The organism is Ruegeria sp. C12, from assembly GCF_056537745.1.
This window is the reverse complement of the sequence record NZ_JBQFSA010000008.1, coordinates 170,466-278,618: the sequence shown is the minus strand read 5'-3', so window position 1 is coordinate 278,618 and position 108,153 is coordinate 170,466. Positions and strand designations below refer to the sequence as shown.

At 59.5% G+C, this 108,153-nt stretch carries 121 protein-coding genes and 1 tRNA gene (1 of these 122 cut by a window edge); 58 read left to right on the top strand and 64 right to left on the bottom strand.

Going from position 1 to position 108,153, the window contains the following annotated elements; translation table 11 throughout:
- The first annotated feature begins 450 nt into the window (after positions 1–450).
- The 5 genes from ACR0C9_RS16945 to ACR0C9_RS16925 all read left to right on the top strand — a co-directional run bounded on the left by ACR0C9_RS16945 (position 451) and on the right by ACR0C9_RS16925 (position 5,741).
- On the top strand, positions 451–909 hold the full coding sequence (locus ACR0C9_RS16945; RefSeq protein WP_480781521.1) for a hypothetical protein: 459 nt from the start codon (positions 451–453) through the stop codon (positions 907–909).
- A complete protein-coding gene (locus ACR0C9_RS16940; protein ID WP_480781520.1) occupies positions 909–1,820 on the top strand; it encodes a hypothetical protein in 912 nt (303 codons plus the stop codon). The genes ACR0C9_RS16945 and ACR0C9_RS16940 overlap by 1 nt, the downstream gene beginning before the upstream one ends.
- Before the next feature lie 110 nt (positions 1,821–1,930).
- Complete coding sequence (locus ACR0C9_RS16935; protein ID WP_480781519.1) at positions 1,931–2,227, top strand: hypothetical protein; 297 nt, start codon at positions 1,931–1,933, stop codon at positions 2,225–2,227.
- Positions 2,228–2,427: 200 nt separating this feature from the next.
- Entirely contained in the window at positions 2,428–3,504 is a 1,077-nt protein-coding gene (locus tag ACR0C9_RS16930) for a hypothetical protein (RefSeq protein WP_480781518.1), read from the top strand.
- The gene (locus ACR0C9_RS16925) at positions 3,504–5,741 is read left to right on the top strand and encodes a hypothetical protein (protein WP_480781517.1); all 2,238 of its coding nucleotides are present in this window, start codon (positions 3,504–3,506) and stop codon (positions 5,739–5,741) included. The genes ACR0C9_RS16930 and ACR0C9_RS16925 overlap by 1 nt, the downstream gene beginning before the upstream one ends.
- Here the strand turns inward: ACR0C9_RS16925 and ACR0C9_RS16920 are convergent.
- Positions 5,707–5,904 carry a hypothetical protein gene (locus ACR0C9_RS16920; protein WP_480781516.1) on the bottom strand — a complete coding sequence of 66 codons (198 nt, stop codon included), beginning with the start codon at positions 5,902–5,904 and terminating at the stop codon, positions 5,707–5,709. The genes ACR0C9_RS16925 and ACR0C9_RS16920 overlap by 35 nt on opposite strands.
- Before the next feature lie 51 nt (positions 5,905–5,955).
- On the opposite strand from ACR0C9_RS16920, the gene ACR0C9_RS16915 reads away from it, so the two are divergent.
- Positions 5,956–6,177, top strand: a complete 222-nt coding sequence (locus ACR0C9_RS16915; RefSeq protein WP_480781515.1) for an HGGxSTG domain-containing protein — start codon at positions 5,956–5,958, stop codon at positions 6,175–6,177.
- 410 nt (positions 6,178–6,587) lie between these two features.
- Here ACR0C9_RS16915 and ACR0C9_RS16910 read toward each other — a convergent pair whose 3' ends face one another.
- The gene (locus ACR0C9_RS16910) at positions 6,588–7,250 is read right to left on the bottom strand and encodes a cysteine peptidase family C39 domain-containing protein (RefSeq protein ID WP_480781514.1); all 663 of its coding nucleotides are present in this window, start codon (positions 7,248–7,250) and stop codon (positions 6,588–6,590) included.
- A gap of 723 nt (positions 7,251–7,973) precedes the next feature.
- Positions 7,974–8,168 (bottom strand): helix-turn-helix domain-containing protein, encoded by a 195-nt coding sequence (locus ACR0C9_RS16905; RefSeq protein ID WP_480781551.1) that lies wholly within the window; start codon positions 8,166–8,168, stop codon positions 7,974–7,976.
- 236 nt (positions 8,169–8,404) lie between these two features.
- On the opposite strand from ACR0C9_RS16905, the gene ACR0C9_RS16900 reads away from it, so the two are divergent.
- Both ACR0C9_RS16900 and ACR0C9_RS16895 read left to right on the top strand, forming a co-directional pair.
- A complete protein-coding gene (locus ACR0C9_RS16900) occupies positions 8,405–9,187 on the top strand; it encodes a hypothetical protein (protein WP_480781513.1) in 783 nt (260 codons plus the stop codon).
- A gap of 17 nt (positions 9,188–9,204) precedes the next feature.
- Positions 9,205–9,513, top strand: a complete 309-nt coding sequence (locus tag ACR0C9_RS16895) for a helix-turn-helix domain-containing protein (RefSeq protein ID WP_480781512.1) — start codon at positions 9,205–9,207, stop codon at positions 9,511–9,513.
- A 73-nt stretch (positions 9,514–9,586) separates the two neighbouring features.
- Here the strand turns inward: ACR0C9_RS16895 and ACR0C9_RS16890 are convergent, their stop codons facing one another.
- From ACR0C9_RS16890 to ACR0C9_RS16880, 3 genes are all read right to left on the bottom strand, one after another.
- Complete coding sequence (locus tag ACR0C9_RS16890; RefSeq protein WP_480781511.1) at positions 9,587–10,096, bottom strand: DUF4760 domain-containing protein; 510 nt, start codon at positions 10,094–10,096, stop codon at positions 9,587–9,589.
- Between the two features lie 932 nt (positions 10,097–11,028).
- Entirely contained in the window at positions 11,029–11,343 is a 315-nt protein-coding gene (locus ACR0C9_RS16885; protein ID WP_480781510.1) for a hypothetical protein, read from the bottom strand.
- The gene (locus tag ACR0C9_RS16880; RefSeq protein WP_480781509.1) at positions 11,336–11,620 is read right to left on the bottom strand and encodes a helix-turn-helix domain-containing protein; all 285 of its coding nucleotides are present in this window, start codon (positions 11,618–11,620) and stop codon (positions 11,336–11,338) included. The genes ACR0C9_RS16885 and ACR0C9_RS16880 overlap by 8 nt, the downstream gene beginning before the upstream one ends.
- A 109-nt stretch (positions 11,621–11,729) precedes the next feature.
- Here ACR0C9_RS16880 and ACR0C9_RS16875 point away from each other — a divergent pair, with 109 nt between their 5' ends.
- Genes ACR0C9_RS16875 through ACR0C9_RS16855 form a run of 5 tightly spaced genes read left to right on the top strand, consistent with a single transcriptional unit; the run spans position 11,730 to position 13,746 of the window.
- Complete coding sequence (locus ACR0C9_RS16875) at positions 11,730–12,296, top strand: hypothetical protein (RefSeq protein ID WP_480781508.1); 567 nt, start codon at positions 11,730–11,732, stop codon at positions 12,294–12,296.
- Positions 12,297–12,328: 32 nt separating this feature from the next.
- Positions 12,329–12,520: a hypothetical protein gene (locus ACR0C9_RS16870; RefSeq protein ID WP_480781507.1), complete on the top strand. Its 192-nt coding sequence runs from the start codon at positions 12,329–12,331 to the stop codon at positions 12,518–12,520.
- The gene (locus ACR0C9_RS16865; protein WP_480781506.1) at positions 12,513–12,863 is read left to right on the top strand and encodes a hypothetical protein; all 351 of its coding nucleotides are present in this window, start codon (positions 12,513–12,515) and stop codon (positions 12,861–12,863) included. The genes ACR0C9_RS16870 and ACR0C9_RS16865 overlap by 8 nt, the downstream gene beginning before the upstream one ends.
- A 12-nt stretch (positions 12,864–12,875) precedes the next feature.
- Complete coding sequence (locus ACR0C9_RS16860) at positions 12,876–13,283, top strand: hypothetical protein (protein WP_480781505.1); 408 nt, start codon at positions 12,876–12,878, stop codon at positions 13,281–13,283.
- Between the two features lie 10 nt (positions 13,284–13,293).
- Complete coding sequence (locus tag ACR0C9_RS16855) at positions 13,294–13,746, top strand: hypothetical protein (protein ID WP_480781504.1); 453 nt, start codon at positions 13,294–13,296, stop codon at positions 13,744–13,746.
- Between the two features lie 792 nt (positions 13,747–14,538).
- Here the strand turns inward: ACR0C9_RS16855 and ACR0C9_RS16850 are convergent.
- Positions 14,539–14,614, bottom strand: a tRNA-Thr gene (locus ACR0C9_RS16850).
- 176 nt (positions 14,615–14,790) lie between these two features.
- On the opposite strand from ACR0C9_RS16850, the gene ACR0C9_RS16845 reads away from it, so the two are divergent.
- Entirely contained in the window at positions 14,791–15,666 is an 876-nt protein-coding gene (locus ACR0C9_RS16845) for a hypothetical protein (RefSeq protein WP_170454062.1), read from the top strand.
- Between the two features lie 6 nt (positions 15,667–15,672).
- Here the strand turns inward: ACR0C9_RS16845 and ACR0C9_RS16840 are convergent, their stop codons facing one another.
- Positions 15,673–15,939, bottom strand: a complete 267-nt coding sequence (locus ACR0C9_RS16840; protein WP_170454064.1) for a DUF2312 domain-containing protein — start codon at positions 15,937–15,939, stop codon at positions 15,673–15,675.
- Positions 15,940–16,093: 154 nt separating this feature from the next.
- On the opposite strand from ACR0C9_RS16840, the gene ACR0C9_RS16835 reads away from it, so the two are divergent.
- Positions 16,094–16,312: a hypothetical protein gene (locus ACR0C9_RS16835; RefSeq protein WP_170454066.1), complete on the top strand. Its 219-nt coding sequence runs from the start codon at positions 16,094–16,096 to the stop codon at positions 16,310–16,312.
- A gap of 10 nt (positions 16,313–16,322) precedes the next feature.
- Here ACR0C9_RS16835 and ACR0C9_RS16830 read toward each other — a convergent pair whose 3' ends face one another.
- Positions 16,323–16,538, bottom strand: a complete 216-nt coding sequence (locus ACR0C9_RS16830) for a hypothetical protein (protein ID WP_170454068.1) — start codon at positions 16,536–16,538, stop codon at positions 16,323–16,325.
- Positions 16,539–16,782: 244 nt separating this feature from the next.
- Between ACR0C9_RS16830 and ACR0C9_RS16825 the strand changes: the two genes are divergently transcribed.
- From ACR0C9_RS16825 to ACR0C9_RS16810, 4 genes are read left to right on the top strand one after another with little or no spacing between them, the layout of a single operon-like run.
- Positions 16,783–17,646 carry an MBL fold metallo-hydrolase gene (locus tag ACR0C9_RS16825; protein ID WP_480781503.1) on the top strand — a complete coding sequence of 288 codons (864 nt, stop codon included), beginning with the start codon at positions 16,783–16,785 and terminating at the stop codon, positions 17,644–17,646.
- Between the two features lie 18 nt (positions 17,647–17,664).
- Positions 17,665–18,093 carry a YeeE/YedE thiosulfate transporter family protein gene (locus ACR0C9_RS16820; RefSeq protein WP_170623649.1) on the top strand — a complete coding sequence of 143 codons (429 nt, stop codon included), beginning with the start codon at positions 17,665–17,667 and terminating at the stop codon, positions 18,091–18,093.
- Complete coding sequence (locus ACR0C9_RS16815) at positions 18,093–18,524, top strand: DUF6691 family protein (protein WP_480626867.1); 432 nt, start codon at positions 18,093–18,095, stop codon at positions 18,522–18,524. The genes ACR0C9_RS16820 and ACR0C9_RS16815 overlap by 1 nt, the downstream gene beginning before the upstream one ends.
- 9 nt (positions 18,525–18,533) lie before the next feature.
- Complete coding sequence (locus ACR0C9_RS16810; protein ID WP_170454074.1) at positions 18,534–18,965, top strand: TIGR01244 family sulfur transferase; 432 nt, start codon at positions 18,534–18,536, stop codon at positions 18,963–18,965.
- A 16-nt stretch (positions 18,966–18,981) separates the two neighbouring features.
- On the opposite strand, the gene ACR0C9_RS16805 is transcribed toward ACR0C9_RS16810, so the two are convergent.
- The 5 genes from ACR0C9_RS16805 to ACR0C9_RS16785 form a co-directional block, all read right to left on the bottom strand.
- Complete coding sequence (locus ACR0C9_RS16805; RefSeq protein ID WP_480626775.1) at positions 18,982–20,067, bottom strand: FliM/FliN family flagellar motor C-terminal domain-containing protein; 1,086 nt, start codon at positions 20,065–20,067, stop codon at positions 18,982–18,984.
- Between the two features lie 78 nt (positions 20,068–20,145).
- Positions 20,146–22,824 carry a sensor histidine kinase gene (locus ACR0C9_RS16800; RefSeq protein WP_170623652.1) on the bottom strand — a complete coding sequence of 893 codons (2,679 nt, stop codon included), beginning with the start codon at positions 22,822–22,824 and terminating at the stop codon, positions 20,146–20,148.
- The gene (locus ACR0C9_RS16795) at positions 22,824–23,132 is read right to left on the bottom strand and encodes a hypothetical protein (protein WP_170623655.1); all 309 of its coding nucleotides are present in this window, start codon (positions 23,130–23,132) and stop codon (positions 22,824–22,826) included. Before ACR0C9_RS16795 ends, ACR0C9_RS16800 begins: the two co-directional genes overlap by 1 nt.
- The gene (locus tag ACR0C9_RS16790; RefSeq protein WP_170454082.1) at positions 23,129–23,509 is read right to left on the bottom strand and encodes a response regulator; all 381 of its coding nucleotides are present in this window, start codon (positions 23,507–23,509) and stop codon (positions 23,129–23,131) included. The genes ACR0C9_RS16795 and ACR0C9_RS16790 overlap by 4 nt, the downstream gene beginning before the upstream one ends.
- 78 nt (positions 23,510–23,587) lie before the next feature.
- Positions 23,588–24,877, bottom strand: coding sequence for a helix-turn-helix domain-containing protein (locus ACR0C9_RS16785; protein WP_480781502.1), 1,290 nt, complete (start codon positions 24,875–24,877; stop codon positions 23,588–23,590).
- Positions 24,878–25,070: 193 nt separating this feature from the next.
- Here ACR0C9_RS16785 and ACR0C9_RS16780 point away from each other — a divergent pair, with 193 nt between their 5' ends.
- The 4 genes from ACR0C9_RS16780 (at position 25,071) to aat (ending at position 28,295) form a co-directional block, all read left to right on the top strand.
- The gene (locus tag ACR0C9_RS16780; protein WP_170454086.1) at positions 25,071–25,607 is read left to right on the top strand and encodes a LuxR C-terminal-related transcriptional regulator; all 537 of its coding nucleotides are present in this window, start codon (positions 25,071–25,073) and stop codon (positions 25,605–25,607) included.
- Positions 25,608–25,757: 150 nt separating this feature from the next.
- Positions 25,758–26,255, top strand: coding sequence for an acetyl-CoA carboxylase biotin carboxyl carrier protein (gene accB, locus ACR0C9_RS16775; protein ID WP_170520700.1), 498 nt, complete (start codon positions 25,758–25,760; stop codon positions 26,253–26,255).
- A 9-nt stretch (positions 26,256–26,264) separates the two neighbouring features.
- Positions 26,265–27,614 carry an acetyl-CoA carboxylase biotin carboxylase subunit gene (gene accC, locus ACR0C9_RS16770; RefSeq protein WP_170520698.1) on the top strand — a complete coding sequence of 450 codons (1,350 nt, stop codon included), beginning with the start codon at positions 26,265–26,267 and terminating at the stop codon, positions 27,612–27,614.
- Positions 27,615–27,662: 48 nt separating this feature from the next.
- On the top strand, positions 27,663–28,295 hold the full coding sequence (aat, locus tag ACR0C9_RS16765; RefSeq protein ID WP_170454091.1) for a leucyl/phenylalanyl-tRNA--protein transferase: 633 nt from the start codon (positions 27,663–27,665) through the stop codon (positions 28,293–28,295).
- On the opposite strand, the gene ACR0C9_RS16760 is transcribed toward aat, so the two are convergent.
- The 6 genes from ACR0C9_RS16760 to ACR0C9_RS16735 form a co-directional block, all read right to left on the bottom strand.
- The gene (locus tag ACR0C9_RS16760) at positions 28,250–28,618 is read right to left on the bottom strand and encodes a DUF2155 domain-containing protein (RefSeq protein WP_170520694.1); all 369 of its coding nucleotides are present in this window, start codon (positions 28,616–28,618) and stop codon (positions 28,250–28,252) included. The two genes, aat and ACR0C9_RS16760, sit on opposite strands and share 46 nt — an antisense overlap.
- Positions 28,615–29,067, bottom strand: coding sequence for an outer membrane lipid asymmetry maintenance protein MlaD (mlaD, locus tag ACR0C9_RS16755; RefSeq protein ID WP_170454095.1), 453 nt, complete (start codon positions 29,065–29,067; stop codon positions 28,615–28,617). The genes ACR0C9_RS16760 and mlaD overlap by 4 nt, the downstream gene beginning before the upstream one ends.
- Positions 29,068–29,079: 12 nt before the next feature.
- Positions 29,080–29,463 (bottom strand): NADH:ubiquinone oxidoreductase subunit NDUFA12, encoded by a 384-nt coding sequence (locus ACR0C9_RS16750; RefSeq protein ID WP_170454097.1) that lies wholly within the window; start codon positions 29,461–29,463, stop codon positions 29,080–29,082.
- 78 nt (positions 29,464–29,541) lie between these two features.
- Positions 29,542–29,904 (bottom strand): RidA family protein, encoded by a 363-nt coding sequence (locus tag ACR0C9_RS16745; RefSeq protein WP_480781550.1) that lies wholly within the window; start codon positions 29,902–29,904, stop codon positions 29,542–29,544.
- A 186-nt stretch (positions 29,905–30,090) separates the two neighbouring features.
- Positions 30,091–31,359, bottom strand: a complete 1,269-nt coding sequence (clpX, locus tag ACR0C9_RS16740; protein WP_170454099.1) for an ATP-dependent Clp protease ATP-binding subunit ClpX — start codon at positions 31,357–31,359, stop codon at positions 30,091–30,093.
- A 135-nt stretch (positions 31,360–31,494) separates the two neighbouring features.
- Entirely contained in the window at positions 31,495–32,127 is a 633-nt protein-coding gene (locus tag ACR0C9_RS16735; protein ID WP_170454101.1) for an ATP-dependent Clp protease proteolytic subunit, read from the bottom strand.
- Positions 32,128–32,475: 348 nt separating this feature from the next.
- Here ACR0C9_RS16735 and ACR0C9_RS16730 point away from each other — a divergent pair, with 348 nt between their 5' ends.
- Entirely contained in the window at positions 32,476–32,817 is a 342-nt protein-coding gene (locus ACR0C9_RS16730) for a metalloregulator ArsR/SmtB family transcription factor (protein ID WP_170623662.1), read from the top strand.
- 61 nt (positions 32,818–32,878) lie between these two features.
- Complete coding sequence (locus ACR0C9_RS16725) at positions 32,879–33,016, top strand: entericidin A/B family lipoprotein (protein WP_170623664.1); 138 nt, start codon at positions 32,879–32,881, stop codon at positions 33,014–33,016.
- Between the two features lie 908 nt (positions 33,017–33,924).
- On the opposite strand, the gene ACR0C9_RS16720 is transcribed toward ACR0C9_RS16725, so the two are convergent.
- Both ACR0C9_RS16720 and ACR0C9_RS16715 read right to left on the bottom strand, forming a co-directional pair.
- Positions 33,925–34,374: a hypothetical protein gene (locus ACR0C9_RS16720; protein WP_480781501.1), complete on the bottom strand. Its 450-nt coding sequence runs from the start codon at positions 34,372–34,374 to the stop codon at positions 33,925–33,927.
- Between the two features lie 129 nt (positions 34,375–34,503).
- Positions 34,504–34,824 carry a hypothetical protein gene (locus ACR0C9_RS16715; RefSeq protein WP_480781500.1) on the bottom strand — a complete coding sequence of 107 codons (321 nt, stop codon included), beginning with the start codon at positions 34,822–34,824 and terminating at the stop codon, positions 34,504–34,506.
- Positions 34,825–35,318: 494 nt separating this feature from the next.
- Here ACR0C9_RS16715 and ACR0C9_RS16710 point away from each other — a divergent pair, with 494 nt between their 5' ends.
- Positions 35,319–35,618: a hypothetical protein gene (locus tag ACR0C9_RS16710; protein WP_480781499.1), complete on the top strand. Its 300-nt coding sequence runs from the start codon at positions 35,319–35,321 to the stop codon at positions 35,616–35,618.
- A gap of 7 nt (positions 35,619–35,625) precedes the next feature.
- Here the strand turns inward: ACR0C9_RS16710 and ACR0C9_RS16705 are convergent, their stop codons facing one another.
- Positions 35,626–36,207 (bottom strand): hypothetical protein, encoded by a 582-nt coding sequence (locus tag ACR0C9_RS16705; protein WP_480781498.1) that lies wholly within the window; start codon positions 36,205–36,207, stop codon positions 35,626–35,628.
- Between the two features lie 190 nt (positions 36,208–36,397).
- The gene (gene lepA, locus ACR0C9_RS16700) at positions 36,398–38,197 is read right to left on the bottom strand and encodes a translation elongation factor 4 (RefSeq protein WP_480781497.1); all 1,800 of its coding nucleotides are present in this window, start codon (positions 38,195–38,197) and stop codon (positions 36,398–36,400) included.
- Here lepA and ACR0C9_RS16695 point away from each other — a divergent pair.
- From ACR0C9_RS16695 to ACR0C9_RS16685, 3 genes are all read left to right on the top strand, one after another.
- Positions 38,153–39,373, top strand: coding sequence for a hypothetical protein (locus tag ACR0C9_RS16695; protein WP_480781496.1), 1,221 nt, complete (start codon positions 38,153–38,155; stop codon positions 39,371–39,373). The two genes, lepA and ACR0C9_RS16695, sit on opposite strands and share 45 nt — an antisense overlap.
- A 147-nt stretch (positions 39,374–39,520) precedes the next feature.
- A complete protein-coding gene (locus tag ACR0C9_RS16690) occupies positions 39,521–39,829 on the top strand; it encodes a hypothetical protein (protein ID WP_170454119.1) in 309 nt (102 codons plus the stop codon).
- 64 nt (positions 39,830–39,893) lie between these two features.
- Complete coding sequence (locus ACR0C9_RS16685) at positions 39,894–40,847, top strand: LysR family transcriptional regulator (protein ID WP_170454121.1); 954 nt, start codon at positions 39,894–39,896, stop codon at positions 40,845–40,847.
- Here ACR0C9_RS16685 and ACR0C9_RS16680 read toward each other — a convergent pair.
- A complete protein-coding gene (locus ACR0C9_RS16680; RefSeq protein WP_170520681.1) occupies positions 40,844–41,287 on the bottom strand; it encodes a low molecular weight protein-tyrosine-phosphatase in 444 nt (147 codons plus the stop codon). The genes ACR0C9_RS16685 and ACR0C9_RS16680 overlap by 4 nt on opposite strands.
- Positions 41,288–41,315: 28 nt before the next feature.
- On the opposite strand from ACR0C9_RS16680, the gene ACR0C9_RS16675 reads away from it, so the two are divergent.
- Both ACR0C9_RS16675 and ACR0C9_RS16670 read left to right on the top strand, forming a co-directional pair.
- Positions 41,316–42,008: an NAD-dependent deacylase gene (locus ACR0C9_RS16675; RefSeq protein ID WP_170520679.1), complete on the top strand. Its 693-nt coding sequence runs from the start codon at positions 41,316–41,318 to the stop codon at positions 42,006–42,008.
- 45 nt (positions 42,009–42,053) lie between these two features.
- Positions 42,054–42,662, top strand: coding sequence for an HdeD family acid-resistance protein (locus ACR0C9_RS16670; RefSeq protein WP_480781495.1), 609 nt, complete (start codon positions 42,054–42,056; stop codon positions 42,660–42,662).
- A 102-nt stretch (positions 42,663–42,764) separates the two neighbouring features.
- Here ACR0C9_RS16670 and ACR0C9_RS16665 read toward each other — a convergent pair whose 3' ends face one another.
- From ACR0C9_RS16665 to meaB, 5 genes are all read right to left on the bottom strand, one after another.
- Positions 42,765–43,256: a copper chaperone PCu(A)C gene (locus ACR0C9_RS16665; protein WP_170454129.1), complete on the bottom strand. Its 492-nt coding sequence runs from the start codon at positions 43,254–43,256 to the stop codon at positions 42,765–42,767.
- Between the two features lie 43 nt (positions 43,257–43,299).
- Positions 43,300–43,650, bottom strand: coding sequence for a hypothetical protein (locus ACR0C9_RS16660; RefSeq protein WP_480781494.1), 351 nt, complete (start codon positions 43,648–43,650; stop codon positions 43,300–43,302).
- Between the two features lie 406 nt (positions 43,651–44,056).
- On the bottom strand, positions 44,057–44,344 hold the full coding sequence (gene rpmB / locus ACR0C9_RS16655) for a 50S ribosomal protein L28 (protein WP_170454133.1): 288 nt from the start codon (positions 44,342–44,344) through the stop codon (positions 44,057–44,059).
- Between the two features lie 191 nt (positions 44,345–44,535).
- Positions 44,536–45,669, bottom strand: coding sequence for a Hint domain-containing protein (locus ACR0C9_RS16650; RefSeq protein ID WP_170454135.1), 1,134 nt, complete (start codon positions 45,667–45,669; stop codon positions 44,536–44,538).
- Positions 45,670–45,824: 155 nt separating this feature from the next.
- Complete coding sequence (gene meaB / locus ACR0C9_RS16645) at positions 45,825–46,802, bottom strand: methylmalonyl Co-A mutase-associated GTPase MeaB (protein WP_170454137.1); 978 nt, start codon at positions 46,800–46,802, stop codon at positions 45,825–45,827.
- A gap of 123 nt (positions 46,803–46,925) precedes the next feature.
- Between meaB and hrpB the strand changes: the two genes are divergently transcribed.
- The 3 genes from hrpB to ACR0C9_RS16630 all read left to right on the top strand — a co-directional run bounded on the left by hrpB (position 46,926) and on the right by ACR0C9_RS16630 (position 51,571).
- A complete protein-coding gene (gene hrpB, locus ACR0C9_RS16640; RefSeq protein WP_480781493.1) occupies positions 46,926–49,388 on the top strand; it encodes an ATP-dependent helicase HrpB in 2,463 nt (820 codons plus the stop codon).
- A 155-nt stretch (positions 49,389–49,543) separates the two neighbouring features.
- Entirely contained in the window at positions 49,544–50,020 is a 477-nt protein-coding gene (locus ACR0C9_RS16635; protein ID WP_480781492.1) for an NUDIX hydrolase, read from the top strand.
- 72 nt (positions 50,021–50,092) lie between these two features.
- Complete coding sequence (locus ACR0C9_RS16630; RefSeq protein WP_480781491.1) at positions 50,093–51,571, top strand: inorganic phosphate transporter; 1,479 nt, start codon at positions 50,093–50,095, stop codon at positions 51,569–51,571.
- 11 nt (positions 51,572–51,582) lie between these two features.
- Here ACR0C9_RS16630 and ACR0C9_RS16625 read toward each other — a convergent pair whose 3' ends face one another.
- Both ACR0C9_RS16625 and ACR0C9_RS16620 read right to left on the bottom strand, forming a co-directional pair.
- Entirely contained in the window at positions 51,583–52,557 is a 975-nt protein-coding gene (locus ACR0C9_RS16625) for a 2-dehydropantoate 2-reductase (RefSeq protein ID WP_480781490.1), read from the bottom strand.
- 67 nt (positions 52,558–52,624) lie between these two features.
- The gene (locus ACR0C9_RS16620) at positions 52,625–53,593 is read right to left on the bottom strand and encodes a pirin family protein (protein ID WP_480781489.1); all 969 of its coding nucleotides are present in this window, start codon (positions 53,591–53,593) and stop codon (positions 52,625–52,627) included.
- A gap of 285 nt (positions 53,594–53,878) precedes the next feature.
- On the opposite strand from ACR0C9_RS16620, the gene ACR0C9_RS16615 reads away from it, so the two are divergent.
- Both ACR0C9_RS16615 and ACR0C9_RS16610 read left to right on the top strand, forming a co-directional pair.
- Positions 53,879–54,367 carry a twin-arginine translocation pathway signal gene (locus ACR0C9_RS16615; protein WP_480781488.1) on the top strand — a complete coding sequence of 163 codons (489 nt, stop codon included), beginning with the start codon at positions 53,879–53,881 and terminating at the stop codon, positions 54,365–54,367.
- Between the two features lie 3 nt (positions 54,368–54,370).
- Entirely contained in the window at positions 54,371–54,970 is a 600-nt protein-coding gene (locus ACR0C9_RS16610; RefSeq protein WP_480781487.1) for a ferric reductase-like transmembrane domain-containing protein, read from the top strand.
- On the opposite strand, the gene argF is transcribed toward ACR0C9_RS16610, so the two are convergent.
- Positions 54,967–55,893 carry an ornithine carbamoyltransferase gene (argF, locus tag ACR0C9_RS16605; protein ID WP_480781486.1) on the bottom strand — a complete coding sequence of 309 codons (927 nt, stop codon included), beginning with the start codon at positions 55,891–55,893 and terminating at the stop codon, positions 54,967–54,969. The two genes, ACR0C9_RS16610 and argF, sit on opposite strands and share 4 nt — an antisense overlap.
- 75 nt (positions 55,894–55,968) lie before the next feature.
- Positions 55,969–57,156, bottom strand: coding sequence for an aspartate aminotransferase family protein (locus tag ACR0C9_RS16600; RefSeq protein WP_170623694.1), 1,188 nt, complete (start codon positions 57,154–57,156; stop codon positions 55,969–55,971).
- 293 nt (positions 57,157–57,449) lie between these two features.
- Between ACR0C9_RS16600 and ACR0C9_RS16595 the strand changes: the two genes are divergently transcribed.
- Positions 57,450–58,340, top strand: a complete 891-nt coding sequence (locus ACR0C9_RS16595) for a DMT family transporter (RefSeq protein ID WP_170454157.1) — start codon at positions 57,450–57,452, stop codon at positions 58,338–58,340.
- Here ACR0C9_RS16595 and ACR0C9_RS16590 read toward each other — a convergent pair.
- Positions 58,322–59,125 carry an ABC transporter permease gene (locus ACR0C9_RS16590; RefSeq protein WP_170737033.1) on the bottom strand — a complete coding sequence of 268 codons (804 nt, stop codon included), beginning with the start codon at positions 59,123–59,125 and terminating at the stop codon, positions 58,322–58,324. The genes ACR0C9_RS16595 and ACR0C9_RS16590 overlap by 19 nt on opposite strands.
- 128 nt (positions 59,126–59,253) lie before the next feature.
- Here ACR0C9_RS16590 and ACR0C9_RS16585 point away from each other — a divergent pair, with 128 nt between their 5' ends.
- Complete coding sequence (locus ACR0C9_RS16585) at positions 59,254–59,829, top strand: GcrA family cell cycle regulator (protein ID WP_170454159.1); 576 nt, start codon at positions 59,254–59,256, stop codon at positions 59,827–59,829.
- A gap of 5 nt (positions 59,830–59,834) precedes the next feature.
- Entirely contained in the window at positions 59,835–60,479 is a 645-nt protein-coding gene (locus tag ACR0C9_RS16580; protein WP_480781485.1) for an NUDIX hydrolase, read from the top strand.
- A gap of 8 nt (positions 60,480–60,487) precedes the next feature.
- Here ACR0C9_RS16580 and ACR0C9_RS16575 read toward each other — a convergent pair whose 3' ends face one another.
- Positions 60,488–61,564, bottom strand: coding sequence for a DUF2235 domain-containing protein (locus tag ACR0C9_RS16575; protein WP_480708543.1), 1,077 nt, complete (start codon positions 61,562–61,564; stop codon positions 60,488–60,490).
- Between ACR0C9_RS16575 and ACR0C9_RS16570 the strand changes: the two genes are divergently transcribed.
- The 5 genes from ACR0C9_RS16570 (at position 61,463) to ACR0C9_RS16550 (ending at position 67,690) form a co-directional block, all read left to right on the top strand.
- A complete protein-coding gene (locus ACR0C9_RS16570; RefSeq protein WP_480781553.1) occupies positions 61,463–62,047 on the top strand; it encodes a hypothetical protein in 585 nt (194 codons plus the stop codon). The two genes, ACR0C9_RS16575 and ACR0C9_RS16570, sit on opposite strands and share 102 nt — an antisense overlap.
- Positions 62,048–62,157: 110 nt before the next feature.
- Entirely contained in the window at positions 62,158–62,886 is a 729-nt protein-coding gene (locus ACR0C9_RS16565; protein ID WP_480781484.1) for a dienelactone hydrolase family protein, read from the top strand.
- 79 nt (positions 62,887–62,965) lie between these two features.
- The gene (locus tag ACR0C9_RS16560) at positions 62,966–66,022 is read left to right on the top strand and encodes a valine--tRNA ligase (protein WP_480781483.1); all 3,057 of its coding nucleotides are present in this window, start codon (positions 62,966–62,968) and stop codon (positions 66,020–66,022) included.
- A gap of 138 nt (positions 66,023–66,160) precedes the next feature.
- Positions 66,161–67,324: a benzoate/H(+) symporter BenE family transporter gene (locus ACR0C9_RS16555; RefSeq protein ID WP_480781482.1), complete on the top strand. Its 1,164-nt coding sequence runs from the start codon at positions 66,161–66,163 to the stop codon at positions 67,322–67,324.
- Between the two features lie 33 nt (positions 67,325–67,357).
- Positions 67,358–67,690, top strand: a complete 333-nt coding sequence (locus tag ACR0C9_RS16550; protein ID WP_480781481.1) for a DnaJ family domain-containing protein — start codon at positions 67,358–67,360, stop codon at positions 67,688–67,690.
- On the opposite strand, the gene ACR0C9_RS16545 is transcribed toward ACR0C9_RS16550, so the two are convergent.
- Positions 67,691–68,473: a crotonase/enoyl-CoA hydratase family protein gene (locus ACR0C9_RS16545; RefSeq protein WP_170623700.1), complete on the bottom strand. Its 783-nt coding sequence runs from the start codon at positions 68,471–68,473 to the stop codon at positions 67,691–67,693.
- A 130-nt stretch (positions 68,474–68,603) separates the two neighbouring features.
- Here ACR0C9_RS16545 and ACR0C9_RS16540 point away from each other — a divergent pair, with 130 nt between their 5' ends.
- Positions 68,604–69,713 carry a pyridoxal phosphate-dependent aminotransferase gene (locus tag ACR0C9_RS16540; protein ID WP_480781480.1) on the top strand — a complete coding sequence of 370 codons (1,110 nt, stop codon included), beginning with the start codon at positions 68,604–68,606 and terminating at the stop codon, positions 69,711–69,713.
- A 98-nt stretch (positions 69,714–69,811) separates the two neighbouring features.
- Here the strand turns inward: ACR0C9_RS16540 and ACR0C9_RS16535 are convergent, their stop codons facing one another.
- The 6 genes from ACR0C9_RS16535 to ACR0C9_RS16510 form a co-directional block, all read right to left on the bottom strand.
- Positions 69,812–71,002: an aminotransferase class V-fold PLP-dependent enzyme gene (locus ACR0C9_RS16535; RefSeq protein WP_170454180.1), complete on the bottom strand. Its 1,191-nt coding sequence runs from the start codon at positions 71,000–71,002 to the stop codon at positions 69,812–69,814.
- A gap of 51 nt (positions 71,003–71,053) precedes the next feature.
- The gene (locus ACR0C9_RS16530; protein WP_480781479.1) at positions 71,054–71,686 is read right to left on the bottom strand and encodes a bifunctional 4-hydroxy-2-oxoglutarate aldolase/2-dehydro-3-deoxy-phosphogluconate aldolase; all 633 of its coding nucleotides are present in this window, start codon (positions 71,684–71,686) and stop codon (positions 71,054–71,056) included.
- 3 nt (positions 71,687–71,689) lie between these two features.
- Positions 71,690–73,495 carry a phosphogluconate dehydratase gene (gene edd, locus ACR0C9_RS16525; RefSeq protein WP_480781478.1) on the bottom strand — a complete coding sequence of 602 codons (1,806 nt, stop codon included), beginning with the start codon at positions 73,493–73,495 and terminating at the stop codon, positions 71,690–71,692.
- Positions 73,496–73,497: 2 nt separating this feature from the next.
- Positions 73,498–74,943 carry a glucose-6-phosphate dehydrogenase gene (gene zwf / locus ACR0C9_RS16520; RefSeq protein ID WP_480781477.1) on the bottom strand — a complete coding sequence of 482 codons (1,446 nt, stop codon included), beginning with the start codon at positions 74,941–74,943 and terminating at the stop codon, positions 73,498–73,500.
- A 164-nt stretch (positions 74,944–75,107) separates the two neighbouring features.
- Positions 75,108–77,351, bottom strand: a complete 2,244-nt coding sequence (gene ptsP, locus ACR0C9_RS16515) for a phosphoenolpyruvate--protein phosphotransferase (protein WP_170454187.1) — start codon at positions 77,349–77,351, stop codon at positions 75,108–75,110.
- A gap of 46 nt (positions 77,352–77,397) precedes the next feature.
- The gene (locus ACR0C9_RS16510; protein ID WP_170454189.1) at positions 77,398–78,636 is read right to left on the bottom strand and encodes an aspartate kinase; all 1,239 of its coding nucleotides are present in this window, start codon (positions 78,634–78,636) and stop codon (positions 77,398–77,400) included.
- 165 nt (positions 78,637–78,801) lie between these two features.
- Here ACR0C9_RS16510 and ACR0C9_RS16505 point away from each other — a divergent pair, with 165 nt between their 5' ends.
- A complete protein-coding gene (locus tag ACR0C9_RS16505) occupies positions 78,802–79,158 on the top strand; it encodes a hypothetical protein (RefSeq protein WP_170454191.1) in 357 nt (118 codons plus the stop codon).
- Here ACR0C9_RS16505 and ACR0C9_RS16500 read toward each other — a convergent pair.
- The 5 genes from ACR0C9_RS16500 to ACR0C9_RS16480 all read right to left on the bottom strand — a co-directional run bounded on the left by ACR0C9_RS16500 (position 79,152) and on the right by ACR0C9_RS16480 (position 82,203).
- Positions 79,152–79,790, bottom strand: coding sequence for an SDR family NAD(P)-dependent oxidoreductase (locus tag ACR0C9_RS16500; protein WP_170623707.1), 639 nt, complete (start codon positions 79,788–79,790; stop codon positions 79,152–79,154). The genes ACR0C9_RS16505 and ACR0C9_RS16500 overlap by 7 nt on opposite strands.
- A 3-nt stretch (positions 79,791–79,793) precedes the next feature.
- Entirely contained in the window at positions 79,794–80,249 is a 456-nt protein-coding gene (locus tag ACR0C9_RS16495; protein WP_170454195.1) for a DUF1178 family protein, read from the bottom strand.
- 71 nt (positions 80,250–80,320) lie between these two features.
- The gene (locus tag ACR0C9_RS16490) at positions 80,321–80,782 is read right to left on the bottom strand and encodes an NUDIX hydrolase (RefSeq protein WP_170454575.1); all 462 of its coding nucleotides are present in this window, start codon (positions 80,780–80,782) and stop codon (positions 80,321–80,323) included.
- 129 nt (positions 80,783–80,911) lie between these two features.
- The gene (locus tag ACR0C9_RS16485; protein ID WP_480781476.1) at positions 80,912–81,655 is read right to left on the bottom strand and encodes an EcsC family protein; all 744 of its coding nucleotides are present in this window, start codon (positions 81,653–81,655) and stop codon (positions 80,912–80,914) included.
- Between the two features lie 53 nt (positions 81,656–81,708).
- A complete protein-coding gene (locus ACR0C9_RS16480) occupies positions 81,709–82,203 on the bottom strand; it encodes a GNAT family N-acetyltransferase (RefSeq protein WP_170454200.1) in 495 nt (164 codons plus the stop codon).
- A gap of 72 nt (positions 82,204–82,275) precedes the next feature.
- Between ACR0C9_RS16480 and ACR0C9_RS16475 the strand changes: the two genes are divergently transcribed.
- Complete coding sequence (locus tag ACR0C9_RS16475; protein WP_170454202.1) at positions 82,276–82,881, top strand: flavin reductase family protein; 606 nt, start codon at positions 82,276–82,278, stop codon at positions 82,879–82,881.
- 134 nt (positions 82,882–83,015) lie between these two features.
- On the opposite strand, the gene ACR0C9_RS16470 is transcribed toward ACR0C9_RS16475, so the two are convergent.
- Positions 83,016–84,650, bottom strand: coding sequence for a SulP family inorganic anion transporter (locus ACR0C9_RS16470; protein WP_170454204.1), 1,635 nt, complete (start codon positions 84,648–84,650; stop codon positions 83,016–83,018).
- Positions 84,651–84,865: 215 nt separating this feature from the next.
- Here ACR0C9_RS16470 and ACR0C9_RS16465 point away from each other — a divergent pair, with 215 nt between their 5' ends.
- A complete protein-coding gene (locus tag ACR0C9_RS16465; protein WP_170454205.1) occupies positions 84,866–85,738 on the top strand; it encodes an S-methyl-5'-thioadenosine phosphorylase in 873 nt (290 codons plus the stop codon).
- Positions 85,739–85,743: 5 nt separating this feature from the next.
- Here ACR0C9_RS16465 and ACR0C9_RS16460 read toward each other — a convergent pair whose 3' ends face one another.
- A complete protein-coding gene (locus tag ACR0C9_RS16460) occupies positions 85,744–86,607 on the bottom strand; it encodes an alpha/beta hydrolase (RefSeq protein WP_480781475.1) in 864 nt (287 codons plus the stop codon).
- Between the two features lie 170 nt (positions 86,608–86,777).
- On the opposite strand from ACR0C9_RS16460, the gene ACR0C9_RS16455 reads away from it, so the two are divergent.
- A complete protein-coding gene (locus ACR0C9_RS16455) occupies positions 86,778–87,407 on the top strand; it encodes a LysE family translocator (protein ID WP_480781474.1) in 630 nt (209 codons plus the stop codon).
- Position 87,408: 1 nt separating this feature from the next.
- On the opposite strand, the gene ACR0C9_RS16450 is transcribed toward ACR0C9_RS16455, so the two are convergent.
- On the bottom strand, positions 87,409–87,582 hold the full coding sequence (locus ACR0C9_RS16450) for a hypothetical protein (RefSeq protein ID WP_170520607.1): 174 nt from the start codon (positions 87,580–87,582) through the stop codon (positions 87,409–87,411).
- A gap of 107 nt (positions 87,583–87,689) precedes the next feature.
- On the opposite strand from ACR0C9_RS16450, the gene ACR0C9_RS16445 reads away from it, so the two are divergent.
- The 3 genes from ACR0C9_RS16445 (at position 87,690) to ACR0C9_RS16435 (ending at position 89,098) form a co-directional block, all read left to right on the top strand.
- The gene (locus ACR0C9_RS16445; RefSeq protein WP_480580288.1) at positions 87,690–87,824 is read left to right on the top strand and encodes a hypothetical protein; all 135 of its coding nucleotides are present in this window, start codon (positions 87,690–87,692) and stop codon (positions 87,822–87,824) included.
- A gap of 82 nt (positions 87,825–87,906) precedes the next feature.
- Positions 87,907–88,446 carry an adenine phosphoribosyltransferase gene (locus ACR0C9_RS16440; protein WP_170454211.1) on the top strand — a complete coding sequence of 180 codons (540 nt, stop codon included), beginning with the start codon at positions 87,907–87,909 and terminating at the stop codon, positions 88,444–88,446.
- Between the two features lie 169 nt (positions 88,447–88,615).
- The gene (locus ACR0C9_RS16435; RefSeq protein WP_480781473.1) at positions 88,616–89,098 is read left to right on the top strand and encodes a fasciclin domain-containing protein; all 483 of its coding nucleotides are present in this window, start codon (positions 88,616–88,618) and stop codon (positions 89,096–89,098) included.
- A gap of 38 nt (positions 89,099–89,136) precedes the next feature.
- On the opposite strand, the gene ACR0C9_RS16430 is transcribed toward ACR0C9_RS16435, so the two are convergent.
- The 11 genes from ACR0C9_RS16430 to coxB all read right to left on the bottom strand — a co-directional run bounded on the left by ACR0C9_RS16430 (position 89,137) and on the right by coxB (position 99,157).
- Positions 89,137–90,552: an FAD-binding oxidoreductase gene (locus ACR0C9_RS16430; protein ID WP_480781472.1), complete on the bottom strand. Its 1,416-nt coding sequence runs from the start codon at positions 90,550–90,552 to the stop codon at positions 89,137–89,139.
- Between the two features lie 38 nt (positions 90,553–90,590).
- Complete coding sequence (locus ACR0C9_RS16425; RefSeq protein ID WP_170454217.1) at positions 90,591–91,409, bottom strand: MBL fold metallo-hydrolase; 819 nt, start codon at positions 91,407–91,409, stop codon at positions 90,591–90,593.
- A gap of 161 nt (positions 91,410–91,570) precedes the next feature.
- Positions 91,571–92,155: a GNAT family N-acetyltransferase gene (locus ACR0C9_RS16420; protein WP_170454219.1), complete on the bottom strand. Its 585-nt coding sequence runs from the start codon at positions 92,153–92,155 to the stop codon at positions 91,571–91,573.
- The gene (locus ACR0C9_RS16415) at positions 92,155–93,417 is read right to left on the bottom strand and encodes a M16 family metallopeptidase (RefSeq protein ID WP_480626807.1); all 1,263 of its coding nucleotides are present in this window, start codon (positions 93,415–93,417) and stop codon (positions 92,155–92,157) included. The genes ACR0C9_RS16420 and ACR0C9_RS16415 overlap by 1 nt, the downstream gene beginning before the upstream one ends.
- Positions 93,414–94,802: a threonine synthase gene (gene thrC / locus ACR0C9_RS16410; protein ID WP_170454222.1), complete on the bottom strand. Its 1,389-nt coding sequence runs from the start codon at positions 94,800–94,802 to the stop codon at positions 93,414–93,416. Before thrC ends, ACR0C9_RS16415 begins: the two co-directional genes overlap by 4 nt.
- Positions 94,799–95,476, bottom strand: a complete 678-nt coding sequence (locus ACR0C9_RS16405) for an SURF1 family protein (protein WP_170454224.1) — start codon at positions 95,474–95,476, stop codon at positions 94,799–94,801. The genes thrC and ACR0C9_RS16405 overlap by 4 nt, the downstream gene beginning before the upstream one ends.
- 156 nt (positions 95,477–95,632) lie before the next feature.
- Positions 95,633–96,448: a cytochrome c oxidase subunit 3 gene (locus tag ACR0C9_RS16400; protein WP_170454227.1), complete on the bottom strand. Its 816-nt coding sequence runs from the start codon at positions 96,446–96,448 to the stop codon at positions 95,633–95,635.
- A 22-nt stretch (positions 96,449–96,470) separates the two neighbouring features.
- Complete coding sequence (locus ACR0C9_RS16395; RefSeq protein ID WP_170454229.1) at positions 96,471–97,046, bottom strand: cytochrome c oxidase assembly protein; 576 nt, start codon at positions 97,044–97,046, stop codon at positions 96,471–96,473.
- Positions 97,046–97,207, bottom strand: coding sequence for a hypothetical protein (locus ACR0C9_RS16390; protein ID WP_170454231.1), 162 nt, complete (start codon positions 97,205–97,207; stop codon positions 97,046–97,048). Before ACR0C9_RS16390 ends, ACR0C9_RS16395 begins: the two co-directional genes overlap by 1 nt.
- Positions 97,204–98,160: a heme o synthase gene (gene cyoE, locus ACR0C9_RS16385; RefSeq protein ID WP_170454233.1), complete on the bottom strand. Its 957-nt coding sequence runs from the start codon at positions 98,158–98,160 to the stop codon at positions 97,204–97,206. The genes ACR0C9_RS16390 and cyoE overlap by 4 nt, the downstream gene beginning before the upstream one ends.
- Positions 98,161–98,245: 85 nt before the next feature.
- Positions 98,246–99,157: a cytochrome c oxidase subunit II gene (coxB, locus tag ACR0C9_RS16380; RefSeq protein ID WP_170454235.1), complete on the bottom strand. Its 912-nt coding sequence runs from the start codon at positions 99,155–99,157 to the stop codon at positions 98,246–98,248.
- A 176-nt stretch (positions 99,158–99,333) separates the two neighbouring features.
- Between coxB and tldD the strand changes: the two genes are divergently transcribed.
- The 3 genes from tldD to topA all read left to right on the top strand — a co-directional run bounded on the left by tldD (position 99,334) and on the right by topA (position 104,921).
- The gene (gene tldD / locus ACR0C9_RS16375; protein WP_480580262.1) at positions 99,334–100,755 is read left to right on the top strand and encodes a metalloprotease TldD; all 1,422 of its coding nucleotides are present in this window, start codon (positions 99,334–99,336) and stop codon (positions 100,753–100,755) included.
- Positions 100,756–100,993: 238 nt separating this feature from the next.
- Positions 100,994–102,127, top strand: coding sequence for a DNA-processing protein DprA (dprA, locus tag ACR0C9_RS16370; RefSeq protein WP_170520587.1), 1,134 nt, complete (start codon positions 100,994–100,996; stop codon positions 102,125–102,127).
- Positions 102,128–102,290: 163 nt separating this feature from the next.
- Positions 102,291–104,921: a type I DNA topoisomerase gene (gene topA, locus ACR0C9_RS16365; RefSeq protein ID WP_480781471.1), complete on the top strand. Its 2,631-nt coding sequence runs from the start codon at positions 102,291–102,293 to the stop codon at positions 104,919–104,921.
- Here the strand turns inward: topA and ACR0C9_RS16360 are convergent.
- Entirely contained in the window at positions 104,918–105,502 is a 585-nt protein-coding gene (locus tag ACR0C9_RS16360; RefSeq protein ID WP_170623735.1) for a TetR/AcrR family transcriptional regulator, read from the bottom strand. The genes topA and ACR0C9_RS16360 overlap by 4 nt on opposite strands.
- Before the next feature lie 65 nt (positions 105,503–105,567).
- Between ACR0C9_RS16360 and ACR0C9_RS16355 the strand changes: the two genes are divergently transcribed.
- The 3 genes from ACR0C9_RS16355 to ACR0C9_RS16345 all read left to right on the top strand — a co-directional run bounded on the left by ACR0C9_RS16355 (position 105,568) and on the right by ACR0C9_RS16345 (position 107,414).
- Complete coding sequence (locus tag ACR0C9_RS16355) at positions 105,568–105,996, top strand: VOC family protein (protein ID WP_170623737.1); 429 nt, start codon at positions 105,568–105,570, stop codon at positions 105,994–105,996.
- Between the two features lie 87 nt (positions 105,997–106,083).
- On the top strand, positions 106,084–106,788 hold the full coding sequence (locus tag ACR0C9_RS16350) for a CoA transferase subunit A (RefSeq protein WP_170454246.1): 705 nt from the start codon (positions 106,084–106,086) through the stop codon (positions 106,786–106,788).
- Positions 106,788–107,414: a CoA transferase subunit B gene (locus ACR0C9_RS16345; protein ID WP_170520578.1), complete on the top strand. Its 627-nt coding sequence runs from the start codon at positions 106,788–106,790 to the stop codon at positions 107,412–107,414. Before ACR0C9_RS16350 ends, ACR0C9_RS16345 begins: the two co-directional genes overlap by 1 nt.
- Before the next feature lie 43 nt (positions 107,415–107,457).
- Here the strand turns inward: ACR0C9_RS16345 and ACR0C9_RS16340 are convergent, their stop codons facing one another.
- Positions 107,458–108,153: the 3' portion of a lytic transglycosylase domain-containing protein gene (locus ACR0C9_RS16340; RefSeq protein ID WP_480781470.1), read on the bottom strand. The gene runs 171 nt beyond the window's last position; the window shows 696 of its 867 coding nt (coding positions 172–867); its start codon lies off the right edge, out of view — the gene reads right to left on this strand; it ends in the stop codon at positions 107,458–107,460.

Sequence of the window (108,153 nt, the reverse complement as noted above, 5' to 3'; positions counted from 1 at the left end):
GCCATAGGCTTGAGCTTTCTCGCCCAGCTATCCGCGTATTCTTGCAGCGTATCAGCTCGCTTGTCATGCATCGCCATCAAGGCACACGCCGCCCACATTGCGACGTCACGTTCGGCGTCCTTGCTTGTCAGCAAGCAGGAGAATGCAGTCGCGGTGCCTGGCGTAGCTGGTTTGTGTTGCACGCGGCCCTCCCTGCCATTTCGCGGCAGTTCGGGATCAACCGTGCTTGCTGCCGAGCCCTCATAGCACAAGACATCCCAAAATTGATACCGCAAACAGAGTGCATCGTACCCTTCCTGCGTGCATGAGAGCTGGCACTGAAAAAATGGGGGAAAATTGCACTGTTGCATGGTGGCAAATCTGTCCACCAAACACTCGGGCGTTCCCGTCCCGTTCTTGCTTTTTGTGGGGTATTATGATACCTCTACACTAGGCAAATAGGGGCAGAAAATGGAAGCACAGCAGGCACAGGCGGACACGCCACAGGGAAACCCAGACGGGGGCATTCGCAGCGCCACGCTGCACGACCTGCCGCGCATCCTTGAGTACGGCCAAAAGTTCCACGACCAAGCAAAGCAACCGTTCCCGTTCGACCGTGAGGCTTCGGAGCGGTTCGCACGTGTTCTGATTGAGAACGCCGACGCAGAAATCCTTATCAGTGACTCCGGCATGATTGGTGGGGTGCTTACCCCGGCTTACTGTGCCCCAGAGTGGAAGATGGCAGTCGAGTTGTTCTGGTGGGCGGAAAGCGGCGGTCTGAAACTCCTGAAAGCCTTTGAGCAATGGGCCGCTGACGTGGATGCAAATGAGGTTCGGATGACCTCGATTGCAACTCTTGAGCGCGCGGACACCCTTCTAAAACGGCTGTCCTACGCCCCGATTGAAATCAGTTACAGGAAGATAGTCTAATGGCGGTAGGTACAGGTGGGGCCATCCTCGGCGGTGCAGCCCTTTCAGGCATTGCGGGGGCGAGCGCGTCCAGCAAAGCAGCACGGGCACAACAGCAGGCAGCAGACGCGCAGGTTGCGCTTGAGCGTGAGATTTACGAGGACACCAGCGCTAAGTTCGCTCCGTTCTATGACACGGGCTTGGATTTTCAAAACGCCCTGCGCTACGAGCTTCTAGGCGGGCCTCGGCCTACTTTCGGCGGGTATCGTCCCGGCATTGAAGAAATTTCGGAACGGCGGCAGATTGGCGGGTTAAATAAGCCCAAAAAGACGGGCTGGCGCGACATTGACCAGCAACGGCTTGAAAGGTGGAAGGAGCGCAACAGAAACGGCCTTGGCGCGACCTATCGTGACGTTACCCGCTACAGTGTCGGTGGCAAGACCTTTGACACCCGCGAGGCTGCACAGGCGTACCAGAAGAAAGTCTCTCGCCCCGGCCAGAAATACCAAGGTTTCCAAGCCACGCCCGGTTACAACTTCATGCTGGAGCAGGGGCTTGATGCCATCGACGGCAGCGCGGCGTCACGCGGCAATGTGTTTTCCGGCGCAACCATGAAGGCAGCGCAGAATTACGGCACCGGGCTTGCAAATCAAGAATATGGCACGTTCCTGAACCGCCTAACGGGGCAAGCAGCAAGTGGACAGGCGGCAGCGGGCAATATAGCAAACGCAGGGGCCAACTATGCCTCTGGTGCGGGCAATGCTCTTGCAGCGGCAGGCAACGCGCAGGCAGCGGGCTATATCGGGCAAGCCAATGCCCTGAATGGGTTCATCAACAACGGGATCAGCGCGTTTGGCTTCATGAACCAGCCGCAGGCTAACACAAACTTCGCGCCTACCAATTCTCTCCGGCCCGTAGCGAGGCCGTTCTAATGGGTTGGCTCAATGACTATACGGTAATTGTTTACGGTCCTGCTGACGCGGGATCGGAGGCAGACAGCGCGCCTAGTTACTCTGAACGCCTAAGCCCGGAAGTCCAAGACATGCTGCCCGCCGCCCGAGAGATATCAACGGACAGCCCCGAGTTTGAAGAACTGTGCGAGTCGCTGAGAAATTGCAGCACTTGGCAGTTGATTTCCAAGCTCAACGCTGAGCGGGCGGAACATGTCCGGCAAATGGCTGCGCTCAGAAAGTGGATTGCAGGCGGACGGAAAGGGCTGCTTGCACCCGAACTCAAAGCAAAATGGCTAGAACTGGCTCTTGAGCATGACGGCATTGAAGCCGCAGCCCGTGAAATGGATCGACTAGCCGCTCACAAAATGCCGGAGGTATTGCAATGACCCAGCTAAACCCGAACATCATCTTATCGCTACAGCAACCGAATTTCACAAATGCGCTTGCGCAGGGGCAAGAGCTACGCGCACGGCAGGACCAGTTTAGCCAGCAGAACGCCCTGCGGGACGTCTTTCAGACCCACGGGCCTAACATCCTGGCCGGGGATCAGGACGCACTGAACGTACTGTCTCAGCATAGCCCACAAATGGCGATGGACATTCAGGGCCAGCATCAAGTGCAACGGCATAGGGCGCAGCGCGAGGAATACGACCGGCAAGCAATGGAAATCCGGGTTCGTGAACACTTGGCCAAAGTGGGAGCGGATGAGGCTGCAAAGGATTTGGAACTTGTCCGTCAGGGTATTGCAGAGGCGACGATTTACGCTGAACGGGGTGACCTGCAGGGCGTCAATGACATCCTGCAACGTGTCGGTGATGAACCGATCCAAAGCCTAGATGAGTTCCCGATGCGGGTCGTCCAGTTTTCCGACGCCACCGAAATCATGGCAGACTATCTGAACCCACCGCAACCAGCCGATGAATATGGCCGCTACGTGCAGGAGGAACAGGCCGCAGGGCGCACCCCTCTGAGTCGTATCGACTACGCACAGGCGAAGAAGGGGCAAGGCTTCAACGTCACCACCACAGACGGTACTTCGATATCGTTTGGCGGCGCTCAGCAAGGGCCAGGGTTCGGCACCAAGGCCACTAATGAAATTGAGGGCCGTATCTTGGACTCGGGCGCAATGCTCGGGCGACTGAACGACACGCGCGATTTGTTCAAGCCGGAGTATCTGGAATTTGAAACGCGGATCGGAGCAAAAATCGGTCAATGGATGGATAAGGCCGGTAGGGCCACGCCTGAGCAACAAGAACTGGTTGCAAACTTCGCACAGTTCAAAACAGAGGCGTTCAACAACCTCAACACCAGCCTGAAAGAACTGTCTGGTGCCGCTGTGACGCCGCAGGAAGCCACGCGACTGAACGAACAACTTCCCAATGTGGGAACAGGCGTTTTCGACGGGGATAGCCCGGTAGAGTTCCAAGCCAAACTTGAACAGTCGATTATTCAGCAGCAGCGGGCCGTAGCGCGGTACAACCTGTGGCTGGCGACAGGGCGTCAGGGCAAGCCATGGGATTTGGGTTCGCTGGATGACGTCGATAAGATGATAAACCAACGCGGCGCGCAGATTGAGGAACAACTGAAAGCCAACGGGATTACTGATCCTGCGGTTCTCAAGCGGCAGGTGTCTATGCAACTTCGCAAGGAGGTGGGGTTCTAATGTCTGGATACGATTACGCCTCAGAAATATTCGGCACCAAGAAGGCAGCGACAGACGCGCCGATGACTGACTATGCCAGCGAGATTTTTGGCCTCAAGCCGGAGCCGCCCGCCGAGGCCGAAGGCGTTCAGCGAAATGCGGACGGCACATACGGCACACCACCGGAGGGCATGATTTTCAACCCCGACACGGGCCAAATGACGGATCGTGCGCTTCTCACGGAACACCACCGTCAAACAGGCTCACAGGGCGGCGCTGTGGCTCGTATGGCCCCACATGGTGCAACGCTGGGGTTGTCAGACGAAGCGGTCGGGCTTGGGTCTCTGGTACGCGGTCCCAGCGCGGCAGCATTCGCCATGGAAAACGAGCGGGCCAAGATTGATGCTAATCGCAGCGAATACCCGGTTACGTCTTTTGTTTCCGAAGCTGGGGGCGGCATGGCGGTACCTGCGTCCATTCTCGGAACCTCGGCAAAGGCGGCAACCACTGGGCAGGCGATAAAGCGCGGCGCACAAGCTGGTGCCGTCACAGGTGGAGCCTATGGGCTAGCAGAGGGCGAAACCGCACAAGGCCGAATAGCTCGCCTCCCCGGCGGCCTCATTGGCGGTGCTGCTGGTGGCGCTGCGTCGGTGCCAGTTGCAAAGGTTGTAAGCTGGGCTGCGCAGCGTATCGGCCAGCCTGTTGCCCGCCTGTTCTCGGATCGCCGTTATTACAGCGAAGACGGCGGGATTTCCCCGGCTGGACGTGATGCCCTCAAGCAGCTTGGATACGAAGCTGACGAAATCAGCGATGCGTTTGCCCGCGAGTTCTCCAAGGGCATTGACGAAGGTGTAGACCCGACACTTGCGGCCCGCGCGGCTGAAATGGAAGAATTTGGGATCGATGCCTTCAAGCATAACGTCACAGGCGATGTGAATGACTTCGCGGACTTCGAACGCGCCCGGCGCGGTGTTGGTCCTGATGCGGTTGTTTCAAAGGCCCAGCGGTTGGGGGATCAACAGGACATGGCCGCACGTCGCGCAGTGGATGGTGTAGCCCGTGAACTGAGCGATGGGTTGCCAGGTGACCAGTTAGACGCCGCACAAGCCGTCACAGCCCGCCTACAGACTATGAGCGAAGCCGAGAGAGCCGCCGCACAGGCCGCGTACAGGGCCGCAGACGATGCCGGGGTGTCTGTGCCCGGAAATGTCGCTAAGGGCGTCGTACAGCGCGTACAGGGCCGTCTGGCGGATGAAGAGATAGACCTGACCTCGGATATCTATTCAAACGCCCGAGCCTACATGTCCCGCCTTCAAAAGCGTGGCGAAGGTGACGGCGGTGTATCTCTGCGCCTGATTGAAACATTCAGAAAGGATCTGAACGCTTCGCTGCGAAAAGCCAAACCCGAAGACAGGCGCGCCCTGTCTATCATCAAATCCGAGTATGACGACTGGGTTGATGATGTGGTCACGGCCAAGCTGTTTGACGGCGATGAATCTGGGTTCGGGGATCTGAAAGAGGCCCGCAGACTTTGGGCGCAATACTCGGCCAAATACAAAGGCACGGATGCGGGTTCGCGGTTCTTGCAAGATATGATTGACGCAGACGCCAGCCCGGATCAGGTCATGCGCTGGATGTTTGGCGCTTCCAAGCTGGGGAACGGCAAAATGAATGCGCCGCTGGCTGCAAAACTGAAAAACACTCTGGGTAAGGAATCCGACGAGTGGAACTTGGTTCGGCAGGCCGCATTCCGGCAATTGACACAGAAGCCAGGAACAGAAACGCCCGGCGCAACTGGCCCGATCCCATGGGGTCCGCAGAAGGTATCTGAGAACATCCGGTCCTTCTTCAACAGCCCCCAGACAAAGCCACTGGCGAACGTCCTGTTTACCCCGAAGGAGCGGGGGCAGATGATCCGGCTTTCAACCGCTCTTAGCCGCATGGTTCCGCCTCGTGGGGCCGTGAACTACAGCGGCACGGGCTACGAGAATGCCAGAATTGCCAAGAAGATGTGGCAAGGCGCTTTGACGGTTATCGGCTACAAGGTTGGTGGCCCTGCTGGGGCAGCTGCGGGTCATGCGACGGCGAAAGGTGCAAGCAAGGGCGCAGGCTGGCTGCAATCCAAGAAGATTGGGCAGAAGGTGAGGGGCGAAAAAGGTATCGGGCCTGTCGCCACTGGTGCCATCCCCGGCGCAAGTGCTGGCGGGTTCGCGACGGACACCGCTACCAGCTTATTGTACCCATACCAGCAAGAATGAGGGTGCCGCCTACAAATGCCACGAGAGCGCCCATCATTACCGCTAGATTGCCGTCGCCCCGGTTCCAGTGGGCGATGGTACTCTTGGCAAAAAAGACAACCAGATACGCAATCAGAATGCCTGCGGCCACTTCAAGAGCTAATGGGGGATCGGCTGAACTCATGGCCTCAAACTAAGCGCCGATGCGCCTCACGTCCAGATAGGAGGGTTGAACATGTCGAATGAAACCAAAATCTGCGGAGCCAACACCCGAGACGGTATGTGCATGGAGGCACCTGTACCGGGCAAGGCGCGCTGTCGCCTGCATGGTGGCCTATCAACGGGCGCAAAGACTGCAGAAGGCCGGAAACGACAGTCCGAGGGCGCGAAGGCGCTATGGGCTGAAAGACGCCGCCTGATGACACTCGGGCGTGAAATGGAACAGGCCGCGACCTGAGTTTTCCGACGCCATAAAAAGGGAGCTGGGCCGAGGGGAGTTAAACCGGAAAGCCCAGCAATATCAAAGGCAGTTCCCGGATAAGGTAACAGGATAAATGACGGACAGGGACAACAGCACAATCTGGGTAGAGGAACTGAACCCGCCCCATGTTCGCATGGGCTTCACCCACTACCCTTGGCAGAACTCAACCCGGATCGCTGAGCGGGCGAACAAGCTGGCGCGAAACTATTCCCGAGGCTGGCACTGTGCATACTGCGGTGAACTCATGCCTGAGTGGAAACGTGTAGACGCCAAGTATTGCAAGGAAGGCTGTCGCAAGATGGCTGCGCGCAAACGGCGTCTAAAGTAGAGCGAAATAGACAAGTCCTTTCCTCAATGCAGGAAAGGGAAATTGCCTCAGTGATACGTCACATCTTAATCGTTCTTACCGACTGAATTGTGTAGGTCGCATTTACGCCTGGCAGATTTACAGACCAATTGTTCCCGCCCTTATTGGTAATGTCTATAGTCCGACCAGTAAGTGGGTCTAGCGCCACAATGTCTCCGTTTGCCTTTAATCCGACAGCAAGCATGAAATGCCCTGTCCCAAGCTTCTTGCTATGCCCCTGTAAAATTACGGGATTACCAAGATTGAATTCTCGCTGAAAAAGCTGAGGAGAAGGGGGCAACCCCCTCCCAGTCTCGCCGACAAAACCGGCAGCCCCCTGAGGCTCCACCCAAGTCCCGGGTTGACCAATTCGGTAGCCGCTGTTTCCGCGCGCATGCTCAATCATTGCATAAACAGTTGCCAAACAAGTCTGAGTGTAACGCCTTACTTGCTTTCCATTTGCGTCGGTGGTCCATCCGTTGGCCCACTTCTTGTCAACGTAGAGCTTGGTATCGTTGCGCTTCGTTTGGCGAAGGCCGGTAAATGTTGCCCCGGAACGAACCCACAGCGTAGGACCAGACTTGGTAGACAGTTTGGTTGAAAGGCTCTGCTTAGTTTTGTGCGTGCTGGGATGGCAGCTACCGTGAGCCCAAACAGATGAAGAAAACAACAACGCAATTAAAACAGTGAATATGCGTAACACGGCGCGGTACCCCCTAATACGTACTAAACCAATATCATAAAATTCACATTCTTGCACGCCCTGCTAATAACTTGAGTCTCCCCCAAATATGCCCGCCAGGCACAATTAGGCGGTTCAGACGCACGCTGAGCCTGTTTGCCGCCCTGTGGCCCGCATATCTCGTCTGAGAGGGTGTCGATACTAACGATACCCTTGGGGTTCGATTGGAACGTTGCGAGCGCTCGCAAGTTAGGCAGGCGGATTTTCCGCGCGCGCGGAAGTTTCAACTTGAAAAACAATCAAGCAATTCAAGACAGGGTGTTCCGACCCTGGCCCGGCATCCTGTGCAGGGTTCGCGTAGGTTCACGCCACCGTGGCGCAAACCCCGAATAGCAGAATAGCAGGAATAGCAACGGCGCAGGCAGTTTCTACGCAATACGCGCGCGAAGCTGTCAGACTTTGGGACGGCGCATGATTCTTGCATCAAATGGCCACTAAGCGCGCAATCAATGCACCCTTGCGGCAAAAAGGTGACGCTCAATCACCTTTCCGCAGGTTCTCGCGTGAATACAGGTGGTTGCGCATTTTAAAATGGGGGTGCGCAAAGCTGAGCATACCCCCTATGTGCCCCGCCGCTGGCGGATGGCCCTGCACCGGCTGCGCCCGGAGTGGGGCTTCCTATTGGAACCTCCTAATTAGGGGATCAGATTTTGCTTATGCTTGGATACAAGACTGTTTGGTTCTCTAGCTTGGGTTCCGAACCAATATCCGCCCACCTACGCGCTTTGACTGTATTCGCCTCGTTCGAACCCAGCGACTGACAGTGCCCTCAGACCTTCTAACCAGCTTGGCGCATTCCTGGACAGTTATCCACTCGTGCCGAACGGGGTTCAGTAGCTGCTGAACTGCCCTCTCAATGCGGTTCAGTTGGTGTTCCAACTTCTCGATCCGCGCTGCGTCGATTGCGAAATATACAACATCACGTTCCTGCAAGCCGTCATCCTCCCAGTCGATCCCATGTAGCAAAAGTAGCAGATGTAGCAGGGGGTAACCGTCGAAACTGAGTTTTTCCGTTTAGCGGTTTTAGCGAGTTTAGCAGGCCCCTACCGTCGATTTCGGTTATTCGACCAACTAACCACTAGCGCTCGGCGTATTCTTAAAGCAATGATGACGCCATGAATTTGAGCCGCGTATTAGAACTAATGCCCAGCCTGGGTAACGAATTGGTCCCACAGGGAATTGTTGACGAGGGTCGTATTTTTGCCCTGGGTTCATTCAGCAGCGCAAACTTGGATCATGCGCGTGTGGTCAATGTGCTTGAAGGCCTCAAGGATCAAGTACTCCAGCCTTTCGGGCTGCACCCTTGGGCGTTTGTTCTAGACTACTCAACCTATGAAGTGGATGGTGTAGGTAAGCCGCTGTCCATATTGGAAGTCGTCAAACCTCAAAGCGACGGCAGTATTGTCGTTAACCAGTATTTGCTGATGCCGAAGCGTGTTCCGCTCGTGGCACAACTGGTGTTCCAGCACACAGAAACCGGCACACAAATTACTGTCACTAAATCCGAGACTGGCGCTCACGACGTTGAGGAATTGGCAGCAATGTCGAACTACCCTCTTGCAGTCGCAATCCTGAACACTCGCGGTTGCCGGATCGACTTGAAGCGCACACCGAGCATCAAGAACGCGAAGCGAAAGAAGATTGGGAAAGCCCCTATACCGGCGCACTACAACGCCGATGCAAAAGAATATCTTACGGCCTTAAACTCTTCGAGGCGTGGCATGGATCGCGGTAGTGCTGGCAAACGTGCCAGTCCTATTCCCCACATAAGACGCGCTCATGAACGGGTCTATTCTGATGGTACGCGCATAATTGTTCCGCCAACTCTTGTGAACGTGCGAAGCGAGAATGACATTTCTTTTGTAGAACTTAGAAAAGCTTACCCTCGAGTTACGTAACCGCCATCTACGGACAGATGAAACTTGTGACCAAACTACTGACCATCGAACAAGCCAGCAAACTGCTGAACGTGCCAAAAGGGTCGCTGCGCGCTGCCGCCGAGGAACACGGGTTTCTGGTTCGCATAGGCCGAGCCATTCGCATCGACCAGGACCAGCTCGGGGATCTGGTTGAGAAGTGCAAGGTTCCACCGATTCAGCGAACAGCCCAGCAGACCCGGCCTGTGCGATACTACGAAGATGAACCCGTGACGATCCGCTTTACCAAAGGAGCGGAGGAACTAGCCAGAGAACTCAAGAAGAAAGGCCGAAAGACCTCGAAGTAAAGTGTACTATTACCAATTTGATAAACGCACAGTCAGAGCAAAAGGTATTTTGAACTAATTGCGAGGGTAGGTTTCAGGTGTGTTTTCGTTCTTCATCTGTCGCCCATTCCTTAGCGAGCTTCTCAAAGTTTTCGTATATTTTCGCGTTATGCTCTTGTTGGTACACAGCCACAAAGTCTTTGACGGCCATCCAGTCTTTGATGACGGTAGTGCGATACCAGTCTTTGTATATATCTCCATCATAGGCGTTCTTTTTTATGCCAATGGCGACCGCCTCATACATGTTTAGTATGAACCTAATGTCTGCGGCCTCTTGAGATGCCAGCTTCTTCTTAGCTGCCCACTGTTGTAGATTCCCATCTTCTTTGATGGATACGAACCGTTGACGTGCCTCAAGCATGTCGCCATCAGTTTGACTGAGAACTATTAGGTCTAAAATTGCCTTTCGTCTTGAAATCGAACGGTTAGTCAAAATCAAAAACGCAACGCCAAGCGCCGAAACTACGATGGCCCCAGCCTGAATGCCGGGGCCAATCCAAGGGCTAACTTGGGTTGCTACCGCCGCAGCAGTATCAACACCCATTTTTAGTTAGCCTCCAAAACCCTCTCTAAGAAACTTCATCGTTTGCCTCCTTAAGCATGGGTCTAGTGGTGCATAAATGGTGTGCCGATGCAATCTTGACAAATCACATTAGGTACCTAGTGCGGCAAAATTAGTCCCAAAACGTTAAATTTCCATGTTTTCAGTATTAAATTCACGTTCCAGCACAGCGCTTCACACTTTCGTGCCCATCACTTTGCAAGATACATCGGCGACGAATCGGCTTCTTGGATGGGTATTTTATGCACTAAAGGTGATGCGCAACCGTTTACGTGTCAGGCCGCACCTTATCCTGTTGTTTCATCAAAGAAAACGAGCAATCAGGCTATCTCCGTTTGGGCCATGCTTTCGGTGCTATCTTCTCAGCCCCGAACAACTCGTCACAATGAACTCCACCCCAAGCCTCGTCGGCGTCTCTGGTGCTGTCATCTTCGTCCACATACGACAGACTATCAGCATAGGCATCGAGGTCTAGGATATCGTACAACCTATTCGCACCACATACCTTTACTGGAATGCCCAATGTTTGAAGCTTAGAGGCAGAAACCCCAAGGTAATGGGCGGCTGCCTTCGCCTGCATTAGGCGGGGTGGAAACTGGAACGTCACTTTAGAACCTGTCTTTTGGTTTGCCAATTCTAGACGGAGGCTGTCTCAAGCGCTTGTCGATGGTCCTCTTTAGCGGCTTGTATTCGGCCAACGCTTTTCGGCCTTGGTCCGTGATGCAGTACCTCAGGGTATCGTCAATAAATCCCTCAGTGAATCGCGCAATATAGCCCCGGCGCTCTAAAGCGCTCAGCGTATCTTCTGACACACCGTGTATCTGGGCCGCGTACTCCCAACTAAGAATAGAGAGCTTCTTTAGCGCCTTTACGTCAATTGGCCTGAGTACATCAGTCATCCCTGTCGCCTTCAATCACTGACTGTGCTTTCGCGCAAAGGGACCGAAGCGCAGATTCATTGCATCCACAGCGAGTTCCTCCACAAAAACAATTGTTTTAACAGGCGGCAGATGTTTGCCAAGACTTTCGCTTCCGTCAATGTCGTCCATCAAAATTTCAAAGGTTCGAGACACAACCAAGTAGTTGTACTTCACACCTCTCCACTCCACGTTCATCCTGTCGCCCGGTACTGGAGCCGTGGGAAGTTTTAGGTCGAACAGGAGCTCGTCCTGCGACTTACCTGCAGGCACAAGCCTTACATATTGCTCCAGCGTTGTAGAACTATCCATTCAATCCGCCCCGCGCCTTTCTGGTCCTGATATTCGGGGCGGGTTCTTTTCGCAGCGCTACGCCAGCGGCAACCCCGTTTTCTGGCGTGAACACAACGCCCTCTTGCGTCAGTACGTCCCGCAGGGCCTTAGTGGTAGCCATTTGGGCCTGAAGAATACCCTCCATGCGTTCAAGGCGTTTTATCGTATCGACCGATACCCCAGATAGCTCTGCCAATTCCGCCTGATCCATTTTTAGAACTGCCCTTGCGGCCCGTAGTTGCTCACCTGTTTCCATTTCATTCCACCTAACGTGTAAATAATTGTGCGATAGGTGTTGACACCTAACGCGCTGCCTATTACACCTAACGTGTAATTACTTACAGCACAAGGTAAGGGTTTCCAGCATGTACAACCGCCAGAACATCATGAACCGCGCTTGGGCCATTATGGCAGGACGCAAGTTTCACCGGGTTATCTGGCGCAATGCACTGTGGCTGGCGTGGGATGAGGCGAAAGAAGCCGTACGCCGCGCGAATATGACTGAGGCGGACCACATCCGCGAAGCCATGAACCTGCTGGACAACAAAGACACATGGACGGACGCGGACTATCGCAAGCGTGACGAACTGGCAGCGGCTCTTGAGGCCGCGCTGAACCACGAGGCGCAGGCAGACGCATACGCTGAAAAGCGCGCACTGATTGCCGAGGCAAAAGGCCGGTTCGTGTCTGTCACCTTCACCAAGAAGGACGGGACGGAACGCACCATGCGCGTACAGCCCGCAACCCTGCGCCAGCACATTAAGGGCGATGCAGCGTCAGAGGCCGCACGTAAAGCCATTGAGACGCGCGCACGTCGCCACCCGCACCTGCTGTCAGTCTGGGACACTGAGGCACAGGCCCCGCGCTCTGTGAACCTCGCAACCGTGTCCCGCATCGCGGCTGACGGCCACGTTCACACCTTCGCGCACTGAAAGGGGAAGCGATGAAAAGTAACCACGAAATTATGACGGACGTAACCACGTTGGCGGGCCTTTCGAATGCGCTGTACCGCCTGACGTGGGAAGGGCCAGACCCTGAAACATGGGGCGCAGTAGATGCGCTGGTCCGCACCATCAAAGCCAAGTCGGCAGAGCTTACCGCAGACCTCGCGAGCCTGCCGGATGAACCCCAACTGAAAGGAGTAGCGAATGATTGACCGCCGCACACTTATGCAATGCGCCCCGCTGGCTTTGGTCGCGGGCACCGCATCAAGCGCAGCCGAGTCCGACCCCCACCATGCGTGGGTGGCCCGCTGGGTTGAACTGCGCGAAGAAATGAACGCGCACATCTGGGATTTGGAGGATGATGATCCCCGCTGGCCCGAAGTCCAGAGCCTTGAAGAACGGGTAGCCCAGACGCAGGCCCGGACTGTGCAGGGCCTGATTGCGCAAATGCGTATGGCCACACACCCGGACTACGGCTTGATTGACGGCTCTTACGCGCCGGTGCAGCCGCAACTGCTGGAGTCCATTGCTGCCACCCTTCGGGACATGGCGTGAAAGGATAGGAGTATGAACAACATTCACCGCCGCACACTGCTGAAATCGAGCCTACCGGCCCTGGCTGGGTCAATGGCTCTGGGGGCTGTCATGGATACAACCGCAATCGAACAACTCTATACCCGCTGGGAAAAGGCCCAAGCCGAATACGAGCGGGTCGCCGCTGAGCTTGACGCCCAACTGTCTCAGGAACAGGAAACGGGCGTTGTCTCTGGCCAGAGCGTCAGGGAACGTGAGCAGGAGGTTGTAGACCCGGCCTATGCCGCCATGGCTGACCTTGAAGATGAAATCATGTCCTTGCCCGTCAAAGGGCCGCGTGACCTCGCAATCAAGGTTGTCATTGCCCTGCGGGTTGAGGACGCCCACGACGCAACCCAGTACCGCAGGCTGCATTCTGACGCCTCGGGCCTGCTGGCATAGGAGGAAGCCCATGGAACAGCACACTCTCTCGGATCTGAAACTGTGGCACAGAGAGCTAAAGTTTGCGTCCACCGAACTGTGGGAGCTTTGCGAGCTTGGCAAGATGAGCGATGCAGGCCATGAAATAATGACCGACCTGCTATTCAATGAACGGCAGAAGGTTTACGGCATCGCCTGCCGGAAGGTCGCCACCACTGCCGAGGAACTGGCCGCACAGTTTGATATATTCACTCTTGAGGCCGTTCAGGACAGGGACATTATCAACATGTCTGACGACCACCATGGGCAAATGCTGCGTTCGATCCGCGCCGGTATCAGCGGGCTATCGGGTCAATCCAAAGACGTAGACATGGAGCAATTCTGGGCCAACTACGAGACCCTTGATGAGGCCGGAAAGCAACTGGTCTCTGATACGGCCAGCGCTCTGCGTAGTGCTGCGCCAGCCCTCGAGGCCGCCGGATAAATAAGTTCTACTGGTGGCGGCAAGCGATTGCCCCGCCAGAACACAGGCACTCTGAAAGGCAGTTATATGGATAGGCGTTACATCAAAGACTTTCTCTTTCGACTGACCCGGCCTGAGTTCTGGTGTCAAAAACACCCTACTAACCACGACTACAGCGACATGTTAGAGCGGCAGATAGACCACTGCGCGCCTGTTGAGTTCGAGAGTGAATATGTTGCCTTACTGGGGGGCGTACGGCTTTGGGTGTCCCCGGAGACATACCCTTATTCTTTCGGCCATCAGTACCCGTTTGAAAAGGCTTTCATGCCGAGCGCCCGCGTTAGGGAAAAGCTATTGCGGTATCTGGAAGCAAGCGCCAATGCAGAAGTCGGTAGAGTTGTAGCTACGGGCGACGTGAACCCATGGGCCGACACAGATGAGCAACAGCACCTGCTACACTGAAAGCAGTGTAAGAAATCGCGCCATTACGGAAACTATCGGTGAAAACCTGACTGCCGGGCAGGTTTAGGCCGCTGGCCCGAATAGCAGGAATAGCGGGAATAGCAGCCCTACCCTAGTTCACAGAAATTCGACGCTCCGCCAATATTTGCTGCACAGCGTATCCTCAACTTGAGGAACCGGCCTGCCATTTAAGAATGGTCGAAAAGGCGCGGGACGGGTGCTGTTGGAACTTGCCCGAATCTCACATTTGGAGCGTCAAAATCGGGCGCTTTGTCCCCCATATGTCCCCCAGAACAAACCATGCGGGACGCAGGTGAAGCCGAAAAGTTATGTAAGTTGTTGATTTATAAGTGGTGCCCCCACACGGACTCGAACCGCGGACCTACTGATTACAAATCAGTTGCTCTACCAGCTGAGCTATAGGGGCACTGGCTGCCGATTACTGCCTTCGGAACAGGACTGCAAGTCGGAATTTCAGCATTCGGTTGGGGATTGCCGAAATTTCTGCGATTGTGTGAAACTCAACCTATCGAAGCGGCGGGCTTCGTTCTATGTGATGCGGGTCGAGGAACGCTTGGCAAAACCTTTGGGCGTAAGGAAAATATGCAGGTAGTCATTCACGCTGGGGTCGCCTTCACGGATGAAGGGCAATTGCTGGACTCGCTGGTCGCCAACAAAGGCGTCATCACTCAGACCGGGGCTTTTCCGCTGGGGCCGCGCAAGTGTCGGCATTTTGAAAGGATTATGTCGGATTCGATTCTGAAAAACCTGCCTCTCGCCGACACCCGGGATCAGTTGCGGGCGCTTCTGCCAGATACCTCGGGTTTCGGGCGTTTGATCGTGTCCAGCGAGAAATTCTTTGGCCCGATCAAGACTGCCTTGCAACATGGCCAGATGTATCCGTTTGCCGGACGGCGCATTGCATACTCGCAAGAGGTTCTGGAAGGGGCAGAGGTCGAGGTTTTTGCCGGGCTGATGAACCCGGGATCGTTCATTCCGAAGATTCTGACGGCAATGGACCCTGACCGCGCGCGGTCAATTCTGGACACCACGGACCTGAGCTGCCTGAGCTGGGTCAGCATGATCGAAGACCTGAGCGACCTGGCGCCCAACGTGAAGATCACGCTGTGGGAAAACGAGGACACACCCCTGATCTGGGGCGACATCGTGCGTGCCATGGCCGGTTTGGGGAATGACGTTGCGATAAAGGGCGAGCATACGCTGCTGGCCTCTTTGTTGACCGAGCAAGGCAAACACCAGCTTCTGCCGCTGATCCAACAGGAACAATCGGGGGCCAGGCTTGCCTCGCGCGATGAGTTGATCGCCTTGTTTGAAGACTATGCGCAGCCCGACCAGATCGAAGAGGAACTGGATCTGCCGGGCTGGAACGCAGATATCGTCAGCGCGTTTTCAGAACTTTACGCGCAGGATATGGCGAAAATCCGAACCCTGCCAAACATTCGGGTTCTGGACGTCTAGGCCGGGTTACATCCCCAGCGCTTCCTTATACATCTCCAGAACCGCTTCTTCTTCGGCGATGTCGTCTTTGTCGCGCTTGCGCAGCGCGATCACTTTGCGCATGACCTTGGTGTCATAGCCACGGGCCTTGGCCTCGGCCATCACTTCTTTCTGCTGTTCGGCGATGTCCTTCTTTTCGGCATCCAGACGCTCGAACCGCTCGATAAACTGGCGCAATTCGCCAGCGGTTACGCGGTAATTTGCGGTGGCCTGATCTTCGGTCATATCTTCCATCGACGTCTTTCCCTAAGGCTTGAATTGGATGCAGTTACCTCGCGGATACATCGGGTCCGCGCAGGTCGCAAGCACCCAATCCGTCACCGGGCTTGTCTGTGCCGGTGCGATCCAGTAAGCGCAGGTTCAATTCGCAGCAACTTTTTGGGGCGCCATGTTTGAAGTCATCACCTGGGGCGGGGCCGCCCTGTCACTGGCCGGGCTTGCCGGACTGGTCTGGTGCATTCTGCGCGTGATGAAGGCGCGCAAGGCCGGATTGTCGGATGATGAATTGCGTGCCGTGGTTCAGGGCGTTCTGCCATGGAACCTGGGGTCCCTGTTTCTGTCCGTGATTGGCTTGATGCTGGTCATCCTCGGGATCTCCTTCGGATGACCGCCCGGCGCTAGATCGGCATATTGTCGAACCGCGCTTCCATTGCATCTTCGCACAAAGCGGAATCCAACCGACGCAGGCGGGATGGAACATGCATGCCCTGTCGGCGCATATGATCGACAATCTTGCTGACACTTGGTTGCAGAGCCAGACGCGTATCCAGGCACGCGTTTTCCAGCTTTTGTTCAAGCTTCTCGACTTCGGAATAGATGGATTTCGGTTCCATATCGCTCCTCCCCAGTGATGCCAGTATCTCCGATATAGGTAACGGGATTAAGACCGGAACAGATTACTCTGATACTGTGCGGAAACCCGCCGGAGAGTCCGTCAATTTCGGCAATCCGGCGCGGTACGGTTAAAGTTTAAGCCAAATTAATCAAACCTGCCTTGACGGACATCAAAAACCAAATCGGATATTGCAACACATTCCATGGTCAATATATGAAGTATGGACAGGAGCGGAGGACCCCATGACCCCAAATGTGAAAGCGTTTTTTGACGATCAAACCTTCACGGTGTCCTATGTGGTGAACGAACCCGATGGAGCGGCCTGTGCCATCATCGACAGTGTTCTGGATTTTGACCACGCATCCGGTCGTACCACGACCAAATCGGCGGATGAGATTATCGACTACGTCCGGTCCCAGGGGCTCAGGACCGAATGGATCCTGGAAAGCCATGTGCATGCCGACCATCTTTCGGCGGCCCCCTACTTGCAGGATAAGCTTGGCGGAAAGATCGGAATTGGCGACCAGATCGTGACCGTGCAGGACACCTTCGGCAAAGTTTTCAACGAAGGGACCGAGTTTCAGCGGGATGGCAGCCAGTTCGACGCCCTGTTTGCGGAAGGCGACAGCTTTCACATCGGGCAGATGCGCGGCGACGTGCTGCACACGCCGGGTCATACGCCTGCCTGTTTGACCTATGTGATCGGGGATGCGGCCTTTGTCGGGGATACGCTGTTCATGCCCGATTTCGGCACCGCGCGATGCGATTTTCCGGGCGGTTCCTCATCTACGCTATATGCCTCAATCCAAAAGATCCTGTCTTTGCCCGATGATACTCACGTTTACGTCGGACACGATTACAAAGCCCCCGGGCGCGATGAATATGCCTGGGAAACCACGGTGGGTGAGCAGAAGGCGCTGAACATCCACATCGGCCAGGGGCGCAGCATCGAAGAGTTTGTCGAAATGCGGGATGCGCGCGACGCGACATTGGCAATGCCGCGCCTGATCCTGCCGTCTTTGCAGGTCAACATGCGCGCAGGTCAGATGCCGCCGGCAGATGAACAGGGCGATGTGATGCTGAAGCTGCCGATCAACAAGCTTTAACAAAGGGATCAATCGAACATGATGACGGCTTGGGTGATGGGCTTGATTGGCGGTGTGCTGATTGGCCTTGGCGGCGCGGTATACCTGTTGGGCAATGGCCGCATCATGGGTGCCAGCGGCATTTTGGGTGGGCTGGTCGATGGCAGTGCGCGCAACGAAGCGGTCGAGCGTTTGGCTTTCCTCGCCGGGGTGATCGGGATGCCCTTGCTGCTGCGGCCATGGATCGCACCGGGGGCCGAAACGCATTTGACCGGCAATCTGGTGCTGGTGATTGTGGCGGGGCTGTTGGTGGGCGTCGGTACGCGCATTGCCAATGGCTGCACCTCGGGGCATGGCGTGTGTGGCATTTCCCGGTTTTCAATGCGTGGGATCGTGGCCACGTTGATCTACATTGCAGCAGGCGGGCTGACCGTGCTGGGCTTGCGGCATATTCTGGGGATCGCATGATGCGAGTATTGATCGCAGCACTTGCCGGGTCCCTGTTTGGCATTGGCCTTCTGGTCTCTGGCATGACCGATACGACCAAAGTGCAAGGCTGGCTGGACGTTTTCGGGGATTGGGACCCGACCCTTGCCTTTGTGATGGGTGGTGCAATCCTGCCAATGATCCTTGCATGGCGTCTTACGACCGGACGGCACCCCATGGCAGGCGGTGAGTTTCCGGCCCCGACGCGCGCCGAGTTTGACCGGAGGTTAATTGTGGGCTCGATCTTGTTCGGGATGGGATGGGGCATGGTGGGGCTGTGCCCCGGTCCGGCGCTGGCCTCGCTCAGCTTTGGCGGCAGCGGCGGGGTGGTGTTTCTGCTGGCCATGATCACGGGAATGTTCCTCGCCCCTCACGTGGGGCCACAGCTAGACAGGGCTGCAAACGCGGCCTAAGGAATTGGCATGGAGATTCGACCTATTACCCCCCGCTACGCCGTCTCACCCCAGATCACGGTCGAGGATGTTCCGGCCATCGCCGAAGCCGGTTTCGTCAAGGTGATCTGCAACCGTCCGAATGCCGAAGTTCCGGCTGACATGCAGTCGGATGCAATCGGCGAAGCCGTGCGTGCAGCGGGTCTGGAATATGAAGTTCTGGAACTGACCCATCAGACAATGACACCTGAAAACGTGTCGCGTCAGCGCGACATGGCCGAGACCTGCAGCGGCCCGGTGCTGGCTTATTGCGCGTCCGGTACACGCTGCTCGGTCGTCTGGGCGCTTGGGCAGTGCGACCGGATGAGCACGGATGAGATTCTCACCGCAACAACCAACGCGGGCTACCAGTTGGAAAACCTGCGCCCAGCCCTGGATCAAATTCGCAACAACGCAGAGTGATCTTGCGGCCCTTCGGTCACATCGGATCTGCGCCATCATCCGGGCCGGTCAGGCCCGCCAGTTGCGAGATTTCCGCGACCATCTGATCCGAATCCGCAAATGAAAGATCGGTGTCCAGCGGATCGGGAATTTCGGTGACATTGGGATATGGGGTGACATCCACTGCGTCAGCGCCCCGGTTCGGCGTCCCGGCGCGGCTTGCGATGAAATCTTGTGCTTCAATATCGGACAGGGCGGGCAAAGCTGCGTGTTCATTGATGCGGACGGCCCGCAGACCGCCACTTTGCCCAAGTCGCCCCACTGCAGCCCGCGTGCGATCGATCGCCAGAACCTCGGTGCGATCAAGACGGGCCCGTTCCAAGGGCAAAACGTCACCAATCCCCAGCCCTGACAAATCGGACAGCGGCACATTCATACGGCACAGCACGGCGTTCAACTCGGCCCGCACAACGCCCGAGGATTGCTCAAGGCGTGCCCCCGCATCCGGTTGCGCCCCGGCATCCTCTTCGACGTCGCAGGGGCGTTGAGGCAACAGGATTGCGATATGGCCCTGCCGGACCCCTCCGGCCAGATCGATTGTCAGTTCGAAACCGCAATAGACCTCTTCCACCAGTGTCAGGCAAAGCGACCGCAAATCCCCGGCGCGGGCCATGTACTCGTAACCGGTCAGGTCGACCTCTTCCTCTACCATCTCGGCCAGTTCCGCAGCCTTGACCAACGCTTCTTCCACCAAAGGTGCAACCATTGCCGCATCGGTGTTGGTGAAGGCGCGCGCCTCGGGCGGTGTGGCGGAGAGCTGTCCAATCGTCTGGGTCTGCACAATTGCCGACACAGTGTTCGGGTCCAGACAAGCTGCGGCAACCCCGTCAGGACCCCGGAAGAACAACAGCAACCAATCGTCGCCCACATCCGCAACCAGATCGGCAGCGGGCTGGTTGGACTGTTTGGCCCCGATAACCGCCAAGGGCAGGTTCAGCCGATCCGCTGCGGCCCGCGCAAAACCCAGACGCAAGGCCCGCAGAATCGAGCGGGGCCGGTTCTTCAAATCCTCCCGCCCCGCTGAAAGCTTGCGCGCCAAAGCCGCATTCACAGTCTGTGCCATGCCCAAAGTTCACCAATTTGTCGTGTCCCTGACCACTGGTGTAACCCGGCGAGTGTTACGAAGTTCTTTAGACGACCCCTACTGCGCCGCCTGCTGATAGGCCAGCGGCAGGCTGACACGAAATGCGGCCCCGCCCTGCCCCGGCAGATAGGTGATCTCGCCCCCCAGTCGCTGCATGATCTCGCGGCAGATCGCCAGACCCAGCCCTGCGCCCCCGGCCTTGTCGGCGCCGACACGGGCGAATTTCTCGAAAACCAGCGATTGCGCCTCGGCGGGGATGCCGCCGCCGTTGTCGATGAAATCGATCACCAAGCGCCCGCCGACATCATGGGCCGAGATAGTCAGAACAGGCTCGTCCGCATCGCAGTATTTTTGCGCATTCGAGATCAGGTTGATAAACACCTGCCCCAACCGATCCAGATCGGTATGCAGAGCAAAGCGTTCGGACGTCCGGCTGCGACGCACGGTCAGGCCCCTGTCCGACCCGGCCAGGGCACTGGACACCGCGCGATCCAGAATTGAACGCAAAGTGCCTTCACCCATGTTCAGATTGACCTGCCCGTTTTCCAGAACGCTCAGGTCCAGCAGGTCGTCCAGCAATCGGGTCAGTCGCAGCGCCTCGTCATGAATGATCGCCGCATAGCGCGTTTGCTCTTCGGCGCTCAGCCCCTCGGTGTCGCGCATGATCTCGGAAAACGCTCGGATCGACGTCATCGGCGTACGCAATTCATGGCTGACCTGGCTAAGGAAGCTGTCTTTTTGTTCAGACACCAGCGTCAGCTTTGTGTTCGCTTCACGCAGTTGACGGGCGGTACGGCTCAGCTCGGCCGATTTCATTTCCAACTGGCTGGAATATTCAAGCAACTGAGCGGATTCGTCGGCCACAGCCAGCAGATCCTCGACCGACACCGACGCGCCACCGACGATCTGGCCAATCATCGCATGGGCCGTCGCCGCCCCGACGGAACCGCTGAGTTCCCGCTCCAGCCGGTTCAGGAAGCCCGGCGTCGGTTCGGGCATGTGCGAACGGGCCCCTTGTTGTTCCGCTTCGGCCAGAAAGAACTCCTGCGCGGGACCTGTGCCCAGAATCCGCTGGGTCATGATCATCAGGTCTTCGCTTTGCGCCACCGATCCGGTCCACCCGCGCGGGGCGACGGAATGATCAAAGACGTTGACGAACTGCGCGCCTTGCAGGCGTTCCAGCGGGCTGGGAAAGCTGAGCAGCGAGGCAACGCAGAATGCGATTGTGTTCAGGGACATCGACCACATCACGGTGTGGACCATCGGGTCCATTCCTTCGATGCCGAACATCGCCTGCGGGCGCAGCCAGCTGATCCCGAACGGCCCGTAGTCCAACACCGACTGCGGCATCCAAGCCCCGCCCATCCCGGGTAGAAGCAGCGTGTAAATCCACAGAACAAACCCGACCGACAGCCCAACCAAAGCGCCCGTCCGCGTCGCCCCTCGCCAGAACAGGCCACCGACCAGAGCGGGCAGAATTTGTGAGATACCGGCGAAGGCGATCAACCCGATCGAGGCCAGCGCCGCGCCACCCCCGGACAGGCTGTAGTAGAAATACCCCAGCGCCATGATAACCGCGATGGATACGCGCCGCGCCATCAAAACGATGTTGCGCACATCGCCTGAAACCGAGCCCGCGCTTTCATGGGTATTCAGCCAGATCGGCATGACCACATGGTTCGATACCATCGTCGACAAGGCCATGGCCGTCACGATCACCATCGATGTGGCCGAGGAAAACCCGCCGATAAAGGACAACATGGCCAGCCAGTCATTGCCCTGAGACAGCGGCACCGTCAGAACAAACAAATCCGGGTTTGATCCGGGCGGCAACAGGTCCAGCCCGACGACAGCGATGGGGACGACAAACAAGCTCATCAACAGCAGATACAGCGGAAAGGCCCAGGCGGCGGTTCTCAGGTGGCCTTCGTCGTCGTTTTCCACGACCATGACCTGAAACATCCGTGGCAGGCAGACGAAGGCGGCGGCAGACAGAAAGATGAAGGTGGTCCAGCGCCCGGCATCCACATGCCACTGGCCAATCTCGGACGCATCAATCTTGTCCATCATCGGACCGATGCCGCCAGCAATGCCCCAGACAACGAAGACACCAACCGCAATCAGGGCAAACAGCTTGACCACGGATTCAACCGCAATCGCCATGACCACGCCATGATGGCGCTCATTCGCATCTAGATTTCGGGTGCCAAACAGAATGGCAAAGACGGCCAGCCCGGCGGCAACCCAGAACACGTTCGACCCGCCGCGATAGAGGCCCGAGGGATCAGCCTCGACAAAGATCGAGAAGGACAGTGTGATCGACTGAAGCTGCAGGGCGATATAGGGCGTGCCGCCCAGAACGGCCAGAATGGTGACGCAGACCGCCAGCGTATTGGATTTGCCATAACGCGACGACAAAAGGTCCGCGATGGATGTCACCCGCTGGCTGCGCCCGACGCGGACCAGTTTACGCAATCCCCACCACCAGCTGACCATCACCAGCGTCGGGCCCAGATAGATCGTCACAAATTCCAACCCGGATCGGGCCGCGTTGCCGACCGCACCATAAAACGTCCAGGCGGTGCAGTAGATCGACAGGGACAGCGTGTAGATCAGAGGTGAGCGTAGCCACTTCCCCTTCCCTGCCGCAGCCATTCGGTCGGCGGCAAAGGCAACGCCGAACAACAGCACTACATAGCCCAAACTGACCAGGATCAGGATGTTGAGCGTGGCCATCACTCGGTGTCCGCGTCAAAGTCGCCGCGCATGCCCAGGCGACGGGCGGTCAGGCCAAAGATCAGGCCAACGGCGATCAGAAAACCCCAGCAGACGAAGATGTAGAACATCGCCGAAGACAACGGCACCGCCTGATCCCCGGACGCCCGGTCAGGCCACAGCAGCGGGATCGCCAGCAACGCGGCCCCCATGAAAGGCAACAACCGCGCCGCGTCGGTCAGCCTGCGGCGGCGATAGCTTTGGCGTCCCAGAAACAGCGAGGGGCGCGTGCCTTTTGGCTTGGGGTCTGTTTCTTCCGGGGGGCTCATAATCGGGATGCCTGCGCGTGCAGATCCCGCACCGCAGTCAGCACCTCTGCATTGGAAAAGGGTTTGGTCATGAAGCGGCTGACACCCGCATTCTCGGCCATTTCCCGATCCCTGGATTGTCCGCGCGCGGTCAGCATCAGGATCGGCAGGCTTTGCATGTCGTCCAGGTCTCGCAAGTCGCGCAGAATATCCATGCCACTTTTCCCGGGCAGCATGACGTCCAGAATCACCAGGTCCGGGTTCGCTGCCCGGATCACCTGAACGGCGTCTGCCCCATCGGCATGTGTTTCAACCTGCCACCCTTCGCGGGTCAGCAAAAATCGGATTGCCTCAGCTATGTTCGGCTCATCCTCGATCAACAGAACCTTGCGGCTCATATTTGCAGTTCCTCCCCATGGCAACTGGCGCACAAAGCCCGCTGCCACCGCCAGATTAAGCGCTCAGTCAGGATACTGTCAAAAGCCTTCGTTTAGAATCGAAGGCTCGCGCCGGGATGCACAGTCTTTGCTGGGGCACACCCGGCAGTTTGCCCCAACCCGGGTCGAGGCGACACCCTGCACCCCATCCCCGACCGGGCGCACCAACATGGCTGAGCGATAGGCAGGGTCCTGATCGTATCCGGGCGTAGAATGAAGCCAGGCATAGGCGTGGCATTCAAATTCAGCAGAACTGCGCCCAAGCTGCGCGATCTGCTTTCGCACCGGTACCAAGGGACGGCTTAACGCGGTGAACAGCGGCCATAACGGGCAAGCCTCGCCATGACGCGGCAGAACAAAACCGGGAAGCGGCTTGAAGAACAGGATGCTGCCGGATGCGTCGCACAGAACCAAACCGGCCGGGCGGTGCAGTACACTTTCCGGCAGAAAGGCCATCCGCCGCAGAACCGTTGCAACATCGACCGAGAGCAGGCGGGCCAGTTCGATTGGGTCCGGCTCTTTCGCCTCCATCAGCTTTTCAAGCTGGGCAAGCGGCATGGCCCTTGCGTCCTGTGCGCACAGGTCCAGAACCTCGCGCGCCACGGTGCGCGCGGCGGCTGTGTTCAGCCCGTCCAGATTGACATCCGCGGACCCGCCCTCATCGAGTTCGGGGAAACTGTAACCGCGCGCGGCAAAATAGCTTTCGACCTCTTCCAGGGGTACGCCCCGCGGGTCAGTGGCCGAGTCGCTTTCGTCCAGATAGGTCACCAGCGCCTTGGAACTGTCGGCCAGCCGTTCGGCATCCTGATGAAGGTTCTTGTGAAATCGCTCCTGCCACTCGGCATCAATGTCCTGCGTGTCCGCCAGAATGCCCGCCGTCGAGCGAATCGCGGCTGCCGTCGACAGAACCTCGTGCATCGCGGCCGCCAGATGCGGGTCGTGGGTCAAACGGTCTGACAGGGTTTCTACCGTGCGCTCTAACGAGATCACCCGCTGATGCATTTGCGCCAAGACACCCGCCCAGCCCGGAAAGCGCCCGGCGAATTCCTCAAGCCCGTCAACCTCGGCCTCTTGCCCGACCGCATCAACCGCCGCCTCTCGCAAGGCCGAGATCAGCGTGGCCTCGATCCCCTGCGTCAGCAGCGATGGCTCAACTGCCAGTGCCCCGGCAATATCGACCAACAATTTGCCCCCGATCCGGCGGCGATTGTGTTCGATCAGGTTCAGGTAGGACGCAGAAATTCCGACACGACGCGCCAGTTCAGCCTGTCGCAACCCGGCAATCTGGCGCCGTTCACGTATGCGGCTTCCGGTAAGAGTGTCGCGCATAGCACCACCTCCTGAGCGCTGCGAATGATCTAGTTGTTTTCAGATTATTCTATTTTTTGCATTCAGTTAAGTCGTACTTTTCACTATGGATTTACAACTTTGACACCGACGGCGAAAAGCACGATGGCGCAGAATATCCGGCGACTGCGCAAGGCCCCTTCTAATCCGCCTCAATTCCCGGCACGATAAGACCATGAGCGACCCCGCATTCGAATACGCCCCCATCGGTCTGGTTGAACTGGAAAACCGGATCATCCGGCGGTGCAATCTGCAATTCGCACGCACCTTCGGGGGCGAGGAAGTCGATTATCGCAACATGCCGCTTTTGCATCTGTACCCTTCGGTCGCTGATTGGGAACGGATCGGGGAACGCAGCCTGCAGGTGATGCGCAGCACCGGCTATTATACCGACGAACGGGTGATGCGTCGGCGCGATGGCGATCTGTTCTGGTGCCGGGCGCGAGGACGGTCGCTGACACCCGACGACCCGTTTCGCCATGGAATCTGGAGCTTCTCCGATATCTCTGAAGAGCGCCCCCTCGTCGAGTTGACCGTGCGCGAACGCGAGGTCGCAATCCTGTCCTGCCGGGGTCTTTCGGCAAAAGAAATCGGCATGGAACTGGGGCTGAGCTACCGCACGATCGAGGCCTATCGCGCCCGCCTGCTTGAAAAATTCGGGGCGCGTAAACTGCCGGAACTGGTGGCGAAACTGTCAGGCATGCCCCTGTGACGCGAAACTGCCTGAGCAGCAGGGGCAAAAGGTTCGTTTTCTCCTGTCAGACTGCGCTTTTCATGACCGGTCGCTTGGCTTATAACGCTGCGTAATCATACCAAAGCCCGCGCGAACAGACGGGCCAAAGGGGAACCGTCGAGGACACTCATGACAGATACCAAACACGAAGCGGATGTGGCGTTCATCAAGGCACTGGCCGAATTGCTGCGCGAAAACGACCTGACCGAACTGGAAGTCATGCGCGAATATGGCGACGACGACAGCCTGAATGTCCGCGTCAGCCGTGCAGCTCAGGCGGTTGCCGCCCCGGTGCAGGTTGCCGTTCCTGCGGCTGCACCCGTCGCACCCGTTGCCGCAGCAGCCCCGGCCGCCGCGGAAGCCCCCGCCGCACAGGAAGATCCGGCCAGCCACCCCGGCGCTGTGACGTCACCCATGGTCGGCACGGTCTACATGCAGCCCGAACCTGGTGCGCCTGCCTTTATCTCGGTCGGTGCGTCCGTGTCCGAAGGCGACACGCTGCTGATCGTCGAAGCGATGAAAACCATGAACCACATTCACGCGCCCAAATCGGGCACAATCAAGCGTGTTCTGGTCGGCGATGGCGATGCTGTGGAATTCGGCACCCCTCTGGTCATCATCGAGTAAGGCGGGCCCATGTTCGACAAGATCCTGATTGCCAACCGAGGCGAGATCGCCCTGCGCGTCATCCGCGCCGCGCGCGAGATGGGGATTAAGACGGTCGCCGTGCACTCCACCGCCGACAGCGACGCGATGCATGTGCGCATGGCGGACGAATCGGTGTGCATCGGCCCTCCGCCCAGCCCGCAAAGCTATCTGTCGGTGCCCGCTATCATCTCGGCCTGTGAGATTACCGGCGCGCAGGCGATCCATCCCGGCTATGGCTTCCTGTCCGAAAATGCCGAGTTTGTGCAGATCGTCGAAGACCACGGCATCACCTTCATCGGTCCCACCGCTGAACATATCCGCGTCATGGGCGACAAGATCACCGCCAAGGACACGATGAAGGAACTGGGTGTGCCTTGTGTTCCCGGCTCGGACGGTGGCGTTCCCACGCTGGAAGACGCCAAACGCATCGGTGAGGAATTCGGCTACCCCGTCATCATCAAGGCCACCGCCGGTGGCGGCGGGCGCGGCATGAAAGTCGCGATGAACGCTGCCGAGATGGAAAGCGCCTTCATGACCGCCCGGGCCGAAGGTAAAGCCGCCTTTGGCAATGACGAGGTCTATATCGAGAAATACCTGACCACGCCGCGCCATATCGAGATTCAGGTCTTCGGCGACGGCAAAGGCAACGCCGTCCATCTGGGTGAGCGTGACTGTTCCTTGCAACGTCGCCACCAGAAGGTGTTCGAAGAGGCCCCCGGCCCCTGCATCACCCCCGAAGAACGCGCCAGAATCGGCAAGATCTGCGCCGATGCGGTGGCCAAGATCAACTATATCGGCGCGGGCACCATTGAGTTCCTGTACGAAAATGGCGAGTTCTATTTCATCGAGATGAACACCCGCCTGCAGGTGGAACACCCTGTCACCGAAGGAATCTTTGGCGTCGATCTGGTGCGCGAACAAATCCGCGTTGCAGCTGGTGAGCCGATGTCCTTCGGTCAGGACGATCTGGAAATCAACGGCCACGCCATCGAGGTTCGGATCAACGCCGAAAAGCTGCCAAACTTCTCTCCCTGCCCCGGCAAGATCACCGCGTATCACGCGCCGGGTGGTCTGGGCGTACGGATGGATTCGGCGCTGTATGACGGCTATTCGATCCCACCCTATTACGACTCGCTGATCGCCAAGCTGATCGTTCAAGGCCGCGACCGGGCCGAGGCTCTGGCCCGTCTGGATCGCGCTTTGGGAGAGTTGATCGTGGACGGCATCGACACAACCGTGCCCCTGTTTCACGCGCTGTTGCAGGAACCCGACCTGCATAGCGGCGACTATAACATCCACTGGCTGGAGCACTGGCTTGCGGAGAATATGGGCGAATAAAGTCGCAAGGCCGGACGGGTCCACCCGTCCGGGCTCCGGGCATATCCGATGAGCCTGACCCCTGAACTTCTGCTGCATGGATATTCCATCGGCATTTTTCCGATGGCCGAACATCGGGATGACCCGGACCTGTTCTGGGTCGACCCGAAACTGCGGGGCGTGTTCCCGCTGGACGGATTTCACATCTCACGAAGTCTGGCCCGGCGTATCCGTAATTGCGGTTTCGACGTCACTATCAACCGGGATTTTGCCGCAGTCGTCGACGGCTGCGCCGACAGGGCCGACACCTGGATCAACGCCGAACTGCGAGATCTCTATAGCCAATTGCATCAGGCCGGCCACGCGCATTCGCTTGAAATCTGGGACCATGACCAATTGGTCGGCGGCGTTTACGGGGTTGTTCTGGGCACAGCTTTCTTTGGGGAAAGCATGTTTTCGCGCCGCACCGATGCCTCAAAAATCGCCCTGGCCTATCTGGTCGATCGGCTTCGCCAAACCGGGTTTCAACTGTTCGATACCCAGTTTCTGACGGCCCACCTTGCCTCACTCGGGGCCATCGAAATACCGCGCAGCCGCTACAGGAAAGCATTGGAAGATGCGATCAGCGCCAGCGCCGATTTTACGGCCCCGATAACTCAGTCGGCTGGGGGTGTGATACAGCGGATCACCCAGACATCGTAACGCGCGTGATCCAAAGCGTTCAGCGCGGGCGACGTGGCGATCATCCAACCATCAAACAGCTGATCGGCTTTGCCCGTTTCCCAGATCGTCAGATAGGCAAAGGCATCGCCCGTCGGGTTGTCCGCCGGATAGCGGCAATCCCCTAGTGCGACGTCCAGACCAAACACCGGCTGAGTCTCGCCGCTTTGCATTTCGACATCGACCGTCTGACCGCTGACCTTGTCCAGGCCACGCAGCATCGCCCCGGGCCCGGATTCAACCTTCTGCTGTGCCGCCGCGCCCGTCGCGCAGAGCAGCAGAGCGGTCAGCGCCAGCCCCCTCATTCGCCGCCGTCTCCGGCAACGAATTTGACCAGCAATGAGATCAGGCTGACCGCGCCCTGTGTGTCCTCAATCTCGTCCCCTGGCTCAAAAAAGAACGGAGAGCCGCCGGGCATCACCTCGACAAAGTTGCCACCCAGCAACCCCTCGGACGAAATCACAATGGCGCTGTCATCGGGCACCAGAATCCCGTCAGAAATCGTGAAGGTCGTATCCGCACGGTACGTGTCCGCGTTTAGTTCAACACCGGTTACGGTGCCGATCTTGACGCCAGCCAGACGGACATCGGTGCCAACACCAACCCCTTCGAGCGAGCGGAAGGACGCGCCCAACTCGTAACCAGTGCCGCCCTGGGACAGGCCGGTCGATTGGCTGGCATAAACGCCAAATGCAACGGCAACGGCCAATACGGCGCCACCGACGAAAACTTCGGTCCAATTATGGGTCGACATTGCTCGCCTCTGTTATTCGGGGCTCCAGGCCTCGTAATCTTTGCGCTCGACCGGATCAGGCCTGCGCAACGATCCTGCCGGAGTGTATGCCAATGCAGTGCCCGTCAGGTTTTCCTGATGCGGCTTTTCCCAGGATTTGTGGGGCAGCGGCTTGTCGGTCGGCGGCTCATCCCAAGTCCGGTGCAACCAACCGTGCCAGTCCGGATCAACGCGGCTCGCCTCTGCCTCACCGTTGAAAATCACCCAGCGTTTGCTGTCATCCGCATTGCGGTAAAACACGTTGCCTTCATTGTCTTCACCAACTTTGACACCTTTGCGCGCTGTATAAAGTTTCGTGTTCAGGGTCGCCCCGTTCCACCAAGTCACAGCCTGCAAAAGAGTGTTCAGAAGTCCCATAGGTGATCTCCGGCGTGTTCGTCAGGCAAGATATGACCGAAAGGCGGGCAAAGGTCCAGTACCACCCGCGTGACTGCGTCACTCGGGCAAGAATGCCGTCACTTCGATTTCAATACGGTATTTCGGATCGATCAGACCACACTCGATCATCGTCGCCGCCGGAGGGTTTGCGCCAAAGGTTTCGGCCAGAATGGGCCAGCAAGGTTCAAATTCATGACAATCCGGCAACATGTAGGTGACGCGAACAACGTCTGAGAATTCCGCTCCGGCCTCTGCCAGTGCTTTTTCTATGATGGACAACGCAGACCGGCATTGTGAGACAACGTCATCTCCCTGCCCGACGGTCCCGGCAACATGTACCCAACCACCTGCAACCACGGCGCGGCAATACCCGGCCTTGGCTTCGAATTCGCCACCTGAAGAAATACGTTTCACTGCGATCCACCGTACCGAGAACTTAAAAGGACTCCACCACGCAAACCGGATTCATTGCGAGGCTCTGCCTCGCGCTCCGAGATATTTTTAGCCAGATGAAGAATGGATCCGCCCTTCTTCTGTTTCAAAATACCTCGGGGGAATCGTGGCTTGCCACGATGGGGGCAGAGCCCCCCTGAACCGTCGCTTGGGTTAACCTGCGGATGCAGATTCCGGTGCTGCATCTGCGTAAATGATCAGGGGCTGCGCGTCCGAACTGACCGCCTCTTCATTGACGACAACTTCGGTCACGTTCTTCATGCCCGGCAGCTCGAACATCGTATCCAGAAGAATATCCTCAAGGATCGACCGCAGTCCCCGCGCGCCCGTTTTGCGTTCGATCGCTTTCTTGGCAATCGCCTTCAGCGCATCGTCCGTAAAGCCAAGCTCGGCATCTTCCAGTTCGAACAGGCGCTGGTACTGCTTGACCAGAGCGTTCTTGGGCTTGGTCAGGATGGTGACCAGAGCATCTTCGTCCAGATCTTCCAGCGTCGCCAGTACCGGCAGACGGCCAACAAATTCCGGGATCAGGCCAAATTTCAGCAGATCTTCAGGCTCGAGATCCTTGAAAATCTCACCCACGCCGCGGTCATCATTGTCACGCACATCGGCGCCAAAGCCCATGGCCGACCCTTTGCCACGTTGCGCAATGATCTTGTCGAGACCCGCAAAGGCCCCGCCACAGATGAACAGGATGTTCGTGGTGTCCACCTGCAGGAACTCCTGCTGCGGGTGCTTGCGCCCCCCTTGCGGCGGAACGCTGGCCACGGTGCCTTCCATCAGTTTCAGCAGCGCCTGTTGAACACCTTCGCCGGAGACATCGCGCGTGATCGAGGGGTTCTCGGACTTGCGGGTAATCTTGTCGACCTCGTCGATGTAGACGATGCCGCGCTGCGCCCGCTCGACATTGTATTCGCTGGCCTGGAGCAGTTTCAGGATGATATTCTCGACATCTTCACCCACGTAACCGGCTTCGGTCAGCGTGGTTGCGTCCGCCATGGTAAACGGCACATCCAGAATACGCGCCAGAGTCTGCGCCAAAAGCGTCTTACCGCAGCCCGTCGGGCCGATCAGCAGGATATTGGACTTGGCGAGTTCAATATCACTGCCCGCTTTCTGGGCGTGGTTCAGACGTTTGTAATGGTTGTGCACCGCCACGGACAGCACACGCTTGGCGGTCGCCTGACCGATCACGTAATCGTCCAAAACCTCGCAGATATCTTTGGGCGTCGGCACACCATCGGATGACTTCAGCCCGCTGGCTTTGGTCTCTTCGCGGATGATATCCATGCACAGCTCGACACATTCATCACAGATGAAAACGGTCGGCCCCGCGATCAGCTTGCGCACCTCATGCTGGCTTTTTCCACAAAAGCTACAGTAGAGCGTGTTTTTGCCGTCACCGCCTGAATTCGTCGCCATGATCTACCTTTCGGGCTTCGTCCCTGCGCCCCTGTCTGCCGGGGCGCCCTTGCGCATGTTCGTGCAGCTTAGGCCAGCACTGTGGCGGCTACAATCTCAAAATGACCCCCGCGCGATGGGCGCGGGATCCGTCTCTTAGGCCTCTTCCGTGTCCATCTTGGCACGGTTTTCAACGATCTCGTCGATGTGGCCCCATTCTTTCGCCTCTTCCGGGCTCATGAAATTGTCACGATCCAGCGCCTTTTCAACCGCCTTTTTGGTTTGGCCGGTATGACGCACGTAAATGTCATACAGACGATCCTTCAGCTTTTGCGTCTCGGCCGCGTGGATCATGATATCGCTGGCCTGGCCCTGATAACCACCACTGGGCTGGTGCACCATGATCCGGCTGTTGGGCAGCGAGAACCGCATCCCCTTTTCACCACCGGCCAGCAGAACCGACCCCATCGAGGCCGCCTGACCGATCACCAGCGTCGAACATTTCGGCTTGATGTACTGCATTGTGTCGTAGATCGACAAACCGCTGGTCACCACACCACCCGGCGAGTTGATGTAGATCGAGATTTCCTTGTTGGGGTTTTCCGCCTCAAGATGCAGCAGCTGGGCCACGACGAGATGGCTCATCCCGTCATGGATCGGACCGTTGATAAAGATGATCCGCTCTTTCAGCAGACGCGAGAAGATGTCATATGCGCGCTCGCCGCGGCTGGTCTGTTCGACCACCATGGGGACAAGCGTATTCATGTAGGTGTCTACTGGATCGAACATTCGTAACCTGCCTGATTTGCTATGGTTCGGGAGACTATCCCAACAAGTATTACCCGAGTCTTAGTGTCGCCACTGGGGGGCTGCAAGGGGGGCTGCAAACATCGGCCCCTGATTGTGGAAATGTTGGTGGGTTGCGACGGCCGACATGCCTGAAACCGACCTGTTCCGCGAATGCCTCTGGATCATAAGGGACAAGGGTTACGATAAATTCCCCTTACATTCATCACGACATTTTGATTCATGCATATAGGAAAATACGTCCAAACTACGCAACGGAGTGTTTCGCACGCAAAGCACTTATGGAACGAAAACAACGCCCGCTCGGCGGGCCTGCAAGGAAAAGAAGCGATGGCCCTTCCCCAGCTATCTTCGGACATGACTCGAGATGATCTAGACCGAATGGTCGACAATGCGACCCGCGCCTCAAACTTTCTGAAGGCGATCAGCCACGAAGGTCGGTTGATGATCCTGTGTCATCTTGTGTCTGGCGAAAAATCTGTAACCGAACTGGAAGAGTTGCTGTCCGCCCGTCAGGCCGCCGTATCGCAACAATTGTCCCGGCTGCGGCTGGAAGGTCTGGTCTTGCCGCGACGTGAGGGCAAAGCCATTTACTACCGGCTTGCAGACGATCGCCCCCGCAAGATGCTGGAAACCGTTTACGAACTGTTTTGTCAGGACGACGCAGCCTAACGCTGGCCCGCCGTTGGAAAAGGTGCTACCGAACACAGGATCGAGCACTAAGGAGACAAGCATGATCCGCGCAATTCTGATTGGCCTGAGCCTGTTTGCACTGACCGCCTGCGAAACCGCCAAAGGCGCTGGCAAAGACATTGAAAAGGCCGGAGACGCGATCCAGAACGCCGCGACCGAGGTTCAGGAGAACATCTGACACGCCCAGCATATTGCGGGGTCGCGTAGAATTGCATCAACATATTGTTGAAAACCTGATCCGAAGGCGCTAGGCTGACAGGCACAGGTGCATAGACGCGGCATTGCATTTCTGGCGTTAAGACGGGGTTCTTTCGTGCGAACGAAAGAACCCCGTTGCCATTTGCGGGGGTCGTAAGTGGTAGCCTGTATGGAACCTTGATCCTGAATAGGAAAAGGCGTCAGGTGCGCAGACGCGGTCTTTGCATGCATCCTTTCGGACACTCCTGACGCCTTACCGGTCCGACTTGCCCCGAGGGGTGCGTCGATCCAGTTGCCTCAGCCCCTTGCGAAACTGTGGCTGCCGCTTTGAACCCGAAGGCCATCGCAGCGCGCCTGAACCGTTTCAAACGCTGACCTATCACCACTGGGCGGACACCCAACACTGACCGATCACCGCCTGGCAAACCTTTGCAAACTAAGCCAAATCCTAAGATCTACTCAACTTGCTCCGGCCACCTTGGCCCTTGCGCCCCGCCGCCCTATCCGAAGAAGTGCTGCGGTAGTAAGACTGTTACATTGCGCCCTTTATCCGGCAAGAAAATAGCACTGCAGCATGGAAATTAGACGGGGATAACCTGTTGATATCTGGCTGGAGTGCGATGTGGATAAATCGAGAAGTTTTGCAACCGCGCAGGCTTGGTGCCGGAAAAGTCGAAACACCGGGCACAGGTCCAAAAATCGCCCGATGCTGCAGGTGCGAACTTGAAAACAAACGGTCTCGCAGCCGAATCCACCCCCAAACCGCCCCGAATCGAACGACTCGGGGCCGTTGATCTGAGAAGCGCTCCGACCTGACCTTAGCTACCTATTACAGGCCGCCGGAATAGACGGCAGGTACCCCCTACATGCGATCAGGCCGGAAACGCTTCAGTTCACCTGTCGTTCCAGAACGGTGCTGTAGGTCGTTCCGGTCCGCAGGCTACGGAAATCCGCATAGATCCTGCCATCCTCATAGCGCGCATCGATCAGCGCGTTCACACCGACGGCTGGCTCGGCCGAGCTTTCGACGATCCCGATCTTGCCCGAGCCGTCCTGACTGATCGAACCGGTCGCCTCATACAGCGTCCAGTCATCCATCGCACTGCGCCGCCACATGCTGGGGCCCCAAAACACGTTGTCCTGCTGCGTCTGGATCTCCAGCACCCATTCCGACTGGTTGAACCGAGGCGCATCGCCCGTGGCCGCATTCGACGGCGACACGGTGGTCTGGCTGGCCGTCCAGGTGCCGCGCAGATCGGGCGTGGTTTCGGCAGCCGCGCTGCCAAGGGCGAGGGTCGAGGCCAAAGCAGCCGCTCCGGCAGTCATATATCTGGTCATGGTCTCTCCTCCGTCAGATCGTGGCCATCACTGGCCTTGTCGTACAGATTGGGAGGGGGAGAGGCGGTTACAACTTACCTAAAGGAAACTTAACGGCAGGCTCAGCTTGGCGTTAGATGACGCGCGCCCTCAGGCCCAGGCCAGCGCGGTGCCGAGGATGACAAGGCCGATGCCAAAGACCTCACGATACGAGAAATTCTCGCCGAACAGGAAATATGAGGCGACGGCGATCAGGATGACCTCAGCCCCCAGAATGCCGGTGTAGATGATGCCCAACCGTTCCTCGCGAAGCGCGGCGAGTTCCAGCGTCGCGCCCGCCAATAACGTGGCGACGATCAACAGGCCGAGGCCGATGCCGGGGATTTTCCACCAGAACTTCATCGCGATCATGGCAACGGAATAGAGGCCAGCCGATCCAAGCGCGATGAGGGGGATTATGGATGTCGACATTGGAGCCTCCTGCGGAGAGTTTCCGATAGGTCAACAGTATCAGATTGTAGAGTTGATAGATGTGAATTGGGTCACAATACAAATGCCCCCTCACCCTCGTAGGGCGGGCTTCAGCCCGCCAATGGAACCGCCAGAGACCCGACAGCCAGTTAGGCCACAGCAAATGGCGGGCTGAAGCCCGCCCTACGGAGGCGCTAACGGTCGATCAACAAAACAGAGAGCAGCGCCGACCCGAGGGGGTGAGGCCCGTCTCGGAAACGGTCCGGGGGACCGTTTCAGGGCCAAGCGGGCGGAGCCTCGGGGCGCAAACGCGCCGCCCCATGGGGGCGGGTCGGCGCGGTCGTGCTGCCAGGCGTGTGGGTTGAAATTTGAAAGAGCGAGAGAGTTAAATTGAACTAGCTCCATGAAGTCTCAAAATAATTCTCATTCAATATCTTGAACGTCAATTTCCATCACCCAAATAATCAAAACTTACTCAATCTTAAGGAGAATAAATGGATTACACGGAAGCCCAAATTCGACACGAAGTTTTAGTCGAACTAGCATCTTCAAAGAACGGAACACTGACAATCACTGAGTTGATTGATTTGTTGGAAGCACGGCTACAGCCAACGGGTCATGACGCGGACATAGTTGAAAATCGGTCAGATACATATTTCTCGCAGAAAGTGAGGAACACCGTTAGCCATCGAGATAACGGAACGGGCCTACAGTCAAACGGCCTTGCAGACTACAGCTCAGATTTTGAAAGCTGGACGATAACAGACAAAGGTCGTGCCGCCGTTAATAAATAGGCAAGGCTTACTTTTGCTTATATCCGACCGGCAACCATTTCAGCTGTGTGGGACCGCAATGCTGTTTGTCCCACACAAACCAAGCATATGCTGTAGTACCACTGCCCTTTCTCACAGCGCCCTTTGGGTAAAACGTAATCCGTTCACTGAAAACCCAAACGGTGCTCGGAGGACAAACTGAAAAGATCGTTTTTTGACGGCCTGCGCTTTCCAGAAATGCAAGACGCAGAAGAAGAGCAAACTTGTGGCGGCATTGAGCAAGACCGGCGTGAACGAACTCCTCAGCACTGTGAAACGGCGGATTGGTGACGATATTGTCTTCCATTCGTTTTTCGAGAGTGAAGTCGACCCCAGACATTCCGTAGCCTCGATCATGCAAATCAGAAGACACTACCTCAAATCCATTGTCCAAAAAAACGCTAGACATAGCGCCGTCACCACAGGCTGGCTCCCAAATCTTGCCAGAGAATTGCTCGCTATCAATTAACACCTGTGTAGCCCAGCTAGGTGTTGGGTAAAAATCTGGGCCGTCTAAATCCGCGATACGCTTAAGAGTTGGCTGCGGGGCCAACACAAACTGGTCTTTCATCGATCTGCTCGCTTTTTTCCCACTGTATCAGATCAAAGTGAACGAGCAATCGATCTGTGAATCGCAAGTATTTTCAGTCAGTTAAGACAGCTATCGGTAAGTGGGTCCGTACGCGCGATACCCCACCGTGTAGGCACGCAGCTGGCTGCACCAACCGCTTTCGCCCATCCGCTGTAAAAACGGACAGCTTTTAGCTATCCATTTTTAAGGCGCTAATAAACGCTTCCTGCGGGATATCAACCTTCCCGAACTGGCGCATCTTCTTTTTACCCGCCTTCTGCTTGTCCAGCAGTTTGCGTTTCCGCGTGGCGTCGCCTCCGTAACACTTCGCCGTGACGTCCTTGCGCAGGGCCGAGAGGGTCTCGCGGGCGATGACCTTGCCTCCGATGGCGGCCTGGATCGGGATTTTGAACATGTGGCGCGGGATCAGGTCTTTCAGCTTTTCGCACATCGCCCGGCCCCGCATCTCGGCCCGGTCGCGGTGAACCATGGTCGACAGCGCGTCGACCGGTTCGTCATTCACCAGCACCGACATCTTGACCAGATTATCCTCGGTATAACCGGTCATCTGGTAGTCAAAGCTGGCGTAACCCTTTGTTACGGATTTCAGGCGATCATAGAAGTCGAACACAACTTCGTTGAGGGGAAGGTCATAGACAACCATCGCGCGTGAACCCGCATAGGTCAGGTCCAACTGGATGCCACGCCGGTCCTGGCACAGTTTCAGCACGTCGCCCAGATATTCATCCGGCACAAGGATGGTCGCCTTTATGCGCGGTTCTTCAAGGTGATCGACCTTGGACAGGTCCGGCATGTCGGCGGGGTTGTGCAACTCGATCATCTCACCGTCTTTCATGTAGACGTGATAGATCACCGACGGCGCGGTGGTGATGAGCTCGACATTATATTCGCGTTCGATGCGGTCGCGGATGACCTCAAGGTGCAGAAGGCCCAGGAATCCGCAGCGGAAGCCAAAGCCCAGCGCGGCCGAGGTTTCCATTTCGTACGAGAATGAGGCGTCGTTCAGCGCCAGTTTCTCAATCGCGTCGCGCAGATCTTCGAACTCGGCGCTGTCCACGGGGAAGAGGCCACAGAACACCACCGGCTGCGCGGGCTTGAAGCCGTCCAGCGCAACTTCGGTGCCGTTGCGATCATTGGTGATCGTGTCGCCGACGCGGGTGTCGCGGACCTGTTTGATGGATGCCGTCAGAAACCCGATCTCACCGGGGCCTAAGGACTCAACCATCTCCATCTCGGGCCGGAACACGCCGACGCGGTCGACGTGATGCAGGGTGCCGTTCGACATGAACTTGACCCGCATGCCCTTTTTCAGCGTGCCGTCCATGATGCGGACCAGAACGATCACGCCCAGATAGGCGTCGTACCACGAATCCACCAGCATCGCCTTGAGCGGCGCGTCCAGATTGCCCTGCGGCGCGGGCAGTTGGGTGACGATGGCCTCGAGCGTCTCGTGGATGCCCTGCCCCGTCTTGGCGCTGACCTGAATCGCGTCGGTCGCGTCGATGCCGATTACATCCTCGATCTGTTCGGCCACGCGGTCGCAATCGGAGGCTGGCAGGTCGATCTTGTTCAGCACCGGCACAATCTCATGATCGGCGTCGATGGCCTGATAGACATTCGCCAGCGTCTGCGCCTCGACCCCTTGGGTCGAGTCCACTACCAGCAGAGAACCCTCGACCGCGCGCATGGAGCGGCTGACCTCATAGGCAAAGTCCACGTGACCGGGGGTGTCGATCAGGTTCAGCACGTAATGCTCACCATTATCGGCGGTATAGTCGATGCGGACCGTGTTGGCCTTGATGGTAATGCCGCGCTCGCGCTCGATATCCATGCTGTCGAGCAGTTGTTCCTTCATGTCGCGATCCTTGACCGTTCCGGTCTCTTGGATGAGCCGGTCAGCAAGGGTGGATTTGCCATGGTCGATATGCGCGACGATGGAGAAATTGCGGATATGAGCGAGGTCTGTCATGTTCCGCGTATTAGCGGGTTTTTTAAGGCGGTCAAGGTGGAGAACGACAGCAACCAGAACCTGAGCAACGAAACAATTGAGACTTGGCAGTCGAAAGCCAGCGAAACCACGTTGCGCAACGTACTGCGACGGAATGGGCTGCGATCTGTACCGGCTGCGACGAGTATCGCCACGCGTTTGACAGATACTAAGAATGTGCAACGTCTACGTGGTTTCCTATGTGCCTATCTCAAGCTGCTTGTCAGTACAGTCGGTGATACGGAAGCCCATGCGCTCATTTCGCTAAAGCATCGGCGCGACGAATTTGATCACGTTGCAAAAGAAGAGTCGGGCGAGTTCGATTTTCGGTTTGGAGCACTAAGAGAAGCGGTCGCGGGACTGACCGGCGAACGTGAGCTGAATTCTTGTAACCGGGCATCTATCAACAGGCTGAACAGCTATTTTCGAGGAGCCGCCGGCGCAGATGGCCAATTGCGCGGGGATGCCACCAAACTGCTGCACCAATCGATCAACGGCGATTTCTCAGCCGAAGACCCTTTCGCCTTACGTTTGTGGTCTGAGGAAAACTCATTTTCATCTTGGCGCACCAATCATTTGATGGATATCGTCGCCCACGAGTTTGGCACCGACTGGTTTCGGGAATGGTATTCGGGGTTCCTAGTTGGTCGTCCGCTGGATTGGGACCAACAGCTCCGGGTGGCAGAGATCGACGACGCAGTCTGGAATATTGGCCCCAGAGCGGTGGCGGACGCGATTGAGCGCATCCGAGCTCGATTTGAGGTCGAGACGGCCTTGGCCGATCTAAGCAAAACTCTGAACACAAAAACCGCCGCCCGCCATGGGATCGGCGGAAACAACCCACCTGAGAGCATCCAGGACGAACATCTATCCAGCGCGGTCACGTTGATCTGGGAAGCAGAAGAGGAGCTCTCGAACGCTTTGGAGCAGGAAAGTCCTGCTCGTGAGTGGATCGAGGCTATTCTTGCAAAATTCAAAGCCGGGTTGAACAGCCTTATCAAATGGTCTGCTGGAAAGATAAATTTAGCTGTTGGCACAGCGATCGTAGCTGGAACCACCAAGGGCGCGACCGTTGTTGTGGACACCTACATTGCCAAACATCCGGAAAAGATCGAAGCGGTGATCGAAACCCTGCAGCGATGGATACCATTTCTGTAGTAGCCGACACCGGCTGAGGTGTTTCTGTCCCGTGTATTCACTTTTTCCAACCACCCAATTGATCCGCTCCCCACTTTGATTCATACTCCGCCGCAGACCGAGAGGGGCACAAGACCCGTCCGGGCAGGCAAAAAACGAGGCTCGAGTATGAAACAGTTCCTCTTAATCGCATTTTGTGCGACGTCGCTGACGGCGGTTGCTCCGACTGTGGACGCGTCCCAGATCAAACGGGCATGTCTGGCGTCAGATCGTCAGGCGGCGACGCGGGATCGGTGCAGTTGCATTCAACGCGTGGCGGATCAGGCGTTGACGCGCAGCGATCAGAAAACCGTCTCGAAATGGTTCGAAGACCCCCATCAGGCGCAGGAATTGAAGATGTCGCGCACGGCGCGCGATGATGCGTTGTGGGATCGGTATCAGAACTTCGGCCAAATGGCGCAGGCAATCTGCAGCTAAGCGCTTCCCCTTCTTGACCTGACGCCCGCTGCCCCTCAGAAAAGGCGCAGCGAAAGGACGTTGCATGGTAATGAAAGGGTTGACCCTGCGCGGTCTCGAAGTGTTCGAGGCGTTGGCGCGGACGGGATCGGTGGCGCAAGCGGCCGAGATCACGGGGCTCAGCCAGCCTTCGGTCAGCCAGCAGTTGCGCAATCTGGAAAAGGCTCTGGGCACCGATCTGGTGGATCACGGGCGGCGGCCCATGCGTCTGACGCAGGCCGGGCGCAGCTTTCTGTCGCGGGCCGAAGCGGTTCTGGCCGAGCTGCAAATGGCGCAAAGCGAACTGACCGTGATGGATTTGGGGCATCTGACCACGCTATCCATCGGGTTGATCGACGATTTCGACAATGACCTGACACCACGGCTGGCCACCTTGCTGGCCGACAGCCTGACCCGGTCGAAATTCAAGCTGATCACCCTGCCCAGTCTGGACCTGTTTGCCGAGCTGGACGCGCAGCGACTGCATCTGGCGGTCTCGGCCCATAGCGGCGAAGTGCTGGAAGGTGTGGTCGAATACCCCCTGGTTCAGGATCCGTTCATTCTGGTGGCCCCTAACGGCGCAGGCTCAGCGGATGCCGTTGTGCAGGAGCTGCCATTCCTGCGCTATGCGCGCGAGCAACTGATCAGCCGCCAGATCGAAAGCCATGTGGCCCGACAGCAGATGGAATTCGAGGAACGATTCGAGATCGGCTCGCATCTGGCGCTGATGGCCATGGTCGCGCGGGGGTTGGGCTGGGCGATCACGACACCGCTGGGCTATATGCGCGCGACGCGGTTCCATGATGATCTGCAGGCCCATCCCTGCCCGTTTGGCGCGTTTTCCCGAACAATCTCGCTGTTCACGCGGACAGACTGGTCCGATCAGGTTCCGCAAGAGGTCGCCGGGATGATGCGGCGTCTGATGCAAAGCCAGATCATCGATCCCGCCATGGCGAAACTGCCGTGGTTGAGCGGTCAGTTGAAGGTGATGGACGGCTAATCGCCCAAATGGTCCAAAAGGCCGTCAACCGCGACCTCGATCAAATCCAAAGCCCCGTCGAAATCCCGCGTGTAGTAAGGGTCAGGCACTTGATCCGCCCCTGTCTGCGGTGCGAATTCGGTCAGCAGCCGCACAGGGGTTTCATTGCCTGAAGGACGTAGGGCTTCAATATCGGCGATATTGTTCGCGTCCATCCCTACGATCAGATCGAACCGGTCAAAATCTTCGGCCACGAATTGGCGCGCGCGCAGATCGCTCAGGTCGATGTTGCGCGCGCGGGCGGTCTCTTGCATCGGGCCATAAGGCGGACTGCCGATATGCCAGCGCGAGGTTCCGGCACTGTCGGACTTGTACTGAGGGGCACGGGCGCGAAACACGCCTTCGGCCGCAGGGGACCGGCAGATATTGCCCAGACAGACAAAGAGGATACGGTGTGTCATAACTCATCTCTTAACGCGCCGAGGACATATGGAAAAGATCGTCATTCTGACCGGGGCCGGTATTTCCGCCGAAAGCGGTCTCAGCACGTTTCGCGACGAAGATGGGTTGTGGGCGCAGCACCGGATTGAAGATGTCGCAACGCCCGAAGCTTTTGCCCGCAATCCGGCCTTGGTTCAGGGGTTCTACAACGCTCGCCGTGTTCAAGCCGCGCAGGTGCAGCCCAACGCAGCCCATCACGCTCTGGCCCGGCTACAGTGGGACTGGCCCGGCGAGGTCGTGATCGTGACGCAGAACGTCGACAGCCTGCATGAGGCCGGAGGGGCCGAGGGCGTCATCCACATGCACGGCCTTTTGGCTGGCGCGCTGTGCGCCTCTTGCGGACATCGCTGGACCGCGCCGCCCGAGATGGCCGTGACCGAGCCCTGCCCGGCCTGCAACGCCCCTGCCGCGCGGCCCGATGTGGTCTGGTTCGGTGAGATGCCCTATCACATGGATGACATCTTCGGCCATCTGGCGACAGCCTCGATCTTTGCCACAATCGGAACATCCGGCCAGGTCTATCCCGCCGCTGCTTTTGCGAGCGAGGCACAGGCATTCGGGGCGCATACGATCGAGATCAATCTCGAACCCACAGACAACAGCTTTGATGACAGGCTGGTCGGCAAGGCAACCGAAACTGTGCCGCTATGGGTTGATCGGCTGTTACAGGCCAAGACATAACAAACCATCTATAAGCGGACCACATAACCAAAGCGAGACCACGTCATGACAGACCAAGATCCCCGAACCGGTGAAATCATGGACGAAGGCAGCATGGCGGACCGCGACATGCTCAGCGCGCAATTGGCCAGCCTGTGGTGGACCTTTCTGCTGCGCGGGGTGCTGGCCGGGGCTGTGGGCATCGCCGCCCTGTTCTGGCCCTCGGGCAGTATCGCCTTGTTGCTGAGGCTGGTGGGGGCGTTGCTGATCCTGGATGGCGCGTTGACATTGTTCGGTGTTGGGCGTCGGGGGCTGCTGGGCAGGGCCGCCATTGGCGGTGTTCTGATCGGTCTGATCCTGATGATCTGGCCCGAAGGCACCGTCAAACTGGCGTTTTTCCTGTTGGGGGCTTGGGCGCTTATCATCGGCATCGGTTCATTGGCGGCAGCCGGTCAGATGCACGAACGCGACCCACAGCGCGGCTCGATGCGCGGGTCGGGGTTTGCTGCACTGATTGTCGGGTTGGTGTTGATGATCTGGCCCGCCATTGCGCTCGTGGCGCTGGGATGGGCCATCGCGTTCTCGGCCCTGGCCATTTCAGCCGTCATGGTCTGGCTGGCGATACGTTTTCGCAATGCCAAAAGTCGCGTGGGACTAAAGACGGTGAACCGCTGAACACATACTCACCGACACCGGCCAAAAACGACAACAGGCCGGGCATCGCCCGGCCTGTCGCATGGATGACGGCCGCAGAGCGGCCCGAAGACAGGTGAAGTCTTAGTTCGACTCCGATCCGTGCTCGTGCTTATGTTCGTGGCCGTGCTTATCCTGCCGCTCCAGATCGACCGGAACCTCGATCACAATCTCGCCCGCTTGTTCGAAAACCAGCGTGACCGGAACCGTCGCGCCCTGTTCGAACGGCTCTTTCAGACCCATGAACATGACGTGGTCACCACCACGTTTCAGCATGTGCGTTTCACCCGCCGGGATGACAAAGCCCTCCTCGACATGGATCATCTGGGCGACCCCGTCATCGTTGATCTTGTGCGTATGCAGTTCGACCCGGGCCGATACATCCGAAGTGACACTGACCAGACGATCATCCGTGTCGCCGGTGTTCTTGATCATCATGAACGCCGCCCCCGCCTTGGCGGCCTTGCCTGCAGACCGGGCGTAGGCGTCGTCGACAACAATTGTGCCCTCGGCAAGGGCAGGACCAGCCAGAATGGCGGTTGCAAGGGCAGCAAACAGAGTGGTTTTGAGGGACATCTTACGTCTCCTTTTTCTCGCGATTTGAGTTTTTTGGAAAAAGTCAGACGATCGAAGGAGGCGCGCGCGCCGGTGTTTGCGGAACAGGCAGTGCAATCAGGCTTTCTGCGACCCGTAAAAGGGGCGGCAATTCGGGCAACGGGGCTTGGGGCAATGACGGTTGCGCAATCGCAACCGCCCCCAGCAGCGTCAGCGCATAGTCGGGACAATAGTGCGGGGGTGCAGTAGGTTGCCCGCTCTCGTCCATGTAAACGACAACCGGCCCGTTTCCGGTGCACAGCACCATCTGACCCACAGCCTTGTCCACGCCGCGCGAGACGGCGACACCCTGTCCGGTCAGAACCACAAACAGGGAAAGCACAATGGGGAACAGGCTATGAACAGCAGATCTCATCCTGATCCGCATATAATTCACAGACAGAAAACGCTTCAAGCGCCAAAGGGTCGCGCTTGAAGCGGATTTTAGTAGTCCAGCCCGGGCCGTTTGACGGTGCCCTTGGTCAGGCTGGTGTGGGAATGATTCACCCGGCGTTGCATACGGGTACAAGCCAAGTATGCCTTTTTGAAAACACTGGTAAGCAACAGAAAAATATAGAAACTTTTGAATGACATCGGACGGCCCCCGCCAGAAGAATACATCAACGGTACGTCGCGCCCGCCTGACTGTATGTGAACTAGTTCACGGTTTGGTGATTTTATTTCCAAATCGTCAACAATAGCACCACGCCAGAGCACCCCTAACACAGAAAAACCCCGCACCAGGCTGGTACGGGGTCAAGAATGCTTGGCAGTGGAAGCAATCAGGCCGAGGCTTGTGCCTTGGCGATTTCCTTCTTCACTTTCAGCGCGTTCGCCGACAGATCTTCGTCCTTGGCTTTGGCCAGGAACGCGTCCAGACCACCGCGGTGGTCAACCGAACGCAGAGCAGCAGCCGAGATGCGCAGCTTGACGCCACGGCCCAGAGCTTCGGACTGCAGGGTGACGTCGTTCAGGTTCGGCAGGAAACGACGCTTGGTTTTGTTGTTGGCGTGGCTGACATTGTTGCCAGTCATCGGGCCTTTTCCGGTCAGTTCGCAACGGCGCGACATGGTTTCTTCCTTTGTTTCTGGAGGCCGGGCAAAATGCCTGCGGCCAAATCACAAGGGGCGCAACCCGAAGTCGCGCCCGAAAACTGGTTGGATGCGTGTAGTGGGAATCGCAGGAAGGGTCAAGACAGCCAGCACGAATTCTTTGCACTATGTCGGCAGGCATTGCCCGGCCCCAAGAACCTGTATCGGGATCAAGGGCGCTGCAACAGGGGTTTGTTGTTTTTCAGATGCCGTGCCACCAGTTTCATCTGATGCCGCCCCTTGGGCACAAAGCGCGCCAGATCCGACTGGTGGTTTATGTCCGCCAGTTCCGGGAATATCCCGAAAATCTCGGCCCGCGCGTCGCGGCTGAGGGATTTCAGCGCCTCGGGGCCGGTGAAAAGGCTTTCGGTCGGTGCGCCTTCGGCTTCGATGATTTCATGCCGGTCGAAGAGAAGGTGAAAATACTCAACCTCCTGCACCTCTTGGTCCACAAAAATACCGGGCAGCGCAGTCAGTTTGATCGCGGGGATCAAAACCTCGGCCGCGCCAAACATCCGTTGGGCGATCTCGGACTGCACCAGCATCCTGTGTTGCCGCGACACCAAAAGGTCCCGGTCCGGCACCCCTTGCCCCAAGGCACCGGCCAATATCCGAACCGGACGCAGCTTGGGGTCACGCTCCATCGCCGCCAGGTCGAACCGCCTTCTGCCCGCCCAGCGGATAGCCTGCAGCCCATTGCCAATGGTGAGAACCATGTCACCGGTCGCTAGGGTTTGAATAGGGCGGTTCCCCTGATCCGTCCGGATCAGGGTATCGCGTGTGAAACAAGGGAAGCCGGCCCCGTTTTCGAACGCCGAATATGTGACAGTCGTGCCCGATGGCAGCGTAAACGATCCGCTGGACAGGGAATAACTGGTCCCTGCCACAACCGTGATCGTCCCGAATGTGCTGTCATTGATCACCGTACCTTCCGGCAGGTTCAGCGTATCGGTGCCCCCGCCGCCATCAATCGAACCCGATACGGTTGAACTTTGAAAGTCCAGCGTGTCGTTGCCATTGCCCAGATTGATGTTCGAGATGTCCGATCCGCGCACAATGACGGTATCGGCCCCGCCTCCGCCGCCCACGGTTCCCACGGTACTGCCGGTGACTGTGATATCGTCATCACCGCCCCCACCGCCTACGATGCCAACAACCGTGCTGTTGGTGACCGTTATCTCGTCATCACCGCGTCGGCCGCGAACGTTGTCAATCGGCGTTCCCTGCGGCGTGCCGTTCAACGTCCCGTTGTCATCGGTGACGTCGATTATGTCATTGCCATTGGTGCCGCGAATATTGGGCATGGTCGGCAGTTCCCGTCTGTCAGCTTAGCACCAGACAAAACCGCCGGGGCCAAGACCGTTTAAAATCAATGTAAAAAGCAACGTATCAACACATTGCGTTCAGACTACACCGACAAACGGTCCCTAGCCAAGCGTTGCGCGCAAGGGCGGCCGGGTCAGTCCGCCGCCAGGGCGGTCAGCATCTGCCGCGCCGCAACCGAGGGGCTGAGCGTGCCTGCGCCGACCTCAGTGCTCAGCCGGTCCATTTCGGCGCGGGCCGAGGGCGTGTCCAGCCGGGCCAGCAGGGCATGCCGAACCTCCTGATCGAACCAGTACCGCGCTTGCGTTGCCCGGCTTGCGGCCCAATACCCCTTGTCGCGTCGCCATTGGCTAAGGGCCTGCATCTCGTCCCAAGCCTGATCCAGCCCATGTTCTTCAACCGCAGAAACGGTCATGGCCTTGGGAAACCCCTCGGGGTCCTGAGGTCGTTTTCGCAGCAGCCGCAGGGCCCCTGCATAATCGGCGCAGGTGCGCGTTGCCGTGGCCTTCAGATCGCCATCCGCCTTGTTGACCAGAATGATATCCGCCATCTCCATGATGCCGCGCTTGACGCCCTGCAACTCGTCCCCGCCAGCCGGGGCCAGCAGCAGCAGGAACAGATCAGACAGTTCGGAGACCACCGTCTCGGACTGACCGACGCCGACGGTTTCGATCAGCACAACGTCATTCCCTGCCGCCTCGCACAGCGCAATGGCTTCGCGGGTGCGACGCGCGACGCCGCCCAGATGACTTTGACTGGGTGAGGGGCGGATGAACGCGTTTGGCTCGCGGCTCAGGCGTTCCATCCGGGTCTTGTCGCCCAGAATCGAGCCACCCGACCGGGCCGAACTGGGATCTACCGCCAGAACCGCGACGCGCAGACCCTGACTGATCAGCATCATGCCGAAGCTTTCGATAAACGTGGATTTGCCGACACCGGGTGTGCCTGACAGACCAATCCGCAGCGATTGGCGGCCAGATTTGGCGAGGTAGGCCAAAAGCTCGGACGCCTGTGCCCGGTGATCGGCCCGGATGCTTTCGACCAGAGTAATCGCACGCGCCAAAGCACGGCGTTCGCCCTGCAAAATCCTCTCACCCAGTTCAGCAATATCCATGCGTGCGACCCTTTTGGAATTTTGCCCTAAATGAAGGGTCAGAACCCTGTTTGTCCAGAGCACTTATGCGTGGTTCCCGCCGGGCCTGCTGGACCTTGCCGCAAGCTTTGGCGATAAGGCGACATGACCCGACTGCCTATCGATGACGCCCTGCCCGAACTGCTCTCGGCCCTGACCGACCATCGCCGTGCGGTGTTGCAGGCTCCGCCGGGCGCGGGGAAAACCACGCGCGTGCCGCTGGCCATGCTGCAGGCCGGACTGTGCGACGGCAGGATCGTGATGCTGGAACCCCGCCGGCTGGCCGCGCGGGCCGCCGCCGAACGGATGGCTGAAACGCTGGGCGAGCGTGCAGGCCAAACCGTCGGTTACCGCGTGCGCGGTGACGCCAAGGTCTCAAAACAGACCCGGATCGAGGTCGTTACCGAAGGCATCCTGACCCGGATGCTGCAATCCGACCCGGACCTGCCCGGGGTCGGAGCCGTGATCTTCGACGAATTCCACGAACGCTCGTTGAATGCCGATCTGGGTCTGGCGCTGTGTCTTGAAGTTGCAGGGGCGCTGCGTGACGATCTGATGTTGGTGGCCATGTCCGCAACACTGGATGCCGAGCCCGTCGGGCAGTTGATGGACGCCCCGTTGGTGACATCCGAAGGGCGCAGCTATCCGGTCGAAACCCGTTGGCTGGATCGGCCTTTGGGCACCCAAGCCCGCCGTTTGGATGCGCTGTGCGATCTGGTTGAAACCGCAGTGCACGAGACTCGCTCAACAGGCGGCGGGGTGCTGGTCTTTTTACCTGGCGAGGGGGAAATCCGGCGGGCCGAGGCAGCACTGGCGCAGCGCTTGCCGAAGGACTGTGTTCTGAGACCCTTGTTCGGTGCCCTGCCCTTTGCCGCCCAGCGCGCGGCCATTGCTCCGATTGAAAGCGGGCGCAAAGTGGTGCTGGCCACCTCAATCGCGGAAACATCGCTGACGATTCCCGATATTCGCGTGGTCGTGGACATGGGACAGGCGCGCCGGGCACGGTTCGATCCGGGCTCGGGCATGTCGCGTCTGGTAACCGAGCGGGTCACTCGGGCCGAGGCAACCCAACGCATGGGCCGCGCCGGGCGTGTGGCCGAAGGAGTCTGCTACCGGCTGTGGTCCAAGGGGGAAGAGGGCGCGCTGGCCGCCTACCCGCCTGCCGAAATCGAGTCGGCAGACCTGACCGGATTGGCGTTGGAGCTGTCCCTTTGGGGTGCGGATGCTGGCGATCTGGCCTTTCTGACGCCGCCACCAGAAGGCGCGTTGACCGAGGCCAGAGCCCTGCTTGGTATGCTGAATGCAATCGACGGCAAAGGACGGATCACCGATCACGGGCGACATCTGGCGGCTCTGCCTTTGCATCCGCGTCTGGGGCATATGCTGGTAAGCGCCGGGGCTCAGGCCGCGCCGCTTGCAGCCCTGCTGGCCGAGCGGGACCCGCTGCGTGGCGCTCCGGTCGATTTGGCGTTGCGGCTGGATGCAATGAAAGACCTGCGCGCATTTCAAAGGGGGAAGCCCTGGCAGGTGAACGTGGGCGCACTGGACCGGATCAAGGCCGAGGCAAAACGCCTGCGGGCCGTCGCCCCACCCCAGACCGACACCCAAAGCCCCGCCGCGATGGCGGCCTTGGCCTATCCCGACAGGATCGGACAGCGACGCAAAGGCGATGCGCCGCGATATGTGTTGTCAGGAGGAAAAGGGGTTATTCTGGAAAACGACGACACACTGGCCGCAGCCCCCTATCTTGTTGTGCTCGACACCGACGGAAACCCGCGCGAGGCACGGGTTCGGATGGCAGTTCAGATCTCGGAACGTGAGATTCGCGATCAATTCGGCGATCAGATTCGTTGGGTCGACAGTTGCGTCTGGTCCAAACGGGATCGTCGCGTTGTCGCCAGACGGCAGGAGCAATTCGGCGCGATCACGCTTGGGGATCGTATCTGGAAGGACGTGCCTGAAGACGCGGTGGCTGGGGCCATGCTAGACGGCGTGCGCGATCTGGGGCTGCACCTGGACGGAGCCGCCGCCCGCCTTGCCGCACGGGTGGAACTGGTGCGCGTGGACGGGGTCGATTTGCCCGATTTCTCGGTGGACGGCTTGATGAACGCGCTTGAGGATTGGCTGCTGCCGATGCTCACCGGCGTCCGCTCGGCCGAAGACTGGAAACGGTTTGACCTGTTGCACGCCCTGCGCGCCCGTCTGGACTGGACGCAAACGCAGGAACTGGACCGGCGCGCGCCGGGTTCGTTTGTCACGCCTTTGGGTCGCAAAGTTCCCATTGATTACAGTGGCGCAGCCCCGGAAATTGCGGTGCGCCTTCAGGAGCTTTTTGGTGTTACTCAGCACCCGGTTGTCGGGGGCACCCCGTTGAAGATCACCCTGCTCTCCCCGGCGCAGCGGCCCATTCAGATCACCCGCGACCTGCCCGGTTTCTGGGTCGGGTCCTACGCGGACGTGCGCAAGGACATGCGTGCGCAATACCCGAAACACCCCTGGCCCGAAGACCCAACGCAGGCCGATCCGACCCTGCGCGCCAAACGCAGGCAAGGCCAGTCGAAAGGCTGAACCAGCCCGATGCACGGCTATACCCCACAAAAAGTCACATATTTTCGCCAAAACAGGCTAAAATTCACCGAAACTTTACGATTTCATTGAAATTACCTGACGTAATTGTTACCTCAGCCGCTCTGAAAGACCGGGGCTTATTTTAGACTGTGCCAATGACACACTGGTTTCGAAACATCTGGGAAGAGGTCGCAAGACCCCTGTTCCTGCGCCCGCGTCGGGTGCAGTTCGCAGCCATTTGCACGCGTCACACCGAAACCGGGATGGAAATTTTGCTGATCACCAGCCGCGACACCGGGCGCTGGGTCATCCCCAAGGGCTGGCCCATCGATGGGCTGGACGGGGCGGAAACGGCTGCTCAGGAAGCGTGGGAAGAGGCTGGCGTCCGGTCCGAGGCGGTCCGGAAAGAGCCGGTCGGTCACTACACCTATGACAAGATCCTCAAAGACGGCTCTGCACAACCGGTTCTGACCACGGTTTACCATGTCACCGTGGCAGAATTGTCCGAGGATTTCCCCGAAGCCGATCAGCGCACCCGCAACTGGGTCTCGCCCGAAACGGCGGCTACTTTGGTTGCCGAGCCGGAATTGCAGTCATTGCTTGCCAAATGTAACGAGATTGCAAAAATTTGATGACAGACACGTTGCCCTGCTGTCCGTAAACCGATAGCGGCCTGTGATCGCATAGATGATCTGATCGAGCCCATGTCGAATACACAATCCAAAGCCCGCTGGCAGTCGCTGGACACTGACCTCCACCGTATTTCGCGCGTCGAAACCGCGAACTCTCATGTCGCGCGCCCGCTGCTGGGGCCTGGTCTGGCATTGGCCTTCATGGCATTGGCCGGACTGACCGCCGCAGTCTTTTTCGGGCGCTTTGACGGGGGCCTGATCGTCGTCGCTGCGGCAGCATTCGGCGCGTATATGGCGATCAATATCGGCGCAAACGACGTGGCCAACAACATGGGGCCTGCGGTCGGGGCCAACGCGCTGACCATGGGCGGAGCAATTGCCATCGCCGCTATCGCCGAAAGCGCTGGCGCGCTGCTGGCCGGGGGCGATGTGGTGTCGACCATATCCAAGGGCATTATCGACCCGATGTCGGTGCAGAACAGCAACGTCTTTATCTGGGCCATGATGGCCGCGCTGATCTCATCTGCGATGTGGGTCAATCTGGCCACATGGGTCGGTGCGCCGGTTTCGACCACCCATTCGGTTGTGGGCGGGGTGATGGGCGCCGGCATTGCAGCCGCAGGGATGAGCGCCGTCAACTGGAGCACCATGAGCGCGATTGCCGCAAGCTGGGTGATCTCTCCGGTTTTGGGCGGGTTGATCGCGGCCGGTTTTCTGGCGCTGATCAAAGCCAAAATCCAGTACCAGGACGACAAGATCGCCGCCGCCCGCCGCTGGGTACCCATCCTTGTGGCGCTGATGGCCGGGGCGTTCGCCACCTATCTGGCCGTTAAGGGCCTGAAACGGATCGTCAAGATCGAACCGGAAACCGCCCTGCTGGTCGGCTTGGCCACTGGCGCGCTGGCCTGGTCGGTCACCGTGCCATGGGTCAAGCGAAAGTCCGAAGGGCTGGAGAACCGCACGCGGTCCCTGAAAACCCTGTTCGGGCTGCCGCTGGTGATCTCTGCCACGTTTCTGAGCTTTGCGCATGGGGCAAATGACGTGGCCAACGCTGTTGGCCCCTTGGCCGCGATCGTACATGCGGCAGAGTTCGGTGATTTCGCCGCCAAGGTCTCTATCCCGATCTGGGTCATGGTCATCGGCGCGTTCGGGATCTCCTTTGGTCTGTTCCTGTTCGGCCCGAAACTGATCCGGATGGTTGGCAGCCAAATCACCAAGCTGAACCCGATGCGCGCCTTTTGCGTGGCCCTGTCTGCCGCGATCACGGTTATCGTTGCAAGCTGGCTGGGCTTGCCGGTCAGTTCGACCCACATCGCGGTGGGGGCCGTGTTCGGTGTTGGGTTCTACCGCGAATGGCACTCGGACCGGCGCTGGAAACAGTCGAACCTGCAACGCCCCAGCGAAAAGCGACTGGCGCGCGAAGAACACCAAAGGCGCAAACTGGTGCGGCGGTCGCATTTCATGACCATTGTTGCCGCGTGGGTCGTCACCGTACCGGCAGCGGCGACCATGTCTGCGTTGATCTTCTGGGTCCTGACAGCCTTCGCGTGAGGCCAGAGCCGTCAGGCCCGGATTTGATCCGGTGTCAGCCGGGTCGAAGGCCGCTGCAGGATCAGGTCTGAAACGCGCGTGCAAATCGGTGTCGGCACCCCGGTTTTCTGACCCAGACGCATGATCTCACCCTGCAGCGAGTCGATTTCCGTCGCCCGCCCTTCCCTCAGATCATAGGCCATCGAGGTTCGCGCCGCCGGATCGATGGTCAGCATTTTGGACGCGATGCGGGTGAACAGAGGCGTCGGCAGACGCAGAATGTGCGGCGTCATCCCGGCAGGCAACGGGGTGGTCGAGGCAACCGGCTGGCCCGCCGCTTTCAGAACGGCCAAAGCCTCGGCCATCTGGTCGGCCATCAGACGCCGCCAGTTGCGATCCGTCAATTGATCCACCAGCGTCAGACCTGACAGCGCATTCAGGGCGTTGTTGAGGTTGATAACCAGTTTGCCCCACTGAACTGCCTCGATCCGGTCGCTTTCCGAGACGGGCAGGTCCGGGCTGCTCAGCCGTGTGGCCAAACCGTCGGGGCCGCCTTCGATAACAATGTCGCCCGAGGTTGCCCGGTGATAGGTCCCCGGATCGGTCGGCACCACGTTGAAGGGCACCATCCCGGCGCGAACGTCATAACCGGGCAGGATGTCTTTCAGGACGCGAGCGTTCTCCATCCCGTTTTGCCAGGACAAGACGGGGATGTTTTGTGCAGCGTTGGACGCAATCAATTCGGCCATTTGGGACGTGGCCCCGGATTTCACGGTCACGATGACAAGGTCGGCCTCGCCCAGACAGGCGGGGTCTTCACTCAACACAAGGGCCTCAGCCGACACTGTGCGGCGCAGCCCGGTGAAATCGGTGACTGTCAGACCATCTTTCCGGACCGGGTCCAATACACGCGCGCGCCCCAGCAAGGTGACCTCATGCCCCGAGGCGGCAAGCAAAGCCCCGCAATAGCACCCGATGCTACCAGCGCCTGCGACGACAATTTTCATGGCGATCCCTCCTTCAGGGAAGGATCACAGCGTTACAGGGGCAGAACAACCCTGCCGCCGTATGACGTCACGTTCGACGCGCGAGCCGAGGCTTGGTGCGTTCCAGATCCTCGGAAATCGAAATGAATTCCTGATCGTCACCGGGCGGCAGGTGAAAGGCGCCGTTGGCCCAATCAGCCGTCTTCCATTCCCGCGTCGCTGTTTCGATCTTTTCCTTCGAAGACGAGACGAAATTCCACCAGATATAGCGATCTTCGTTCAAAGTCGCGCCACCCAGAAGCATCAGCCGCGCGCCCAAAGGCCCTGCCTTGACGGACAGCTTGTCGCCGGGGCGAAAGACCATCATGCGCCCGGCTTCGAACGTATCGCCCGCGATCTCAACCGAACCTTCGGTGACATAGACGCCGCGGTCCTCGTGGTCGTCGGGCAGAGGGAAGGACGCGCCGGGATCAAGCTGGACATCCAGATAGAAGGTCTCGGACATCATGGTCACCGGGCTTGTTTCGCCGTAGGCCGAGCCAAGGATCAGCCGCGCGGTGACGCCGGTATCTTGAATACAAGGCAGCGCACCCTGTTTGTGATGTTCGAAATCCGGGGCCATATCCTCATGCTGTTCCGGCAGCGCGATCCAGGTCTGAATACCAAACAGGCTGTTTCTTTTGCCGCGCGTTTCGTCGCTTGTGCGCTCGGAATGTGTCACCCCGCGCCCGGCGACCATCCAGTTGACCTCGCCGGGGTAGATCATCTGATGCGTGCCAAGGCTGTCGCGGTGTTCGAACTCGCCCTTATACAGGTAGGTAACGGTGCCCAGACCGATATGCGGATGCGGTCGCACGTCGATGCCGCCTTCGGTGATGAATTCCGCCGGGCCCATCTGGTCGAAGAAGATAAAAGGGCCGACAAGCTGTCGCTGAACCGATGGCAGGGCGCGACGCACCTCGAACCCGCCCAAATCGCGCGCACGCGGGATGATCAAAGTATCCAGCGCCGGGTTTTCGGACACGCATTCGGGATTGTGGGTCGGATTCCAACTCATTTCTCTTCTCCCTCAAAAAGCGGCCACTGCACCGCATTGTGTTCATGGGTGCAAATATATACCGCAAAACAAGTAGGGAAAGCGCACGAACGCACAGTGTTCGTGCAAGCCGATGCCGAAGCGGCCGCCTCGGCCCAACCGCTCACACAGGCGTGAGGGGAATCCTGCCGAATACTAAAGGGTAGAAACTCGGAATCCGGCTTGGGTGTGCTATCTTTAGCCATCGATTGTGCCTGAATGGTTGGATCACACAAGGTCGCCGCAGGATCGATAGGAGCGTTATTGATGACCCGTATACTGATGACACGTCGAACCCTTATCGCAACGGGTACAGCAGCTGCAGTCGGCGTTGTAGCCCAACGCCCAAACCCCGCGCGTGCAGCAGGTCTTGCCCCCACGCCATCGATGCGGGGCGGGTCGAACAATTACCGCCCCGGTGCACCGATCGTCGAACGGATTGGCGGCGGCGGGTTCTGGATGACCGGAACAGTGCGGCGCGCTGGTGACGGGGCGCCCCTGCCCGGTCAACGCATCCAGATCTGGGCACATACCACCGAAGGGCACGAGCGCGATCCGCACAGCCATGGGGCAACACTGACCGACGCAAATGGTGAATTCCGGTTGGAAATGCCGCAGATCGTGCCCGCCTTTGGCCAGCCACACGGGCATCTGGCCTATGACAGTGGTGAATTCGAAACCGTGTTCCTGCGCCCGGTCATGTCCAGTGCAAGGGACAAAACCCTGGCGGCGGATTTCATCCTGCAGCCCGTCTGACGCGTGATCCGAAGCTTGGCAATCTGGGGGGCGCTGGCGGCTGCCTTGCTTGTTCCGCTGATTGCAGCGGCGTCCAGCCCGTATCTGCAATGGCGTGACCCCATCTACATTACCGCCGGGTTCGCAGGCGTTCTGAGCATGGGTCTTTTGTTGCTACAGCCGCTTCTGGCAGCCAAGGACCTGCCGGGACCGTCGCCCGTGACCAGCCGACGCTTGCATCGTGCGCTTGGAATAATACTGGTCTTGGCCATCCTGATCCACGTGATCGGGTTGTGGATTACAAGCCCGCCGGATGTCGTCGATGCCCTTCTCTTTACATCGCCAACTCCGTTTTCGGCATGGGGCGTGATTGCGATGTGGGCCGCATTTGGGGCCGCTGTTCTGGGCATCTGCCGGGCGCGCCTGAACCTGCGGTTTCGCCTGTGGCGGTTGAGTCATACGGGGCTGGCGATGATTACAATTCTGGGCAGCGTGATCCACGCCATGCTGATCGAAGGCACGATGGAGATCATGACCAAGACCGCTTTGTGCGTTCTGGTGGTCCTGGCGAGCGCCCGGGCGCTCACCAAATTGCGGGTGTGGGATGTCAGGCGGCGGGCCTAGACGCCGAGACACCACCGCATGATCGACTTCTGCGCATGCAGGCGATTTTCAGCCTCGTCAAAAATGACCGAGTTCGGGCCGTCCATCACCTCGGACGTGACTTCTTCTTCCCGGTGCGCCGGCAGGCAATGCATGAACAACGCGTCGGGCTTGGCATGCGACATAAGCTCGGCATTGACCTGATAGGGGCGCAGCAGGTTGTGGCGGCGTTCCTTGGCCGATTGGGAATCGTGCATCGAGACCCATGTATCGGCAACGATCAGATCCGCGCCTTCGACCGCTTTGTACGGGTCCCGTTCCACTACGATCTTCGAGCCTTTCTGGCGAGCAAACCCCATGAATTCTTCCTCGGGATCGAACTGCGCGGGGCCGGTGAAGGTCAGGTCAAACCCGAACTGACCGGCAGCGTGCAGAAACGAGGCGCAGACATTGTTGCCGTCCCCGGTCCAGACCACCTTTTTGCCTTTGATCGGGCCGCCATGTTCCTCAAACGTCAACACGTCGGCCATGATCTGGCAGGGATGGGTACGGTCGGTCAGACCGTTGATGACGGGCACATCCGAGTATTCGGCCATTTCCGTCAGGATCGTTTCGTCGAAAGTCCGGATCATAATCATATCGACATAGCGCGACAGGACGCGGGCGGTGTCGGCGATGGTTTCGCCATGACCCAGCTGCATATCCTTGCCCGACAACACCATGGTCTGCCCGCCCATCTGCCGGACACCTACATCAAAGGACACGCGCGTCCGGGTCGATGGTTTTTCGAAGATCAGGGCGACCATGCGATCCTTGAGCGGTTGTTCGTCGTCCAATGCTGCCTTGGGGCGGCCCAGACGGGCCTGTTTCATTGCTGCGGCCTGATCGATCATGGCCCGCAGGTCACCCTGATCGGTCATGTGGATATCAAGGAAATGGTTCATATCGTTTCGCTTTTGGCTGAGCGGCGAGTGGGGGCCAGCCCCCACACCCCCGGAGTATTTGGGAAAAGATGAAGATCAGGCAGTGGCAAGTTGGCCTTCGACCTGCGCGGCGGCTTTGTCCAGGCGGATGACAGCCTGCGCGATGTCGTCTTCAGTCAGCGTCAGAGGCGGCAGCAGGCGGATCACGTTATCGGCGGCAGGCACGGTGATAACCTGATTGTCGTAGCCTGCATTCACCACGTCCAGATTGGTCGCCTTGCATTTCAGCCCCAGCATCAGGCCAGAGCCGCGGACCTCTTCAAAGACGTCCGGATGATCGGCGATCAAACCTTCGAGTTTCTGGCGCAGCAGGCCCGCCTTACGGTTAACGCCTTCCAGAAATTCAGGGGTTGCGACGTGATCGATCACCGCGCATCCGACGGCGCAGCCCAGCGGGTTGCCGCCATAGGTCGAGCCGTGGGTGCCTGCGGTCATGCCGCTGGCGGCCTCTTCCGTGGCCAGCACCGCGCCCAACGGGAAGCCGCCACCGATGCCTTTGGCAACCATCATGATATCGGGCGTGATCCCCGCCCATTCATGGGCGAAGAGTTTCCCGGTGCGCCCGACGCCGCATTGGACCTCGTCCATGATCAGCAGAAGCCCGTGTTCGTCGCAGATCTGGCGCAGGGCTTTGAGTTCCGCGTCGGGGACCGGGCGGATACCGCCCTCGCCCTGAACCGGCTCGATCATGATTGCGGCTGTCTTTTCGGTGATCGCATCGGTCACGCCATCCAGATCACCGAAAGTCAGGTGGACAAAGCCGGGCAACAGCGGGCCAAAGCCCTTTGTCATCTTCTCGGACCCCGCCGCCGCGATCCCGGCCGAGGAGCGACCGTGGAAAGAGCCATCGAAGGTGATGATCTCGACCCGGTCCGGCTGGCCTTTGTCATAGAAATACTTGCGGGCCATTTTCACGGCCAGTTCGCAGGCCTCGGTCCCGGAATTCGTAAAGAAAACCGTGTCGGCAAAGGTATGCTCGACCAGCTTGTCGGCCAGCGCTTGTTGCTGCGGGATGTGATACAGGTTCGAGACATGCCATAGCGCCTGTGCCTGCTCGGTCAGGGCGTTGACCAAAACCGGATGCGCGTGGCCCAGCGCGTTTACCGCGATCCCCGCGCCGAGATCCAGAAAACGTCGGCCATCCGCCTCGGTCAGCCAGGCGCCTTCGCCCTTCACAAAGGTCAGGGGCGCACGGTTATAGGTCGGCAGAACGGACGGGATCATCGGATCATCCTTTTCGGGTAGGTTAAGCCCTGTGGTTGATACACAAGAGCCATGGTCGTCAACTGATTTGGTGGGGTTTGCACGGATTTACAGCGCGCAATTGGATCAAACGGGCCGGTTACGCTGTGCGGCGTCGGCGTCGGAGGCGCAGGATATGTGCTGTTTTGATCATGGCCGGTCGTATAGCGGGATGTGTCGGATCTGAAAACCCCGAATCTGCGCTGATACCCGGAAGGCATAAGGCGCGGGATTTCCCACTTGCCATTTCCCCGGATGTAACGCACCGCTTGGACATGACACCCACACCCCAGAACCCGCCGCTTGCGGCTTTGCTGATCTTTGTCGCAAGCGCCCTGATCGCCGCCACGACGCTGTTGGCCAAGGCGTTGGGCACTGACACTTTGGGCCCGCCCTTGCACCCGATGCAAATCAGCCATGGGCGGTTTCTGTTCGCGTTTCTGGTGATCATCAGCGCCGTCGCCGCGCTACGCCCCAGGCTTCGGCGGCCGCATTGGGGCTTGCACATTGGTCGCACCAGTTTTGGCTGGTTGGGGATCACGCTGATGTTTGCCTCGGTCGCTTACATCCCAATAGCGGATGCCACCGCGATCTCTTTCCTAAACCCTGTCTTTGCGATGGTTCTGGCCATCCCACTGTTGAAGGAAGGTGTTGGGCCGTGGCGCTGGCTGGCCGCTGCGGTAGCGCTGAGCGGGGCGCTTATTCTGCTACGCCCGACGCCTGCAAGCTTTCAGCCCGCTGCGTTGCTGGCGCTGACGGCGGCAGCGGTGATCGGGATGGAGCTGATTTTCATCAAAAAGCTGGCGGGCCGGGAAATTCCAATCCAGATCCTGCTGGTGAACAATTCGATGGGTTTGGCCATCGCAACGGTCGCTGTGATCGCAGTGTGGCAGCCTCCAACCCCTGCCCAATGGGCCGCGCTGGCTGGTATCGGAGGGTTGATGGCCTGCGCGCAGGCGTGTTTCGTCAACGGAATGGCGCGGGCGGATGCGTCATTTGTCGCCCCCATCAGCTATGCAACGCTGATCTTTGCTGCGCTTTACGATTTCGCGATCTTCGACGTGATCCCCGATGTCGTCAGCGTCATCGGATCCTCGGTCATCCTGACCGGGGCACTGATCCTGGTCTGGCGTGAAACGCGGCAGCGTCAGGCCTTGAGCCGGTAACCGGTGCGCAGCATCTGCCAGGTGGCGCAACAGACGATCAACGTGGCCAACCCACACACCGCAAACCCCAAAACAGGTGCGCTGTCCGAGACTCCGATCATGCCGTATCGCAACCCGTCGATCAGATAGAACACCGGGTTTACATGGCTGATCCGGTTCAGAAGCGGCGGCAGTGCTTCGACCGAGTAGAACGTGCCCGACAAGAACGCCAGCGGGGTGACGATGAAGTTTGTGATCGCCGCCATCTGGTCGAACTTGTTGGCGAATATCCCGGCCAAAAGCCCCAGGGCCCCCATGAATGCGCCGCCCATGATGACAAAGATCAACGCGACCAGCGGGTGTTGCGGCACGATCCCCAACACCAAAGCCAGCGCAGCCGCAACGACACAGGCGATCAGCACGCCGCGGGCGATACCGCCTGCCAGATAGCCCAGAAGGATCTCCAAAGGAGAGAGCGGCGGCATCAGTGTGTCGACGATGTTACCCTGTACCTTCGAGATCACCATCGACGAGGACGTATTGGCAAATGCATTCTGGATCACCGTCATCATCATGATGCCCGGGGCCAGAAAGGTCAGAAACGGCACACCCATGACGTCCGACCGGCTGGGGCCGATGGCGATGTTGAAGATCAGCAGAAACAGACCGGCGGTCACCAAGGGCGCCAGCAAGGTTTGTGTCCAGACCGCCAGAAAGCGCAGCGTTTCGCGTTGCGCCAGCGTATAAAGACCCATCCAGTTGAACGGACCAAACCGTGGTTCACTCTGCTCTGCGGGGCTCTGCATCATCTGACCTCAATCCGATTCGAAGACTGCTTGTAACTCGGGGCGCAGTGATTAGAATAGGGGGCTGACACGAATTCCCAAGGCGGCCCGAATCCGGGGCCGCTTTCCCGTTTTTTGAAAGGCAACCCATGTCCTGGACCGACGAGCGCGTAGAACTGCTGAAAAAGATGTGGGGCGAGGGCCAGTCGGCCAGTCAGATCGCCAAGGAACTGGGCGGCGTGACGCGCAACGCGGTGATCGGCAAGGTGCATCGTCTGGGCCTGTCGAACCGGGCAACCGGCGCCAGCCCGGCGAAATCCGAACCCAAGGAAAAACCGGCACCCGCACCCAAGGCCGAGGCCAAGCCCAAGCCTGCGCCCAAAACCGAACCGGCGCGCCCGGCCCCTGCCCCGGCGGCGGAAGCCAAACCAGCGGTTCCGGCCCGCCGTCAGATCATCCCTGCCGGTCAGCCATTGCCGCCGCAGCCCTCGGCCAACGAAATCAGCCCCGAGGCGCTGGCCAAGGTCAACGAGGTTGAGAAGAAGGCCAAGAAGCTGACGCTGATGGAGTTGACCGAGAAGACCTGCAAATGGCCCGTCGGTGACCCCGCGACCGATGATTTCTGGTTCTGCGGCCTGCCCGTTGAGGCTGGCAAACCCTATTGCGAGGCACATGTGGGCGTGGCCTTCCAGCCCATGAGCTCGCGCCGGGACCGTCGCCGCTAAATCCGATGCGCCAGGATCCGACCGCGATGGAGGATACCTGGCTCACCCGGGCAAAAAGACTGCTGGCTCTGGCCGAAACCGGCCAGCATTTCACCAAAGACCCGTTCGACCGCGAACGCTATGACGAGATCGCCGACATGGCCCGCGCCATGCTGGCCGATCTGGGGCGCATCCCTCTGTCGGAACTCGACGCTTTGGTATCCGAACATGCGGGCGGCTACGCCACGCCCAGCATCGACATTCGAGGGGCCGTGATCCGCGACGGCCACATCCTGCTGGTGCGCGAGCGCAGCGACGGCAAATGGGCGATGCCGGGCGGATTTGCGGATATCGGAAGCTCTCCGGCGGAAAACATCGAGCGTGAAGTTTGGGAAGAGGCCGGATTGCGCGTTCGTGCACGGCACCTTTATGCGCTTCGGCACAAGGCACGGCACCCGTACCCGGCAGACATTCGGGATTTCTACAAGCTGTTCTTTCTGTGTGATGAGGCGGGTGCGGCCACACCGAAACCGGGACCCGAGACAAGCGACGTGGCGTTTTTTCCGATGGACACCCTGCCCGACCTTTCTTTGACACGGAACATTGAACAGGACATTCAGGCGGCGTTCGAAGCGTTTCGGTCCCAACACCCCTCGGCACTATTCGATTAAGCCGAAGGTTACTGCGCCGGATGTGACGGGAAATCCGGCATAGGCACCCATCGCGGCAACTCATCCGGTGCGACCGAGACATGCAGCCGTTCCGACCGATCCTTCCCCACTTTTCGATGCTTGCGCAGCAGGAAAATCTTGCCCCACCCGCGCCACGTGCCAACAGACGGCGCATGGGCATTTGTGGGGAACCGGTCGCGCCACCCTTCGGGCAGCGGCAGCCCGTGCATCTCGGCCTTATCCAGCATCCAGATCAGAGAGATATTGCTAAGGGGTCGCGCCTGCTCAAATCCATTCAACTGGCCGCCCACATCGCCGTGGCTGCCGCGAAACCAGACCTGCTCGACATGGCCTTGAAAGTCGGGCGTGCATTTCCACAAGACGGGCTCAAAGACTTCGCGGGTCTCATCCAGCGCCATGGCGTGATAGCCGTGCCGGATGGCGCGACCCAGATGATGGTTGTGAAAGGCATGCCGATCCTCGGCCCAGCGCCACAGCAGCGGCAGGCGTAGACCCAGCGCTTTCACCGTATCCCACACGCCGATCATCTCGATAGCGATCTCGTCATGGCAAAACTGTTGTCGAAAATCCCGCGCCGCGGCGCCGCTGGGGTTGCACTCATAATGGCGGTAAGCCTGCTTGATATTGCGCTCGGTTGCGTGTTCGGCCTTGAGCAACCCGATCATGTCGATCACCCCGGCCAGGCTGCGCACCCCATAAGCCCCCCGCGAATAGCCGATGAAGTAGATACGGTCGCCCGGCTTGTACCGAGACGCCAGATACCCATACGCCCGGCGGATCTGCCGGTTGATGCCGCGCCCCATCATCACGTCCAGCGAAGATTTCCAGTTTTCCCACTGAACACCGGATTCGTAGAAGACCGAGACCTGACTTCCGGCCTCGCGGCACAAACGGTAGGTGTGACCGGCGTGGGTCTCAAACCCCGGCTCCAGCGTCGACATGGTACCGTCAAGAATGATGACATGGCTGATCGGCTCGCGATGCGGCGTCTCGGCGGAATGCTCGGATCGCAATGGCCGTCCGAGCCATCCAAGAACCCTCCTACTCAACCGCGACAAATTCATCTTTCAGCACTTCCTATTCGTTTTGGGATGTGGCGGACATCTCAGCCCGCTGCACCCTGTACGCCTTGGGCGCGTCTCCGGCCGTATCTTCCAAGCGACCGGTGCGCCTGCCAAGCTGCCCCGATCTCTGCCGCCGATCCCGAAGATACAGGTATCGCCAACACAACCGCCGGGGTAAACCTGATCATGGGTATCCCAAACGCCTGGGGCAAGGCACAGGCCATGAACGAAGGCGTGAGCCGTTGCCGATTGGCACCAAGGATCATGACCAATCTCACCGCCGGATCGACAGCATCCCAAACCAGAGAATTCAAACTTGTTATGATCTTCATGACACTGAAACCATTAACAAAACACAAACAACACAACATGTCAGACCAAAGTCTTCACCTGAGCGCCGCAGCTACCCCAGATATGAGTTTTTGGGCAGCCGATCTGCTCGCGGTATTGCTATCTGAGTTACAATTTGTAGCAGATTGTTAGCGCATGGTCTGTGACGCGCCTCACGTTGCGGACCCACGCCAAAGCAGCGATTTTCGGTACCCGTGCGCCCAAATGTTGCTGCGTTTCAGAAATCAGGTAGCATGCAAGCCATGGCTTGGACACATGACACCGTTTTCCCATTCACAGCCCCGCTGACCGGTGGGCAGAACACCACGCACGATGTTTACGTCGGCGGCAACGGCCCTCCGATCCTGATCTTGCAGGAATTGCCTGGCATCGGGCCCGAAACGCTGGATCTGGCAACCAAGCTGAACGCATCAGGGTTCCGCGTTTACCTGCCGCATTTGTTCGGTACCTTCGGCAAGATTGAAATGGCCAAGAACGCCGCCCGACTGTTTTGCGTGCGAAAAGAGTTCAACATCTTCGCAAGAGGCAAGCAAAGCCCCATCGCCGGATGGATGCGCGCCCTGACGCAAGAGATCAAGCAGCGCGAAAACAGCGCAGGCGTCGGTGTCATCGGCATGTGCCTGACTGGCAGCTTCGCCCTAACGCTGATGGCCGAAGATGCCGTGGTGGGCGGTGTGGCCAGCCAGCCCGCCCTGCCCATTTTTGGCGGCAAGCACCTGCATATGAGCGCGCAGGACATCGCCGCAGCCTCGGCCGGTATGACGGCGAAAGGCCCCGGATTGGCAATGCGATACGAAGGCGACAAGCTGGCCCCGAAGAAACTGATGGACGCGTTGGAACAGGCCTTTGGCGATCTGCTGGAAACCAAGGAATATCCGGGCAAGGACCACTCGCTTTTGACCCTCGACTTCCACGAACCGGCCTATCAGCGCGTCGATGCCTATTTCAAAGCCCGCTTTGGCATGACCTAGGCGCGCAGGCCCTTCCCCTTCCCGCGTCCATTCGCTATTGCAGGCGCTGATCAAGGATTGACGACGCAGGACGCACCCCATGGCGATGGAAAAGACATTCAACGCGGCCGAGGCCGAGGCCCGCATTTACAAGGCCTGGGAACAGGCCGGAGCCTTCAAGGCAGGCGCGAACAAATCTCGCGACGAAAGCTTTACCATCATGATTCCGCCGCCCAACGTAACAGGCGCTTTGCATGTGGGCCATGCGTTCAACAACACGCTGCAGGACATCCTGATCCGCTGGCACCGGATGCGCGGGTTCGACACGCTGTGGCAACCCGGTCAGGACCATGCGGGCATCGCCACCCAGATGCAGGTGGAAAAGAAACTGGCCGCCGAGCAGCAGCCAAGCCGGCGTGAACTGGGGCGTGAGGCGTTTCTGGACAAGGTCTGGGAGTGGAAAGGCGAATATGGCGGCACGATCATCGAGCAGCTGAAGCGCCTGGGATCAAGCTGCGACTGGTCGCGCAACGCCTTCACAATGGCGGGCGCGCCACGCGACCCGCGCACGGGGCACGAAAATTCTCCGAATTTTCACGACGCGGTCATCAAAGTTTTTGTCGATATGTACGAAAAGGGCCTGATCTATCGCGGCAAGCGACTGGTCAACTGGGACCCGCATTTCGAAACCGCAATCTCGGACCTTGAGGTCGAGAATATCGAAGTCGCCGGTCATATGTGGCACTTCAAATACCCGCTGGCTGGTGGTGAAACCTATACCTATGTCGAGAAGGACGAGGACGGGAACGTCATCCTCGAAGAAGAACGCGATTACATCTCGATCGCCACGACCCGACCCGAGACCATGCTAGGCGACGGCGCGGTTGCGGTTCATCCGTCAGATGAACGGTATGCGCCAATTGTCGGGAAACTCTGCGAAATCCCGGTTGGCCCGAAAGAGCATCGCCGTCAGATTCCAATCATCACCGATGACTACCCTGATCCTGATTTCGGCTCGGGCGCGGTGAAGATCACCGGCGCGCATGACTTCAACGACAACATGGTTGCCAAGCGCGGCGGCATACCGATGTACCGCCTGATGGACACCAAAGGCACGATGCGGGCCGATGGCGCGCCTTATGCCGACGAGGCGGGCAAGGCGCAGGAATACGCCCGTGGGCGCGAATTCACCGAGAACGAGATCGACGCAATCAACCTCGTCCCCGACCACCTGCGCGGCCTCGACCGGTTCGAAGCGCGCGCGAAAGTCGTCGAAGAGATCACCAATGACGGTCTGGCGGTGATGACCCGCGCCGACAACCCTGTTCTGGGCACCAAGCTGGGCGAAGATGACGACCCGGCGGCGCTGGTTCCGCTGGTCGAAAGCAAACCGATCATGCAGCCCTTCGGCGACCGCTCGAAAGTTGTGATCGAGCCGATGTTCACCGACCAGTGGTTCGTCGATGCCGAAAAGGTCGTCGGCCCCGCGCTGGATGCGGTCAAGGACGGCACGGTCAAGATCATCCCCGAGTCGGGCGAGAAGACCTATTACCACTGGCTGGAAAACATCGAGCCCTGGTGCATCTCGCGCCAACTGTGGTGGGGGCATCAGATTCCGGTTTGGTTCGGTCCAGAAAAAGAGAAATGGCAACAAACAACAAATGTTGCGGATTTCACCGCGCAGTTTTGTGGAGCAACGGAAGAGGAGGCTCTAGAGAAAGCGCGCGCATACTATGGAGATGCGGCAGAAAGCGTTATCGCTGCAACCGATTGGAACGATGCATTTGGAAAGAACTGTTTCGAGGGCGATGAGAACAACACGATTGCGATTTATCGCGACCCCGACGTCCTCGACACATGGTTCTCCTCCGGCCTCTGGCCCATTGGCACGCTGGGCTGGCCCGAGCAGACCGAGGATATGCAGCGCTACTTCCCCACGGATGTTCTGATCACCGGCTTCGACATCCTGTTCTTCTGGGTCGCCCGGATGATGATGATGCAACTGGCCGTGGTGAACGAGATTCCGTTCCACACCGTCTACCTGCACCAGCTCGTCCGCGACGAGAAGGGCAAGAAGATGTCCAAAACCACCGGCAACGTCATCGACCCGCTGGAGATCGTGGACGAATTCGGCGCCGACGCGCTGCGGTTCACCAACGCCTCGATGGCGGCGATTGGCGGCGTGCTGAAACTGTCCCGTGAGCGCATCACCGGCTATCGCAACTTCGGCACCAAACTGTGGAACGCCGTCCGCTTTGCCGAGATGAACGAGGTCTTTACCGACGCCGTCCCACAACTGGATGTCGCCGACCTGAAACCCAAGGCGGCCGTGAACCGCTGGATCATCGGCGAGACCGCCCGCGTGCGCGAAGAAGTCGACGCGGCGCTGGAAAGCTATCGCTTCAACGACGCGGCCAACGGGCTATACTCCTTTGTCTGGGGCAAGGTCTGCGACTGGTACGTCGAACTCTCGAAACCCCTGTTGCAAGGCGACGACACCGAAGCACAGGCCGAAACCCGCGCTACCATGCGCTGGGTTCTGGATCAGTGCATGGTCCTGTTGCACCCGATCATGCCCTTCATCACCGAAGAACTCTGGGGCCTGACCGGCACCCGCGCGAAAATGGTCGTCCACGCCGACTGGCCGACCTATGCCGCCGCCGACCTGATCGACGCCGATGCGGATCGTGAGATGAACTGGGTGATCTCGGTGATCGAAAACACCCGCTCGGCCCGTGCGCAGATGCGGGTTCCGGCGGGGCTCTATGTGCCGATGCTGGTGACCGAGATCGACGCAGATGGCCAAGCCGCTTGGGACCGCAACGAGACGTTGATCAAACGTCTGGCGCGGATCGACAGCCTGACCAAAGCGTACGAATTGCCCAAAGGCACCATCTCCATCGCCGCGCCCGGAGCTTCCTTCGGTCTGCCGCTGGCGGATATCATCGACATCGGCGCGGAAAAGGAACGGCTGGAAAAAGCCAAAGGCAAGCTGGCCAAGGAACTGGGTGGCCTGCGCGGTCGTCTGAACAACCCCAAATTCGTGGCCTCGGCCCCGGAAGAGGTTGTCGCGGAAGCCAAAGCCAACCTCGCCGCTCGCGAAGAGGAAGAAGCGAAACTGAACGAAGCGCTCGCCCGTCTGGCCGAAATCGCCTGATCTTCTTCTCGTTCCAAATACGGAAATCCCGAACCCCGCCACCCGTCTGGCGGGGTTTTCTATGGGCGACACAGCTTTCCACTTGCTCATGATAGCCCGCGATTGTTAGCAATCTGCTCAAACAAGCCCGAGGCAGCAATGGCGCACCCGCTTCCCCCCGTGCAGACAATCTCGACCGGCCTCGTGGTGGCGGTGGTCGGGTTCTTCAGCTCTTTTCCGATTGTGTTGCAGGGTCTTGCGGCGATGGGCGCATCGGGCGCTGAATCCGCATCCGGCCTGATGATGGCGGCGATTGCGATGGGGTTGGCGGCCATCATCCTCAGCCTTTGGCACAAGCAGCCGATCAGTGTGGCATGGTCCACGCCCGGTGCGGCGCTGCTTGCGGTCTCGGCCACGCCTGCTGCTGGCTTTTCGGGGGCAGTCGGCGCGTTTCTGTGCGCCGGGGCCCTGACCGTTCTGGCCGGTCTCTGGCGACCGCTGGGGCGGTTGGCGGCGGCGATACCGACGACACTGGCGCAGGCCATGCTGGGCGGGGTGCTGCTGCCCCTGTGCATCATTCCCTTCAAAGCCGCCGTGGAACTGCCGTGGCAGGCCCTGCCGGTGATCCTGACCTGGTTCATTGCGGGCCGTTTCAACCGGCTGTTCGCCGTCCCCGCCGCCGTGGTCGCGGCGGCAATCGTCGTTGTCCTGAACGCCGGAGGCAGCCCCGTCCGCCCCGAGCATCTGGTGGCCGCGCCGGTCTGGACCATGCCCACATTCTCGGTCGCATCCGCTGTCGGGATCGGCATCCCTTTGTTCATCGTCACCATGGCCACGCAGAATATCCCCGGCATCGCGGTGATGCGCAGCTTTGGCTACACACCGGATGCGGGCAAGCTGTTCTCGGCGGTCGGAGGGGCCAGCATCCTGTCGGCCCCGTTCGGAGCCCCCGCCACCTGTCTTGCCGCAATAACCGCTGCGATGTGCTCGAACGAGGACAGCCACCCGGACCGGGATCAACGCTATTGGTCGGCGGTCATGGCCGGTGTATTCTATTGCCTGTTTGGCGTTTTTGCTGTGGCGATCACCGGGTTTGCTGCCCATGCCGACCCGCTGTTGATGGGAACCCTGACCGGAGTTGCGCTGATCGGCGTGATGGCGAACGCAACCTTTGCCGCGCTCGAAGTGCCTGCCGAACGCGAGGCGGCCATCCTTACCTTTGCCATCACCGCTTCGGGGGTTACGGTCTTTGGGCTGGGTGCCGCGGTCTGGGGATTGGCGGCGGGTGGCATCGCTTATCTGGCGACAAACCGAATCCGCTAGCTGCCGGGACCGAGATTGAGGTACAGTGAAGACATGTTTGGACCGCTGGGAAAACTGATCGAATGCCGGATCAAAAAGGCGCAGGCCGAGGGCCAGTTGCAGGGGCTTGAGGGCGAAGGCAAACCCCTGCCCGACCGGTCTGCCGAGGCGCAAGGCGATCCCGCCATTGCCGCCGGGCACCGGATCATGGCGCAGGCCGGTGTGCTGCCCGAAGAATTCGAGATCCGGAAAAATCTGGACGCCGCCCGCAAGGATTATGCCGCGCTGACTGACCCCGAGGCCCGCAAGGCCGCCATGGCCCGCATCGCCGAACTTGAGATGCGATACAACATGGCCCGCGATGCGCGACGGGCCTTCATGCGGTGACTATTTGAACTCGGGCTTGCGGCCCTGCATCTGGGCCATCACGACCTCCATCTGATCCGGCTTGCCGATCAGTTCCACCTGCGCGGCGGACTCCTCAAGCAGCACGTCGGCGCGGGGCCGGGTCTCGGCCACATCAATCAGCCGTTTCGCCGCACGGATGGCCGAGGGGCTTTTGCCCGCGATGTCTTCGGCCAGTGCCTGCGCCTCGGTCAGCGGATCGTCCGAGAGTTTTGTGACCAGCCCCCACTCGGCGGCCTGTGCCGCGCCGATGGGGCGCGCGGTGTAGGTCAGCAGGCGCAGCACATCCGAGCGCACAAGATTCGGCAGCAGAACCATGCCGCCCATATCCGGGATGATGCCCCATTTCATCTCCATCAGGGCCAGCTTGGCCTCGGGGTGGGCGATGCGGATATCCGCGCCCAGCGCGATTTGCAGCCCGCCGCCATAGGCCACGCCCTGAATGGCGCAGACCACCGGCACCGGCACGCGCCGCCAGATCATCGCGACCTCTTGCAAGGGGTTGGCGTCCTCATGCGTGCGCGGCATCAGCATCTCGTTCGGATCGGCCTGCGCCAGCCCCGCCATGCTGGCCATGTCCAGACCCGCACAAAAGCTTTTGCCTTCGCCCGACAGTACAACAGCGCGGGCGTCCGAGGCCGCGACGTCCTGCCCGGCCGACACAATCGCCTTGAACATCGCGTCATCCAGCGCATTCATCTTGTCGCCGCGTGTCAGCGTTACGTGGGCAATGTGGTCTTTGTATTCGACGGATACGCGCGCCATGCAGGGCCTCCCAACTCTGGTTTTTGTCAGCATGCCCCGAAAGGCGGGCCGAGTTCCACTGCGACGTCAGGGCAAAGGCCAGCCTTGGCTGAGCCTTGTCCAGCCGCGCGACTTGCGTTTATCTGCACGTATGACCGGACCACGATACACATCCCTTGCGCAATCCCTGCCTGCCACCGTGCCCTTTGTCGGTCCCGAAACACAGGAGCGTCAGCGCGGTGCGCCATTCACGGCCCGGCTGGGCGCGAATGAAAGCGTGTTCGGCCCCTCGCCGCGCGCCATTGAGGCGATGCGACAGGCGGCGGGCGAGATCTGGATGTATGGAGATCCGGAAAACCACGATCTGCGCGTTGCTCTGTCCGAGCATCATGCTGTGTCAGCCGAGAATATCGTGGTTGGTGAAGGCATCGATGGGCTGCTGGGCTATCTCGTGCGTTTGCTTGTAGGTCCGGGCGACGCGGTTGTGACCTCGGATGGGGCCTATCCGACGTTCAACTATCACGTGGCGGGCTATGGGGGCGTTTTGCACAAGGTGCCCTATACCAAGGACCACGAGAACCCGTCTGCCCTGTTTGCCAGGGCCGCCGAGGTTGGGGCCAAGCTGGTTTATCTTGCCAACCCGGACAACCCGATGGGCAGTTGGCACAGCGGGGAGGATATCGTGAAAGCGATGGGGGCACTGCCCGAAGGTTGCCTGCTGGTGTTGGACGAAGCCTATGTGGAATGCGCGCCCGAAGGCACGGCAGCGCCGGTGTCGGCGGCAGACCCGCGCGTGATCCGAATGCGCACGTTTTCCAAGGTCTACGGGATGGCCGGAGCACGGGTCGGCTATGCGATTGGTGCGCCTGAACTGATTTTGGCCTTCAACAAGCTGCGCAATCATTTCGGGATGAACCGCGCGGCACAGGCCGGGGCGCTGGCCGCGTTGGCGGATGGGGCCTGGTTGGCGCAGGTTCAGGGTTTGATCGACGCGGCTCGGGATCGGATCAACCAGATTGCGCGGGACAATGGGTTGGTGCCCTTGCCCTCGGCCACCAATTTCGTGGCGATTGACTGCGGTCGGGATGGTGTCTTTGCCAAGGCAGTATTGGAGTCGTTAGTCGCGCAGGGAATCTTTGTGCGGATGCCTTTTGTTGCCCCGCAAAATCGCTGTATCCGGGTCAGTTGCGGGACGGATGCTGATCTGGATGCATTTGCGGTCGCGTTGCCCAAAGCGCTGAACGCGGCGCGCGGGATGTGATCGGCGCAGGGGGGGCTGTCTGCCCCCCAATCGCGCATTGCGCGATTTCCCCCCGAAGATATTTTTGGCCAGATGAAGCAGCGGATCCTGTTGAGGGGTTACCCCGCAAGAACGGCAGCTGCAGCATCGAGCGCGCCTGAGCCGCGGGGAATGTTCAGCGCAGCAAGGCCGGATTCGACGCCACCCAGCATCCCCATGATCATCTGCCCGTTTACATGGCCCATATGGCCAAGGCGGAAACAGCCGTCTTCATCCGCCATTCCAAGCCCGATCCCCAGTGTCAGGCCCAATTGGGTCTCGGTGTATCTGCGAAGTGATGTTCCGCGTCCATCGGTCAGGCGTAGCGCGGTCACCGCGTGGCTGCGGTGCTGGCGGTCGGCGATGTTGATGTGCAGGGCATCGCCCTGGGACCAGATCTCGCAGGCGGCCCAAACGGCTTGTGCCAGACGTTCGTGGCGGGCCCAGACATGCTCGATCCCTTCCGCATGGATCATGTCCAGCGCGGCGCGCAAACCATATAAGTGGTGGGTGGGCGCGGTGCCGTTGAAATACTGGTAGAACAGATCGGGATTGGCGCGCGGCACCCAGTCCCAGTATTGCGAGACGCGGGGCATGGTTGCACGTTTCGCCTGTGCCTTGTCGTTGAAGAAGACAAAACCAACGCCTGCCGGGGTCATCAGCCCCTTTTGGCAGGCGGTCACCATGACATCGACGCCCCAGGCATCCATCTCGAACCGGTCGCAGCCCAGCGAGGCGATGCAATCGGCCATCAGAAGCGCCGGATGATCCAGATTGTCCAGCAGCGCGCGAAGGGTTGGAATATCGTTGCGGACCGAACTTGAGGTATCGACATGCACCGCAAGCACCGCTTTGATCTGGTGGGCGGTATCCGCGCGCAGGGCCTCGGATATCTGGTCGAAATCCCACGGCGACGCGGTGCCGAAATCCAGCAGTTGGACCTTGGCGCCGATCCCATCGGCCATCTCGGCCCAGCCATGGGTGAACCGGCCCGAAGCCGGGGCCAGCACCGTTTCACCCGGTGCGATCACGTTGGACAGCGCCGCCTCCCACGTGCCGTGGCCGTTGGAGATGTAGATGGCGACATTGTGATCCGTGCGGGCCACGCGACGCAGGTCGCGGGTCAACGCGGGCATCATCTCGATCAGCGCGCCTTCGTAGATATTGGGCGACGGTCGGTGCATCGCCTGCAGAACCGCGTCGGGTATGACGGACGGACCCGGAATCGCCAGATACCCGCGCCCCTGCGCAAGGGAGATTTGGTTTGTCATGGGATCAACCTGTATGAATTGATCCTTACCCTAGCGTTGCTTTGGGCGGCGTCAATCCGTCAGGCGGGACGCCTCGCGCGCAAGAGTTTCAATGCCTGCCCAGTCGCCATCCTGCACCATCTGTTTCGGCGCGACCCAGCTGCCACCGGCGCAGACCACGTTGGACAGGGAGAGGTAATCGCGCGCATTTGCCGGGGAAACTCCGCCTGTGGGGCAGAATTTGATCTGGGGCAGAGGTGCTCCGATCGCTTTCAATGCGGGCGCGCCGCCCGAGGCTTCGGCAGGGAAGAATTTCAGCATGTCATAGCCCCGTTCCAGCAGCGCCATCGCCTCACTGGCGGTGGCTGCGCCGGGCAGCAGGGGCAGGCCTTCCGCCTCACAGGCAGCAATCAATGCGTCGGTCGCGCCGGGTGAAACACCGAATTGCGCGCCCGCTTCTTTCGCGGCGCGGACATCGTCGGGCGTGACCAGTGTTCCGGCCCCAACGACACCGACCGGCACGTCGGCCATGGCCCGGATTGCGTCCAGAGCCGCCGGAGTGCGCAATGTGACCTCAAGCGCCGGAAGGCCGCCAGCGACAAGTGCTTCGGCCAGCGGGCGCGCTGTGGCGGCATCGTCCACGACCAGAACCGGAACAATCGGGGCCAGGGAGCAAATCTCGCGCGTGCGTTGGGTTTTGGACATGGCTTACACTCCGAAAATGCTGGCACCGGTGTCGGCGGACCCGACATTGGCGCGGAATGTGCCGAACAGATCGCGCCCGACACCAAATTGATTGGCCGAGAGATCGGCCTTCGCAGGCACCCGGTCCAGAACCCCATCGGTGAGGATTTCCAGCTCACCTTTCACCGCATCGACCCGCACCAGATCGCCATCCTGCAGATATGCGATTGCACCGCCATCCAGCGCCTCGGGCGAGACATGGATTGCCGCCGGAACCTTGCCGGATGCGCCGGACATGCGGCCATCTGTGACCAGCGCAACCTTCTGCCCGCGCCCCTGCAGTATCGACAGAATCGGGGTCAGCGAGTGCAGCTCGGGCATGCCATTGGCTTTCGGCCCCTGGAAACGCACGACAACAATGACGTCATCGGTGAACTCACCGGCTTTGAAGGCGGCTTTGACTTCGTCCTGATCGTGGAACACGCGGACCGGGGCTTCGACCACCTGATGTTCAGGCGCGACGGCAGACACTTTCATGACCCCGGTGCCCAGATTACCGGTCAGGCGCGACAGGCCTCCGGTGGGTTGGAACGGGTCCTTGGCTGAACGGACGATCTTTTCGTTCAGGCTGTGGCCCGTGCCGTCTTGCCACGTCAATTCTCCGCCGATCAGCTTGGGTTCTTTGGTGTAGTTGTGCAGGCCCTGCCCAGCGACTGTCAGTGTGTCGGGATGCAGCAGGCCATCCTCGAGCAAGGTGCCGATGGTGTAGCCCAACCCTCCGGCGGCGTGGAAGTGGTTCACGTCGGCCAGACCGTTGGGGTAAACCCGCGCAACCAAGGGGACCACGGCGGAGACGTCCGAGAAATCCTGCCAGTCCAGCACGATACCACCCGCGCGGGCCATAGCGATCAGGTGGATCAGCAGGTTCGTGGATCCACCGGTAGCCATAAGACCCACGATCCCGTTCACAAAGGCGCGTTCATCCAGGATCTGGCACACTGGCGTATAGTGATTGCCCAAAGCGCTAAGCGACAGCGCACGGCGCGCGCCCTCTTCGGTCAGGGCATCGCGCAGCGGCGTGTTTGGATTGATGAAGCTGGAGCCCGGCAGGTGCAGGCCCATGAACTCCATCAGCATCTGGTTGGTGTTGGCAGTGCCGTAAAAGGTGCAGGTGCCGGGGCCGTGATAGGCGGCCATTTCAGCGGCCATGAGTTCTTCGCGACCAACCTCTCCTGCAGCGAATTTCTGGCGAACCTTGGCCTTTTCATCATTCGGCAAGCCACTGGTCATCGGACCGGCAGGCAGGAACACCGCGGGCAGATGACCAAACGCCTGTGCGCCGATCACAAGACCGGGGACGATCTTGTCGCAGACGCCAAGGAACACGGCAGCATCATAGGTGTTGTGGCTGAGCGATACTCCGGTCGCCAATGCGATCACGTCGCGCGAGAACAGCGACAATTCCATCCCCGCCTCACCTTGGGTGACGCCGTCGCACATGGCGGGCACACCGCCTGCGACCTGAGCGGTTCCGCCTGCGTCGCGAATGGCCTGACGGATCAGCTCGGGGTAGCGCTCGAACGGTTGGTGGGCGGACAGCATGTCGTTATAGGCAGTGACGATACCCAGATTGCCCGCCGTACCTGTGGCCATGGCCTGCTGATCTGTGCCCGCCCCGGCATAGGCATGGGCCTGACCGCTGCAGGACAAATGCCCCCGCGCGGGGCCTTTGGATTTGGCCTGTTCCATCCGTTCCAGATGCGGGCCACGCAGGTCGGCGCTGCGGTCGATGATCCGCTGGGTGACGTCCTTGATGACGGTGTGAACCATTCCTAACCTCCGATCTGACGCCAGCGGCGTCCATCGCGATGCATCAGCATCAGTGCTTCTTCCGGCCCCGAACTGCCCTGATCATAGCGTGACGGGCGGTCGCCGCGTTGTTCCCACCCCTGAATGATGGGATCAACCCAGGCCCAGGCGGCCTCGGCCTCGTCTCCCCGCATGAACAAGGTCTGGTCGCCACGGATGACGTCCATAATCAAGCGCTCATAGGCGTCCGGGGCGCTGGCATCGTCGCCCAGCGCGTCGGCAAAGCTCATATCCAGCGAGACGTCGGACAGGCGGAAGCCGCCCGGACCCGGGTCTTTGATCGTCGTGCGCAGGGTGATGCCTTCATCCGGTTGCAGGCGGATCACCAGCACATTGCCGCGCAAGGGGCCGACATTGGGGAAAATCGTATGGGGCGGGTCGCGGAAGAACACCGCAATCTCGGATTCGCGCGCCCGCAGCCGTTTGCCCGTGCGCAGGTAGAACGGCACCCCGGCCCAGCGCCAGTTGCCCAGATGGACCTTGAGCGCAATGAAGCTTTCGGTGCGGCTGGCCGGATCGCCGACGTGATCGACATATCCGCCTTCGCCCTTATCCGCACGGTACTGGCCGCGCGCGATGTCTTTGGCATCAACCGGCTCCAACGCCTTGATCACCTTGACCTTTTCGTCGCGCACCGAGTTTGGCGAAAAATTCGAGGGGGGTTCCATCGCGGTCAGGCACAAAAGCTGCACAAGGTGGTTCTGGATCATGTCCCGCATGGCGCCGGACTGGTCGTAATACGCGCCGCGCCCTTCGACCCCCACAGTTTCGGCCACGGTGATCTGCACATGATCAATATGGGTCGAATTCCAGAGCGGTTCGAACAGCGAATTGGCAAAGCGCAGCGCCATCAGGTTCTGCACCGTTTCCTTACCCAGATAATGGTCGATGCGGTAAATCTGATGTTCCTCGAAACAGGCGCGCAGACCTTCGTTCAGCGCCTTGGCCGAGGCCAGGTCATGCCCAAATGGCTTTTCCACGACGATGCGGCTGTCGGGTGTCGCAAGACCCTGATCCTGAAGGCGCTTTGCGATTCCCGAGAACAGGCTTGGCCCCACCGACAGATAGAACGCACGAACCACATCCTCGCGCAAAACGGACTTGAGATCATCCCAGCCCGCCGCGCCCAGCGCGTCCACGGGGACATATTCGACCCGCTCAAGAAAGCGGTCCAGCGTGGCCTTGTCAAAGCCGGGCGCGAATTCGTCCATCGATTTGCGCACCTGATCCCGGAACGCGGCGCTGTCCATATCTGACCGCGCTGTGCCGATGATCCTGGCGTCTTCCGGCATCTGGCCAACCTGGAACCGATGATAGAGGCCCGGAATGATCTTCCGCTGCGCCAGGTCGCCTGTCGCACCAAACAGCACCAGGTCGAACGGATCCACCGGAATTACGCGAGACACCATGGCAAGGTTCCTTTCGAATTCTCTGTCGTCAGCTTAGCACGACCGGCTCATTGGGCACGAAGCGCCCAAAACGCAAAACTGTTATCGCTAACATTTAAGGCGTCAATAGAAAGGCCGCGAAGAAAAATCAAGCTTGGATTTGCGGAATGCGACAGGTTTTCCACCTATGGCTGGTTGCGCAGCCACTCCATCACCGATGGCCTTACGGATTGCTCACCCCTGTGGCGCGCATCCGCGATGATCTTGCGCACATCCTGCAGGTTCGAGCGCAGAAGAAGGGTTTTGACCGGCCCGATCGAAGCCGGACGCATCGACAAGGTCCGAATCCCCATGGCCGCAAGACACAGCGCCTCGACCGGACGCCCGGCATCCTCACCACAGAAGCTGAGCGGGGTGTCCGAGATATCGCAGCGTTCGACGATACGCTCGATAAAGCTGAGGAAGCTGACATTCAGCGTGTCATAGCGGCGGCGGACCAGTTCGTTTTCGCGGTCGGCAGCAAAGAAAAACTGCTTCAGGTCATTGCCACCGATCGAGATGAAATCGACCTCGTCAAAGAATTTCTGCGGCGCGAACCCCAGCGAGGGCGTTTCCAGCATCGCGCCCACTTCCAGCGTTTCGGGCAGCACGTGACCCAGACGCTTTTCCCGCTCGATGGTCTTGTTGACCTCCCACCGGGCTTCGCGGAATTCATCGGCCTGCGCGACGAAGGGGAACATGATCGTCAGCGGCCGCCCGTTTGCAGCCCGGATCAACGCCTGCAACTGCATCCGCATCACGCCGCGCTTGTCCAGCCCAACGCGGATCGCGCGCCAGCCTAGCGCCGGGTTCGGCTCGGCCACGTGCTTCATGTAAGGCAGAACCTTGTCCGAGCCGATGTCGAGCGTGCGGAACACCACACGCTTGTCACCCGCCGCATCCAGCACGCGCTTGTATTGTGTGACCAATTCCGACCGTTTGGGCATCTGGTTGCGGACCAGAAACTGCAACTCGGTCCGAAACAGCCCCACGCCTTCTGCGCCCGAATTGTCCAGCGACGGAAGGTCCGCCATCAGCCCCGCGTTCATGACCAGATTTATCCGCGCGCCATCTTGCGTGACAGTCGGCGTTTCCCGGATCGAGGCATAGCGTTCCTGCGCCTTGGCCTGCATCGCGATCTTGTCGCGGAAGGCGCTGACCACAGTGTCCTCGGGGCGCAGGTGCACCACGCCCTGATCGCCATCGACAAGGACGTGATCGCCGTTCAAAGCCTCGGTCGTGATCCGACCCACATGCACGACCAACGGAATCGCCAAGGCCCGCGCCACAATGGTCGCGTGACTGCCGACAGATCCTTCTTCCAGCACGATACCTTTCAGCGAGCGACCATATTCCAACAGATCACCGGGGCCGATGTTGCGCGCCACCAGAATCGGATCGGGCGGCAGGTCGGAACTGTCGGTTTTGCCCTGTCCTGTCAGAATGCGCAGCAACCGGTTGCTGAGGTCATCCAGATCGGCCAGCCGTTCCCGCAGATACGGGTCGGTCACCTGACCCATACGGGCACGGGCCTGCGATTGTTCCTTTTCCACCGCCGCCTCGGCGCTGAGGCCCAGGGCGATGTCCTCTTCCATCCGGCGCATCCAGCCTTTGGAGTTCGCAAACATCCGATAGGCTTCCAGCACCTTCAACTGATCCGAGTCGCCGCCCTGAGAAATCTCGAGCATTTTGTCGACGCCAACACGCAGTTCTTCGACCGCTTCGACCAGACGCTCACGCTCGCGATGCGGATCGTCGGCAATCGGGTTGGTGACCACCACGCGGGGTTCGTGCAGCCAGACATGGCCTTCCGCCGCCCCTTCCTGCGCTGGTCCGCCCCGCAGCAGAACAGATTGCTGGTGCAACGGCGACAGGGCCGCGCCCTCGCCGACAAAGGCGCCAAGCTCGGCCATTTCGGCCAGTACCATGGCGACAACTTCCAGCGCATATACTTCGTCGGATGAAAACTCGCGCGCCTCGCGGGATTGCACAACCAGCACGCCCAGCTTCTGACCAAGCCGCTGCACCGGGACACCCACAAACGAGGAATACCGCTCCTCGCCGGTTTCGGGCATGAAACGGAAGCCCTTGGCCGACGGCGCATCGGCCGTATTCACCACTTTGCCGGATTTGGCGACGCGCCCCACCAGACCTTCGCCCAGCCGCATACGGGTCTTGTGAACCGCCTCGGGCGACAGACCTTCGGTTGCGCAAAGCTCAAGGGTTTCCTCATCCCGGAACAGATAGATCGAGCACACCTCGCGCTGAATGCTGTCCGCAATCAGTTGCGTGATCCGGTCAAGACGTTCCTGACCAGCGGCCTCGCTCGCCATTTCTTCGCGCAGCCGCCCCAGCAGCTTGCGGGATTCTGTTTCGGTGCCGTCCGCCATGGCCCACCCAAATTAGCGTGTCAGGCGAAACCTTTGGCCGATCAGCTTAGGCCGCCTTGTCCAGTTCAAAGGCATCATGCAGTGCCTGAACCGCAAGTTCCATGTATTTCCTATCGACCAGCACGGAAATTTTAATCTCAGAGGTTGTAATAACCTTGATGTTGATCCCTTCATCCGAGAGCACCTTGAACATCTTGGCCGCCACACCCGATTGCGAGCGCATGCCGATTCCCACGACCGAGACCTTGCAGACATCGTTATCCGCAACCAGTTCGGCATAGTTCAGCTCGCCCTTTTCCTTGATCGCCAGCAGCGCCTTTTCGGCGCGCGCCACCTGATCGGTCGGGCATGAGAAGGTCATGTCCGTGCGCCCCTCGTCCGAGATGTTCTGCACGATCATGTCCACATTCACGCCCTCATCGCTGAGTGCAGTGAAGATGATCGAGGCGATACCGGGGCGGTCGGCCACGGAAACGACGGTCATCTTGGCTTCGTCGCGGGAATAGGCCACACCGGCCACAACATTGGATTCCATGATATCCTCCTCGTCGCAGACCAGCGTACCGGCCTCGTCGGATTGTTCCTCAAAGCTTGAGAGAACGCGTAATTTCACCTTATAGCGCATCGCCAGCTCGACCGAGCGGGTTTGCAGCACCTTTGCGCCCAGCGAGGCAAGTTCCAGCATTTCTTCGAACGAGATCCGGTCCAGCTTGCGCGCCTTTTCGCAGATGCGCGGGTCGGTCGTGTAGACGCCGTCCACATCCGTGTAGATATCGCAGCGCTCGGCATCAAACGCGGCGGCGAAGGCCACAGCGGTCGTGTCCGACCCACCGCGACCCAGCGTTGTGATACGGCCTTCCGGGCTGATGCCCTGGAACCCGGCCACAACGGCAACCTTCATGCCCTCACCAAACTTCTGGTTCAGGTTATCGGTCGGAATTTCCTCGATCCGGGCGGCGGAATGCGCCCCGTTGGTCAGCAGCGGCACCTGCCAGCCCTGCCAACTGCGCGCCGGAATGTCCATTTCCTGCAGGGTCAACGCCATAAGACCGGCGGTCACATTCTCGCCCGAGGACACCACGGCATCATATTCGCGCGCGTCAAACAGGGGCGAGGTTTCGTTGACCCAACCCACAAGCTCATTGGTCTTGCCGGACATGGCCGAGACGATGACGATCACGTCGTATCCCTTGGCCACTTCGACGCCCACGCGCTTTGCAGCGCGGCGGATGCGGTCAAGGTTGGCAACCGAAGTGCCACCGAATTTCATTACGAGTACGGGCATGGGGGCAGGTGTCTCCGCGCCTTGGACTTATGGTTCCGTGCCTCATATGCGAGGGGGGGAACAAGGGCAAGGGCGCAAACAGGCTTTGCCTGCGACGCAGGGCCGCTTTACAATGGGCAGGCGTGGTGTCAGCCTGCGCATCGCAATCATTCCAAGAGGTTATTCATGCTCCGTCTTGCCGCTGCCTTCGCCCTTTTGTCCTCTGCCGCCACGGCTCAGGTTACAAGCCTGGCTGGAACCGATGGTCAGAACGCATTGGGCACAATCCCATGCGCCGCAAACGCCGGAGATCCGCTGAAAACCTGCAATGCCGAACTGCGCCGGCGCGACGATGGCAGCGCAACACTTGCCGTTGGTCTGGGCAATGGCGAGGTGCGCAACATCTATTTCACCGATGGCATTCCCGATTCCAGCAGCTCAACCTCGAAACTCACCTATGAGACCCGCGGCGATTTGCTGGTGATCTTCATCGAACCCGGTGAGGTTTACGAACTGCCCAAGGCGGCCCTGAACACTCAGTAGGCGTGCGCCTGCCCGTCATAGGTTTCAAAACACCCCGATGTATCCAGCGACAAGCTGTCGAAACGGTCAATCAGGCCGGATACGGCCTGATCCAAATGGATGTCTGCGGCCGATCCGCCCATATCCGTCTTGACCCAGCCGGGGTGATAAATTCCAACCGCAATACCGTCCGAGCGCAGATCGGTGGCCAGGTTCCGGCCCAGGTTCAGCACAGCGGCTTTGGAAGACCGGTAGATATAGCTACCGCCCGGCGCACGTGTGTGTGACGCCATCTGAGATGAAATGATCGCAATCCGACCCCGCGCCGCACGCAGGTTCGGCAACAGCGCCTGAACGGTCAGAAACACACCGGTCACATTTGTCGCAAAGCTCTGCGCCCACATCTCGGCCGGGTAGCCATCAATGCCCTGCCCCTTGTCCAGATAGACCCCTGCATTGCAGATCAGCAGATCCACCGGCTGTCCCTGCAAACGGTCCGCCATGGCGCTGTGGTGCGCGGGGTCAGACACGTCCAGACGCATTTCGGCACTGTCGTCCCGCGCCGTCCCCGTCACCTGATGGCCGTCGTTACGATACTGATCTGCCAGCGCTTTTCCGATACCGCGATTGGCCCCGGTAATCAGGATATGCATGTCTCAGTTGGTCTTTCTGCTGGGAACAAAAGGAAGCGGCGCAACTGGTACACCATCTTCGATCAGGGCCTTCGCCTCATCCGGTTTGGCCTCACCATAGATCGCCCGATCCGGCGCTTCGCCAAGATGGATTTTCCGCGCCTCGCTGGCAAAATCCTTGCCTACGTAATCCGAGTTTTCCTCGACCTTGCGCCGCAACTCGGCCAGAACTTTTTGGACATCGGGCGCGGGGGTTGCCACGCTGACATCGTTCTGCGCCGGCGCCGGAGCCTCTGGCTGTTTCGCGGCGCTGCGTGCAGGACGAACGCGCGGTGTCATGATCGCCTTTTCCACCTGCGCGCTGCCACAAACGGCACATGTCACAAGCCCCGCCGCCGCAAGCTTGTCATACGCTTCCGCTGACTGAAACCAACTTTCGAAAGTGTGGCCTTCACGGCATTTCAATGCGTATTGAATCATGGTCCGTCCAAAAATCGATTGCCGAATAGATACCGACCGACAAGGCAATATCAAGCCCCTCTGGCCGCCCTTCAATGCAGCCGAGGCTTAAAGTCGCGCAAAATCGCGGCAAGTTCAGGTGACGCAACCTTTGCGGCCGCTTTTTTGGGCGAGAACCACTCTCGCCTGCGCTGCCCTTTCTCGGGAAAATTCCGAGCAACGGATTTTACGTATAGCGGGAAAACATCCACCATACACAGCGCTGGCCCTTTCCTGGCGCGCAGTTTGACAAAGGGAAATTGCCCCAGTTTTTGCGGGCTGCACCGCCCAATGATACCGGCTTCTTCCCAGGCTTCCTGCGCGGCGGTCTCAGCCTCGGACAGCCCCTGCATCAGCCAGCCTTTTGGAATGATCCACCGATGGGTTTGGCGCGTCGTTATCAAAAGAACTTCAGGCCGCCCTTTCTCGATCCGGTAGCACAAGGCGGCTGCCTGCGGCAAAACCGGAAGATTTCCGGTGCCGTGCAACAGATCGGATGAAAGCCGGGCATTCATCGCTGCCAATCCCTTCCGCCATGAGGGTCATGCCTGTCTGCCAGACCGCCGGTTTTTATCCTATTTTGCGGCCCTTACGTGTCTGGATACCACATAATGACGCTCAAGCCAAGGAACAGGCGGATTGGCCTACATTCTGGCCGACAGTTTCCGCACCAGTTCGTCATGTGGAATATCGGCGTCAATGGCCAGTCGGCGCAGGCCGAAATGCACATGAGCGATCTGCTGGTAGTAGCGTGTATAGACGTAATTGGTGCCGCCTCCGGCCAAGGCGCCCAGCACCGGTACAGACTGCGCCGCCAGCTTTTGCCCCAAGACAATCGACAGCCGAGGTGCCACAGCAGCAATCAAGCGCTGCATCGCCGGGCCCGTCAGCGTCAAACGCACGGAAAAGAACCCCAGATCCGAGCCATCATCATAGGACAGCGGTCCAGCCGCCGACAGAACCCGAACGCAATCGAACTTGACGTTTTCCTCAGCCGGATCAAAGCCTTCCCGCGCCGCCGCCCCCTGAATAGAGCGCAGTAGCATCGCAGTCGTTGCAGGCAGTTCCATCAAAGCGGTGGACAGACCGCCCATTCCGCCCGCTGCCCCCATTGCGGTTGTCACAGCGGTATTGACCCAGGGTTTCTGATCCGGAATTGCGCGACGCGAACCCTGTGCCGCATGAATCGCCAACCACAGCGCCCGTTCCGTCGCTCCGGTCAGGCCCTGACGCACAGGGTCGGGCAATTGGTCCAGCAGAGACTCCGCCGATCCGCCCAGCGCGTTCAGCAGTTTCACTCCGGCCCCGCCAGCGGATTTGTAATGTTCCGCCAGCCGGTCCAGCTCGGCCTCGGCATCTACATTTTCGACAAGAACCACGTCCTGCATCTGTGCCCTCCTGTCATGGAAACATCGGGGCTGACGAGCGCGGTTTCAATAGCTCAGCGCATCCAGCGTGTAACGGGGCCGCGCACACCGACCCACGCATCGGGGTGCAATTCCAGACCCAAAACTCGGTCCGGGTTGGTCGGTGGGGGCATCTCCACCCCGCTCAACCGGGCAAAGCCAAACCGCGCGTAATAAGGCGCATCTCCCACCAACATGACCCGTTTCCACCCTTTGGCCTGCCCGGCCTCGACCCCGGCATGGATCAGGTATCCGCCCAATCCTTCACCCTGATGCGTGGGGTGCACCGCCACTGGCCCCAGCAGCAACGCATCATCCGCACCCACATGGACCGGCCAGAACCGAATAGCCCCTGCCAGAATACCCTGCCCGTCCCGTGCCACCAGTGATAACCCGGAAACCGGAGGGACATCGTCGCGCAGACGATAGGACGACAGCGCCTCGCGCCCCGGTGCAAAGCACAGGTCATAGAGGGCCTCGACCTCCCACCAATCGTCCGGCTCTTCCGGCCTGATCCCGAATTGCTGCACGCTTGCCCTCTTTTCCTTGCTGGCAATCGCCCTAGCACTTCGCTACGCCTTGGGCAAACGCTTGGAGATCAGATGTTCTATCGCCCCGAAGACGGCCACGGCCTGCCGCACAACCCGTTCAATGCCATCATCACGCCCCGCCCGATCGGCTGGATCTCATCCCGCGACGCGGATGGGATCAACAATCTGGCGCCATATTCGTTCTTCAACGGAGTCGCCTACACGCCGCCACAGGTGATGTTTGCAACCACCGGCACCAAGCATGATCAGAACGGCGGCAAGGACAGCATTGCGAATATCGAAGCCACACAGGTTTTTTGTGTAAACGTCGTCGCCCATGCCCATCAGGACGCAATGAACGCAAGTTCAGCGGGTTTGTCAAAAGAGACCGACGAGTTTGCACATGCCGGTTTGACACCTGTCGAGTGCGAAACCATCCCATGCGCCCGGGTCGCTGGCGCGCCAGCAGCACTGGAATGCAAACTGACCAAGATCGTCACCTTGCCGGGCGAAGCCAACAGGGTCGTATTCGGCGAGGTCACAGGCATCCACCTCCACGACGACCACATCCGCGACGGGAAATTCGACGTGACCTCATTCAAACCGCTGGCCCGGCTTGGGTATCGGGATTATTCCGTGGTCACCGAGCTATTCTCGCTGAACCGCCCCGACGATTGACGGGGTTGGGGGCTCTGCCCCCGCCGCGCTACGCGCGCCTCCCCCGAGGTATTTTCAGCCAGATGAAACAAGGGATCCTTCATTCATCTGGCCCCAAATACCTCGGAGCGCGAGGCAGAGCCTCGCATAAAGACTCAGTGCCCGCCCAGAATGCCCGTGCGAACAGAATAGTCGACGGCAAGGCCATAATCCGGGTCATCGTCGCTATCCACCATCAGGTGGCCCGCCTTGTTCAGCAGTTTGTGGCAGTCGTGGCTGAGATGGCGCAGCATCACGCGCTTGCCTGCGGCCTCATATTTACCGGCAATGTTCTCGATGGCCTGCAGGGCGGACTGATCGACGACCCGGCTTTCGGCGAAGTCCACGATCACCGTGTCGGGATCGTTGGGCACATCGAACAACTCAACAAAGCCGTCTGACGAGCCAAAAAACAGCGGGCCCTGGATTTCGTAGACCTTTGCGCCTTTCTCGGTTTCGGAGTCGCGCGTGACCGCATGGATGCGCTTGGCATTGTTCCAGGCATAAGCAAGCGCCGAGACGATCACACCGACCACAACGGCAACCGCAAGGTCTTCCATCACGGTCACGACAGTCACCAGAACGATCACAAAGGCGTCCATGGCAGGGACCTTGCGCATGATCTTGAACGAGTTCCAGGCGAAGGTGCCGATTACCACCATGAACATCACGCCCACTAGTGCGGCCAGCGGGATTTGCTCGATCAGCTTCGAGGCAAACACGATGAAGATCAGCAGGAACAGGGCGGCCGCGATGCCCGCGATCCGGGTTCGGCCACCGGATTTCACGTTGATCATCGACTGACCGATCATCGCGCAACCACCCATGCCGCCAAAGAAACCGGTGACAATGTTCGATGCGCCCTGAGCGATACATTCCTGCGAAGCTCCGCCTCGTTTGCCGGTGATTTCACCCACAAGGTTCAGCGTCAGCAGGGATTCGATCAGGCCGATGGCAGCCAGAATGACGGCATAGGGCAGGATGATTTCAAGTGTTTCCCAGTTCAAAGGCACCATCGGGATGTGGAACGCGGGCAGCCCGCCTTCGATCGAGGCCAGATCGCCGACGCGCGGCACGTCCAGGCCAAAGCCGATCACCAGCGCCGCAACCACCAGAATACCGGCCAGTGGCGCAGGAATGATGCGCGTGATCCGAGGCATCACCCAGATCACCGCCATTGTCAGCGCCACAAGGCCCAGCATGGTATACAGCTGCGCGCCCGAGAGCCACTCGCCCCCGCTCATCCCATGGCCGGTGTTTTCCATCGAGCCGGGCACTTTGAACTGGCCCATCTGTGCCAGAAAGATCACGATGGCCAGACCGTTCACAAAGCCCAGCATCACCGGGTGCGGCACAAGGCGAATGAACCGGCCCCAATGCATGGCACCGGCGATGACCTGCAAAATACCCATCAAAACCACGGTCGCGAACAGGTATTCCACCCCGTGCTGCGCCACCAGCGCCACCATTACAACGGCCAAGGCACCCGTTGCGCCCGAAATCATGCCCGGGCGACCACCGATCAGAGCCGTGATCAGACCGACCAAGAACGCCGCGTACAGGCCGACCAGCGGGTGCACACCCGCAACAAAGGCAAACGCCACCGCTTCGGGCACCAGCGCCAGTGCCACGGTCAGACCCGACAACAGCTCGATCCGCAGGCGCGAGACGGTCAGCCCCTCGTCCGGAACCCAACGCAGATCGGGTTTGGCTATACGGTTGGCAAAGCTTGCCAGCATGGCTCGGGGCATGAGACGGTCCTGTGGGTCGTTATGTTCGCGCGAAGGGGGCCTTCTACCGGTTAAGCCCGGGCTGAGATACCACATAAGTGGGAACCCGCTATGCATTTCTTGCATGACTTCACCCTTAGGACACGTGCACAAGACACAAACAGTTGACCGCACTTGCCAATTTGATCGCCGGGTCGCAGAACTCGGGTATCAGAAATTCAGTACGGAGGCCGAACGTGACCCAAACAAAAATCGCCGTGATCGGAGGATCGGGTATTTATGACATCGATGGCCTGCAAAACGCGCAATGGGTCACGGTCGAGACGCCGTGGGGCGCACCGTCCGATCAGATCCTGACCGGGTCGTTGGATGGGGTCGAGATGGCGTTCCTGCCGCGCCACGGGCGTGGTCATGTGCATTCGCCAACCGAAGTCCCCTATCGCGCCAATATCGATGCGCTGAAACGTCTTGGCGTGACGGACGTGATCTCGGTCTCGGCCTGTGGATCGTTTCGCGAGCATATGGCTCCGGGCGATTTTGTGATCGTCGATCAGTTCATCGACAGGACGTTTGCGCGCGAGAAAAGCTTCTTTGGCACCGGCTGCGTCGCGCATGTCAGCGTTGCCCACCCCACATGCCCACGGCTGAGCGATGCGTGTGAGACCGCCGGTAAGGCTGCAGGTATCAACATCCATCGCGGCGGAACCTATCTGGCGATGGAGGGGCCACAATTCTCGTCGCTGGCCGAATCCAAGATGTATCGCGAGCAATGGGGCTGTGATGTCATCGGAATGACCAACATGCCCGAGGCGAAACTCGCCCGTGAGGCCGAGCTTTGCTATGCCTCCATCGCGATGGTCACCGATTATGACAGCTGGCACCCGGACCATGGCGAGGTTGATGTCACCGCCATCATCGCAACCCTGACCGGCAATGCCGAAAAGGGACAGGCGTTGGTCAAAGGATTGCCATCCTTGCTGGGGGCCGTGCGCGTGCCCTGCCCGCACGGATGTGACCGGGCATTGGAATATGCGATCCTTACGGCCCCGGAAAAGCGCGATCTGGTCTTGTTGTCTAAGTTGGACGCGGTGGCTGGACGCGTTCTTTGATGCGCTCAGGGCTGGGGTAGCGTGTCCTGAACCACCTGCCACAGCCCATGTGACCACAAATCATCATGTGTTCCACCGATGATCAGATACAGGCTGGCCGTATCCTCGGCCAGTGACGCCAAAGCCTGTCCGTGATGGGCAGGAACAACCGTATCCGCCGAGCCGTGGAAGATCAGCGTCGGGACCTCGATATCCGCGATGATGTCACGGGTGGCGAAATGGTCCTTCATCAACGCTTTGACCGGCAGCCACGGGTAACGCTCATCCGCCACGTCAACGGTTGCGGTAAACGGGGCTTCAAGCACGAGCAACTCGGCCGTCGGGCGCTGCGCTGCAACGGCCGCCGCAACTCCCGTGCCCAGGCTTTGGCCATGCAAAAGGACGGGTTTGTCCTGATCGTTCAGCCAGTCGAACAGTTCCAGCCCATCCGACACGAACGCCACCTCGGATGGCTCACCTGCGCTGCCGGGATAGCCGCGATAGCTGGGCGCAAGCAGCCCGTAGCCGCTGTTGAGGATTTCCCGAAGGCGCGCCGCCCGGTCGCCCAGATTGCCGCCCTGACCGTGGAAGAACAACACGGTTGGCGCATCTTCGCTGGCTGGCGGTGCTGACCATGCGGTCAATTCGGTTCCATCCGACATGGGCAATGTGATGACGTCCGCATCCGCCAACCCGACTGCTCCGGGTTCTGGCAAATCCCCCATCGGTTTGAACAGCAAGTTGCGTTGATTAACGTACATGTATCCGACAGCGGCCAGATACAGAACGGCGACCAAAGCAAACAAGGTGACAAACAGCCGGGTCACACGACGCGTACCGGGCGCATCGCTTGGCGCGGTGCCCTGCCCTACTTTTTGAGTTCGGTTCATCGATGACTCCGCCGAATGCAGTGATGCCCTTAGTCTGGGGGCCGGTTTGCCAGATTCAAGAAACATACGCCAAGCTTAATCTGGGGTTAATGTTGTGGCGCTCACAGCAAAACTCTTGACCCCAGCGCGCCAAATGGGCTTGCTGCGGGTTGCACAAATCCGGGTGAACCATGTCTTTCGAACTCTGGCTGGCCTTTGTCGCCGCATCAACTGCGCTGCTGCTGATCCCTGGACCAACAGTGTTGCTGGTCCTCAGCTATGCGCTGTCCAAGGGGCGCAGCGTCGCCGTGGCCTCGGCCACCGGGGTTGCGCTGGGTGATCTGATTGCCATGACGGCCTCGCTTTTGGGGCTGGGCGCGCTGGTTCTGGCCTCGGCGACGTTATTCACCGTCCTGAAATGGGTCGGAGCGGTCTATCTGGTCTGGTTAGGGCTTAAGCTGCTGCGCAGCGCCCCGTTTGGCGGATTGACCCCGGTAGAGACCGGGCGCGATGTAACCGCCCGAGGCGTCTTTGGTCACGCTGCCGCAGTGACCGCGCTGAACCCCAAATCCATTGCGTTCTTCATTGCCTTTGTGCCCCAGTTCCTGCGCCCTGCCGAGCCTCTGGGTCCGCAATTCGTTATCCTGATCGCCACATTCGTCGGACTTGCCGCGCTGAATGCGCTGGCCTATGCGCTGTTGGCCGACCGGTTGCGCGTGATGATCGGACGCGCGGGGGTAATCACCGCCCTGACACGGGCTGGAGGGATCGCGCTGATCGGAATGGGCATCGCAACCGCGGTACTGCGCCGTCCCGCCTGACCTATTCCTCGGCGTTTTCCTTCATGAAACCGCGAATAAAGCGGCGGATTTCGCGCGCTGCCGAGGTGTCGAGCTCTTTGCACAATTCGACAAAAGCATCGCGCTCATCTTTGTCCAGACGCAAGACCAACTGACTGTTTTTCTTGGTGGAACCCTTACCGTCTTTCTTTGCCACGCGTCTTTTTCCCGTCTGAACCTTGAATCTCTTTGCGATGCAATGTATATACATGGCATAGAGGTTGTAGATATCGGGCACATAACAACAAAAATAGGATTATGGCAATGAACCTTCATACTGCTCAGGCATTTCTTTTGCGAGATCAGCGCAACTGGCGCAAACCGCACCTGTCGTGGTTGCCCGCAGCGCTGTACCGATACTACGGTTTGCCCAAGGCGTCCCCGGACCGCCGCAAATAGGCGCAGGCGGTATTCTTTTCTTGCATGACTGACCCTGATGGGCCAAACAGCCCGGCGTGTTTTGACGCCAAAGGGTTGCCTCATGTCCAGAAACAAGACGGTCAAAGACTACATCCGAACCATCGTCGATTTCCCTCATGAAGGGATCATGTTCCGCGATGTGACAACCCTGTTTGCCGATCCTCGCGGGTTTCGCATGGCCATCGATCAGATGCTGCACCCTTACGCAGGCGAACGGATCGACAAGGTTGTGGGTCTGGAAGCGCGCGGGTTCATTCTCGGCGGCGCCATCGCGCACCAGCTTAGCGTCGGTTTTGTGCCGATCCGCAAAAAGGGCAAACTGCCCGGCACCACGATCAGTCAAGATTACAAACTGGAATACGGCGAGGCGATTGTCGAGATCCACGATGACGCCATCCTGCCCGGCGAGAAAATCCTGGTGGTCGACGACCTGCTGGCGACAGGCGGCACTGCGGCGGCCGGGATCAAGCTGATCGAACGTCTGGGTGGCGAAATCGTTTCTTGCGCTTTCATCATCGACCTGCCCGAACTTGGCGGCCGCAAGGTTCTGGAAGAGATGGGCATGGATGTGCACATCCTTTGCGAATTCGAAGGTCTTTGACCCAAACAAAATCACATATTTTTGAGTGGAAATCTGAAAAGGCTCGGGCGTAGCCCGGCTTCGCCAGTTTTCAAGCCAATTCTTTGCGCGTTTCATGTGATCTGTTCCATGCGCCCGGCGTATCCCGGTTGATGCTGCTGAGAGCATCCCAAACCAGGGAGACTACGTTATGTTTCGCAAATTCGCCGCCGTCAGTGTTGCTTCGATCCTTCTGAACACATCCGCCATGGCCGATGGCCACGGCAAAGACATTGTCGACACCGCCGTCGCCGCCGGGAGCTTTGAAACCCTTGTTGCAGCTGTTCAGGCTGCCGAGCTGGTGGATACGCTGAAGGGTGAGGGCCCGTTCACCGTGTTTGCCCCGACCGATGAAGCCTTTGCAGCGCTGCCCGAGGGCACGGTTGCGGACCTGCTGAAGCCGGAAAACAAAGATCAGCTTGTGGCGGTTCTGACCTACCATGTCGTGCCGGGCAAGGTGATGTCGGGCGATCTGTCCGACGACATGACCGCTGCGACCGTTCAGGGTGGTGACATCACCATCGATCTGGACTCGGGCGTGATGGTGAATGACGCCAACGTTGTTCAGGCCGATATCGAGACAAGCAACGGCGTGATCCACGTCATCGACAAGGTGATCCTGCCTGCGTCCTAAGCACTATTCTTCACGGCCCGGTCCCGGCTGGGCCGTGATCACATCTTTAGAACAGCGCCCGGGTTCATGATGCCCTTTGGGTCCAAAGCCGCCTTGATCGCCCGCATGGCAGACAGTTTCGTCGGGTCAGAGAAATGCTCAAGATCCTCTGTCTTTAGCCGACCTATCCCATGTTCCGCGCTGACAGATCCTTCGAACGCATGCACGAGATCGTGCACCGCCTGTTTAACCAGCATGCGGTCTTCGGCGAAATCTGCCCGGCTTTGCCCCTTGGGGGGAAACACGTTGTAATGCAGGTTGCCATCGCCCAGATGACCGAAGCAATTGATCCGGAACGGCCCCAGCGCCCCGATAATCTCAGCCCCATGCTGAATGAACTCGGGGATCGCCGAAATCGGCACTGAGATGTCGTGGCTGGAGACCGAACCGATCAAGCGATTTGCTTCGGGGATGTTTTCCCGCACCGCCCAAAGCTCCTGACGCTGCGCCTCGCTTTGCGCGATCACCCCGTCATTGACCAAACCCCTTGCGCTTGCAGCGCTGAACAGGGCCTCCAAAGCATCGTATGGGTCTTGCCCGGCAGGCAGGCCCAGCTCGATCAGAACGGACCAATCCGGCGGCGTGTCAAACGGCTGGCGCACATCCGGCAACACCTCGGTCAAGAAGTCCAGCCCCTGCCTGTGGATCAACTCAAACGTACTGACCGTCTCACCCACCTGATCGCGCGCCACACCAAGCAGGTCGATCGCGGCCTCGGGTGAGGCAACTTGAAAAATCGCAGTCCCGGTCGCCGCGGGGCGCGGGAACAGCTTCAGCGACGCCGCCGTGATAATCCCCAACGTGCCTTCGGACCCGATCAGCAGATTGCGAAGATCATAGCCCGTGTTGTCCTTCCGCAACCGGCTGAGACCATGCCAGATCTCACCGCTTGGCAGCACGGCTTCAAGCCCAAGACACAGATCGCGGGCGTTGCCATAGCGCAGCACATTGACCCCACCGGCATTGGTCGCAAGGTTGCCACCGATCCGGCACGATCCCTGCGCCGCCAAGGCCAGAGGAAACAACCGGCCCGCCGCCTCGGCCGCCGCCTGCACATCGGCCAGCACAGCGCCTGCTTCGGCGATCATGACATTCTCGGTGGGATAGACCTCACGTATCGCGGTCATGCGTTCCAATGAGATCACCAACGGGGGCGGCCCGTCGGGCATCACCTGCCCCCCGACCAGACCTGTACCGCCGCCATAGGGCAGAACGGGCACCGCCTGATTGGACGCAAGCCGGACCAGAGCGGAAACCTCTTCGACCGAATGCGGCAGGGCCAACAGGCCCGCCTGCCCGGAAAACCGACCACGCGGTTCTTCCAGATATCGCTCTGAAATCGGGCGCAGCACATCGATCCCCACGGTTGAGCGGATCAGGTCTGCAAGATGGTCATCAGCGGGGTTCAGGGTCATTGCTCTTCATTGCCCAAGGTGCACGGCACCCACAAGCCTTATTCCAGATCAATCAGATATTCCGGCTCAAGCACCACAACGGTTGGCCGATCAGGCAACGTGCGCAACGATACGGTGATTTCGGACGTGCCTTCACGCACAACAGGGAACTCATTGCGGATATCGACCAGAAACCGATCCAGCGAGAAACTGGAAAACCAATGCATCGGGATGATGACCGAGCTTTTCAGCCGCCTCAGCACCGAAATCATGTCGGGCAATGGCATTGTCGTACCCCCATCCACCGCCGCCATGACCACGTCCAACCGCCCCAGCGCCGCGAATTGCTCGTCCGAGGGCACGTGGTGCAGATGCCCCAGATGGCCGAGGCACAAGCCCTCAACCTCGAACACAAAGATCGAGTTGCCCTGCTCCTCAACCCCACCATAGACCGAGCGGATATCGGTCGAAACATTGCGCACCAGCATCTCACCCAGATCAAGGTAGTGATCGATGCCCTGACCGAACTCGCCCCATCCCGGCAGAACATGCGGGATCGCGGGGTCCGGGTGGGCCGTCCAATGGGTGCTGTGGGCGTGGTTCATGGTCACGATGTCCGGGATCAGGTCGGCACCACCGATGAACCCGGTGAAATCCGTCACTGCGTTCAATCCGCCGCGCGTCTGGATCAGAAAAGACGCATGGGCGACATAACTGATCCGGACCGAAAACTCAGGCACAGGGTCCTGCCAGGCCGCCTTGTGGATATACGCGATCCCCGGAGCTGCATCCGCAATGGCGATGCAATGGCTCGGCCGCCGCTCTTGCGCTGCGGCCCCGCCCGAAATCACCATCAATGCCGCAACCAACCAGCGCATACCCAGAGTGTAGCGCAGAACGCCCCCAAGTCATGCGCTTTAGTTGTGCATGTCAGAACGGCACAAATCAGGTGCCAACTTTTGTGCGACATGCCCCTTGTTCATCTGGCCAAAAATATCCCGGGGGAGTCGCGGCCTGCCGCGACGGGGGCAGCGCCCCCTTACCCCGCGTCCGTCTTGCCGCGCCGATCCGATCGAAGACTCGCGTACAGAACATGCGTCCGCCATCGCCCATTGATCTGCAAATAAGACTGCGCCACGCCTTCATATTTGAACCCCGAGCTTTCTAACAACCCCCGAGAGGCCGCGTTTTCCGGCAGACAGGCCGCCTCGATCCGGCTCAGATCCAAACGCGTGAAAGCGTGATGAACAACCGCCCCAATGGCCTCGCGCATGTAACCACGGCGTGCGAATGCCTGCCCGGTCCAATACCCCAGCGTGCCCGCTTGCGCCGGGCCGCGACGAATATTGTCCAGCGTGATTGCGCCTAACAGCACGTCATCTTCACGCCGGAACAGGAACAGCGGAATGGCGGTGCCGCTGGCGACCGAGCGCTGCGCCCAGTAGACGCGATTGGTAAAAGATTTCCGGCTCAGATGGTCCTTGGCCCAGATCGGCTCCCACGGGGTCAGGTAATCTTTCGAGGATCGTCGCAGCGCGGTCCAGTTGTTGAAGTCGGAATGGACGGGCGGGCGCAGGCTCAGGCGCTCGGTTTCGAGTTTCAGCTTGCGTCTGCCCAACAGCATCACGCCGCACGCCTCTCCTGCAATTCCGCCAGCAACGGCGCGCCCGAAACGGGGCCATACAGCGCCAGCGCCGCCGGGGCCTGCACCGCCATCTTCTCGGCAAAGGCACATACATCCTCGGTGCTGACCGCGTCGATCTTGGCGACCGTATCCTCAAGCGAGGGCACCCTTCCCCAGATCTGCACCAGACGCGCCAGACGTTCCGCGCGGTTCGATGGGCTTTCCAGCCCCATCAGCATCCCCGCCTTCATCTGGGCGCGGGCGCGGGCGACCTCTTCGGGGCTCATGTCCTCGGCCGCGCGCTTCATCTCATCAATTGTGATCGTCGCCAGTTCGCCCACCTGATCGGCCGAAGTTCCGGCGTAGATCGTGGTCGTGCCGGTGTCGGCATAGGCCCCGGTCTGGGCAAAGATCGTATAGCACAGCCCGCGTGTCTCTCGCACCTCCTGAAACAGGCGTGAGGACATGCCGCCGCCCAAGGCCGTCGAATAAATCTGCGCCGTATAGATCGCATCGTCGCGGTAGCCCGGACTTTCCAGCGCCAGCGCGAAATGGGCCTGCTCCAACTCTTTCTCCTGCCGCGCCTCACCGCCGGTGAAACGGGCCGCTTCGGGGATCAAACCCTTGCGCGGTTGCAGATGGCCAAACATTTCTTCGGCCAGTTTCATCAGCGCATCGTGATCCACGGCACCCGCCGCGGACAGGATCATCTGCTCGGGTCCGTAATGCTCGGCCACAAAACCCGACAAATCCTCACGCGAGAAGGCGCTGACCCGTTCGGTCGGGCCCAGAATGGTCCGGCCCAAAGGCTGGTCGTGATAGCTCTGCTCCTGCAGCCAGTCAAAGATCACATCGTCCGGCGTGTCATAGGCCTGACCGATCTCCTGCAGGATCACACCACGCTCAACCTCAATCTCGCGCGGGTCGAAAACCGGGTTCAGCACGATGTCGCCGATCACATCCATCGCCAGCGCCACGTCGTCTTTCAGCACACGCGCGTAATAGGCCGTGACCTCGCGCGAGGTATAGGCGTTGATATAGCCGCCCACATCCTCGATCGCTTCGGCGATTTGCAGCGCGGATCGGCGCTCGGTTCCCTTGAACGCCATGTGCTCAAGGAAATGCGCGATGCCGTTCTGTTCGATCCGCTCATGCCGCCCGCCGGCGGTCACCCAGATGCCGATGGCCGCCGATTGCAGCCCCGGCATATGTTCACTGACGATACGAAAGCCGTTCTTCAGCTGGTCCTGTCTGACTGTCACTCAGCAATATGCCTTCTGATATGATCCTCAAGGGCGCCCAGATCATTGGCAATCCGCGTCACCCGTTCCGGACGTTCATACAGATCAGACATGCGGGATGGAAGAGGCGGATGTTCGCCGCTCGCCGTCTCGACCGCCGCCGGGAATTTCGCCGGATGCGCGGTGGCCAGCGTGATCATCGGCACGTCCGCCGCGCGGTGATCCTCGGCCACCTTGATGCCAATGGCGGTGTGCGGGCAGACCAGCTCGGCGCTACGGGTCAGCGTGGATTTGATCGTCGCCAGCGTTTCCTCCTCGGACACGCGACCAGAGTCGAAATTCTCGCGCAGCGCCTCCATCGCGCCCTGACTGACGTTGAAGCCGCCATTCTTGAGTTCATCCATCAACTGCGCCACAGCGCTGCCATCCTCGCCATAGGCGTAATACAGCGCGCGCTCAAAGTTCGAGCTGACCTGAATATCCATCGACGGGCTGATCGAGGGGATAGTGTCGCCCTTGAAATACCCCTCGCCCGAGAGGCAGCGATGCAGGATGTCGTTCTGGTTCGTCGCCACCACCAGACGGTCGATGGGCAGGCCCATGCGTTTGGCGATATAGCCCGCGAAAACGTCGCCGAAATTGCCAGTGGGCACGGTGAAACTGACCTTGCGATGCGGCGCGCCCAGGCTTGTGGCTGCCGAGAAATAATACACCACCTGCGCCAGCACGCGGGCAAAGTTGATCGAGTTCACACCGGCCAGCTTGACCCCGTCACGGAAGTCGAAATCGTTGAACATATCTTTCACGGCGGCCTGACAATCGTCAAAATCGCCATCTACGGCCAGTGCATGAACATTGCTGTCGGCGGGTGTCGTCATCTGACGGCGCTGTACCTCGGACACGCGGCCATGCGGGAACAGGATGAACACGTCCACCGCGTCCAGCCCCCGGAACGCCTCGATGGCGGCCGAGCCGGTATCGCCGCTGGTCGCGCCCACGATGGTCACACGGTCGCCGCGCCGTTTCAGGGCGACCTGGAACAGCTGACCGATCAGTTGCATGGCGAAATCCTTGAAGGCCAGCGTCGGCCCGTGGAACAGCTCCAGCAGGAAGTGGTTCTCGTTCAACTGCTTCAGCGGCGCGCGGGCGTCGTGGCCGAAACCTTCATAGGCACGGGCGATGATGTCCTTGAACTCATCCTCGGCAAAGGACCCGCTGACATAAGGCCACATCACCCGGAATGCGATTTCCTCATAAGGCAGCCCGGCCAGCGCTGCGATCTCATCCTGCGACATCACCGGGATCTCGGCGGGCAGGTACAGGCCACCATCACGGGCCAGCCCGGTCAGCATCGCCTCTTCAAAACTCAGTTCGGGCGCCTGCCCACGGGTCGAGATGTATTTCATGTCGCGTCACTTTCAGAATTGGCACGGCTGCGCCACAGGAAGTACCCGGTCATCGCGGCCCAGACCAGAGCCAGACCAAACCAGGTGATTGCATATTGCAGATGATCATTCGGAATGCCGGTCGTGCTGACGGGCAAGGGCGTGATGCCGGGGTCGGTTTGCGACCGGGCGATCAGCAAGACAGGCTCTGCCCCCAAAGCAGCGGCCAGATTGGGCACGTCGCGGGCGAACCAGATGTTGGCGTCGATATCAGCCTCGGGCGTGTAACTGTCGATCTCGTCGGGCCAGTGCAGATTGCCGGTGATCTGCATAGGCCCGGTCAGGCGGTCGGTCTGTTTCGCCGTGGTCGGCACAAATCCGCGATCTACCAGAATGGTCCGGCCCTGCGTGCTGAAGGACTGGATTATGCGGTACCCTGCCCCGACCTGTTTGACCGAAACCAGAACGTGAATCTCGCCCGGCTCCAGTTCGCCCTCGACGACGACCGGCAGATATTTGTCAGCGCCTTCAGACGGTTGCTGCGGCAGCGCCACAGGGTCGGCTGAAATGCGGCTTTCAATCTCGGACAGCACGCCCTGTTTCCATGCCAGCCTTTGCACCTGCCACACGCCCAGCGACACCAGCACGGCCAGACCGGCAAGGCCGAAGATCAGCAGAAACAAAAAGCGGCGCATGGCGGGGGCAAACCTCATTGCAGGAACCGGCGTCTTGTTAAGGGCGGCGCGGGCCGGATTGCAACCACGCAATTGTATCGGGCGCAATCTTGCGCCCCAAACAGAGAAAAAGCCGCCCCGAAGGGCGGCTTTTGCAATTGGATCACCTGACCGGTGTTACATCAGCGGGGCCTGGCCCCAGATGTAGACGGCGAAGAACAGGAACAGCCAGACGACGTCAACAAAGTGCCAGTACCAGGCGGCAGCTTCGAAACCCACGTGCTTTTCAGGGGTAAAGTCGCCCTTGAGCGCGCGGATCAGACAGACCGACAGGAAGATCGTGCCGATGATCACATGCGCGCCGTGGAAACCGGTCGCCATGAAGAAGTTCGAGTAGAACTGGTCGCCACCAAACTTCCAGTCCTCATGCGCCAGCAATTCATAATATTCGAAACCCTGCAGCGCGGTGAAGGCGATGCCCAGAACGATACCAATGGCCAGACCGTTGATCAGCGCCTTGCGGTCATTGTCGTGCACCAGCGCGTGGTGCGCCCAGGTGATCGCACAGCCCGACAGCAGCAGGACCAGAGTGTTGATCAGCGGCAGGTGGAACGGGTCAACCGCATGGATATCCGGCTGGATGTATTCAGTGCCTGCATAGTCGTACATCGGGTACATGCGATGTTTGAAGAACGACCAGAACCAGGCAAAGAAGAACATCACCTCGGACATCACGAACAGGATGAAGCCATAGCGCAGGCCGATGCGCACGACCGGCGTGTGATCGCCCTGGCGGCTTTCGACCACCACTTCGGACCACCAGGCGAACATGGTGTAAAGAACAGCCACCAAACCGGCCCAGAACATCCATGGCGTGATGCCGTGCATCCACAGGACGGCTCCGAACAGCATCACAAAGCCCCCAATCGCGCCGACAAGCGGCCAGATTGAGGGGTTCAGAATGTGGTAATCATGGTCTTTTGCGTGTGCCATCAGTGTCCCTCACCTAAAGGCGTTAGTTCGTGTTTGTATCGGTCTGCGCGTCCAGGGCGGCAAAGCCCTCGGGCAGGTCAATTTCGTAGAATGTATACGACAGAGTGATCGTATGCACATATTTCGCTTCCAGATCCTCGACCATCTCGGGATCGACGAAAAAGCTGACGGGCATCTCTACCCGCTCGCCCGGTTGCAGCACCTGTTCCTCAAAGCAGAAACAGGCGATTTTCTGGAAATAGCCGCCGGCCGAATATGGCGCCACATTGTACGACGCTTGCCCCGCGATGGGGCGGTCGGTCGGGTTGTAGGCCTCATAAAAGGCCAGACCAGTCTCGCCGATGCGCACTTCCATCTCACGTTCAACCGGTTTGAACTCCCATGCCATGCCCTTGGCCTTTGAGGCATCAAAGCGAATGGTGACGGTGCGGTCCAGGATGTCTTCGGGGGCCGCTTCGGCCACGCCGGTGGTGCCGCCAAACCCAGTGACGCGACAGAACCAGTCGTAGAAGGGGACAGCGGCCCAGGCCAGGCTGCCCATCAGGACAACCACACCCACCGTTTGTGCAACCGTCTTCTGCGGGCCGGTCAATGCCATCAGTTCTGTACCTCCTCAGTCGCCATGCCAAAGTCTGTGCCCGACACTTTCACGACCGTCAGGCCAAAAATGATCACGATGAACGCCGCCAAGGTCAGGCCGACCCCAAGGTTGCGGCCAAAGCGGCGTTTATGCAGTTCGTGGCTTTTGCGCAGGCTCATGACCAGCCTCCCAAGCCGTAAGGTTTCAGCAGGGCTTCGACCAGAATAGCCCCGAAATGCAGGAAGAGGTAGAGAAGCGAAAGCTTGAAGAACCCACGCTCGACTTTGAAGTTGTCTGCCTCGGAATCGTCCTCGGTCCGGCGCGCGATCTGCCATGCGCCGCGCAGGAACAGCGCGTTCAGCACCAGCGCGACGGTCAGATAGACCGGGCCGCCAATGCCCGAGAAGGACGTGCCGACTGCCAGCAGGGCCAGCAGCACGGTGTAAACCAGAATATGCCAGCGTGTTGCGCGACGACCATGCGTGACGGTCAGCATCGGCACGCCTGCGTCGTCATAGTCCGAGCGCATGAACAACGCCAGCGCCCAGAAATGCGGCGGTGTCCACATGAAAGTCAGGGCAAACATCAGCCAGGGCTCGATCGACATCGACCCGGTTGCCGCAACCCAGCCGATCACCGGAGGGAACGCACCCGCAGCGCCGCCGATCACGATGTTCTGCGGCGTCGTGCGCTTCAGCCACATCGTATAGACGACCACGTAGAAAAAGATGGTGAAGGCCAGAAACGCACCCGCGAACCAGTTGGTCGCAAGGCCCAGCATGATTACCGACAGACCGGACAGGGCCAGCCCAACTGCCAGCGCCTCGCCCTCTTCTACCTTGCCGGAAGGGATCGGGCGGTTCTTGGTGCGCTTCATCACCCTGTCAATATCCGCGTCCCACCACATGTTCAGCGCGCCCGAGGCTCCGCCGCCGATGGCAATGAACAGGATGGCGCAAAAACCCACGAAGGGGTGCACCGCAACCGGAGCTGCCAGCAGACCGACCAAGGCCGTGAACACGACCAGAGACATGACGCGGGGCTTCAGCAGGGCGAAGTAATCGCCAAAGCTGGCCTCATCCGCGTGCGCCTGTGCGGTCGTTGCGCTGGCATTGATGCTTGCGTCGGTCATTCCTGGTCCTTTTGCGGCGAAAGCTGCGCGATCCACCGCGCAGCTGGCTGTTTATTGCAGACAGGTCGCCCTGCCCGCACAGTGCTTAGTTCGAAGCAACCTGATAGCTTTGCGGCAGGCCCGCATATTCGTCGATCGCGCCTTGCAGCCACTGTTCATAGGCCGCTTCGCTGACGACCTTCACAGTGATCGGCATATAAGCGTGGTCCTTGCCGCACAGTTCCGAGCACTGACCGAAATAGATGCCTTCCTTGTCAGCCTCGAACCACAGCTCGGCCAGACGTCCGGGCACGCCGTCCTGCTTCACGCCGAAGGACGGGATGGTCCACGAATGGATCACGTCCGAGGCGGTGACTTGCATCACGATAACTTTGCCAACCGGAACAACCACGGCAGTGTCGGTGGCCAGCAGCCACTCATCATCGCTATAGCCCGAGTCGGCCAGCTTGGCGCGCATCGCATCGTCCAGCACGAACGGAGTGACGTCTGCATCCGCAGGCCGCGCACCTTCGTCCAGCGTGGCCGGATGACCCAGCAGATAGCTGTCAAACGCGAAATCGTGATCGACATATTCATAGGTCCAGTACCACTGGTTCCCGACCACCTTGATGGTGATGTCGCCTTCGGGAATCTCTTGCTGCTTGAACAGCACCGGCAGCGAGAAGGCACCGATAAAGACCAGAATCAGGATCGGGCCCAAGGTCCACGCAATCTCGACCGGGGTGTAGTGCGAGAACCGCGCCGGGGTTGGATTTACACGCTGGTTGTAGCGCACGATGCAGTAAACCAGCAGTGCAGCCACAAACACGCAGATCAAGGTGATGATCACCAGAATCATCGTATCCAACTTGTGGATGCCTTCGGCAAGGCTGGTGGCCGCAGGCTGGAACCCAAGGCCGCCATCGACCGGCTTGCCAATAATCTCAAGCTCCTGAGCCATGGCGGGAAGGCTGGAGAGGGCTGTCATAAAGCCCGAAAGCATCAAAGCATTCTTCATGTTCTGTCCTGATCGTTTGATCTTTGCGTCCCTGGCGAAAAGGTGTGAATCGGTCGCACCTCTCCCGTTGTCTTTGGCCGCGTTAAAAACCATATTCCTGCTGGTAGATAAAGCAAAATGCTTGCGTCAAACAGACGCTATTTTTGATCTGGATCAAACCCGAAAGGTCCCAACCCATGGCTCAAGCCCCGTTTCGCCCCTTTGAAAACGCTCTGCCGCATGACGAAGCGCTGTCTATACTGCAGTCCGCGACAGCCGGGGCCGAGGACGGAGAGCTGTTTGTCGAGCGGCGAAAATCCGAGGCTCTGGTCTTTGATGACGGGCGTTTGCGCACCGCATCCTACGATGCGTCCGAGGGGTTCGGCCTGCGTGCGGTACAAGGTGAGGTTGCCGGATATGCCCATTCGACCGAGGTTTCGATCCCGGCACTAAAGCGCGCGTCCGAGACGGCGCGACTGGCCGTTGGCGACGGTGGCGGTACTCTGGCCGAGGCCCCGCGCGCCACCAATACGCGGCTTTACACGGACGAGGACCCCATCGAATCCGCCGCCTTTCCGGTGAAAATCGAAACCCTGCGCGAGATTGACGCCTTCGCCCGCGACCTTGATTCCCGCGTCGTGCAGGTCAGCGCCTCGATCAGCGCCGAGGTGCAAGAGGTCGAGATTCTGCGCCCCGATGGTGTGCTGGTGCGCGATGTGCGCCCGATGACACGGGTCAATGTCTCGGTGATTGTCGAACAGAATGGCCGTCGTGAAAGCGGCTCGGCAGGCGGTGGCGGGCGCATTGGCCTAAGCGGGCTGCTGGATCCGACCGATTGGCAGGACAAGGCGCGCGAGGCGTTGCGAATCGCTCTGGTCAATCTGGATGCGGTCCCTGCCCCGGCTGGCGTGATGGAAGTGGCGCTTGGCCCCGGCTGGCCCGGCATCCTGCTGCACGAAGCCATCGGTCATGGGCTTGAAGGCGACTTCAACCGCAAGGGCAGTTCGGCCTTTGCCGGGTTGATGGGCCAGCAGATCGCCTCGAAGGGCGTCACGGTGGTCGATGACGGCACGATCTCTGACCGTCGCGGCTCGATCAGTGTGGATGATGAGGGCACGCCCAGTTCGCGGACCGTGTTGATCGAAGACGGGGTGCTGACCGGCTATATGCAGGACCGCCAGAACGCGCGCCTGATGGGCGTTGCGCCCACCGGCAATGGGCGGCGGCAAAGCTATGCGCACAAACCCATGCCGCGCATGACCAACACTATCATGCTGGGCGGTGAGGCTGATCCGGCCGCGCTGGTGGCCGATATCAAGGACGGTATCTGGGCCGTTGGCTTCGGGGGCGGTCAGGTGGATATCACCAACGGCAAATTCGTGTTCTCCTGCACCGAGGCGTATCGGGTCGAAAACGGCAAGATCGGCGCGCCGGTCAAAGGGGCCACGCTGATCGGGGACGGGCCGTCCGCGTTGAAGCGGATTCGGGGGCTGGGCAATGACATGGCGCTGGATCCGGGGATGGGCACCTGCGGCAAGGATGGCCAATGGGTTCCCGTTGGGGTCGGTCAGCCCACGGTTTTGATGGATGGTTTGACGGTCGGTGGCTCGGCCGCCTGAGTCGGACGAACCAGTTATTCGGAAGGCGCAGGGTTAACCTGCGCCTTTCTTTTGGCTTCGTGTCAACGCGTTCCACCGATTGACAAAAAATTCACTGCAGATTTTGTTTTGTTAAATTTCAACAGTTTAGCGAATGTTCTTGCCATTTCTCGAAAGAGATTGCGTATAATTTTCCAAGATTCACAGGCTGTTAACCCGCGCAATCGTAAACCAGTTCTGCAATCAGGCGGAGCATCGGATGACCGAAGAGCAGCTTTCTTCCAATCACCCCCCACTCCCACCCACCACGGAAGAGGACAGGTTTTCCTGGCTCCGTCTGTTGCGCTCGCGCAAGGTTGGTCCGGCGACGTTTCGTCGGCTTCTGCGCGAACATGGCTCGGCGCAGAATGCGCTGGCCGCGCTGCCGGAAATGGCACGCGCTGCCGGAATTGAAGGGTATGAAATTTGCCCCCCCGGCGTGATTGAGGCGGAGCTCAAGGCCGCAAAAGCCGCCAAAGCGCGGCTTTTGTGCCTTGGGTCCGCCGATTTCCCAGATGCCTTGAACGATTTGTCCGACGCCCCGCCGATGCTGTGGGCGATTGGGGATACGTCCGTCCTGAAACGGCGGTCGATTGCCATGGTCGGCGCGCGCAATTGCTCGTCCCTGGGGGCCCGCATGGCGCGCGGGCTGGCGAAAGAGCTTGGCGAGAAAGGGTTCGTCATCGTCTCGGGGCTGGCCCGAGGGATCGATACGTCCGCACATTTGGCCTCGGTCGATACCGGGACGATTGCGGTTATGGCCGGTGGTGTGGATGTGATCTACCCGGCTGAGAATACGGATCTTGCACGGGACATTGCCGAAACCGGCCTGCGCCTGTCCGAACAACCCATCGGCGTGACCCCGCAGGCGCGGCATTTTCCGCGCCGCAACCGGATCATTTCAGGTCTGGCGCAAGCGGTTGTGGTGGTTGAAGCCGCAGCCAAATCCGGCAGCCTGATCACGGCCCGCGACGCTTTGGATCAGGGGCGCGAGGTTCTGGCCGTGCCCGGACATCCGTTTGATGCACGCGCCGCGGGGTGCAATCTGCTGATCCGCGACGGGGCAACTTTAGTGCGCTCGGCGGAGGATGTGATTGACGCCTTGCCACCTGAACACGCCGAGATGTTCAGGGAACCGCTCTCCCCGGTTGCACCCGACCCAAAGCCAGCCTCCAACCCTGCCGCGCTGCATAACGAAATTCTGATGCGGCTGGGGCCCTCACCCATTGCCGAGGACCAGTTGATCCGAGACATCGCCGCGACCGCAGGGGAAATCGGCCCCATTCTGGTCGATCTGGAACTGGATGGGCGGATTCAACGCCAACCCGGCGGTCTTCTGTCCTTGGCCGGTTGACGCCAAAGTGGCGACAAAACGGGCCGTTAGCCCACCGGAAGACGCACCAAATCGACGCGCCCCCGCCGGTGACCAAAGGAACGCATTGACAATTCGATCTTGCCGCACACATTTTGCACGGCCATACAAAGCGCAAAGCCCGTCGAGCGAGGATTCCTCTTAAATGCCCGTAGTTGTTGTAGAATCTCCGGCCAAAGCAAAAACGATCAACAAGTATCTTGGCCCCGACTACACGGTTCTGGCCTCATACGGTCATGTTCGCGACCTGCCGCCCAAGGACGGATCTGTCGATCCCGACCATGAATTTTCGATGAAATGGGAGGTTGGAAATGACAGCCGTAAGCATGTCAAAGCCATCGCCGACGCGCTGAAGGAAGACAACGCGCTGATCCTCGCCACCGACCCCGATCGCGAGGGCGAGGCGATCAGCTGGCACCTGCAAGAGGCGCTGACCAAGCGCCGCTCGATCAAAAAGGACACACCGGTCAGCCGCGTCACCTTCAACGCCATCACCAAAGAGGCAGTGACCGAGGCGATGCAGAACCCGCGTCAGGTCGACATGCCGCTGGTCGAGGCGTATCTGGCCCGTCGCGCGCTGGACTATCTGGTGGGCTTCAACCTCTCTCCGGTTCTGTGGCGCAAACTGCCTGGTGCCCGGTCGGCGGGCCGGGTGCAATCGGTCTGCCTGCGCCTGATCGTCGAGCGCGAGATGGAGATCGAGGCGTTCAAGCCGGTTGAATACTGGTCCGTGCGCGCGCTGTTCGAAACACCGCGCGGCCAGACCTATGAGGCGCGTCTGGTCACTCTGGCCGGGAAGAAACTGGATAAGCACGATCTGGCCAATGCCACGCAGGCGGAACTGGCGGTTCAGGCGATCACCAGCCGTGCGCTGAGCGTTACCTCGGTCGAGGCCAAGCCTGCGGCCCGCAACCCCAGCGCGCCCTTCATGACCTCAACCCTGCAGCAGGAGGCCAGCCGCAAGTTCGGCATGGGCGCACGTCACGCGATGCAGGTGGCACAGCGGCTGTATGAGGCCGGATATATCACCTATATGCGGACCGACGGCATCGACATGGCACCCGAGGCGGTGGCCGCCACGCGTGAGACAATCGCGGACCGCTACGGTGCCGAATATGTGCCAGACAGCCCGCGCATGTATAAGAACAAGGCCAAGAACGCGCAGGAAGCCCACGAATGTATCCGCCCAACGGATATGTCGCGCGACGCCAAGGCACTGAAAGTCACGGATGAAGATCAGCGCAAACTTTACGATCTGATCTGGAAACGCACCATTGCCTGTCAGATGGCCGCTGCGCGGCTGGAACGCACCACGGTCGAAATCGGCAGCGATGACGGGCAGGTCGGCCTGCGCGCCACCGGTCAGGTGGTGCTGTTCGACGGGTTCATGCGCGTTTACGAAGAAGGCCGCGACGATGTGGCCGATGACGACGAAAAGCGCCTGCCGCAGATCATGCAGGGCGATCCGGCGCGGTTCGCCAAGGTGTCGCTGCGTGATCAGTTCGCAAAAGCCGAAGATAAAGCCGCCATTCTGTCCGACAACGAAGCCGTGCTGGCGCTGCAACATCACACCCAGCCCCCCCCGCGCTATACCGAGGCCACGCTGGTCAAGCGGATGGAGGAATTGGGGATCGGTCGCCCCTCGACCTACGCCTCAATCGTGACAACGATTCAGGACCGCGAATATGTGCGCAAGGACAAGAACCGGCTGATCCCCGAGGAAAAGGGCCGGATCGTCACGATCTTCCTGCTGAATTTCTTCCGTCAGTATGTGGGCTATGAATTCACGGCCAATCTGGAAGAAGAACTGGACGACGTCAGCGCCGGTGACCGCGACTATAAAGACCTTCTGGGCAAGTTCTGGCGCGACTTCTCGGCTGCGATTGGTGAGACGTCGGAACTGCGCATTTCAGAAGTGTTGGACAGGTTGGACGAAGCGCTTGCGCCTCAGCTGTATCCGCCGCGCGAGGACGGGTCCGATCCGCGTGTCTGCCCGAAATGCGGTGTGGGCCAGTTGCACCTGAAAACCTCACGCACCGGCGGTTTTGTCGGTTGCGGCAACTACCCCGAATGCAACTATACCCGTCCCATCGCAGGTGAAGGGGCCGAGGGCGAGGAACGTCTGCTGGGCGAAGATGCGGGGGACGAGATCTGGCTGAAATCCGGACGGTTCGGCCCATATGTTCAGCGCGGCGAACCGACGCCCGAGAACAAGAAACCTCCGCGCGCCTCGCTGCCCCGCGGGTGGAGCAAGGATGACATGGATCTGGAAAAGGCGCTGACCCTACTGTCCCTGCCCCGCCAGATCGGCGAACACCCCGAGGGCGGCATGATCACCTCGAACTTTGGGCGGTTTGGGCCTTACCTGATGCATCAGCTGGCCGACGAGGCCAAGCCGGTTTACGCCAACCTCAAAGACCCCAACGACGTGTTCGAGATCGGTATGAACCGCGCCGTTGAGCTGCTGGCTGAAAAACGCGCCAATCCGGGGCGCGGTCGCCGGGCTGCAGCCAAACCTCTGAAGGAACTGGGCGAGCACCCCGATGGTGGCGCGATGCAGGTCCTGGACGGACGTTATGGGCCCTATGTGAAGTGGGAGAAGGTGAACGCCACCATTCCCAAGGACATCAAGCCCGAAGACGTAACGCAAGAGATGGCCATCGAATTGGTCAACGAGCGGGCGGCGAAGAAGGGCACCAAGAAAAAGGCGGGCCCAAAGAAGAAAGCCGCAGCCAAAAAGACGACGGCCAAGAAGACAACGGCCAAAAGCTCTTAACTGCGCGTTGCGGCCTCGATCAGTCGGGTCATGACCTGAACATAAGGCTTTTGCGGTTGTCCTTGGGCAATGGCCAATGCTGCGCGATCGTAAGCGGCCGACAAGACATCGGACAGCGCCTCAAGTTCAGAGGGATCAGCTTGCGGCAACGCCGCCGCAAGCCCCTCGTGCAGGCTTCGGCGTCCGCCGCCCGCATCGATGGCTGCCATTTCCGCGTGTCCCAGCACGGCGGGGCCGTCAATCAGTAGCAAACGAGCCCGCCCGGATACACGCATGGCCTGAAAGAACGCCATGCTGCCTGCAGTCATCGGCGCCTCGCCCGCGGACTGTGCGCTTTTGTCGATCGCTTGCGCCAACGCTTCAGCCTCGGCCCTGACAACAGCGCGGAAGAGGTCCTGCTTGTCCGTAAAGTGATGATACAGCGCGCCACGCGTGACATTTGCGGCGCGCACGATCTCGGGTGTCGACGTGTCGGCATACCCTTTTTCAACAAACAACGCGCGGGCGTGTGAAATCAGCCGGGCACGCATCGCTGCGCGACGATCTGCATTCGGTATGGGTGTCGTAGTTTTGTCTTGCATACATACAGCCTGTATGTTTATTTCAACATACATACAGATTGTACGTAAATTTGAAGGAGCGCAACATGAAGACCACACAATATTACCCCGTCATCCAAACAAACGACGTGCAAGGCACAGCCGAGTTCTATCAAACTCACTTTGGGTTCAGCCCTGCCTTTGCCGCCGACTGGTACGTTCACCTGCAATCCGACACGGACCCCAGCGTCAATCTGGCGATACTGGATGCCCATCACGACACTATTCCAGCCGCTGGGCGTGGCTGTGCCGCCGGGCTGATCCTGAATTTTGAAGTGGCCGACGCAGCAGTTGAATACGAGCGTCTGACCCACGCTGGTCTGCGAATTCTGAAACCGCTCTGCGATGAAGATTTCGGCCAACGGCACTTTATCGCTGCTGACCCCAACGGGGTATTGATTGACGTGATCACCCCGATCCCGCCCTCTGCCGCCTTTGCGGAACAATACAGCGCAGATGCTTTGCCGACCGGGTAGAAATACCTACGCGCTTTGGTTTCATTGACTTCCCAATGACGTGGCGGCACAACCTGCGGCATCACCATGTCATTGGGGGAGTTTTCCATGAAGAAAATCTATGCCAATGCCTCTGAGGCACTCGACGGAGTGCTGTCGGACGGCATGCTGATTGCGGCTGGCGGGTTCGGCCTGTGCGGTATTCCCGAACTGCTGCTGGATGCGATCAAACAATCCGGCGTGCAAAACCTGACTTTCGCGTCCAACAACGCGGGCGTCGACGATTTCGGCATCGGTATTCTGCTGCAGACCAAGCAGGTCAAAAAGATGATCAGCTCGTATGTCGGTGAGAACGCGGAATTCATGCGTCAATATCTGAGCGGCGAGTTGGAGTTGGAGTTCAACCCGCAAGGCACTTTGGCTGAACGGATGCGGGCTGGCGGCGCGGGCATCCCCGGGTTCTACACCAAGACCGGCGTCGGCACCGTGATTGCCGACGGCAAAGAGCACAAAGACTTCAACGGCGAAACCTACATCATGGAAGAAGGCATTTTTGCCGATCTGGCCATTGTGAAGGCGTGGAAAGCGGATGACACGGGCAACCTGATTTTCCGCAAGACCGCTCGTAACTTCAACGTCCCTGCTGCGACCTGCGGCAAGATCTGCGTGGCCGAGGTGGAAGAGATCGTGCCGCGCGGCTCGTTGGACCCTGACCAGATCCACCTGCCCGGCATCTACGTGCACCGCATCATTCAGGGCGATCATGAAAAGCGCATCGAACAGCGCACCACCCGCAAGAAGGAGGACGCATAATGCCCTGGGACCGCAATCAGATGGCCGCCCGCGCGGCGCAAGAGCTTGAAGACGGCATGTATGTGAACCTCGGCATCGGCATTCCGACGCTGGTGGCAAACTATGTGGGCGACAAGGACATCACCCTGCAATCCGAGAACGGTATGCTGGGCATGGGCCCTTTCCCCATTGAGGGGGAAGAGGATCCCGACCTGATCAACGCAGGCAAGCAGACGATCACCGAATTGTCCCGCACCTCGTATTTCGACAGCGCCACGTCCTTTGCTATGATCCGGGGCGGCAAGATTGCTGCGGCGGTGCTGGGCGCGATGGAGGTCGACGAAGAAGGCGATCTGGCCAACTGGATGATCCCCGGCGTGCTGGTCAAGGGTATGGGCGGCGCAATGGACCTGGTGGCCGGTGTGGGCCGTGTGATCGTTGTGATGGATCACACCAACAAACACGGCAAATCCAAGCTGCTGAAAAAATGCACCCTGCCGCTGACCGGCAAGAAGGTGGTGGACCGCATCATCACCAATCTGGGCGTTCTGGATGTGGTCGAGGGCGGTCTGAAGATCATCGAATTGGCCGAGGGCGTGACCGAAGACGAAATCCGCGCCGCAACCGAAGCGCAATTGGTCAACTGAACCAGACTAAAAAAGAAAGCCCGCCATTCAGGGCGGGCTTTTTCTATCTGCTGGTCTGAAACACGCACCCGTCCGAGATCAGATCGGGCGGTGTGGTGCACAAAGCCCGCGCGATCTGAAACGCCGCCAGAACTTTGGGCACATAGTCCCGCGTTTCCGCATAGGGCGGCACACCGCTATGCTTGCGCACCGCGCCTTCGCCCGCGTTATAGCCAGCCAGAACCAGAATCGGGTCGTTCCCGAACTCTTCCATCAGCCAGTTCAGGTATTTCACCCCCCCGGAAATGTTCTGACCGGGCTCGAAGCTGTCGCTGACGCCGAACCGAGCCGCCGTTGCGGGCATCAACTGCATCAATCCCTGCGCACCTGCGGAGCTTACGGCATCGGCGCGCCCGGCGGATTCGACGGCGATCACGGCTAGAACCAAAGCAGGCGAAACATTGGTCCCGACGGTCGAGCGCAGAATCTCGATCCCCTGCTCTTGCGCGATGTTCTGCAATGTCTGCAAACGGGGGGACCTGACGCTGGTCGCGGCCAGCGCGTTGATCGCATCATCCAGACGCCCTGCCCCAGCCTGCGCCATCTCGGGCGATACGCGATCCCAGAACGCCTTATAGGACCCTTTGGGATTGCTTTTGACGCCTGCGTCAGGCGCGGTGGCGGGCGGAACCTTGGCGCGTTTGATGATTTCTGGCACCACAAGCTCGGTGCCGGTGCTGGGCGCAGAGGGCCGTGCTGC

Coding starts and splice junctions, on each gene's coding strand:
- ACR0C9_RS16555 (WP_480781482.1), top strand. CDS start 66,161: ATGGCGCACCCGCTTCCCCCCGTGCAGACAATCTCGACCGGCCTCGTG.
- ACR0C9_RS16580 (WP_480781485.1), top strand. CDS start 59,835: ATGCGCCAGGATCCGACCGCGATGGAGGATACCTGGCTCACCCGGGCA.
- ACR0C9_RS16595 (WP_170454157.1), top strand. CDS start 57,450: ATGACACCCACACCCCAGAACCCGCCGCTTGCGGCTTTGCTGATCTTT.
- aat (WP_170454091.1), top strand. CDS start 27,663: ATGAGCCTGACCCCTGAACTTCTGCTGCATGGATATTCCATCGGCATT.
- edd (WP_480781478.1), bottom strand. CDS start 73,495: ATGGTTCACACCGTCATCAAGGACGTCACCCAGCGGATCATCGACCGC.
- ACR0C9_RS16940 (WP_480781520.1), top strand. CDS start 909: ATGGCGGTAGGTACAGGTGGGGCCATCCTCGGCGGTGCAGCCCTTTCA.
- ACR0C9_RS16705 (WP_480781498.1), bottom strand. CDS start 36,207: ATGAAAGACCAGTTTGTGTTGGCCCCGCAGCCAACTCTTAAGCGTATC.
- meaB (WP_170454137.1), bottom strand. CDS start 46,802: ATGGATATTGCTGAACTGGGTGAGAGGATTTTGCAGGGCGAACGCCGT.
- ACR0C9_RS16835 (WP_170454066.1), top strand. CDS start 16,094: ATGTTTGAAGTCATCACCTGGGGCGGGGCCGCCCTGTCACTGGCCGGG.
- ACR0C9_RS16390 (WP_170454231.1), bottom strand. CDS start 97,207: ATGAGCCTGCGCAAAAGCCACGAACTGCATAAACGCCGCTTTGGCCGC.
- ACR0C9_RS16425 (WP_170454217.1), bottom strand. CDS start 91,409: ATGCGCTGGTTGGTTGCGGCATTGATGGTGATTTCGGGCGGGGCCGCA.
- clpX (WP_170454099.1), bottom strand. CDS start 31,359: ATGGCGACGAATTCAGGCGGTGACGGCAAAAACACGCTCTACTGTAGC.
- ACR0C9_RS16760 (WP_170520694.1), bottom strand. CDS start 28,618: ATGAGGGGGCTGGCGCTGACCGCTCTGCTGCTCTGCGCGACGGGCGCG.
- ACR0C9_RS16685 (WP_170454121.1), top strand. CDS start 39,894: ATGGTAATGAAAGGGTTGACCCTGCGCGGTCTCGAAGTGTTCGAGGCG.
- ACR0C9_RS16895 (WP_480781512.1), top strand. CDS start 9,205: ATGAAACTTGTGACCAAACTACTGACCATCGAACAAGCCAGCAAACTG.
- ACR0C9_RS16885 (WP_480781510.1), bottom strand. CDS start 11,343: ATGGATAGTTCTACAACGCTGGAGCAATATGTAAGGCTTGTGCCTGCA.
- ACR0C9_RS16505 (WP_170454191.1), top strand. CDS start 78,802: ATGCTCCGTCTTGCCGCTGCCTTCGCCCTTTTGTCCTCTGCCGCCACG.
- ACR0C9_RS16500 (WP_170623707.1), bottom strand. CDS start 79,790: ATGCATATCCTGATTACCGGGGCCAATCGCGGTATCGGAAAAGCGCTG.
- ACR0C9_RS16680 (WP_170520681.1), bottom strand. CDS start 41,287: ATGACACACCGTATCCTCTTTGTCTGTCTGGGCAATATCTGCCGGTCC.
- ACR0C9_RS16945 (WP_480781521.1), top strand. CDS start 451: ATGGAAGCACAGCAGGCACAGGCGGACACGCCACAGGGAAACCCAGAC.
- ACR0C9_RS16795 (WP_170623655.1), bottom strand. CDS start 23,132: ATGAGCCCCCCGGAAGAAACAGACCCCAAGCCAAAAGGCACGCGCCCC.
- ACR0C9_RS16430 (WP_480781472.1), bottom strand. CDS start 90,552: ATGACCCTGAACCCCGCTGATGACCATCTTGCAGACCTGATCCGCTCA.
- ACR0C9_RS16915 (WP_480781515.1), top strand. CDS start 5,956: ATGTCGAATGAAACCAAAATCTGCGGAGCCAACACCCGAGACGGTATG.
- ACR0C9_RS16345 (WP_170520578.1), top strand. CDS start 106,788: ATGCCCTGGGACCGCAATCAGATGGCCGCCCGCGCGGCGCAAGAGCTT.
- ACR0C9_RS16810 (WP_170454074.1), top strand. CDS start 18,534: ATGGAGATTCGACCTATTACCCCCCGCTACGCCGTCTCACCCCAGATC.
- ACR0C9_RS16585 (WP_170454159.1), top strand. CDS start 59,254: ATGTCCTGGACCGACGAGCGCGTAGAACTGCTGAAAAAGATGTGGGGC.
- ACR0C9_RS16460 (WP_480781475.1), bottom strand. CDS start 86,607: ATGAACCGAACTCAAAAAGTAGGGCAGGGCACCGCGCCAAGCGATGCG.
- ACR0C9_RS16870 (WP_480781507.1), top strand. CDS start 12,329: ATGACGGACGTAACCACGTTGGCGGGCCTTTCGAATGCGCTGTACCGC.
- ACR0C9_RS16845 (WP_170454062.1), top strand. CDS start 14,791: ATGCAGGTAGTCATTCACGCTGGGGTCGCCTTCACGGATGAAGGGCAA.
- ACR0C9_RS16455 (WP_480781474.1), top strand. CDS start 86,778: ATGTCTTTCGAACTCTGGCTGGCCTTTGTCGCCGCATCAACTGCGCTG.
- ACR0C9_RS16710 (WP_480781499.1), top strand. CDS start 35,319: ATGGATTACACGGAAGCCCAAATTCGACACGAAGTTTTAGTCGAACTA.
- accB (WP_170520700.1), top strand. CDS start 25,758: ATGACAGATACCAAACACGAAGCGGATGTGGCGTTCATCAAGGCACTG.
- ACR0C9_RS16855 (WP_480781504.1), top strand. CDS start 13,294: ATGGAACAGCACACTCTCTCGGATCTGAAACTGTGGCACAGAGAGCTA.
- ACR0C9_RS16935 (WP_480781519.1), top strand. CDS start 1,931: ATGCTGCCCGCCGCCCGAGAGATATCAACGGACAGCCCCGAGTTTGAA.
- ACR0C9_RS16560 (WP_480781483.1), top strand. CDS start 62,966: ATGGCGATGGAAAAGACATTCAACGCGGCCGAGGCCGAGGCCCGCATT.
- ACR0C9_RS16725 (WP_170623664.1), top strand. CDS start 32,879: ATGATCCGCGCAATTCTGATTGGCCTGAGCCTGTTTGCACTGACCGCC.
- ACR0C9_RS16405 (WP_170454224.1), bottom strand. CDS start 95,476: ATGCGCCGCTTTTTGTTTCTGCTGATCTTCGGCCTTGCCGGTCTGGCC.
- ACR0C9_RS16650 (WP_170454135.1), bottom strand. CDS start 45,669: ATGCCCAATATTCGCGGCACCAATGGCAATGACATAATCGACGTCACC.
- ACR0C9_RS16930 (WP_480781518.1), top strand. CDS start 2,428: ATGGCGATGGACATTCAGGGCCAGCATCAAGTGCAACGGCATAGGGCG.
- ACR0C9_RS16495 (WP_170454195.1), bottom strand. CDS start 80,249: ATGATTCAATACGCATTGAAATGCCGTGAAGGCCACACTTTCGAAAGT.
- ACR0C9_RS16510 (WP_170454189.1), bottom strand. CDS start 78,636: ATGCCCGTACTCGTAATGAAATTCGGTGGCACTTCGGTTGCCAACCTT.
- ACR0C9_RS16800 (WP_170623652.1), bottom strand. CDS start 22,824: ATGGCCACGCTCAACATCCTGATCCTGGTCAGTTTGGGCTATGTAGTG.
- ACR0C9_RS16900 (WP_480781513.1), top strand. CDS start 8,405: ATGAATTTGAGCCGCGTATTAGAACTAATGCCCAGCCTGGGTAACGAA.
- ACR0C9_RS16445 (WP_480580288.1), top strand. CDS start 87,690: ATGAACCTTCATACTGCTCAGGCATTTCTTTTGCGAGATCAGCGCAAC.
- ACR0C9_RS16825 (WP_480781503.1), top strand. CDS start 16,783: ATGACCCCAAATGTGAAAGCGTTTTTTGACGATCAAACCTTCACGGTG.
- ACR0C9_RS16470 (WP_170454204.1), bottom strand. CDS start 84,650: ATGCCCCGAGCCATGCTGGCAAGCTTTGCCAACCGTATAGCCAAACCC.
- ACR0C9_RS16535 (WP_170454180.1), bottom strand. CDS start 71,002: ATGACAAACCAAATCTCCCTTGCGCAGGGGCGCGGGTATCTGGCGATT.
- ACR0C9_RS16550 (WP_480781481.1), top strand. CDS start 67,358: ATGTTTGGACCGCTGGGAAAACTGATCGAATGCCGGATCAAAAAGGCG.
- cyoE (WP_170454233.1), bottom strand. CDS start 98,160: ATGACCGACGCAAGCATCAATGCCAGCGCAACGACCGCACAGGCGCAC.
- ACR0C9_RS16880 (WP_480781509.1), bottom strand. CDS start 11,620: ATGGAAACAGGTGAGCAACTACGGGCCGCAAGGGCAGTTCTAAAAATG.
- ACR0C9_RS16570 (WP_480781553.1), top strand. CDS start 61,463: ATGGCTGATCGGCTCGCGATGCGGCGTCTCGGCGGAATGCTCGGATCG.
- hrpB (WP_480781493.1), top strand. CDS start 46,926: ATGACCCGACTGCCTATCGATGACGCCCTGCCCGAACTGCTCTCGGCC.
- ACR0C9_RS16485 (WP_480781476.1), bottom strand. CDS start 81,655: ATGCAGGACGTGGTTCTTGTCGAAAATGTAGATGCCGAGGCCGAGCTG.
- ACR0C9_RS16630 (WP_480781491.1), top strand. CDS start 50,093: ATGTCGAATACACAATCCAAAGCCCGCTGGCAGTCGCTGGACACTGAC.
- ACR0C9_RS16780 (WP_170454086.1), top strand. CDS start 25,071: ATGAGCGACCCCGCATTCGAATACGCCCCCATCGGTCTGGTTGAACTG.
- ACR0C9_RS16875 (WP_480781508.1), top strand. CDS start 11,730: ATGTACAACCGCCAGAACATCATGAACCGCGCTTGGGCCATTATGGCA.
- accC (WP_170520698.1), top strand. CDS start 26,265: ATGTTCGACAAGATCCTGATTGCCAACCGAGGCGAGATCGCCCTGCGC.
- ACR0C9_RS16620 (WP_480781489.1), bottom strand. CDS start 53,593: ATGAGTTGGAATCCGACCCACAATCCCGAATGCGTGTCCGAAAACCCG.
- ACR0C9_RS16540 (WP_480781480.1), top strand. CDS start 68,604: ATGACCGGACCACGATACACATCCCTTGCGCAATCCCTGCCTGCCACC.
- ACR0C9_RS16720 (WP_480781501.1), bottom strand. CDS start 34,374: ATGACCAGATATATGACTGCCGGAGCGGCTGCTTTGGCCTCGACCCTC.
- ACR0C9_RS16360 (WP_170623735.1), bottom strand. CDS start 105,502: ATGCAAGACAAAACTACGACACCCATACCGAATGCAGATCGTCGCGCA.
- argF (WP_480781486.1), bottom strand. CDS start 55,893: ATGAACCATTTCCTTGATATCCACATGACCGATCAGGGTGACCTGCGG.
- ACR0C9_RS16355 (WP_170623737.1), top strand. CDS start 105,568: ATGAAGACCACACAATATTACCCCGTCATCCAAACAAACGACGTGCAA.
- ACR0C9_RS16590 (WP_170737033.1), bottom strand. CDS start 59,125: ATGCAGAGCCCCGCAGAGCAGAGTGAACCACGGTTTGGTCCGTTCAAC.
- ACR0C9_RS16600 (WP_170623694.1), bottom strand. CDS start 57,156: ATGATCCCGTCCGTTCTGCCGACCTATAACCGTGCGCCCCTGACCTTT.
- ACR0C9_RS16530 (WP_480781479.1), bottom strand. CDS start 71,686: ATGTCCAAAACCCAACGCACGCGCGAGATTTGCTCCCTGGCCCCGATT.
- zwf (WP_480781477.1), bottom strand. CDS start 74,943: ATGGTGTCTCGCGTAATTCCGGTGGATCCGTTCGACCTGGTGCTGTTT.
- topA (WP_480781471.1), top strand. CDS start 102,291: ATGCCCGTAGTTGTTGTAGAATCTCCGGCCAAAGCAAAAACGATCAAC.
- ACR0C9_RS16695 (WP_480781496.1), top strand. CDS start 38,153: ATGCGCGACGATGGAGAAATTGCGGATATGAGCGAGGTCTGTCATGTT.
- ptsP (WP_170454187.1), bottom strand. CDS start 77,351: ATGGCGGACGGCACCGAAACAGAATCCCGCAAGCTGCTGGGGCGGCTG.
- ACR0C9_RS16790 (WP_170454082.1), bottom strand. CDS start 23,509: ATGAGCCGCAAGGTTCTGTTGATCGAGGATGAGCCGAACATAGCTGAG.
- ACR0C9_RS16865 (WP_480781506.1), top strand. CDS start 12,513: ATGATTGACCGCCGCACACTTATGCAATGCGCCCCGCTGGCTTTGGTC.
- ACR0C9_RS16670 (WP_480781495.1), top strand. CDS start 42,054: ATGACAGACCAAGATCCCCGAACCGGTGAAATCATGGACGAAGGCAGC.
- ACR0C9_RS16715 (WP_480781500.1), bottom strand. CDS start 34,824: ATGTCGACATCCATAATCCCCCTCATCGCGCTTGGATCGGCTGGCCTC.
- ACR0C9_RS16615 (WP_480781488.1), top strand. CDS start 53,879: ATGACCCGTATACTGATGACACGTCGAACCCTTATCGCAACGGGTACA.
- dprA (WP_170520587.1), top strand. CDS start 100,994: ATGACCGAAGAGCAGCTTTCTTCCAATCACCCCCCACTCCCACCCACC.
- ACR0C9_RS16475 (WP_170454202.1), top strand. CDS start 82,276: ATGTTCTATCGCCCCGAAGACGGCCACGGCCTGCCGCACAACCCGTTC.
- rpmB (WP_170454133.1), bottom strand. CDS start 44,344: ATGTCGCGCCGTTGCGAACTGACCGGAAAAGGCCCGATGACTGGCAAC.
- thrC (WP_170454222.1), bottom strand. CDS start 94,802: ATGAAATACATCTCGACCCGTGGGCAGGCGCCCGAACTGAGTTTTGAA.
- ACR0C9_RS16545 (WP_170623700.1), bottom strand. CDS start 68,473: ATGGCGCGCGTATCCGTCGAATACAAAGACCACATTGCCCACGTAACG.
- ACR0C9_RS16350 (WP_170454246.1), top strand. CDS start 106,084: ATGAAGAAAATCTATGCCAATGCCTCTGAGGCACTCGACGGAGTGCTG.
- ACR0C9_RS16490 (WP_170454575.1), bottom strand. CDS start 80,782: ATGAATGCCCGGCTTTCATCCGATCTGTTGCACGGCACCGGAAATCTT.
- mlaD (WP_170454095.1), bottom strand. CDS start 29,067: ATGTCGACCCATAATTGGACCGAAGTTTTCGTCGGTGGCGCCGTATTG.
- ACR0C9_RS16440 (WP_170454211.1), top strand. CDS start 87,907: ATGTCCAGAAACAAGACGGTCAAAGACTACATCCGAACCATCGTCGAT.
- ACR0C9_RS16625 (WP_480781490.1), bottom strand. CDS start 52,557: ATGAAAATTGTCGTCGCAGGCGCTGGTAGCATCGGGTGCTATTGCGGG.
- ACR0C9_RS16420 (WP_170454219.1), bottom strand. CDS start 92,155: ATGCTGTTGGGCAGACGCAAGCTGAAACTCGAAACCGAGCGCCTGAGC.
- ACR0C9_RS16860 (WP_480781505.1), top strand. CDS start 12,876: ATGAACAACATTCACCGCCGCACACTGCTGAAATCGAGCCTACCGGCC.
- ACR0C9_RS16830 (WP_170454068.1), bottom strand. CDS start 16,538: ATGGAACCGAAATCCATCTATTCCGAAGTCGAGAAGCTTGAACAAAAG.
- ACR0C9_RS16730 (WP_170623662.1), top strand. CDS start 32,476: ATGGCCCTTCCCCAGCTATCTTCGGACATGACTCGAGATGATCTAGAC.
- ACR0C9_RS16665 (WP_170454129.1), bottom strand. CDS start 43,256: ATGTCCCTCAAAACCACTCTGTTTGCTGCCCTTGCAACCGCCATTCTG.
- tldD (WP_480580262.1), top strand. CDS start 99,334: ATGGCTCAAGCCCCGTTTCGCCCCTTTGAAAACGCTCTGCCGCATGAC.
- ACR0C9_RS16400 (WP_170454227.1), bottom strand. CDS start 96,448: ATGGCACACGCAAAAGACCATGATTACCACATTCTGAACCCCTCAATC.
- ACR0C9_RS16735 (WP_170454101.1), bottom strand. CDS start 32,127: ATGTTCGATCCAGTAGACACCTACATGAATACGCTTGTCCCCATGGTG.
- ACR0C9_RS16675 (WP_170520679.1), top strand. CDS start 41,316: ATGGAAAAGATCGTCATTCTGACCGGGGCCGGTATTTCCGCCGAAAGC.
- ACR0C9_RS16660 (WP_480781494.1), bottom strand. CDS start 43,650: ATGAGATCTGCTGTTCATAGCCTGTTCCCCATTGTGCTTTCCCTGTTT.
- ACR0C9_RS16920 (WP_480781516.1), bottom strand. CDS start 5,904: ATGAGTTCAGCCGATCCCCCATTAGCTCTTGAAGTGGCCGCAGGCATT.
- ACR0C9_RS16840 (WP_170454064.1), bottom strand. CDS start 15,939: ATGGAAGATATGACCGAAGATCAGGCCACCGCAAATTACCGCGTAACC.
- coxB (WP_170454235.1), bottom strand. CDS start 99,157: ATGAAGAATGCTTTGATGCTTTCGGGCTTTATGACAGCCCTCTCCAGC.
- ACR0C9_RS16925 (WP_480781517.1), top strand. CDS start 3,504: ATGTCTGGATACGATTACGCCTCAGAAATATTCGGCACCAAGAAGGCA.
- ACR0C9_RS16820 (WP_170623649.1), top strand. CDS start 17,665: ATGATGACGGCTTGGGTGATGGGCTTGATTGGCGGTGTGCTGATTGGC.
- lepA (WP_480781497.1), bottom strand. CDS start 38,197: ATGACAGACCTCGCTCATATCCGCAATTTCTCCATCGTCGCGCATATC.
- ACR0C9_RS16435 (WP_480781473.1), top strand. CDS start 88,616: ATGTTTCGCAAATTCGCCGCCGTCAGTGTTGCTTCGATCCTTCTGAAC.
- ACR0C9_RS16575 (WP_480708543.1), bottom strand. CDS start 61,564: ATGAATTTGTCGCGGTTGAGTAGGAGGGTTCTTGGATGGCTCGGACGG.
- ACR0C9_RS16750 (WP_170454097.1), bottom strand. CDS start 29,463: ATGGGACTTCTGAACACTCTTTTGCAGGCTGTGACTTGGTGGAACGGG.
- ACR0C9_RS16690 (WP_170454119.1), top strand. CDS start 39,521: ATGAAACAGTTCCTCTTAATCGCATTTTGTGCGACGTCGCTGACGGCG.
- ACR0C9_RS16565 (WP_480781484.1), top strand. CDS start 62,158: ATGGCTTGGACACATGACACCGTTTTCCCATTCACAGCCCCGCTGACC.
- ACR0C9_RS16805 (WP_480626775.1), bottom strand. CDS start 20,067: ATGGCACAGACTGTGAATGCGGCTTTGGCGCGCAAGCTTTCAGCGGGG.
- ACR0C9_RS16785 (WP_480781502.1), bottom strand. CDS start 24,877: ATGCGCGACACTCTTACCGGAAGCCGCATACGTGAACGGCGCCAGATT.
- ACR0C9_RS16890 (WP_480781511.1), bottom strand. CDS start 10,096: ATGGGTGTTGATACTGCTGCGGCGGTAGCAACCCAAGTTAGCCCTTGG.
- ACR0C9_RS16635 (WP_480781492.1), top strand. CDS start 49,544: ATGACACACTGGTTTCGAAACATCTGGGAAGAGGTCGCAAGACCCCTG.
- ACR0C9_RS16815 (WP_480626867.1), top strand. CDS start 18,093: ATGCGAGTATTGATCGCAGCACTTGCCGGGTCCCTGTTTGGCATTGGC.
- ACR0C9_RS16395 (WP_170454229.1), bottom strand. CDS start 97,046: ATGGCATTGACCGGCCCGCAGAAGACGGTTGCACAAACGGTGGGTGTG.